Raw genomic sequence first — 85,581 nt, 5'->3', positions numbered from 1 at the left:
CTGGAAACAGCCATTCGTAGGGCCTCGCAAGGATGCCTGCCGCCGACATGGCCACCTTACTCAACCGGCAACCATCATCTGACTAGTGTTTTTATTGGCGGCCCCAGCAGGAATCGAACCTGCGACACAAGGTTTAGGAAGCCGGTGCCGTTGCCACAAACACCATCGATTCACAAGGGAGAACGCTCGACTAATCGATGGTTAGACGCTAGGCGTGCAATATACGTGCAATAGCGTCTTCGCGAATCGGACGTCGACCGTGTCCTACGAAGGTGCAACCAAGCATTGAGCAGCGGTCGGGAACCACCAACTCACACCAGACTTGCTGGCACCTGTTCACGGTACCGCGACGATCTGTCCATCTGCCGCAATAGAGTGGCTTGGGCTAGGTATGAGCACACCCAAGCCCTCACCGGCATCCCCCAGCAAGACACTGCAACTCGAATCACTTCAGGACGCGGCCAACCGACTCGGGGTCAGCGTCGACACCATTCGCAGGCTCATCTCGGACGGCAAGCTCACCGGCTATCGCCTGGGCCGCCGCATCCTGCGCGTGTGCCCCGAGGAGGTCGACCAGGTGTTTGAAGTGACCACCGCATGGGCGAGGAAGCCTCGCAGGGCCAGACAGGCGTCATTGGCTGGCTGATTGCCCCAAGGGACCGAGTCGCGACGACCGGCAACAACGGCCTCGATCGGACTCACCAAGGAGCTCGCCCTCCGAAGAACTAAATGCTGCAGCACGTCGGGGCGCCGCGCGCTGCGTTCAGTTCGCGTGAGAAGCGCACAAACCGATGTGGCCCGGCCTGTTGATCACCACCCTCGGCGTCTCATCACCATCTCAGCCCGGGGGATCGGACTTGCTCATGACTGGAGGATTCTCGAACTGGAGCTAGGCGAAATGAGGCGGCACTGGTTCGTGCCAATCGCCGCCTGCCCAGAAGAAGGCGGCTTGGCTTTCGGGCACCTTCGCGGTTTGGAAGGGGGATCCGTCGTCGTCCACCTTTCGGATCACCTCTCGTCCGCCGACCACCAGGGGCAGGTGAAGTGACCATGAATAGACTCCCGGCCAGTCTGGGATGGCCCGGATGAGGAACTGTTGGGCGTCCCCTCGCGTCATGGCCCAGCTCAACGGAGTCGAGCCGTCTGCAGCGTCCATTGCGTCGGGCTGGGAGAGGCCCAAACCCAAGCGCACCTCGAAGCGGACGGTCGGCATGATTGTGGGACCACCTTGTGGTTGCCACATCAGCTTGGTTGCCGCAGGTCCGATGTCCTTTCGCTCGACGTCGAGGAGCGGCGGTCTCACGACGACAGTCGTGTCTGCGTCGCAAACCAAGGTCACCAGTAGGAGTAGTTCTCCTTCCGCGGCGCCACCCTGTGATCGAATCCAATCGGGCCACTCAGCGAGCGTTCCGGGTGGCTGGCGACTGAGCTCTGCTCGCGGAACGTAGAAGCTCTGACCTATCCATGCCTGCGGGTGTCCCGCCCAGATGGACTCATATTTCGTGGTTACGCTAACTGTGATCGGTCCAGGGCCACGGGCCAACAACCAGCGTCTGAGGGATCGTTGAGCTGGTTCCGTCATGAGCAGCAGAAAGCTGCTGACCACCGTGAGCACGACTCCAACCAAGCTGAAGAGGATGTCTCGTGGCAAGCCGGTCATGGTTTAAGCGTACCCAGCTGGTTCCCCGGATCCGCATTAGCCTGAGTTCGCATGTGGTCCGGGGCTTGAGGCTTGTGCCCTCGATTGGGCAGATCTGCGACCGTCGTCGAAGAGGCTCCAGGCGGCAGCTGTGACAGCCACGGAGGCACTCATCCACTGACCAAGGGTCTCAACCGTTCCGCGGCTGACCGAGACACGTTGTTCTCCGTTGTACACGCCGGCCTCATAGCCCGCTCGGTAGCGCTTGTCCCAAGTTCGGCCATGGGCCTGAGCACTCATCATCCGCCACTGACTTACGTACCAACGGCTCGTGCCCTGCGGCACATTCATGATCTGCTCGACATGGGCGCCTGCTTCACGGATGATCGCCGTCGCCTCATACTTTTCGTTGAATCCGGTTCGAGCGAGGATGGCCAACTCCTGGTCGCGTCGTTGTTTGAAGACAGCAGCTCCTCCTGCCGGATTGCCCCTCTCTTCGGGGTCGTCGTTCAGGAAGGCTGCATGGTGGCGCAACTCCTCAGCGGACAGAAGGTGTGCGCGACCTGTGCGCACGCTGCGTTCGCGTGGACCCATGAGCCAAACAGCCTCGGCAGAGCCGAGCAAGGCGGTGCGGAGGAGACTGGGGTACGCGAAGACGCGAAGCTCAGGACGCGACACGATCAGATCCACCACCGCCCCAAGGTGATCAACCGACTGAGCGAGCGCATTCCAGACGGCCGCGAAGTAATAGAACATCTCCTCCTTGTCTAGTGCCATTTCGCTGCCAGGCTCTGGTTCATTCGGATGAGCGCCCGTCTCCGTTGCCTCATTGTTGACCTCGTGGATCCGCTGTTCCCACCCCCGGATAACGCCAGAGAACTGTTCGACCACTTCAAACCAAGATCGGCTACCCACGATCTCCATCCTCGCCTTTCACCTGCATTGATGCAGTCGTGACTGACAGCAGCGCGTGCCGCCATTGCTCGATCGCGAAGCCACCGCAGAATTTTGACTTACTTCCAATGACAGGCCGGGCGGAGAGTGCCGCCACTGCTCGCTTGACACGCCGGCGCAGTCGACCTTCACCGGTCGCCCTCCCAACTGCCGTTGTCGTTGGGCATTACAGTAGCTTCGATTGGGGAAGCGGCCTACCCATCGCCTTCCGTGCTCCTACTGGGCTGCACCCGCTCGTAGAGGACCGCCTCGGCGTCCAGGAGTTGGCGCTCCACCAATTCGGCGAGCGAGCGAGACTGGACGCGGAGTCCGAGTTCGATGTTGCGCTCTTCTGCGCTCTTGGAGAAGTTGGCGCTGGTGACGATGAGGAACTGGTGGTCGACGGCAACGAGCTTGGCGTGGTTCCGGACCGGCTTGCCGTCGGGTTCTGTGGTTCGGAACACCTTTGCCCCGGCAAGTTGGGCCCCGACTTCTTCGCAGGTCGGGGTGTTCGCCCAGACTGGTCCGCCTCGGGCAGCGTTCGCGTCCATGTACACGCGGACGTCAACGGTGCCCCGCAAGGAGACTTCACGCAGGGCCTCCCACAGCGCCGATGATTTCTGGAAGTTGAAGGTCGAGCAAGTCACCGCGTGCCTGGCGGACAACACCAGTTCCTTCAGTGAGGTGGTGAGGGTGCCGTAGTCGGCAAGGTAGCCGGGCAGGGTCCAGACGGGGTCGATTGAGGTCCGGCGCGCGTTGGCGCCCTGTACCGCCCGCAGGACCGGCACTGCGACGGGGCTTCCGGGCACAACACCAGCGGCTTCAAGCTGCGACCGCACGTCCTGTCGTCGAGAGGCCGAGACCGTCTGCAGCGCCTGAGTGAGGGTCAGCCCTTCGCCGTAGAGTTCAGCCAGCTGGTCGGCCTCAGTCCCGGTCAGAAACTCCCCGAGCCGTCGGAAGGCGTCCTCGCTCACGTCTGCGCCTGGAAGAAGGCGAGGTCGGCGAACGGTCCGGGCAGCGGCACGAGGAAGCGGCGGTCGAGGAAGCGGTTCGCCCGCTCGCACGACGTCTCGGACGCCATGGTGCAGCAGTGGCAGGCGGCGCCGTGCAGGAAGTCCTCGGGTTCGGTCGGCGTCCGGTAGGCGCAAACCGGATCCGAAGAGCACCGTCCCGCCCTTCGTAGGGCGTTGTCGACAGCCCGGCGCAACCGCTGGGGTTCGCTGAGCTGAACGAGCCCGCCCAGGGTGCCGTCGCTGTCCGACGAAGTGGTGAGCAGCAACAGGCCAGCGGCGGGCGGGCGTCCGGTCTCTGCTTTCCATGCGTAGATGCGTTCGGATATGCTCGCCGCCCCATAGCCGGATGACATCGCCATCTCCCGCAGTAGCACGTGCGCGAGCGTGTGAACCATCCAGTAGCGCGGCGGTGGAAATCGGGTCTCGTGGTCGACGTTGGTGGAGGTTTCGGACATTCGGTTCTCGAAGTTCCGCTTGTGGGCCGCGCGATGGGCCGCCCAGAGTCCGGATCGCTCGACGCGCTCCTCCCAGGCGGCTACGGCTGTCTCGTCCAGCTCCAGGAAGACACCCTCGCCCCGGTTCTCGGTGCCGACCACCCAGGTAGGGTCAGCGGTTGCCAGTGGTGCCCGTCGCGATGGCAGGTCGAGAACGCGGTCCATCTCGTCGATGCGTGTGAACCCGATCAGAGCGGTTGCCTCCCGCAGCTTCTCGACGGCGAGAACGCGGCTGACGGCGGCGGGCATCACCGGGTCGACACGGCGATTGCTGACGGTCAGGCCGCTGACGGGATCCTCGTGGTGCTCGCCGGCGGCGTCCAGCTTCAGATAGTTCCACTCCGGGACGAGCAGGTCGGTCGGTGACCAGGACCGCTGCTCTTCGGGATCCACGCTCGCGGCCCTTGACGCCAATGCCATGTCCACCGCTTGGCGCAGCTGTGTGTCTTCGGTGTTGGTCACGTCCAGCTTGCCCTCAAGTAGGTCGCGGACCATGCCCAGATCGTGGGCGTACTTGGCGAGTTTGTCGCCGAGGGCCACTCGCAACTGGTCGGCGAAGTCCTGCTTGCGCTCGCCGGCGTCCATCGGCATCACGATCACCGACTGCAGGACTGGGAACCACAGGTTCGAGGCGCCGATCAGCATAAGACTCACAGGCGCGTCACAACCACCGGGGGCGAAGGCGTCCAGATGGGGGAAACGTCCCCGGCATTGGGGCAACTTTGCTTTGCCAGCCGTCCCTTGGGCCTCATTCATACCGCGGTGGGCGCCGCACGAAGCACATTCGATTATGGCGGACGCCCCGCGGCCAGCGGTGCTCTCGATCATCTTCAGGTGCGCAACCTCGGCTTGGGGGCAGGTGCCGCCGCGATGAACCCACCGGTCGTAAGGGAACTCGTCCAGGTGACCGTTGGTGCAGGCGAGCAGGTACCGTGCCGGCAGAGCGAGCGATCTCCGCTTGCCGCCGCCCTTGTTTCCCTTGCCGAAGCCGGGGCACCCGACGTGCTCGAATCGGGCCTCGTCGGGACGGTAGGGGTGGGTGTTGCGGTACTCCAACAGGCTAAGTGGGGCGAGGCGGTTGCAGCCAGTGCAACGCAGCCACTGGGGGAACACGATTGCGGGGACGCCGAGATCGCGACCCTCGTCGGAGAACGCGCCCGCGTCAGGTTGGTGTGGGAAGGGACGGATCTGGTCAACTTGCGCCCCGAGTTGCACCCGGACGGCCTGGAGCAGCCGCGGGGCATGAATCGCCGGGACGCCGTCGCGCCGCTTCCAGATCTTCTCCCACGCATCGAACCCGCTGGGCATGATGGTGAAGTGCGGCAGGTCCATCACCGAGCCAGGACCGTAGGTGTAGAGCAGCGAGGAGGGTCGGCCGGAGCCAACCTTCGCGTAGTTCTTCTTTACGCCTTGATCCTTGAGCGCATCAGCGTCCCCCAAAGGGTCGAGCGCGTTCCCGCCAGTGAGCCACGTCGTCGTCATATCAGTCCTCGTCCTGCGTGGGGAAGACCCAGTCGGGCTGGTTGTCCGCGGGTTTGAGGAACAGCTTGCGGGGGTCGGGCGAGACGAGCAGGTTGATCTCGGGCTGCACCTCGCGCATCGAGTTCGGGACGATGAACGGTGCCCCTTCGGCAAGATCCTTGCGGGTGCTGGCTTCAGCTCCGATCATTAGCGGACCCTGCTCGCTGCCCGTGAGGGCACGTTCGTAAACCAGCGTCCGGCCCTGCTGCAGCAACGCCTTCCTGCGGTTCTTCCAATGCTCGACCCGACTGTCGAGCCGCAAGCGGATCCGCTTTGCGTAATCTTCGCCTGATGCCGCCAGTCCCCGTGCCGTCAGCCGAGCGACGAGGGAGGCGAGCAGGGCCGACTCCGCGTCCACCTTCGCCGCCCCCTTCTCCGGCGATAGCCCCTCACTCCCCCGGTTTCCTGAGATGACGCGTGCGGCGCTGACCAGGACGCCGTCCATGCCGCGTTCGATCGATGTCTCGGAGAACGGGGTGACCGACAGGGCTTCCACCTGGGAGTAGAACGTCTCGTGGTAGTGCCGGAACTGCTCGAAGTGGGCGAGGTCACGGGGCCGTGCCCAGTTGCCCAACGTGACGACGAGTCCGGGGCCGTCGGCGGTGCGACCCACCCGCGAGGACGCCTGAATGTACTCGGCGGTGTTCTTGGGCTGCCCCACCAGCAGCATCAACCCCAACCGCGGCACGTCCACGCCCACCTGCAACATCGAGGTCGCCAAAATGGCGTCGAAAGGAATCTGGGATCTTCCCTCCACGCTCCGGCCCTCGTTGAGGGCGGCGATCCGGGCGGCCCTGGCATCGTTGGTGTCGTAGTCGGGGTCAAACGGGATGGCAAGCTGGTCAAGGGTGCTGGTGATGGCAGAACTGGCCACCCGAGAGGTGAGCTCGGCAACAGTCAGCGATCCGAACCCGGTGCCTGAGCGGCGCGGCAACTTGGACCAACGGCGTCCCCGGGCTAGCCCGGTCTGGATGTCGTCCTGCATGTACCGGGCCATGCCCGCCAACTCGCGGGTGGCATTGAAGTAGGCCACCAACGTCAAGTACGGGTCTGCCGAAGCTGGGTCGCGGTCCAGCAGCAGTTGAGCGCCGGCCATCAAGACCTCAGCGACGCGAATCTCTGCCGCGGTGAGCCGCACGCCAGAGGCGCATACGCCGACGTAGCGGCGCCCCGGGCTCTGCGGCGAGATCGGCACCTCGGTCGAGAACCACGTGTCGGAGGCGTCCAGAACCTGCGGGGGGAAAATCGCCGTGCGGCGTCCGTACAGATTGCGGACCTGGTCGGAGGCATTCCGGACTGTGGCCGAGGAGGCCACAATGAGGGGCTGGCAGGGTGCCCCGTCGAGGGTGGCCCAGGCGGTGAGAGTGTCGATGGCCACCTCGAACAGGCCAACCGTGGTGCCTAGCGCGCCGGTGATGAGGTGCAACTCGTCCTGGATGATCAGGTCGGGCGGGCGAAGCCGACCGGTCGGACGCACGTGTGCGGCGGGGTGCGGTCCCTTGGCGTTGTGGCGGTCGCTGTCGCAGCCCGGGAAGTCAGGGTGCACGAACCCGTGCCGATCGCACTTGCGGCTCACGTAACCGAACAGGGACGCCGCCTCACCTTCGCGAGCCAGCCGGGCGAACTTGTCGACGGTGGCGATGACGAACGCTGGCGCGAGGCGGTAGATCTCCTCGTCGACGGTGAGCACCGGGAGACCCTCGTCGACGGCTCCACCGCGGGCGAAGGGGCACTCGGCGAAGGGGTCGCTGCAATACACGTAGACGCGACCGACGGTCATGTCGACCTTGACGTCCTGTTTGCTGATCGGGGCCCCGCACCACGGGCAGCGCCTGATCTGCAACACCGTCAGACCGTGGTCATAGCCGCTGTCAAGCGCGGCCCGGAGTTGCTCGTCGGCCTCCTTTACGCGCTTGGGCGAGACGTTCGTCCCCACCCACAGGCCGATCCGGAAGGGCTCGTCGCCCCACAAGTCAGGCCGTTCGCGTCGCGCGAGTTCCGCCGCACACACCATGGTGGACGCCCGCTGGAACTGCTGGGCGGTGAGCAGACGCAGCGTGTAGCGCATCAGCACCGCCAGACCGGAGCCGCCGTCGAGAGGCCCATCCGCCGAGCTGACTACGCCCTGCAGCCGCCTGATCGCGAACGTGAACGCCGCCAGGCCGAGATAGGCCTCAGTTTTGCCGCCACCGGTGGGAAAGAACAACAGCTCGACCTGCGCCAGAGTGGGGCGCGACCGGTGCTTGTGGGCAGGGTCGCACAGCGCTGGGAGCTGCAGCAGCACGAATGCGAGCTGAAACATGCGCCAGCTGTGTGCCCCCGCGCCGCGGGCCGTGACCAGGGCAGCGGCAGCGTCGGTGTCGAGGGAGTCGTCCTTGCTGCGCAGTGCGGCGATCTCGGTATGGACTCGCTGGTCTGCCATCACCCGGTTCATGAACCGGAAGCACACAAGCGCATCGTCATGCGCCAGCAGGTAGGCGATCCCGTCAGTCAGCCGCGTCGCGACCTGCGACGCCTCCGCGATGGCACCCATCGCTTCGGACCGGAGGTGCGACGGAAGGTCGGCGGCCTTGGCCTTCTGGAGCTCCAGCCAGGAGGTGTATCCAGTGGCGATGGGTTCCAGACCGGCGCGTAGTTCGTCCACCGAAGCAGTGGCCAACGCCCGCATGTCAGTGATGACCTCGGCACTGGCGAAGGCTCTGGTCTGCGGGGTTTCGGTGACAGGCAGCCAAGTGGTCCACACCTTGGACGCGCGTCGCGCCCCAGCCTCGACATGCCAATCAACCGAGCAGGTACGCCCCAGGGCGAACTCGAGGCGGTCGCGGTACTGCAGACTGAGCCGATGGACTTCAGGGTCAGGATCGACATGGGAGTCAACGAGAGCATCCCGGACCGGCAGGAAAGCGGCCGCGCCGTCAGCCTCGACCCACAGCTTCGCCTGGAAAAGCCACGCACTCACCGGGATGCGCCCGACCACTTCGGCGTCGTTGCACAACGCAATCTCCACCAACCGCCGGTCAGGCTCGACGAACGAGTCGACCCGTAGTACACAGTCATCCAGGAGCGGGTAGGTGACGGTCACACCGGGCGTGAGGTCGGCCACCCGGATGCGAACCGGGATGTCGTGGGGAGTACGGACGAACTCGCGCGGCTGCCGGCCGCCGTCGGGCCGCTCCCCCTCCGGAGTGTGGGAGTGATAGGTGCCCCAGGACGCGATCACCGTGAAGGACTCCGCCTCAGGTGCCAGCTGGAATCGCAACCCCATGGACGCCGGAATCATCAGTCCGCGCTTTGGCCCTGTGTCCTCGGCCGCGTCCTCATCGGCGTCGGTCGTCGTGTCGTCCGCCCCTGGCACCGGGATGCCCGTGCTCCTACCGGTTGCCTCCGGCTCGGACAACTCGGAATCGTCCTCCGACGGAGAGGTGCCGGCCGAGCCGTCGGTGAGCCGACGGGGGGCGATCCGACCGATCGGGTACACAGTGTCAGGTGCGGCAACGAGCACCTCATGGTCTCCGTACATCGGGCCCAGCAGCTCTCGGGAGAGCATGTCGGTCAGATTCTCCCTCGCCGTCCACGACGTGTGGTCGGGCTCAGCCTTCAGCTCATAGGGCATCCCGGACGTCACTGGGCTCGTCATTCCTCGAACTCCTCGTCGTCGGCCGGGGCAGGGACTGTGTCACCCTGAAGGGTCGCCCGGCGGTGGTTCTCCTCCAAGAGGCGGTCCAGGATCTCGACCCGCGCCTCCGGGCAGACGGTCCAGCGCTCCATCTGGCGGTATGTGTGGAAGCCGTGATTCAACGGCACGTCTTGCCACCCGTACGCGGCCATCACCGCCTCGTCGAGCTCAACTTGGATTTCCCGCATGCGGGCCGCATCCGAGTCGGACGCCGACGGCAACTCCGGATCGTTGACCAGGTTGTACAGCTTCGTCAGCCCCAGGTCACGCCGAAGCATGATCTCGTGGCGCTCGGCTCCGAGGACCTGGCCAATACTGTGCAAACGGTTCGTCGCCTCCGGTTGCGGGAACGTGTCGAAGACGTCAGTAGTCGAGTAGCGAATACTGACCCCTAGAAGTGAGCCCCAACGCATCACCCACAGCATATGAGCGCAGGAGGTCAATGCCGCCAGCGTCGCGTCACTTGTGTCCGTGATCACCACGATCGCGGTGCTCATGACCGACCCGGTTGGCAGCGTTACTGGTATTGCGAAACTACTGACAGCCGACAATCCAAGGAACTTGTCGATCGTTGCCAATGCTTGCGTGAGAGCGGGGCGCGGTTCCGCATAGATCCACCACTTCTCTCGATAGAGCGCACGGTTGTTCACGTCGCGTACCGGTTTCACAAGCTGCCTTACGCGTTCGAACGGGGCCCTGTAGCTCGCAGCCTCTTCGATTGATCTGGTTCCGAAATTGATGACCCAGCCATCCCCGGCTAGATGTGGGCTGGAATTGAGGTCGCGGCCGTTCAAGTAAGTGAATAGGACGTCCCGATTCCGGCAATCCTCGAGGATCATTGCTTCAGCTTCCTCCTGTGACATAAGGAAGCCCTTGCCGCCGAAATCGAATCCTTTGAAGCATTCACCCCTGTTCTCAAGAAGCCTAATCGGGGTGCCTGAAACTCGGCTGGCCGGTTCAAGAGAAGGGGTGATGTGCCTGACTGCGACATCGTCTAAGAAGGCTGCTGTCCGTTGGTCGCGCCAGCCGCCCCACACGATCGAGTATCTCGTTGCGACAGTGCCCCGCGAGGGCCATTCGCGGCTGCGGACTGCCCGGTGGATCCTGAAGCCCCGCAAAGCTAGTTGCTCGAGACCGACCTCTCGCGTGTCACCTTCGCTGATTACCTTGGCGGTAACGAGCCCCAAGCAGCCAGTAGGTCGGAGAAGGCTAGTTGCACGAATGACGAAGAATGCGACCATGTCCGAATTTCCGGTTCTCGAATCGGCAATTTGGTTCACCAAGTACTCGCGGTGCGCGACGCCGATAGCCCCTGAAATCTTCTTCCCCACTAAGAATGGAGGATTGCCGATCACGGCATCGAAGCCATCCCTGACGCAGATGTCAGGCAGTTCGATGGCCCAATGAAGCGGCATCCATCGTTCGTAGTCAGTCTGGACTGTGGGCGTGAGGCCGACGTCTTGGATGGCTTCCAGCCTGGCGCGGTTCTGGTCGCCGTGGCTGGGGTAGGCGTCGTTGACGGCCAGGCGGAGGTTATCGTAGGCCTCGTCGAGGGCTTTGCCTGGTTTGCCCCCGAGGCCGAGTCCAGCCGCGATGACACCGTCTGCGATGTCGCGAAGTTCGTCGGTGGTTCTGCGAAGCCGCTCGAGCTGGACCTTCTTCGCCTTGGCGGAGCGCTGAGGATCGTTGTCGTCGACCTCGCTGGCGAGCGTGTGCCGAATGCGGACGGCCTTGGCGACGGTCCCCCGCACGTCGACGGTGCTGGCGTAGCCGGCGCTGGTGACGTCGAACAGGGCCTCCTCTGGCGGCACCCGGGTGGGGTCGATGTGCAGGGCTTCGAGTTGGGCCAGGTCGGTGATGCCGAGCAGGGAGTTGCCGACGAGCATCTTGTCGTCGACGAAGCTGAACGGTTGTTTGGGGTCGAGCGACACCAGCCACAGTGACAACTTGCACATCTCAATAGCCATCGGGTTGATGTCCGCACCGTACAGGCACTGGGCCACCACCTTGCGCAGCGCGTCGGTCTCCTGTTGTTTCGGCGTGCCGATGCCCGTGCCGGTGGCTGCCCACGCCTCGACCAGACGCGCGGCCAGGTAGCGGGCGGCGGCAACCAGGAACGCGCCCGAGCCACAGGCGATGTCGGCGACCTTGAGATCGAGGATCTCCTCGGGCGACTTCAGCCGCCACTCCTCGCGGTTTGGCGTCTGGTACGGGCCGGGTGCGTAGACGAGTGGTTCGAGGGCGTGGAACACGACTTCTTCGGCGAGGGAGCGGGGTGTGTAGTGGGCCCCGGCGTTCTTTCGTGAGGGGGTCTCGATGACAAGGAGCCCGCCCTGGGTGACGACCGTGGGTCGGTTACGCAGGTCGCGGCGAATAATCCCGATCCAGCTCTTGAGCTCGGCGGTCAGGTCTGTGTCGTGGGTGACGGCGCGGATGGCCAGGTCGGCGTCCTCGATGGTGTCGCTGGCCTTTAGCGCCTTGATGAGCGCCGACGAGGTCGTTGGCACGGCGCCAGGTTGGTGTTCCTTCACCCATGCCAGGATCGCGGTGGCGATGGACTTGTCGTCGGCGTGCTTGTCTGCGATGTCGTTGAGCACGGCGAGCGGAATTTCGGGTTCGGAGCCTGACTTCCCGATCAGGCCGACGATCGTCTCGGTGGCGAAGGCGCAGGTGTAGCCGAGTAGGCCCTCGTAGATGTATCCGATCTGCTCGACGTCGATGTCGCGGAACGATATCGGCCGCCGCCCCTGCCCCTTGATATCGGCCATCTGAACGGCGTCCAGCACTTGCATCATCACCCGGTCATTGACCGCCAGCGCCAGTGGGCCGCGGTCGGCGCGAGCACTGAGGAACGGGAAGCGGGTTGGGTCGAACAGGGAGCCGCCGTAGGCGGGTAGACGCATGTCCTCGAAGGTCGCGCCGTAGAACAGCGCCCGCGAGGTGGCGAGCAAACGGTGCCAGACCGCCGAGGTGGCGTCCAGGCTCTCGGGCGATTCGGCCTCAGCGCGGCGGCGCAACTCGTCCAATTGCCCGGTCAGTCCGTAACCCTGGTCAAATAGCTGTCCCTGCGGCAGCAGGTCGCGTTCCTCGGCAAACAGCAGGAACACAACCCGCATCATCACGGTCACCGCGGCAGAGTAGATCTGGTCGCCGTCGTCAGGCAGCGGGTTCGGTTCGCCGCGGCGTCCGGCATCCTCGGCCGACTCGGAGAACGACTGCACGATCAGCTCGATCGCTCGGCGGACCTGGCTGCCCAGCGACTCGGTGATCTCCTCTGCAGCCGCCACGGAGTCGCGGAACATCGCCGGCAGCCGGTCTGCCTCCGCTCCGCCGGCCAGCCGGATCGGTGAAAGCAGAGCGGCGAAGGCGTCTCGGGTGTCGGACTCCTCAACCCAGGTCTGGCTGTCGACAATGCCGGAGGCGACCATCGTCTTCGCCGGCGCGCTCACGATCGCCCACCAACGGCCGTCCGTCACCACCCCGACCGGGACACCTGCGGATCGGAGCATTAGCTCCATACGGTCGATGGGGCTGGTGGCCCAGCCGTCGTCGAGCAGATCATGCAGGTTTCGGACTGGGTCGATCACCCAGGTCAGAGCAGCCGTGGCTCCCGCCCGGCGGAAGGCGCCCGTGCTGACGGCAACGACCCGGCCGTTGGGCGAGCCGACCCCGACCGGGGCGTCCGTCACGTAGTGCTGGGCCCAACCGAACACTCGGCGAAGGACGACGTTGACCCACGCGTCGCGGGCAGTGCGGTACGCGGCCAGCTGTGGTTCGCCCTCCCGGTCGAGGGCGTCCCACGCCTGCTCGAACGGTGCCTTGGTCTCCTTCAATTGGCCGAGGACGCGATCGTCCAGCGGTGCGATGCCTTGGGGGTAGACGCGCTTCATTACGGGGATCGACAGGAATGGACCGTCGGTCTCGACGAGTTGCAGCCACTGCCGGTGTTGCTCGGCGACGGAACGGACCGGACGCCGGCGTGGCCTGACCGGGCTCATCTGGCTGCCCCCCAGGTTATTGTGTCGGTGGGAGTCATGGCGAACACCACGGCCGCGGCCGATACGTACGGCTTCACGTCGGTGTACCGGTCGGCGATGGCGTCCAGTTCGCGCCGCTCTTCGTCGTCCAGGGACTCGAGACGGTCCCGCATGGCGCGCAGGTCCTTGCGGCGCTGTTCGCGCTGGTCGTCACCGAACAGCATCAACAGTTGCTCCTCCTCATCGCGTTCGAGGCGCCGGATCGAGTCGGTCAGATTCACCCGGAAAGCCGCGAAGATGTCGCGTGCCCGCTGGGCGTCCGCCTCCTCGCGTGACTTCAGGAGGGCTTCGACGCGGGCCTGCCGAGTCTGGGCGCGGCGTTCCATGGCGGCGGTGAGACGTTCGCGCATCCGGGAACCCTCGGCATTCCATGCATCGGCCAAAGAGGCGCGGACACCGGCGTCCGGCACCTGGTGCGCGCCGGCGTCCAGCGCCCGGTCGAGCACGACCAGCACCTTCTCCTCTGCGAGGTCCTGCGCCCTCAACCGGATGCCAGTCACGAACACCTCCTCGTGGAGCCGCAGCCCGCCGCGTCCAACCAGTACGAGGCGTGAGACGGCGGCCACGCAAGAGGCGTCCAGGTTATCGAGGACGACGGCAGTGACCCGGTTGACGTCGGAGCGTCCGGTCATCAGGGCGTTGCGCAGCAGCCGTGCGGAGCGTTGCAGGAGTGGATGGCCCAGGTGCACATGAACAAGGTCAGTGCGGGTCGAGCCGTCCTCAGGGTCGATCAGGGCCTCCGGGTCGAACGTGATGGGACGCTGTCTGGTGGGGTCGAGCTTGGTTGCCAGGCCCTCCAGCGACTTATGCCAACGGGCGCTGAGCCGGGGAACCTCGAGGACGCGGGCGTCCGTGCGATCGTCACCGACCAGGACGAGCGGGGGTTGGTCGGTGATCTGCAGGGCCGTTGCGACGACCCGCTCGGTGCTCGCCGGGGTGAGGTGCAGATCGACCTTCTTTTCCTCGAAGGTGCGAGACAACTCGTTCAGTTGCCGGTTGAGTTCCAGCCCGCCCGCCAGGGTGCGGTTGATGATTGCAGAACCCTCGTCGGTGACGACCGTGGTGCGGCTCCGGTTGGGAGAGAAGTGCTGCTGGATCTCGGCGTCGATCACCTGGTTTACCGAACCCAGGTCGACGGCGACCTGGCCGACCTTCCGTGCGATCCGGGCCATGAAGTCCATGTCGGCGGCGTAGGTGGTCGAGGCCTTGCCGGGCACGAAGTGGAAGACCTCGGGGGTCTGGGTCTGGCCGTAGCGGTCGATGCGACCGATGCGCTGCTCGAGCCGCGACGGGTTGAACGGTATGTCGAAGTTGACCAGCCGGTGGCAATGGGCCTGCAGGTCGATGCCCTCACCAGCCGAATCAGTCGCAACCAGGACGCGGACGGGCTCGTCGTGCGGGTTGGCCACAAAACGTTGCCGGATCAACTCGCGCTCCTCGGGGTCGGTGGACCCCTGGATCACCGCCAGTCGTGGCCCGTAGCCCCGGGCCGTCAGGACGTCCACGATCCAGTCGAGGGTGGCGGCGTACTCCGTGAACACAACCACGCGTTCGTTCAGCCAGGTGCCATCGGGACGGCAGATCCCGTCCAGGAAACCGAGCAGAGCCTCCAGGCGCGAGTCGGGCCGGGCCTCGTAAGACAGGCCCCAGTCAACGAGCTCACTCAGGTCTTTGCTCGACGCCGCAACGAGCGGGTTCGTGCCCTTGCGCAACTGCAGCGCAATGTACTCCGGATGATGCTCCAGACCTTCTTCTTCGTCACTCTGCTCGCTGCCCACGGTCTCGCGGAGCACCTCGTCGTCATCGTCGAACATGGACGCCGCGGTGTTGCGCGTGCTGACGCCGTTGCTCAAGGTCTCCAGGTAGGCGGAAAGGGTGCGTCCGAATGACAGCGGTGAAGACATGAACCGCTTCTTCAACAGCATGCCAACCAGATCGCCGCCCTGCTCACGTCCATTCGCCTTCTTACTGCGAGCGATGATCGTGGCAAGTTGCTCGAAGGCGTCCTGCTCGGCGTCCGAGGGGGTGAACGGGATCGGCTTGATGGTGCGGGTCTTGAAAGACTTCGACGTGATCTCTGACTTCAGCCGGCGGACCGTCACCTCCTTGAGAGCCTGCTCGTTCAGATCAGCCCCCCGACTGAAGCGGCGGTTGTCGATCATCTCCAACAAAGCCGTGAACGACTCGGCGTGGCCGTTGTGCGGGGTCGCGCTGAGGAACAAGCGGTGCTCGCAGCGATTGGCCAACTCGCGGGTGTAAATGGTGCGCTGGGAGTCAACGGCATACCCGCGGTTACGGCCAACCACCGTGGGGCTCGAAGGGGCCACATGGTGGGCCTCATCGACGACCAGGATGTCGAAGGCGTAGCGGCGTCCGGACGCCGAATCGTCCACGTCTGCATAGATGTCGCGCAGCAGCCGTTGCGCGCGCGCTGAGCGGAGCCACGCCATCGAAACGATGACGCGAGGGAACAAGCGGAACGGGTTCGCGTTCAGGCCGTGGGTACGGCGCAACTCGGCCATGCGCTCACTGTTGACAATGACGAAGTCGAGGCCGAACTTGTCGCGCATCTCGTCCTGCCATTTCAGTGACAGACTCGGCGGACACAGGATCACGACATTGCGGGCACGGTGACGCAGTAGCAACTCCTGGACGACCAGGCCCGCCTCGATGGTTTTGCCAAGGCCGACGTCATCGGCGAGCAGCAGGTTTGTCCGCGGCGCCTGCAGGGCACGACGCAGGGGTTCGAGCTGGTATGCCTCGACGTTCGCCCCGGAACGAAAGGGCGCCTGGAACGCTTTGTCGTCGGCGGATGTCACCGCGCCCCATCGCACGGCATCCACGAACGCACCCAACTCGTTCGGCTCGTCGAAGAAGTCGGGGTTGAGACGCTCCGGCAGCCCCTGGTCCGGAGCGAGGGTGTGACCGACCTCGAGCTCCCAGATGACCCGGAGTTCGTCGCCGGAGTCCTCGCTCAGCGCCTGCAACGTCACGACGTGCTGTAGACCGGCGACGGTTTCATCTGCAGGAGAACGGGAGATGCCCTGTTCCAGCACGTCGGTGACCGCCCATGTGGAGCCGCGCACCTCGACCACGCGCCCTGGCTGAGGGACCTCCGGGATCTCAGTCAGAGCGGGCACCGTCGCCGTCATACCTTGTCTCCTTGTGTGGGGTAACCCCCAGTCAATCACGGAACGTTCGCGCTCGGGCCGAGGTCACCGCGCCCGAACCTCAGCAGGTCGAGACAGATGACCCTGACTTGTTCTGTTCGGTCCGGACGAGTTGCAGGTCCATCAGATTGGGTCCGACCACAAGGCGCGCTGCTTGGAGTCAGGCAACTTCTCCCGATTCGCCATCCACCTCCTCCGCCGCGCGCCGCAGTCGCGCGATCTCTCGCGGCGTCAGCTGGACTGCGCACCATTCCTGGACTTCGCGGACGCCGAGTCCGTGCTGGTCGATCATCTGGTTGAGTGCGCGTCCGGCGGCGGCTTCGGCTTCGGCCAGCGCGCGGCGTCCGGCGGCCAGGGATGCGCCGACTTGGATGGCGAGTTGTTCGAGTTGGGTTTCGCGTTCGCGTCGTAGGCGGACGCGTTCGGCGTGGGCTTGTTGGATCGCCTTTCGGGCGGCGATCTTGTCGGTGTTGCTGGCCATGACGATGCTCCGTTCGTGTTCGACCTGGCTGTCACTGGACCCAAGACCAGCGTCGCGTCCTCGTGGACGTTTCCCACGACGACGATTGTCGAGAAGTCCCGGTAGCAACGCGAGGGGTAACGCGACTTTCAAAACCTGACACACCTCTTGCACTCTCGGAATAACGTGTTAAGAATTGGCTTATGGAGCACCCCGACAACGACGACGTAGCCGCACCAATGAGGGGTGTCTGCCCGGTCTGCGGGACGCCGGTAGAGCCCCAACCCGGTCGCGGTCAGCCTCGGCGGTACTGCTCGTCGCGGTGCAAGAGCCGGGCCGCGCGCGACCGGCGAACCGACCCCGTCACCGCCGCCGAACCAACCCCGAAACCGGCCGCGGCAGTCGACGATTGGGCGTCCGAGGAGCGTCTGCGGGTCACCGGAAGCCTGACCAGGGACGCTGCGATCGAGCTGGTCGCCTCCGACCCGGACGCGCTGGCGGAGGCGCTGCGTCGGTCGCGGCGGATGGTCGCGTCCCCGACGATGCGGGCCACTTCTTGGCGCGAAGTCGCGGCTGCGGTCGCCGAGTTGGCAGAGATGGTTCCCGCCGACATCGACTGACCACCCGCCCCGTTCAGACCCAGGCCGTCGGGCGTCCATGACGCCGATCGTGGTGGCTTGGTTTGGGTATGACGGCGTCGTTGCACAAGCTGAGCGCGGGCAACGGCTATGACTATCTGACTCGTCAGGTGGCGGCACAGGACGCCACCGAGCGCGGCTACACCGGGTTGGCGTCGTACTACTCCGAGAAGGGTGAGACCCCGGGTGTTTGGGTCGGCTCGGGCTGCGCGAACATCCGGGACGGGTTCGCCGGCTCGGTGGTCTCCCAAGTCCAGATGCAGGCGCTGTTTGGCGCCGGGCACAACCCGATCGGTGCCGAGCTGGTCGCCCAACTCGGCCCGGGCGCCCCCGCTGAGCTGGTCGCGGCGGCGACGCGTTTGGGTGTGCCGTTCCGGGTTGGGGGTGAGGTGTCGGCGTTCCGAATCGAGGTGGCCCGACGCGTGGGAACGTTGAACACCAGCCGCGGGCTGCGCCGTGACGCCGAGGTTTCGGTGGACGACAGGGCACGGATCCGCACCGAGGTTGCCTCCGAGATGTTCACCGCCGAGTTCGCCCGACCCCCGGATGGGCCGCGGGAGTTGGCGAGTGCGGTCGCCCGATACTCGCGGACCGGGTCGTCCACGGTGGCAGGTTTCGACGTGACGTTCTCGCCGCCGAAGAGTGTCAGCGCGTTGTGGGCGGTGGCCGATCCGAAGGTCGCCGCAGGTATCGAGATCGCGCACCGGCAGGCCGTCCATGCTGCCCTGGCCTATGTCGAGCGGCACCTGTTGTATGCCCGGGAGGGTACCCGCGGGGTCCGTCAGGTCGACGTGTCGGGCATGGTCGCGGCGGCGTTCACGCATCGTGACACCAGGGCGGGTGATCCCGACCTGCACACCCATGTGGCGGTGGCGAACAAGGTCCGCACCGCAGGCTCGGGGAAGTGGTTGTCGATCGACGCGCGCGTGTTGTACCGGGGCATGGTGTCGGTATCGGAGACCTACAACACCACGTTGATGAAGCTGCTGGAACGCCAGGGGTTTGCGTTCGCCGACCGCCCCCAAGCCGTCCGGGACGCAGGCAAAAGACCGGTGCGTGAACTCGTCGGCGTGCCCGCGGTGTTGAACGAACGCTGGTCGTCTCGCCGGGTCGACATCGAGGCCCGCCACCAGCAGTTGGTCGCAGCCTTTCAGCGGGAGCATCAGCGTCCGCCGTCGACGGTGGAGTCGATCCGGCTCGCCCAGCAGGCAACCCTGGAGACCCGCGACGCCAAACACGAACCCCGATCCCTGGCCGAACAACGCGAGGTTTGGCACCGTCAGGCGGTCGAGGTGCTCGGCGGGGAACGCGCGTTGCGGCGCATGCTGAACAACGCCACGACCCCCACCCGCACCCGGCTGGTGCACCCGGACGCGGCGTGGTTCGATCAGACGGCCGACCGGATCGTGGCGGCGATGGCGACCCGGGCGGCGACCTGGCAGGACTGCCATGTGCGCGCCGAGGCGCAACGGATGGTCCGCTACACCGACCTGCAACCCGACCAGGTGCCGGCCGCGGTCGAACGGCTGGTGCACGCCGCCCTGGGCCGCAGCGTGCGCCTGTCGCGACCCGAAACCGGTGTCCGCGAGCCGCTACCGTTGCGGCGGGCGGACGGTTCCAGCGTCTACACCGTCGCCGGTTCCACCCTCTACACCAGCGCCGCGGTGGTCGCCGCCGAGCGTCACCTGGTCGACTTTGCCGGACGCGCGGATGGCACCCCGGTGCCGGCCGAGCACGTCACCGCCGCGCTGTCGGCGAGCGCGGCCGACGGGGTGCCGCTGAACCCGGGGCAGGCAGACTTGGTGCGCCAGATGTCCCAGACCGGCGCCAGGTTGCAGTTGGCGTTGGCGCCGGCCGGGGCCGGGAAGACGACCGCGATGCGAGTGCTCACTGACGCGTGGGCGGCCGACGGGCGCGCCGTGATCGGGCTGGCGCCGTCGGCCGCGGCGGCCGCCCAGCTGCGCGAACACACCCACGCCACCACCGACACGCTGGCGAAACTGGCGTGGGGCATCACCCACCACGCCCTGCCCGACTGGGCCGACACTGTGCGGGCGAACAGTCTGGTGATCATCGACGAGGCCGGCATGGCCGACACCCTCACCCTCGACACCGTCGTGTCCTGGGCGGTCGAGCAAGGCGCCAGCGTCCGGCTGATCGGCGACGACCAGCAACTCGCCGCCGTCGGCGCCGGCGGGGTGCTGCGCGACATCCAAACCAGCCAGGGCGCCTCGGTGTTGACCGAACTCATGCGGTTCACCGACCCGAGCGAGGCCGCGGCATCGTTGGCGTTGCGGGACGGCGACGCGTCCGGTTTGGGGTTCTACCTGGACGGGCAGCGCGTGCATGTCGGTGACCTGGCGACCATGACCGGCGCCGCGTTCGGCGCGTGGCAGTGCGACACCGCGACCGGGCGGGCGTCGATCATGCTCGCCCCCACCCGCGAACTCGTGGGCGAGTTGAACCAGCGGGCCCGCACCGATCGACTCGCCCGCATCGGCGTCCCGGACGGACCTGAGGTGCTGCTCGCCGACGGGAACCGGGCCAGTGTCGGGGACACGATCATCACCCGCGTCAACGACCGCCGGTTGCGGATCTCGCGCACCGACTGGGTGAAGAACGGGGACCTATGGACCGTCCGAGACATCACCGCCGATGGCGGACTGGTGGCGGCCCACCGCGCCAGCGGCCGGCTGGTCAGGCTGCCCGGCGACTACGTCACCACGGCGTCCGAGCTCGGCTACGCGTGCACGATCCACTCCGCGCAAGGGGTGTCGGTCGACACCATGCACGGCGTGTGCACCGGCGCCGAATCCCGTCAGCAGTTCTACACGATGATGACCCGCGGCCGACACGCCAACCACGTCTGGCTCGAAGTCGTCCCCGACCCCGACCCCGGCGTGCTGACCAGACCCGAAGGCCTCAACCCGCCAACCCCGACCGACATCCTTGAGACGATCCTGCGCCGCGACCAGACGCAAACCTCGGCCAGCAGCTTCCTGCGCGCACAATCCGACCCGCGCCTGCTGCTCGGTCAAGCCACCGCTCGTTACCTCGACGGCCTCGGGGTCGCCGCCGCCCACCACCTCGGCACAGCCGCCGTCGCCGACCTCGAGACCTGCGCCGAAGCGCTGCTACCGGGCATCACCGACCAGCCCGCCTGGCCGACCCTGCACACCCACCTGCTGCTGCTCGGCGCCACCGGCGCCGAGCCGATCGGTTCGCTCACCGACGCCCTAGATGTGCGTTCGATCGCCGGCGCCCACGACATTGCCGCCGTCCTGTCATGGCGCCTGGACGACACCGGCCTGCGCAACATCACCCCCGGACCGCTGCCGTGGCTGCCCGGCATCCCCACACCACTCGCCGCCGACCCCACCTTCGGGGAATGGCTGACTAGCCAGTCCCGGCAGGTCACCGAACTCACCGCGCAGGTACGCCAACAGGTTTCCGAGCAGACCGCTCTGCCGGCTTGGACGCGGATCGGCGACCACCAACCCGACACCGACCTGCTCGCCGCGATCGAGGTGTGGCGGGCCGCGATGCAGGTCGACCCCGCAGACCCGCGCCCCACCGGGCCACCCCAGATCTCCCGGGCCGCCCACACCTGGCAGCGCCACCTCGACACCCAGCTACGCCACGGCCTCGCACCCGCCATGGCCGAATGGGGACCGCTGCTCGCCCGCCTTGACCAGGCTGTCGACCGCGACCCGTTCACCCACCAGCTCGCCGAACACCTCGCCGCACTGTCCCGCAACGGCCACGACGCAGCCCGGCTCGTCCGCACCGCCGCCGACCGTGGGCCGCTGCCCGACGACCACGCGGCCGCCGCGTTGTGGTGGCGCATCCACCAACTCCTTCCCCAACCAGACGCCGCCGCCCAGGGGCGTGTCGAGCCCGGCGAGTGGACCTCCCAGCTGGCGTCGCTCGTCGGCGACCAGCAGGCGGCGCGCATCACCAACAGCCCGCTGTGGCCGGCGCTGGTCGCCCAGGTCGACGATGCGCTGGCCCGCGGCTGGCGACTGTCCGGCCTCATCCGGTTGCCCGACGATGACACCGGCCAGCCCGACCCGTGCCTGACCCTTCTACAGCGCACCGCGATCGCCATCGAGCAACCCGCCGAACTCGACCCACCCGAGCCCGACTACGCCGTTGCGGTCGGAGACCGGATTCACGCCGAGTCCGATGCCGAGGAGTTGGGCTGGTTGGCCGGGGACGTCGACGCCCGGCTGGGGATGGCGGGGCTCGTCCGGGCGTCCATGGGGCCACCTGAGGCCACTGCAGAGGACGTGCGACGCATGATCGAACGCGACGACGCGTGGCGCACCTGCCCTGCCAGCCGTGACCGGCTCGTCCAGGTCAACCGGCTCACCCAGAACTTCTACGCCGCCCGACTCCCGGGCTCCTGGGCACGGCAATACCTGATCGAACGGTTCGGAGCCGACCTGGCCGGGCACCGGCTCGTCCAACCCGGACACGCCCCGGCAGGGTGGACCAACTTGGTCGACCACCTCCGCCAGCAAGGGGTGACCGACACCGAGATGATCGCCGCCGGCGTCGCCCGCGTCGCATCCACCGGCCGGCTGATCGACCAGTTCCGCGACCGCGTCACCTTCCCCATCACCAACCCGGACGGCGAGATCCTCGGCTTCGTGGCCCGCCGCAACCCCGCCAGCGGCGACGACCCGAAAGCCGGACCGAAGTACCTCAACACCGCCCAAACTCCGCTGTTCTGCAAGGGCGACCAGTTCTACGGCCACCTCGTGCCCGGCACCACGCCCGTGATCGTCGAAGGCCCGATGGACGCGATCGCCGTCACGCTCGGCAGCCAAGGCCGGTACAGCGGCCTCGCACCCCTCGGAACCTCGCTCACCAGCCAGCAAGCAGCCATCCTCGCCGGACAACCCCACGTGGTCATCGCCACCGACGCCGACCTCGCCGGCCACGTCGCCGCCGAACGCGACTACTGGCAACTCACCCCGCACGGCATCAACCCGCAGCGGGCGCGGTTCGACCAAGGCACCGACCCCGCAGACCAGCTGCACCACCACGGCACCACCACGCTCACCAACGCGTTGGACGCGGCCACCCCGATGGCCGACACGATGATCGACGAACGCGTCGCTCACCTGCCAATCCCGGTCGCCGCGAACGATGCCGCGCGGATCATCGCCGCACTGCCCGCCGACCGGTGGGACGACCTCGCTGCGACAACCGCCACCCGGCTTGGGATACCCGAGTCCGACCTGCGCCGCCAGCTACTGGCGCACGTGCAGGCGTGGAACACGGACCCTGCCCGGGCAGCAGCCGACGCCACCGCCGGCACCAGCGATGTGCGACAACGCATGCAGTTCGCGGCCGTACAGACCAGGTGGCGGCGACTGGCCAACCAGGTCAACCCGCGACTCACAAGGCAGTCCGATTGGCCCGACCTCGAAACAGCCATGCAAGCCGCCCACGACAACGGCCACGACGTCGAACTTGCCGTCCGCCTCCTCGCCGAGCTGGACGCTGGCTCCGTCAAGCCGGTAGCCGACCTGCATGCACGACTCACCGCCTCCCTCGACCTCGCCGACACCAAGCCGCCCACTCTTGCCGCGACCCGGCAGCCCGAGGTAACACGGCACAGCCAGGGTCGGCCGCAGCCGGCGCCTGCAGTGACATGAGGAACACTTACCAGCGGAAGGAGACACCCGATGTTCATCGTCGCCGCCGTCCTGGCCGGGTTACTGGTGGGCTGGGTCCTCACCCGGCGGCTGGCCACCCTCGGTTACCGCCGTCCAGATGAGACCGGACGAGCGACCCCGGCCAGTCGATGGTGGTTGATCGTGGCTACCGGCGCCGCCTGGGGTTGGCTGGTGTTCACCCTCGCTGACCAGCCGGCGACGGTCATCGTCATGTGGCTGCCACTGTCAGCAGCACTCGGTTGGATCTCGGCAGTCGACCTCGACGTCCAACGCATCCCCAACCTAACCCTCGGACCCACCGCCATCTGGGTTGCCGTCTGCTTGATCGCGCTCGCGATCACCGAACACCCCTCGGATCCCCTCTTGCATGCCGTGATCGCCGGCGCGGGATGTTTCATCGGCTTCGCCATTCTCCACATCGCCAGCCCGAACGCGCTCGGGTTCGGCGACGTCAAACTCGCCGCCATCCTCGGCGCGGCCATCGGCGTTGTCTCCCTGACAGCGGTGCTCGCAGCCCTGCTGTTCGCATGCATTCTCGCCTTGACGTGGGCAACCGCCACCCGGACCACACACCTCGCGTTCGGCCCCTGGATCGCCGCCGGAGCCATCCTCGGCGTCGGCCTGCCCGCGTTGTCGAGCGCCTTGGCGTGAGGTCCTGGGAGCCGTAGGTGCCAGCAGTGCGCAGCATCTACTTCTGCCCGCGATCGAGGAATTGTTGACATCCCGAATCAGTTGGCCGAAGCGGAGGCCTACTGCAGACTCAAGATCCCCGCCCTGGCTGCAAACACAGGATGGTTCGTTCCACAGACGGGCAAGAGCGGTCGCGTTCTGGTGTACTAACCAGGCGATGGTCCCGTCCGGCATGATGGGTCTGTGACTCATCCGGATTGGCGCGAGCCGGTTCGACGACTTCGTGCAGCGACTCGTACGGCCACATCCGAGCAGCTTCGGATCGCCGCGGCTGTCGGATGTCCCTTCGACAACGAACCGAGCGGCGTCCTCACGGCCATCATCGAGTGCTGGCTGAGGCCAGTGCTCTACACGGAGGACCCACTGCCCGCGACGGACCGGCAGTTGGAGTACTTGGACAAGCTTGGGCACGCGCAAGTGGGACGGGAGATGCATCGGTCCGTTGCTTCCGCATGGATCGACCACTACCTATCCTTGCGGACCGCTGACGCGCTGGAGAGCCTCAGGCTCAAGGCTGGCGATCGGGTACACCGCCAGCACGAGTACGCCGACCCGAGTACCGGCGAGGTTACATCCCTCGATAGATCGTTCACGGTGTCGAGCATTGGCTCCAATGGCTTGGTGTACTTCCGGGGAGGGAACGGCCAGTGTGGGTGGCCCTCCAACCTGCGTCGAATCGAGGAATGACGGACCGCGATCGGAGAACTCATAATTATCGGATTGGTGCTCATCCAGCGGGTCGAGCAGGGCAGCGCAGGCGAGGCGTCGGCGGCAATGAAGGGAACGCCTCGCGCTGATGCGAGACTTCTAGCTGCAGGAACGTTGGCGCGAAGTCAGTCTTGGGCGCCGGCCCGAGCGCGTTCAACTGCTCTTGTGAGGTTGGGCAGCAGTTCGGCGGCTTCGTCAGCCCCGATGATGACCGATTGACCCGAGGTTGGCCGCAGGATCGCGTGATCGTGGTTGCGCTGGCCCTGCGCCATGGCCCGGATCATGTCGAGTGCAGCATCGAGTTCTCGGCCGGTGTATTCGCCAGCTGTGTCGAAGTTGTAGTCCATTAGCTTGACCGAGATCTCGCCGAAACGGCCGTCCGACCGCCTCATGCAGACCCATCCCTGCTCAGGGACGTAGATTTCCAACCACCGCACGGTGGAATCTTACGCCGAGGCGCTCAGCCAATGAGACTGGCGATCTTGGAACGCCGCCTCGGGGAAACGGATCGTGATGGTCGCACGCATCGTCCGGGTTGGCTGTGCCAAGGGCCGGGTCAAACGCGTGGGGCTGTGCGCTCCGCCGGCTTGGTCACACCGGCGCGGTGTTCGGGTCTGTGGGAGCTCGGCACCGCCAGCCCCGCACCGGACGTCGGCTTGGCCAGCCCCGAAACGGGCTGGCCGTCTGGGCGGTCGAGGAGTCTGCGGAGGTGGGCGCGGGCGGTGTCGGCGATCCGTCGGACGCTGGTCGTGCTTGTTCCGAGTTCTTTGGCGATGGCCTGTTGGGTGCTGGGCGCCTGACCGTTCAACCCGTACAACTTGTCGATGACTTGTTGTTCGAGCGGCGGGAGCATCCGCACGTATCGGGAGACATCGACCTGGAGGACCTTGTCGAAGGCGACCTGGGCGCGTTCGGAGGCGTCGACGACGTCAGCGGCGTCCAACGGAAGATGGGAGTGGCGGGTGTAACTCATGACCTCGCTGATCTCCTTGACCGGCCGGCCAAGTTCAGCAGCGACGGCCGCGGGGGTGGCGGGGCGCCCGTCGGACATCAGTCCCAGCTCTGCGCGGCGGACCTCCATGAGGTCCTTGGCCTGGCCAGGCCGCAGGTGCAGTTCGCCGCCGCCGGTCATCAGCGCCGTCAGGACGGTGCCGCGGATGTGGTGGTAGGCGTAGGTGGTGAACGCGGTTTGGGTGGGGTCGTAGCGCCATGCCGCGGTGATCAGGCCGATAACGCCTTCCTGGAACAGGTCGTCCCTGATCCTGGCCCGCCCGTTGGCGTGGCGGGACAGCACCAGCCCGACCACACCCAGGTTCGCCTCCACCATCTCCTGGACGGCGCGCCTGCCGTCGGCACTCAACGCGGCGACCTGTTCGGGTGGGATCCCGGCCAGCAGTCGCCGGGCGTCCAGGTGCGTGCTCGCGGCGTCGGCGACGATGCCCATGTCACGCCGTTCGCACAACACCAGCAGCTGTTCGCGGGTCAGCCTCATGGCAGCACCTCGCCCGTGGTTGGGTCGATCAGCAGCCCGTCGACCAGCCTCAACGCTGCCCGCCCCGCTGAGCCCGCGGCGGCCGCGCGGGTGGCGACGTCCTGGGCGAACAGTTCCTGCCGGGCGTCCACGGCGGCCGCAGCAAGGTATCGGCCGGTGCGGGTAGCGCTGGGCGGGTTCTTGTGGCCGTCCTCGCAGATGCCGCGGGTTCGGGTGTGGATGCGGTCGAGGAACTGCGGCAGGCCGTAGCGGTGCCATTCCTCCAGCAGTTCCGAGGTGACTGCGAGTCCGGCGCGGCGCCGCTGGTCGGCCAGGCAGCCGATCTCGTGGACGAGGTGCGGATGCCGTGGCCAGCATCCCGGGACGAGACTGTCGGCCAGCCACGCGTGCTGGGTGTTGATCCACCCGACCACTGCGTCCAGCCACTCCCACACCTCGCGGCGCAGCCCGGCGTCGCGGCAGCTGGTGACGTCCCACGGACGTGGCAACAGCTCCAGTGGACCCAGGTCGAGCACCTCGTCCAGGTTCTTGGCCTGCTCGACGCGCGCCAGGTCGGCGTAGGCCCTCATCATCAACACACCGACCTGCGGGAACGGTTCGACCAGCGCCGTGCTCACCGTCCGTCCTCCCACGTTGTGGACGCCAACCCGAGGGTGCGCGCCTGGGCCAGCGCGTCGGCCTGCTGGGCGCGGGCGTCCGGTCCCAATCGGCGGGTGTTGGTGAGCCGGTCGCGCAGCTCGGCCTGCTGGCTCAGCAGGGTCTTGCCGCGGCGGCCGTCGATGCAGCGGGTCAGCGCGGCGATGATCGGTTTGCCGTTCTCGGCCACGACCAGCGCCGTTCTTTCGGGAAGTTCGCGGACCTCTTCCGGACGCAGCACGGGAATGTCCTCACCGCTGAACGTGCGCCCGCTGGTGCGGCCGGTCTGGTGGGTGACCCGGGCGACCCGGACGCTGCCCAGAAGGTCGGAGACCTCCTTGTTGAACGACGCGTCCTTCGACCCGCCGAACACCATCAGCACGTTGGTCAACCCGAACAGGGCGCGGGCCTCCTGCTCACCGAAGATCGCCGCCAACTGCCGCCACGTCTGCGCGGCGTAGATGAACGCCAACCCCAACGCCCGCTCGTTGGCCATCCGCGTCCGCAACGTCGGCAACGGCGCCGTCGAGGGCAGCTCGTCCAGCACCGACACCATCGGCGGACACAACCTGCCGAACCTGGACGCGTTCGCCAACCCCAACGCGGTGTCCAACACGTGCTCGGCCACCGCGGTCATCAACGGCGACGCCGACGCGTACGGGTCCTCGCGACCAAGCAGGTAGATCGTGCCGTTCTGACCGATCAACCCGGCGATATCAGTTGCCGCCTGGGTCGCGGTCGGCACGCAGCGGGCGCGGATGTCGGCCTGGAAGAACAACGACATCGCCTGCTGCACCGTGGTGACGGTGTTGCCGGCCGTCCGGTCGTCACCATGCAACGCGCCGTGCAACAACCCGTGCCAGAACCGGGCCGCAGCCGGGTGCTCACGCAGAATCTCTGCCGGCTCGGTCGCGGCGTGCGGGCTGGCGACCCAACCCAGCACGTCGTCCAGGTTCCGGCCGGTCAACGCGGCGGCGTGGAAGTAAGCCTGCAGCACCTTCGCCGCCTCGGACGCGTAGAACCGCGCCGCGTCATCACCGTGACCGCCAGCCACGGCACCCTTGATCGTGCCGGCGGTGAACGCCTTCGCCCGCCGTTCGGCCAGCATCGGATCCACACACCCGCCGATCGGGTCCCACACCAGCTGCGGCAACCCAGGAGCCAACCCGAACGGGTCCAGAACCGCGACCGGGCCACGCTTCGAACGGGACGTGATCGTCAGCAGCAGGTCGTCGGTCTTCGTCAACGTCACCAACGCCGCACCCGGCGCCGCCAGCAGGGCTGGGGTCAACAGGTCGAGGGTCTTGCCCGACCCCTGCGGCCCGATCACCCCCGCGGTGCGATCCCATGGACACCATAATTGGCCGGCCCTCGGATGCCTGGCCCGCCCGATCCGCCAACCCACCTGCGTGGCGTCGAACCTTCCCACGACTACGCCCCCTTCGCAGGGAGAGCGCGCGCGCCGTAAAGGTCGGGGCGCACCATCCGGCGTGACCGGAACAGCCTTGAGCGGCCGAGCAAGCGCTCCGCCTCGCTCGTCGTGGCCATCCCCTTCGGAGCCGTCGGACCCCACCGCGAGACCAACTCGTAGCCCGCCCAGCCCAGCACGGCGAACAGGACCACCTCGGTCGCGATGATCGTCGCCACGAGCAGGCCTGGTGGGACGCCGGTCACCGCCTCGGCCAGTCCCGCGGCTGGATCGCCGGTCAGCACTCCTGGCAGCGACCCGAAGAACTCGGTGGAGCGTGGCCACCTGAACCCCTTACCAGCGAGCAGGCAGGCGATCGCGCGTCCCGACTGGACGCCCACGGCGAACACCATTCCGCAAGCCGCGATGGCGGCCAGCGGGATCTCCCACGTGAACGGGTACGGGTCTTGACTGGGACGCGCCACGGCAGACTCCCTCCAAACAGGTCTCAACCAACCCAAGACACGGGAGGCAGCTTCGTGGACGACGCTGACCGGAATCGCTCAGCCCATTCAGCGCCGCGCGAAACTAGACTCTCGGTGTGACCCCTAACGTTGAACTTGACTACGCACTTCTCGCGGAATGGGCGCGGGTGAATGCGACTGGCACGCTCACCGTGATCGACGGGAGCTTCTTGCGCGTTAGCGCCCCGGTTGGCACGCTCGTGCCCCTCGCCGTTGCGGGGCGTGTCCGTTTTCTCGGAGAACCGTTCGAAACCACCGTCAGAGTCCAGTTCGAGCTCACCGAGGGGCCGTCCATTTCCTTCGAAGTGGTGGCCACAGCCGAGGAGGAAACCTCCTATGGTGAGGGCCGAAGGCACGTCTTGTTTGCCTTGAACACACAGCTACCCGTCCTGTCTGCGGGCCGCTGCAAGGTCAGCATCTTCCTCAACGGTGTCTTGGCACGCGACCTCTACTTCGCGATGGTGCCGCAAGGACCAGGCGAGGCGCCGCAATGACTCCGGCATACCGACTGTCGAGGCACGCGCAACAACGTATGATTGAACGACATGTTTCGGACGCCAACGTTGAGGAAGTGCTAGCTTCACCAGACAGCGCACGGCACGATCCCAACCAACGCAGCTATCGGCTTGAGAAGCGGCTACCTCAAGGAGTGCTCAAGGTGTGGGTGGTACAGCCGTGGCCACCGAAAGGTGTCGTTCTGGTCAAGTCGGTTGCCTGGAAAAATTGAGGAGGGTTCGATGAACGCGACGCTAACTGTCGATCTCACCGCCGACGTCGCCTACCTCCGGCTGGACGACGGCGAAGTCGCCCGCACCTGCGAGGTGTCTCCCGGGGTCTATGTGGACCTCAACGAGTTCGATGTTGTCATTGGCGTCGAGGTGCTGGCTCTGGATGCTTTGATCCCCTATTCGGAGTTGGCGACCAAGTTCCACGTCCGCCAGGATCACCTTCGGGTCCTGGAACAGATCCGCCCCAACGTCACGAGCTTCGTGGCGCATCAGTCGGGCACAGAACCGCTCAGCAAAGGCACTCGTAACGGGGTTCCTGCCTGACGCGCAACAAGCCCAGCCTCGCTCAGTTGGACCGTGCGGTGTCGGCGACGTTGCCGACCCGCCAGATCTCGAAGATGGTCAGGTTCGCCCAGCCGGTGTAGTTGCCGTGGATGACCCCCAGTTCGCTGCTAGCCGCCTCGATGGTCTGCTGGGCTACGGGGTCCCAGACGAGGGCGACGTGTCCGATCCGGTTGGGTCCGAGGTAGGAGTCGATGAAGATCAGGTCTCCGGGTCGTTCCTGGCCGGGCGGCACGCGGTAGCCGTTGCCGGCGGCGAGCCAGTTGCGTTGCTCCTCGGCGGTGCGCGGCATCGTGACGCCGATCTGCGCGTACGCGGCCTGGGTGAATGATGAGCAGTCGTAGGCGTCGGGTCCGTTGGCGCCCATCCGGTAGGGAAGACCGAGCCGGCCCCTGGCCCAGCCGAGCACGGTTTGGAGGCGTTCGGACGTGAGTGGCGGCAGTGTCGGGTCGCCGGTGCCGTTGCCCGACAGGCAGCCGCTGGTTCCCGCGAGTACCTGCCCGCCGCCGTAGGAGTTGGCGTAGAACAGCACGTCGCCGACGTACCAGTCGGCGTGGTTGTAGGCGAACACGGCTCGCTTGACGCCGTCGGGCCCGTCGAGGGCACCGGAGGCAACCAGGTAGTTCGCGGCCGAGTGGACGCTGTCCGCCGAGTTGTTGATGTCCGCCCGCCCATCGTTGTCGCCGTCGACGCCGTAGGCGGCCCAGGTGGCGGGCATGAATTGCATCAGCCCTTGGGCGCCGGCGCTGCTGACGGCGGTGTTGCGGCCGTGGGCGGTCTCGGTCATCCCCACGCCGGCGAGCAGCGTCCAGGGCACCCCATACCGGGCGGCGGCAGCTTCATACAGGCGCTGCACCTCGGCGGGGATCGGCAGGGGCGGGTTGTGCAGGGAGTCCTGCCGCATCTCGGGCTCGGGCAGTTCGAACCCGACTCCGCCCTCCAACACCCCGGGCGGGCTGCTGGTGCTGGACGGCCCGGCCGGTTGGCCGTTCAGGGGTGCGCCGTGCTCGAGCATGAACGGCACCGGGTCGACGGCGGCGCCGTCTTGTTTGATGGTGAAGTGCAGGTGGATACCGGTCGACCAGCCTGTGGATCCTTCGACGCCGACCGGCTGCCCGATCGCCACCGGCGCGCCCACGGCGATGGCGGGATCGATGGAGTCCAGGTGCCCGTACAGAGTGGTGATCCCCGCACCGTGGTCGATGACGACGTGGTAGCCGAACCCGTCGCCCCACCCGGCAAAGCTCACCCGCCCCGAGCTGACGGACACCACTGTCGTTTGTGGCGCGGCCAGGTCGGTGCCGTCATGCAGCTCCGACGCACCGGAGATCGGGCTGTAGCGGTATCCGTAACCGGACGTGACCTGGTATGCGGTGTCGACGAACGGGACCCGCCACTCCCCCGTCGAAGCCAGCGACCCACCGCACGCAATGGTCTGCTGCACCTGCGCCGCGGGCACGAGGATGGCAGCGACGACCAGGGCGAGCAGGAGCGGGCTCGTCAGGACGACCGCCGCCAGTCCACCACCGACAACCGCGACCAGTTTGCCCATGTCACCGAGCCTTTTCGAGTGCGGTGTTGGTGTACGTGAGGTGCTGCTCGAGCGGGTGGAGCACGGTCTGAACCTTGTAGGTCTGCTCGCCGACGCACCACAGCGCGCGTCCGCGGCCTTGCATCGCCCAGCCGGTGATCAGGTCCTGGGCGATCGGGCCGAGCCCGAGCAGGGTTTCGAGTTCGGCGGCGACGCCGGGGTCCTGGCCGTGCAGGACCTTGATGTCGGCGAGGTGGAGCAGGTCCTTGGCGATCGACACGGCTTGGGAGCCGTGGTCGCCGACGGACAGCAGGTCGGATGGTTTGTGGGCGATGGCCCATTGGATGTCGCCGTCGCGGCGGGACAGCCGCAGGTCGGCGTCGAAGCTCTTGACGGCTTCGGGGCCGAGGCGTAGTTGTTTCCAGGCTTCGTCGCGCACCACGATCCGCACGTCGCCGGGTTCGGCGGTTTCGCGCATCGCCCGTCCCCAGGAGTTCAGGCAGGTCAGCGCGATCCCGACCGCTTCGTCGCCGAGGGGTTCCAGTCTGGACAGGCTGAGCGATTGGATGGGGGCGCGCCAGTCGACGTTGATGGTGGTGGGGCCGTCGAACAGCCCGGCCAGCGCCCCGGACACGAGTTGGCCGAGCGCGTCGCGCAGCAGCCGGGTGGAGTCGTAGAAGTCTCGGCGGTCGCGGTAGCGGCATTCGTTGATCAGTTCGGTGGCGGGTTCGTCGAGTTGGCGCCACAGGGCGGGGATGGTCGGCTCGGTCAGCCGGGTCGCGCCGGTGGTGTAGCCGGTGAGGTGTCCCAGGGCGGTCTTGATGACGGTTTCGTCGGTGGGTCCGAACGGGACGCGCCGGTCGCCGATCTGTTGGGAGCCGACCAAGCCTCGGATGAGGGTGAGCCAGCGTCCGAACACGACCGCGCTGCGCCGCTGGGCTTCGGCAGCGTCGAGGTCGGCCCAGCCGTGCCCGAGCGGGCCGAAGTCGAGCGGGTTGATCCGGGCGGGCAGTCCGTGGCCGATCGCGAACGGTTCGACGCCCAGCGCGCGGCACAGGTGTTCGTATTCGTCCTTCGGGTCGCCGAGGATCAGCACGCGGTAGCCGAAGTCGAGCATCCGCAGGATGAACGCCTTGGTGGTGGCCGATTTCCCGCGGCCGGGTTTGCCGAAGCTGAACACGTTCGGGTTGGTGACCGGCACCTGGTCGCTGAGGACCCAGCCGAGCGGGTCGGCGTAGAAGCTGCCGCCCGACAGTTGGTCGATGCCCAGCTGCGCGCCGGTGGGCGGCAGGCCGGGGGTGGCGATCAGCGGCCACAACACCGGCGCCTGGTCCGACGTCATCCGCCACGTCGACACCTGCGCCCCGGCCGCAGACCAGCCGCGACCGGCACGAAGCTGACCGCGCATGGGGGCGTGGTGATGCAGGTTCGGTTCGCGGCGGCGCTCCGGTGGTGCTGGGTGGCGGGGCAGGTCGTGACCGAAGTCGGCGAGCAGCCGCGCCACATCTCGGCTACCCGGAGCGGACGGGCGGGGTTTCATGCGCCGCTGCCCCTGGACAGGCTGATTCCCAGCGGGATGGTGGCGGCGGCGAAGCCGGCGTCCTGGGCCAGGTCGAGACGCAGCGGGGCGAACCCGGCGCGGCGCACGCAGCCGTCGAGGCGGCGGCCGTACTCGCCGATGCCGGCGGTGCGTGGCACGGTGACGCAGCACACCGCGTAGGGGCGGATCAGCGCGTTCCCGCGGGCCAACTTCTCGTCCATGGCGTGGGCCTTGGACGCGTCGTTGCGGTGCCGCGCCTTGGCCTTCACCCCTGCGCGGCGGCGCAACTCGTCGCCCATGTCGGCGGCGAACTCGGCGTTGTCCGACGTGCGTTCGGCGGCGGCCTGCCCCAGGATCGGGAACGCGACCATGAACGACCGGCGTTCGCCGGGTTCGGCCGGGGTGAGGACGGGGGCGAGCGCGCCGATCACCGCGCCCTTGGCGGGCAGTTTGATCGTCGCGCTGACGGAGTCCCACGCGTCGTGGCTGTAGTGGCGGACCGCGGTGTCGGCGCTGCTGGGTCCGGCCATGGCCCAGGGCACGTCCGGGTTCACCTGTGGGTTGCGGGTGTGTTCGGCGGCCGCGTCGATGACGCCGGCGCGGTCGGCGGGGGCGAACCCGGTGCGGCAGGCCAGCGCGAGTTCGGGTGAGGTCAGCCAGCGCACGTCGGTCATCGCCATGGCGGCCCGCAGTTGCGCCTCGACCTCACCCATCAGCCCGTACAGCACGCGGGCGCGCCCCTCGAGCCGGCCGCCGCTGGCCCGGGCCTGCCGGGCGATGCGGGTCTCGGGCACCACGATCGTGACGAACGCCTCGGTGCGCACCGACGCCGCCGACAGGTGGCGCTGCAAGTCGTCGTTGACCTGCCGGGCGAGCGGGCTGGCGTCGGGGACGCGGTGCCGAGCCACCCACACGCTTCGTTCGGCGCCGTCGTCGGGAACGGTGCGGACCATGAAGATGACCTCGTCGATCAACTCCCCACGCGACGCCAGGTCGAGCAGCGACGTCAACCCGGCGGCCTGCCGGTTGCGTTCCGCCGCGTCGCTCATCCCGATGCCGGGGTGGACGACCGCGGCGGTGACCGCCCACGTGCGGGCGGCGTGGTTCTGGATGATCGCGGTCCGACTCTGCGCGGGCCCGGCCGGGGGCCCGTCGTGGACCTGCACCCCCTGCAACACCCCCGGCAGGTCGACATCGTCCAGACTGTCCGCCCGGCCTTGGGCGGCGCGGGAGGTGAACCGTCTGGCACCGGTGAGGCCGGCGAACAGGTGGCAGCCGGACGCCCACAACCAGCCCACCGCCGGGCGTCCCTGGATCGACACCACCGTGACCAGGAACACGAACCCGAACACGGCCAGGAACACCAGCACGTGGGCCCACGCCTGCTGCTGCAACGCCCAGAACACCGGCAACGACGCGCCGGCCAGGATCGCCAGTTGCTGGCCCGACAAGCCGAAGAACCAGCCGATCCGGTCTCGTGAGTAGTCGGTGTACGTGTTGGCTGACATCATTGTGACTCCCTTGCTCGATCGTTGGCTACACGACGGCCACGGCGGCCGCGCGGGCGGCGGTGGCGGCCTCCGACGCACCGGCCCCACCGGCAGTGACACCCGTCCCACCCGCGGAACCTGCTTCTCCCGCGGAACCGGCCGCACTCGATCCCTCGGCAGGGCTGCCGGGGACGATCGGGGCCTGCGGGGCGGGGCCGCCGGGGTCGCCCGGGGTGCCCGGTGCTGGTGCGCTGTCGGGTATCGGGGGCTGCGGCGTGCCGCCGCTGCCGTCCGGCGCGCCGGGCTGATCGGTCGCAGGCTGCCCGCCGGGATCGGCGCCGGCCGATTGACTGTTCTGGCTGCCGCGGTGACCCGTGCCGGAGAAGTCGGGCTGATAGGTGTTGTGCCCGACCCCCATCTGGTTGGTGGTGTCGCTCGCTACCGCTGCCGCAGAACCGCCGACCGACGCGAGCCCGCGGACCCCGGCCGCCAACGCCATCCCGGCCACACCCGCCACACCCGCCACGCCCGCCGCAGCACCCGCCAACCCGGCCCCTGCGCCGGCCGAGGCGGTCCCCGCGCCGGCCGACGCGGTTCCCGCACCTCCCGCAGACCCCGCCTGTCCGGCCTGCCCGGCGGCGAAGCGGCGGCTGGTGGCGTCCTCGCCCTGCGCCTCGCCCTGGGAACGTCCCGAAGCAGCGGTTTGGGTGGCGGTCCCGGCGTCCCCGGCGCCGCGCTGCCCGCCGAGGAGCCCGGACATGCCGCCGAGCGCCCCGAGGCTCATCCGCAGCGACGCGCCGGAGTTGGTGCCGGGGTCGACGAACGCGAGCAGCTTGAACAGCGCGAGTGGGGAGACCGCGGAGATCAGCATCAGCACCACGGCCGGCAGCGCGGTGCCGATCGCCTCGTTGGTCTTGTCGGCCTGCCCGCCGGCCACCCCGGACGCCATCTGGACTCCCACGCCCATGACTAGGGTCATCACGACCGGGGTGAACGCGGCGGCGTGGAACCAGCGCAGCGACTTCCAGAACCAGGCGCGTCCGGTGTCCCCGACCAGGCCGGCCGCCGAGATCGGAGTGGTCGCGGCCAGCACGACCAGCGCACCGGCCCGGGTCAACAGGACAACGAAGTGCGCGATCGCCGCGACACACAACAGCACACCCAGCAGGCCAAGGACTCCGGCAGTCACCACCTCGGTGACGTCGCCGACCTCGAAGCCGCCCAGCGGGTCCCAGCCGGCCAGCGAGTCGGTCGCGAACAAGGTGCGCATCAGCGCCGCGTTCAGACCTGAGCAGGCCGCGATGACCGCGGCCGCGTAGGTAAGCCACGCCGCCCACACCACGACGAACTGTCCGACCCCGAGCAGCAGACGCCCCAACGATTTGCCGTCCCGGCGCAGCGCCGCGACACCGAGTTGGACCATGATCATGATCACCAGCAGGCTGGCGGCGATCCAGAACGTCGTCGCGTACACGTCGCGGGCGGGGCCGGACTCGGTGAGGTCGGGGGTGAGGAAGTGTTCCTCCAACCTGAGGACGAACCGCATGAGCAGCAACCCGACGTTCCAGACACTGAGCATGATGGCGGTCCAGATGTCGGTGCCGACCTTGATCGCCTGACCGGCGAGTTGGCTGAACGGGTCGAACGGCATCGTTCACCTGCCCGTCGGGGCCCAGGTGCGCCAGCCGGCGGCGAACGCCAGGTCGGTGTCGGGCCACGTCGACGGTGCGGCTGCGGGTGGTTCGCCGGGGGCGATCAGCCAGCGGGTGCCGTCCCACTGCATGCGTTCGCAGTAGCCGAAACCCATCCGCGCCTCGACGTTGATGACCGCCCGCACCTCGGACAACACGCACGCCACCACCCAGTCCGGGCCGTCGGTGGCCTTGACCTGCGCGGCGGCTGGGGTGACGGTCACGGTGGTGCCGGGATCCTTCACCGAACCCATCCGCGCGGTCGACAGGAACGACCGCACGTGGCCCATCAACGGCCACCGCTCCACCGGTGGCGCGTCGGGTATCGACCATGCCGCGTGGATCTCGCCAGCCCGCGCGACACTCATCTCGGTCAGCACCGCCACCTCGATCTCCGCCAACTGCCCGACCGCACCCTCCGGGGTGCGCGGGAACCCCGAAGGCACCCTCGCCGGCCCGATCAACGTCGATGCCGGCACCTGGATCACCGGGCCCGGGGTTGCGGCCGGGGTGCCGCGCCACGCGTCGTCCGGGTTCACCGACACCATGCCCGCGGCCGCCAGCTCGTCGCGCCGCGCCTGTTCACCCTCGCCGGGGCGTGCCTCGGTGTGCGTGGCTGGGGGCGCGTCGTCGGCTGTCGGGGTGATCGTGGCGCGGATCGTGAACAGCAGGCCGGCGGCAAGCGCGATCGTGGTGGCCAGCCCGAGGGCGAACAGCACCAGCAGCCGGCCCTGCCCCCACGGTTGCGCCACCGGGTCCGGACGCGGCGGGCGGGGCCGTGTCATCCGATGCACCCCGACCCGGTGATGGCGGCCACCATGGACGGCAGCACCATGTAGGCGATCGCGGAGATGAACACCACCACCGCGCCGATCACACCAGCCCGCGAGGCGTGCGGCATGCCGAAGATCCGGCCCGCGACCACCGCGCCCAACGCGACCACCACACCGACCACGAACAGCGCCAACACGCCCCACAACACGTAGCCGGTCAACTGATCGGCGTACTGCTGCGCCCCCGGCGGGGCCACCGGACAAATCTGCAACGGAACCAGCAACATCAATCTTCCTCTCGCTCATCAGCGGAATCAGCTCGGCGGGTGGAGGCCAGCACCACCTCAGCAGCGGTCAGCAGGTCGGCGGGCAGCGGACGCGAATCCACCCCGCCCACCCGGAGCGAAGCCACGAGCGGGACGCTGAGCACCCACCCGCACCGCTCCGCTGCTCGGGTTAGCGGGCCCAACGTGGCCGCCAGGCCCCTCGGCCAGCGGCGCCGCGGCGGGCCGAGCAGCACGACCCGGGACGCGTCGGGGCGGTCCAGTTCGCCCAGCGTGGTCTCCAGCCGGCGCAGCCCCGCCACGGTGGCGGTCGCGGCGACCACCACCGTGGCGGCACCGGTCAGTGCCGCGGCCAGCCAACAGTCGGATGCCAGCACCTCCCGCGCGTCCCAGCCGACGTCGAGCACCGTCAACCCAGAGATCCGGTCGGTCACTGACAGCCGGGGAACCCCGTCGCAGTCGCGCAGGTCACCGGTGACCCGTTCGACCAGGACGTCGTCGCGCAGTCCGCGCGTCCACAACCCGTCGTAGTCGCCCAGCTCGGCTGTCGGTGCGGCCACCAACCCGCAGCGGCCCAGCGGGACGCACTCCACCACCCGGGCCGGCGCCGCCACCGTCGCCAACGCCAGCGACAGGACCGACGCCCCCGAAAACCCGTGGGCACCCACCACCGGCAACACCCGCTCGCCCCGCGGCGGCGACCACCGCACGGTTTGCCCATCCGCGGTGCGCCGGTCGGAGGCGGTGGACGGGTCGCTGAACAACCCGGCCTCCACCGCCCGCCACGCCCGCTTCAGCTCCGCAACCGTCGCGGTCACGATGACAGACCCGCCCGCAACACCAGGCTGCGCTCCGCGAACGCCTGCCGCAGCAGCTCCGACGGCAACGTCTGCAACTTCACCTGCGCGGCCTGCACCGCCTCCAAGCGCCGCACCGCACGCGACACCTCGTCGATCACGGCAGCCTCACTGGCCGCCACATCGATCAGTTCGCTGATGTCATCACCGTTCATCACTGTTCGAACCTCCTGACCAGCCCAAGCCACAGAAGCAGTCCTCATGGACACCACCACCCGCTCCGGAGGTCAGCTCGCCAGGATCCGGCGCTGGGTCCGGCCATCCGAAAGAGCCGCCAGGCTCCGGGCTGTCCGGCGGCGAACCGTCCGCCCTGCCAGACCCAACCGGCGACCGACCGCGTCGGACACCTGCACCCCCATCAGGCCCTGCGCACCCGCAGCACGGGTCCCGGACTCGCCGGCAGCCACCGCCAGAGCGCACAACAACTCGACATCGTCCGCGCTGACAAGCCCCTGCTCCTGCGCCGCGGCCAGATAGCGGTCCAGCTCCTCGGCTGCAGACTCGGGCTCGTCCGGCGTGGACCAAAGGGGCTTGGCGCGCTCCGAGCAGTCACCGAAGGTGACCGTGTTCGCCCAGGACCGGTCCGCTCGCCTGGGGTCGGCGACCCCGAAAGCCGCCAGCGTCAACCGCCGGACCCGCCACACGATGTGCGAGGGCACCAGCAGGTCCGACTCCCACGGGAACGACCGGCACTCCACCCACAGATTGAACGCGGCCTCGCGGTTCAGCTCCTCCAACCGGATCGACCTGAAGCCGCGCGGGGTCATCAACTTCGACACGACCCCGGGGATCAGCAGCTTGCACAACACCGCGGCGGCCTCCTCGCAGTCACCCCCGTCCTTGTTGGCCAGCCGCGCCAGATCGCGCAGCACCTCGTCCCGGTCCTGGACCGTGCCCGTCCGGGCCGCCCGGGACACGTCGTCCAGAGTGGCCAGCTCGCCCAGCAGCCGGTGCCGCAAACCCCACCAGGGAACCAGCGCCTCCGCGGCAGCCAGCCGCTCGCCCAAACCCATCGCCTTCTCGATTGACATGTCGATCCTTCCGTCCATTGACGCAAGGAGGATCGGAGGTCTGCGTAGTCATTTGCGTTTGTCCACAGGCCAAATCTGAGGGGGCAACGCGGGGGAAACACGGGGAGCAACGCAGCCCTGACAAGGCGTTTGCCCAAAAGTTGAAACTCATCCCGCAACAGGGTGTGTTCTCGTGTAGGAACGCAAGGACCGCCGACGCTGTTGGGGCGCGGGGAACCAGGGCTCCAACCGGCCCGCGACTCGTTCTCCTACTCGAAGGCTCTCCACGGTGGTCTGCGCACCAAAGACCCCTCGCTCGGGAATCAATTCAATGAGGCAGAGCAGATCAGGGGACGCGACCGAGGGGGCGGACCGCGGCATCTGGTCGAAAAAGATCGACTGGGAGGTCATCGCCTCCGCTCGGCTCCGCCACCCAAACCGATCGCAGGCCACGCGGGTAGTGGTGAACGTTGCATGAATGATCGCTTGTCGACGGGGCTGCGGCTCACCCGCGCAGGCTTCACTGCCATCCATGCCCGCAAGGCTCGGGTCGTGACGACTGCAGGAGGGGCTCAGTCCGGGTCCGTGCGCGCCGCCAAGGGTGACTTGAGATCGCGCTGATTTTCGTCCAGGTAAGAGTTCGGAAGCAGTACGTGATGTCCGATTGGAGGCGTAAAGGGAAGCTAGAACTCGAAGACCGTGTCGGGGTCGTCCATCGCGCGCCTCAACTCGCCGAGATCCCCGATATTCGCCAGGGGCGATGTCCGCGCAACATCGACGATCCCTCCGACGACGGTCTGCATCGCTGCAACATCGCCGGACTTGAGCGCCAGGTCAAGGCTGTCGAAGAGTCGCTTGTTCGTCTCGCGGCGCTCTTCAAACGTTCGGTCGAAGTAGTCCCGCAGAGTCGCCTCGGCGGCCTTGATCCGCCGGACCTCGGTCTCTCGATAGGTCTTGAGCTTCTCGCGCTTCGTGCTCTCCGTCTGATGGATCTCGATCGAATCTTGGACAGCATTCACAATCGTGGTGAGCGCGCTGAGCGCGTCGGCCGCAGTGAGTGCACCGGCCGTGTTCTTCACGACTCCAGCCACCTTCGGAGGCAGGACGGTGCCCTCAACCGCGTCGTTCTGCTCAGTCATTCGCCGCCTCCGAGTCTGCGTTGCGGTACTTGAAAACGAGATGGTCGCTATTCACGTCAAGGTTGCCGTCCTCGTCAGCGACCGGCGTCGTGGCCACCTCCCTTACCGAATTGACAAGGACCAGAGAGGCTTGGAGTCGCCCGGCGTGACGCTCCATGTCAAGCGGCTCGGATTCGAGCAAGTCGATCGCTTCCGTTGCCTGAGCCGCCAACCGAGCGAGGATGCCGTCCAGTTCACGCGACCGTTCCTGCACCCCGCAGAGAAGCTGGTCGCGCTGGTCAAGTTGTGCGATCGCGACATCCACCTCCGTCAGGAACTCGTGAGCCTCGGTCGACGCCTTGGTGCCCCGGTTTTTTACTGCGAGGCCGGCGACGAAGAGCGCGGAACCAGCGACTACCGAGTTGCGCGTGATCGCGCCGAGACGCATACCGCCACCCCCTGCCGCAAGGGATCCGCCACCTAAGAAAGCCAATTTCGCCTTCTCGGCCGCGGCTCCCCTCAGGGCGGAGATCGCGGTTCCGGTACTGGCCTTCCCGAACTCGGTGACAGCCGCCCCGATGCCGACTGCGGCCCCGCCGCCAGCGACTGCCGAGTTGACGAACCCCTGGATCCAGCCCGTCACGTCCGGATCAAGCTTGGCTGTGCTCAAGACTCGGGTGATTGAAGCCTCGAGCCCATCGACGATGAGTTGTTCACTTACCTTAACCTTCTTGGCGTTGCGCTTGAGGAAGTCAACCATGCGAAGGATGACATCGCGTCGAGCCCGTTCCTGCGTCTGCCCGAAGGTCCGCAGAGCTTCGTTCGTGCACTCCACCTGCGCAAGATGGTCGGCGTGGCGATTCTCGTAGCGCTCCTCATGACGCCCGATCTGGGATCGAGCATGTACGATCTGCACCCCACCAGCGATCGCCACCGCGGCGCCAGCACTCCCAGCGACAGCGCCACTTATGATTCCGACGTACGGAATTGGGGACTTTGCCAACCCTCCACACCTCCATCGGCCCCGCTCCGGATCTGGTCCACGGCGTGGATCGAGAAGGCCACGCATAATATAACAAGGTGCCCGGCTTCAAGCCCAAGCCGGGCCTTCGACGAACCGTGCGGCGACCTGATCCTGCTCAAATGTGCTCAGCCCAGTGCCTGCTATGAACACCCGCTCTTCGGCATGACCAACGACACGAAGTCCGGCATAGGACGGACATCTGCCCCATGACTATCTACGACGCCCGCTGCTTGAACCAGTCGAAGCCGGCGATGATCTGGACGGTGCGGTCGCTGAGGTCGTCCGGCAGACCGCTTTCGTCGGCGACGTTGCACACTTCTTCGCGTACGATCCGGCGGGCTTCGTCGGTGTGGCCTTCGGCGTGGGTGACGGCTGCGAGGTCGAGTTTGGGGATGGTCTCGTAGGGCGCCGCAGCCAAGGCGGTCTCGGCTGCGGCCCTGGCCTTTCGGACGTCGCCGGTCTTGAGAAAGTGCGTGGCGACGAGGTGTGCGACGTCGACGATGGCGCAGATCATGTGCTGGTCGATGTTGAGGTCGACCAGCCAGGCCCAGCCCGCTTCGCGGACCCGGTCGAAGGGTCGCCCGTTCACCAGCGCGAGTGCGGTGACGAGGTCGTTGATGCCGTCGCTGCCGCGTGCCTGGCCGCGTGCCCGTAGCCGGCGGAACAGGTCGACGTCCACGAGGAGGTCCTCGACCTGGTAGGCCCGGACGCCACCGTTCTTGGCCGGTTCGGACTTGTCGGCGTGCGGGATGTGGGGTTCGCCTGTGCGGGGGTTGGTGCCGAGCCAGGAGCGGACGGTGCCGACGGAGATGCGGGCGGTGCCCTCGCTGTGGCCGAACGCGGTGGCCAGTTCGTCGGGGGTTGCCCCGTGCTCGCGGAGCGCGATGTAGCTGAGCACTTCGAGGTGGAAGGCTTTACGTTTCTCGATCGGCTGCCCGTGCGCCCGCACCGAGACCGGTCCGAGCAGCGTCAACCGGGGCCGCCAGCAGTCGTCTGCGAACCAGTCTGTGACGTCGATGTCCAGTGTCGGGTCGGCTTTCTCGACCGCTTCTCGCACTGTGGTGGTGACCTTCGGTGCCAGGTCGTCCAGGTCCTGGCTGGTGGTCGAGGCGGGCAGCGGCGTGCCGGGTTCGATGATGCTGCTGGCGGGTTCGAGGACCTCGATGGTGCGTGGGATCGTCAGCTCGGCGCGCAGCGCGCCGGCGTCGTCGGACATCGCTCGCCACCCCTCGCGGCTGGTGCTGGTGGCGGGGATCGGGACGTCGTCGGTGCGGTCGGCCTGCGCGAGCACCTCCGCGCAACCCCACGCCTCGTCCGGGGTCAACCCGACGGCCACCAGGTCGAGCCCGACCTGGCTGACCCGGACGCGGCCGTTGATGGTGAACACCAGTTCGGTGCCGGTGATCTGGTCGGTGCGCCCGCCGACGACGATCGCGGTGCAGGTGGTTCGGTGTTCGTCCTCGACCATGCCGATCAGCTGCTGCAGTTCGGGGGAGGCGGCGATGGTGTCGGAGTCGGCGAGCACGACGTCGGCCGGCCACAGCTCGTCACCCAGCTGGGCGGATCTGCCGGTGGGTGCGTCGGCGTCAACATTCTCAGCCAGCCCGGCGGCAAATCGAGCAGCAAACAGGGCAGCCGCGACCGCCCTGCCGGTGTCCGGGAGCACATGGAAGCGCTCGGAGTTCATGGTCTGGACCTCTTCGGCGACTCCCAGGCACCTGATCCGGACGTCGCGGGACCACGGGTTCACGGCCAGTTCGGCGGCGAGGTATCGCAGGAAGTCGGCTGCGTAGTCCGGGTCGCCGGTCGCTTGGACTGTGCCGAGTTGTTCGTAGTTGAGCAGCCACACCTCGCCGGTGTCGCTGGTGCCGGTGGTTGCCAGCAGCGGGTACGGGGCGGGCTGATACTCCGGCAGCGGCCCGACCAGGTCAAGGTCGACTTCGGCCCGAAGGGTCCACCGCAGCCGGGAGTCGTCCGGGGCGGTCCACGGGGCGTCCAGGTCTGCGGGCGCGGCCAGGTGCAGGGTCAGCTGGTCATCGCCGATTTCGACCGCGGCCAGCCTCGGCATCGGGATGCCCGCACGGGTGTGGTGGGCGGCCAGCCGGCGCAGCGCCTCGTCCATGAACGTGACGGTTGGCGCGGTCACCGACCCGACCGCGGTGACGGTCTTCTCCACCGGGACGAGGTTGGCCGCCGGTGTCGGGATCATCCGCCCGGGACGGCGCAGCCGGAACTGCTGCTCGCGTCGCCGTCGCAACATCATCAGCGCCGATCCGGCCAGCACCGACCCGCCAATCGCCACCCCGGTCAACAACCACGGGGCCGACAACCCGGACGCGGGATCGGTGAAGGTGGGTTCCGCAGCCGTGTCGTCGGAGGTCTGGTCGTGGGCGGGTTGCTCGGCAGGCGATCCGGGCTGATCCGCGGGAAGCGGTGCCACCTCGCCGGGCTCTGTCGACGGCTCCGCCTCGGTCGTTGGTGGTGGCGCCGCTGGGTCGGCCTCCAGGGCGGCAGGATCGGTCTGAGGCGCGGCAGGCTCGGGCTGCGGGTCGACCTCGTCCGGAGCCGGTGGCGCTGCGTCGACTGTTGTGGACGGCAGGTTCAATCGCCAGCCTGGCTCCAGTACGTCCGGGTCGGTCAACTGCCGACCGTCCGGTTGCAGGACGCCAGTCGAGGCGTGGTAGATCTCGGGCCAGCGGTCGGGGTCGCCGAGATGGGTGGCGGCGAGCGCGGACAGGTTGTCGCCGGGCTGCACCACCACCGAAGTTTGGGTGTCGCCTGTGGCCCGGGTGGGGACCTGGAGGGTCCAGCCGATCAGGATCAGGTCGGGATCTTCCAACCGTTCGCCGCCGGGCTGGACAACGCCGGTGGACGCGTCGTAGATCTCGGGCCACCTGTCCGGATCACCCAAGTGGTCGGCGGCGAGCCGGGACAGCGTGTCACCGGGCTGCACCACATGATCGACCAACCCTGCAGGAGATGCGGGGATGTCGTTGGTCGGTGCGGCCGGTGCCTGCGCCAGGCGGTCGCTGGGCAACGCGGTGGCCACCAGTGTGGCCGGGGCCTCGTCGGCCAGGGCTTGGGCCAGCCCGCCCAGCACCGGTGGCGCCGACACGATCAGCATCGCCGAGGCTGCGACCAGCCGGCGGGCGAACGACTGGGGCAGTCCGGGCAGGGTGGGCGCCTTGACGCCGCGCACCAGGGCCACCGTCTCAAGGACCAGGGTCAACGTGAGGAGTCCCCACACGAGCCAACTGACGATGATGATCGCGGCCAGGGTGATGGTGCCGTCGTCCGGTCGGGACAGCCATCCCCACACCTCGGCCGGGGCGGGTACCGCATTCGGGATCGGGTTCCCACCCACTTGGAGCAGCAGGATCGGCATGCCGATGACGATTGCGATGACCGCCAGGCTCGCCATCAATCCGACCAGTCGTCTGCGGATCATCGCGGTGCTCCTTCGTATGCGCGGACGACGTCTGCTGATGCCGTGCCGCTGACCGGCAGGGTGCGGATGCCGATGACCGACAGGAACACGCAATCGTAGGTGTCGGTCACGGTCACGTTGACCACGGTGCCGGTCATGCTCACCGTGCCGGACAGTCCGGCCTGGGTGAGGTGGGCGTTGCCGGCTGCCGCCGCCCGGGCGGGATCGGGCTGGACGTCGCCGCCGCGGACCAGGGCGTCCAGCTGGACCGCCTGGCCGGCGGCTCTGGCGGCTTGGCCGGCGGCCACCCTGGCGTGGTGTTCGGCGGCGGCCTGGCCGCTGAAGTCGGCTGCGATCCCGACGACCAGGATCATGCAGAACGACGCCAATACGACCCACAGGCTGATCGAGCCCCGTTCCGGGTCACGGTTCGGTTGCCGGTTCATCTGGTCACCGTCCTCTGAAGGTGTCAAGCGGCGACTGGAAGGACGCGGTGATGGTGAGCGACCCGGGCAGCCCCGGTATCGCGACCCCGGCCAGGTCGAGCTGACAGGTCACGGTCGCGCTGACCGACGCCGGCGTCCCCACGGGTGCCGCGAACCCGGACGTGTCGGTCACCACGCTGGACGACAGGCACTGAAGTTGCTGATCGGCGAGGGTCTGCTGGGCTCCGGTCTGTGCCTTGGTGGTGGCCTCGCCTGCGGTGCGGGCGATGGACGCCTGCCGCGCCGCCTCCGCGGCGGCGGTCTGCACGCCCTGCCTGGCCACGGCGACCCGACCAGCAGCGATCACCAGCGCGACGAACAACAGGAACGCCGGGATCAGGATGACCGCCTCCAACGTTACTGAGCCGCGCTCACCACGGAGCCTGGTCATGACACCCGTTCCCACGGGAGTGTGGCGGACCGGGCTACCCGCAACTCGAGTCCGGGCAGCACCGACAACGGATGACCGGTGACGGTGACGGTGACCGCGTCGACGGTTGCGGTCGTCGCGACTTGCCAATTCTGCAGCGAGCCGTGCGACTGTGCGAGCGCGTCAGACGCCGCCTGCCGCCCAATCCCCTGGTTCTCGCGGTTCTGGTACGCCGACGCGGCGCTGGCGCCCTCGTGGGCGGCGTTCCCGGCGACGTTGGACGCGTAGTAGTACAGGGCGCCCTGCAGGCCCAGGAACATGACCGCGAACAGGGCGGGCATCAGCATCACCATCTGGATCGATGTCGACCCGCGCTCACCCCCGCGCGGCGGGTGGCGTCCACCCACGACCAGCCGCGGGGTCACCTGATCTCGCCGACCTTCGCGTTGATGTAGGCGCCGATCGCGCCGACCACGACAGCCACGAACGCGAGCACGGCGACCGCCCACAGCACGTGCTCGATGGTGACCGAGCCGCGTTCGTCGCTCATCGCGGTCCGCAGGACGCGGCGTTGGCCAGCCACGTAGCTGCCTGCCCGGCCGAGCAGCATCTGGAACAGCACTACCAAACGGATCATCTCTCGTTTCTCCTTGCAATATGGGTGGGAGTCGGGTTCGGATTCGGGTCTGGGCGGGGTCAGGCGACCACTCGCAGCAGGGCTGGAGTGATCAGAATGGCGAGGAAGACCATGCCGAGGATGCTCATCGGGATGGACAGCTTCTCGCTGGCCTCGTTGGCGCGGGCCAGTTCGGCGTTCAGCATCGCCGCCCGCAGGGACCCCGATTTGGCGCGCAGCTGGTTGTAGATCTGGGCGCCCTCCTCGCCGCCCAGCCGCACGATGTCGGCCAGGTCGCCCAGTTCGGGCAGCGCAAGTTCGTTCGACAGGCGGTGCAGCGCCTCCCAGGGTGGCTCCCCGGTCCAGGCGGACAGGGCCAGTTCCTCCCGTAGCCGGCGGAACACCCAGGAGTCGCCCACCTTCGCGGCGACCTCCATGGCCTGCCGCGGCCCCGACCCGGCGAGGCGTTCAAGGGCGACCAGGTCGGCGAACGCGCCGAGCGCGCGGGCGAACTCGACGCGGGCCTTCTTCGCGTCGTCCCGCAGGTTGTAGTCGGGCAGCATGAACATCACGGCGGCCATCGCGAGGGTGGCGCCGAACGGCACCAGGATCGGCAGCCGCCAACCCAACGCCCAGAACAGCAGGGTGAAAGCGGGCGGGATCAGCGTGCCGACCAGCGCGTAGAGGATCTTCTGGCCGTAGAACCGGCTCAGCGGGACGCGCAGCAGCAGTCGTTCCTGGTGCGGGGTGCGGCCCCAAACCCCGGCGGGCAGCACCTTCATGCCCCACCGGCCCAACCGCTCGGTCCGGGACTGGTCACCGGCCTCCAGGCCGTCGCCGCGGCGGGCGTCCTGCGGCGACAACCGCAGCAACACCTCTCCCAGGTCGGGGTGGGAGGGCGTGAACCGCCAGACCAACCCCACCACCCCGCTGCTGACCATCGCCCCGCCCAGCAGGGCCAACTGCATGCCGGTGGTGATCATCGCGCCGCCTCCACCCGCACCCGCTGGCCGATGAACCTGGGCAGCGGTGCGCCGGCCGACATGCGGCGCATCCACACCAACACCCCCACGTAGGCGGCCAGGAAGACGGCGAGGATTGCCTGGCCGACCGGGGTCTTGTAGGGGGCGACGTAGTCACCGGTGAACGCCAACACGACCAACACTCCGATCGTGATGATCGTGACCCAGCGGGCGGTCGCGCGGGGCTTGGCCCGATCGGCCTCGATCTGACGCCGCGCCCGGACGTCTGAGGCCACCGACTCTGCCAGGCTCTCGAGCACGGTCGCGAGGCCTGGCCCGCGCCGGCGGGCACCAAGGATCAGGCTGGCCGCGATCAGGTCTCCGGTCGCATCGTCCAGCTCGTCCGCAAACGCCCGCAGCGCGTCCTCGGTCGTCCACCGGGCCCGCAACCTCGACACGAGCCGCGACACCTCCGGCTTGATCGCCTCCGGAGTCGAACGCAACGTGGCGATCAGCGCCTGCTCCAACCCGACTCCCGAGGTCAGCACCCCCGACAGCGCCCGCGTCCACTCCTCCATCGCCTCCAGGCGGGCGATCTGCAGAGCAGCGTCGGACCCGGACAAGAGCACCGGCAGGCCAGCCACCGCCAACGGCACCACCACGATCGCGAGCAGCCAACCGGTGGCGAGCGCAACCACGATGCCGGCGGCGATCCCGATCAGCAGCAGGTTCCGCGTCCTGGTCGACATCGACAGCCGGGCCACCCGCTGCCGCCGGCGCGTCGGGGCAGCAACCGACACCTCGGCCGGCCGGGAGCCAACGATGATGCCGATCACGCCGGCCACGATCAGGCCGGCCGCGAGGGCGGGGACCAGCGTCATCATGTCCAGGCCCCCTGTTGGGCCTCCGACAGGTAGCCGGTCAGGTCGAACCCGTGGTCGCGCAGTGCGCGGTAGCTGTCGGGCAGGCCGCCGACCGCCCGAGCGGTGGTCGTCCCCGGCGGGCAGCGAAATATCGAACTGAGCGCGTAGCCCTTCTGCTTCTCACCCGGCCCGATCACCACGATCTCGGACGTCCAGCGTCGTTTGCGGACACCTTTGCCGTTGGGTTCGGTGCGGACGTCGACGTGCACCACGATGTCCAGCGACTCGGTGATCGCGCGCACCGCGTAATCCTGGGTGACGTGCGCGCCGGCCTTCATCGCACACGTGACCAGCTTCGACACCGCAGCCTCGGCCGACTCCGAATGGGTCGTGGACAAGGACCCGGTTCCCGACTGCATCGCCTCGATCATCGTCAACGCCTCCTTGCCGCGCACCTCACCGACGATCTGACGCGACAGGTTGTAGCGATACGAGTCGTACAGGGCGTCGTCGATCGTGAACTCGCCCGCCCGCCGGCCGTTGGCCTGCAACTCGCCACCGGGCCTGGCCTCCCAGGCATGCACGATCGGGTGCCGTTCCGGCATCTCGTGCAGGTGAAGTTCGTACTCGGTCTCGAACGTGCCGATCGCCTCGTTCGGCCCGATCTCGGCACACAGGGCCCTCACCATCGTGGTCTTGCCGGCTCCCTGCGGGCCGGCGACGACGATTGACCGGCGCGCCCGCACCGCAGCGGCCAGGAAACTTGCCGCCACCTTCGTCAACGAACCCCGCGCGACCAGGTCGTCCAGCGTGGCCTCCTGCATGCGGTGCCGGCGGATCACGACCGACGGCCGCGGCGTCACCCACGCGGTCGCCGCCAGCCGGGCACCCCCATCCAGCCGCAGATGCAACCGCGGCTCGGCCTCGCTGAACTGACGCGCGTTCACCTCCGAACGGCTGCCCAGGAACACCAGGAAGTCGATCAGGTCCTGATCGGAGTCGGCGACCTGCGGACCCCGCACCAAGCGACCGTCCGCATACTCCAGCCAGACCGTGTCGAAACCCAGGATCGTGATGTTCTCCACCCCCGGGTCGTCGACCAGCGGCTGCAACCGGCCCAACCGGAACAACGCGTCGAACACCGCCTGTCCCAACCGGGACTGCTGCCCCCGATCCCGCGCCCCCAGCCCGTCAACCGCCGCCTGCCGAGCCTCCTCGTCCAACAGCTCGTCGATGATCCGCCGGCCCAGCGTCTGCTGCTCGTCCCGGCCAAGATGAGGGGACGCCTCCACCGCCCGCATCAACCTCTCCGACGCCGCAGCACGCAGCGCAGACACGAGATTCCAGTCGATCCCGCCACCCGTGGCCGCAGACGTGGTCTGCACTCGAAGCTGCGAGACCGGCGTTGCGGCGCGGGCGTGCGGTGTTGCCGGGGCCGGTTTGGGATTCGGACCCAGGGAGAACGAGGAGCGGACCCGGCCTGGGCGTGCTCCCGAGGGCGGGGCGTCCTCAGGTTGGGTGAAGATGGGCAGCCCGGCTGGGTCGAGCCCGGTCGCGTCCAACGAGTACAAACGGTCGGTCATCTGGTCCTCCCACCACGATGTGCCGCGTCCTGCCTGGCCGAGGCAACCAGTGCGTCGATCGCACCAGCCAACGCCCGATAGCTGCGAACCAGCCTGCTGCTGCCCGACTTCGCCGCCGGCTGCTGGCCGACGCTGAACACCTGCGCGGTCCGCTCGTCCCAGGCGATCTTCTCCACCACCGGGATCTGCAAGACCCGCGACACCTCGCCTGCCGAATAGGGACGACCCTCGCCGACCAGCACCACACCAGCGGCGGCAGCGCCAGTACCGTCGTCGCGCGCCGAACCCCACGCGGCTGCCCACTGCCGCGCCGCGGCCAGGGACGGCAGATCGCTGCGCAGCACCAGCAGCGACAGGTCGGCCTGTTCCAGCAGCGGCGTGGGTGACGACACCATGCCCAACCGGCCCGCATCGACGATGACGTCCTGCCCCGTCGCTTCCAGGGCCCGCAGCTCCAGGCCCAGCGCCGGCCACAACTCGCCAAGGCTCGCAGCCTGGGCGTGCGACCGGACCCCGGGCAGCAACAACACCTCGCTGTCCGGGACCGGCATCAACACCGCCCGCAACTCGTCGGCCAGCCGGCCGTCCCTGCGGGCCATCACCAGCTGGACCATCGCGTCGTTGTGCGCCACCGCACCCCGGAAGTAGCCGGCCAGCACCGCGGACCCGCCCACCGGATCGGCGTCCACCAACACCACCGGACGCGGCCAGCACATCGCCAACCCCAACGCGGTCGTCGTCACCCCCGGGGCACCCGACGCCGAAGCCAACACCACCAGCGCCATCAGGCCTCCCGGGATTCCAGCAGCACCGCGACCCTGCCGGCCGCCGACCACACCGCCACTTCCGGCGCCTGATCGGCGGCAATCTCCACGCTGACCGTCACATTGCCCGAGGTGTCCGCGGTGCCGACCTCGACCACCACACCGGCGAACACCTTGATCTGCTCGGCGTGGACGTCGCCCTGCGCGCCGGGGGTGGACGCGATCCGTACCCGGTCACCCACCGTGAGCGGCGTCCCCGGGACCTGGCCAGGGCCCAGCGTCAGGCCGATCACCGACATGCCCTGATGCGGGAAGACTTCGCCGGCGACAGCCTCCGGAACCAGCAGCTGGCCGGCCTTCAGGTCGACCGCGGCACGCTGCCCGACCAAGGAGTCAAGTTCGCCGGCCGGCACCACCTGCAACGCCGGGTCCACCCCGACCCGCGCCACCTGCAGCGCGTCGGCGGTGATCACCGCGCCACGCGCCACATCCACCCGGGCCACCACCACCGGCTGGGCGCTGCCCAGACTGCTGTAAGCCCACGCCGACGCCACCATCCCGACCAGCACCATCGCCACCGACGCCAGAATCAGCATCGGACGACGCCGCGGCCGCGGAGGCGACGTCGACACCGCCTTCTCGCTCGTCGCCGGCCCCGCGGCCACCTGTTGTTTCCTGGCGCCGCTCTCGCCCGTCGGCGTCACCTGCAGGTTCTTCATCGCCGCACCACCTGAATCTCTCCGACCACGACCTGACGAGTCGAGGTGAACTCCAATGGGATGTTCCCGGTCACGCCGGTGTTCGACGCCCAAGCCACGTTCCAGTACGCGGTCGCCGCAATCGGGTAGGTGCCCTGCCGGGTGTAGGTGTGACCGCAGTCCGGGGACCGCTGCCCGCCGTGGCCATCGGTGAACGGCGTCCCCACCGTCGTGCAGGTGACCACCTCACCGTCACCCATGTCCCACACGATCCGCTGTACCTGGGCAGTCGCGGTCACCGTCACCGCGCCGAGTGACGCGGAGCGCTCCATCGGCCCGAACGTCTGCTCCGACGGATTGTTCACCCACAACCACATCGGCAACCCGACGATGCCCATCGAGTCCGGCCGGTCCTCCGGCACCATCCCGATGTCGAACGCCCGCAACTCCATCTGGGACACGATCGTCTGCGCCACCACCGCCGGATCAACCGGAGCCGCCGGTCCCGCCGGCATCGAATCAGACCAGAACGGCGTCGGGGGCCCGTCCTGGCCCGGAGGCAGGTTGCAGTCATAGATCGCCCCGTCCTCACGGCCCTGCCACAACGAACTGGACTTCGGCGGTTGCGGATCCCTCAGCCTCACGTAACAGTTCATCGCGTTCGACCAGTACCCGCGATCCGACTCGCACGGCAACGGATCATCCCGACCCAAGGACTTGTCCACGCACGCGGTGACGACGCCACCCGAGCCACCCGAGCCTCCCGACACCGGTTGGACGGGCGCGTCCCCCTGCGCGGCCGGCGTGCCGGGGTTGACGATGTAGATGCGGCAGGTCTGGGTGCGGGCGTCCAACGCCTGACCGTCCGGGCACGCCACGCCGGGATCGGCGGATGCCCGGAGCCCGGTCGGCAGCATCACCATCGTCAGCAGCATCAGCGCCGCAAGCACGGCGACGCGAGCCGGCGGGGACGTGGTCAGCATGTCCCCGCCGATTCGAAGGCGGTGACGAACCATCCGAACATGGTCGGGTCCTGTGTGACCGTGTAGACACCCACCGTCCTGGTCGGGGCGTCCTTGTTGACGACCGAGTTCCCGTCCTTGTCGACCATGTCAGTCTGGGAGTTGTCGACACACAACGTGACGATCCACTGCCGGGCGTCCGATCCGGGGTCCGTACTCTGCAGGGTCGACGACTGGGCGCCATGGCCCACCCAGCCGTTGCTGCGGTAGTCCCTGAGCCAGGACGACCACGTGAGGTAGGCGCTGTCCCTCGCGACCGTCGTCAGCTCGCCGACATCGGCCATCGGATCAGCCGCCAGCCGGTCGTACAGGGCCAGAGCTGCTTGTGCCGCGTCGACAGCGGCCCGTTCATCCGCCGACAGCGTCGGCGTCGGGGTCTGCGGCGGCGTTGACGTGGCTGTCGACTTAGGGGGCGTCGGCGACGGACTGGGGGTCTGGTTCGCTGTGCCGCAGCCGGCCAACACAAGCGCCGCCAGGGCGCTGGTGAGCACTATCCGGACTCCCGGGCGGTTCGCGACCATATGAGCGCCTCCTTCAACCCCTACCTGGGGCCTCTACCTGCACAAGCCAATCGCGACCACCTCATGGTCACCTTGTGCGAAGGAAGGGCTTCAATGCCTCGATGCACTTCGATCCGATGGGGGGTGCGGACCTGCTAACCCGTGCGACGCTAAAGCTGCGACACCGCTCCCGTGAGGCAGTGTCAGAATCTGGACACCCGGCCTGGGCTGGACTCGCAAGTCGTTCCTGGGCTTGACCTGCGGAGTTGAGAACCCAGCGGGGGCTTGCGCGCAGACCGAGATCGGGGAGGACTCATCCTCATGTCCGCCGACCTCGTGCTTGAGGGGCCAGGCCAGGGCACCTGCCGAAGGTCACCCCTGTGCCTTGGGCCCTTGGGCTCAAAGCCAACCGGAAGCATTCGCCAGCTCCGCGTTGGCAAACGGCCCACACCCTTGACCAAGGCCAGCGGGGGCGTCCTTGAACCATGGCTGTCCGAGGAACTGCTCTGGTCCGCGGTGACGTGGGGCACGAGTACCAATATCCCACCGTAGGGTTCGGCTAGTCGAGGCCTTACGGCTGAGGTAATGCCTCACTCACCCTTAGCGAAATCCCTGCGAGGCAAGAGGACATGCCACCAAGCGCTTCAAAAATCCCGTAATTGCTCACGCCAACGTGCACTTGCACGGCACGTTGACAACCGTCTAGATGATGGTCGCCCACCTCGTGAGGCGTCACGATTGTGTGCTTGATACCATGCCATGGACGCTGCATATCCGCCACAAGTCGGTTGTTGCGGATACAATCCGCAAGTGGGCCGCCGTAACTACGACCGTGCGAATGCCGAAGCGCGTCGACGACGCAAAGCACAGCAGCGCCGTGGCGACCAAGCTAAGCCGGGGCGCGCCATGCCTAGTTCGCCTGAGTGTACGACCGAACCGCAAGCCCAGCTGTGGGCCACTACCCGCTCAGGCGCACGTGCTGGGCGTGGCTTCCGCTTCCAGGACATCGTCGCCACCCTCGTTGTACTCAGTCTCTGGAGCGCAGGCGAGTCAAACGCAGTAGTAACTCCTGAGGGGTACGACGACATCTCGGTACGTTCTCCAAACGGTTCCTTGTTCATCCAAGTCAAGTCTCGGCGTCAAAGTGCAGGGGATCTTCCGGTTGCCGAGCTACGTAGGGACTTGCGCTCTGTCGCTCGGGCTTGGGTCACACGCAGGAATGCGGGCCTTCCAGCATCGACGGCCCTTCTGCTTGAGCGCCCAGTCACCAAAATCCCTATACCAGAGTGGAATGGCGACTTTACTTCGATGGGTCCGACTGCTGGACCTGAGTTGACTAAGGAACTGGCTTCGATCTCAGTGGATGATGAGATTGCGCCAGATTTCATGGCTTCGCTCTCAGTCGCACTCTGCCCCGAACCGCGACCCCAGGCAATCAGCATTGTCGTCAACGCTCGTGATATTCCGGAGTCGCTCGCGGAGATCATAGTTGCAGCTGTATGCACGCAGATCGGGCAGGCAACTGATGCCAACACCCACGGGGACGTTGCCAACCGCGCATTTGTGGACATCGCCGGCATCGATGCCCTCGTGGATCAAGTCCTCGCGACCGTCGATGTGGAGCTTCTCGATGAGGCGAGGTCGCTAGGAGTAGCTGACGCAATTGACTGGGCAGCACCTGCCGACGAGTCGGACGTGCGTCGCGGTGCGCACGTGGGAGCGGCTCACGTCGCAGGTGGCTGGCTCGTGCCGCGCCCCGAACTCGTACGGCAAGTTATCGAAGTCGCCGAGGTGCGCCGTCTGGCGGTGATTGCAGGGCCCAGTGGCAGTGGAAAGAGCGCACTCGCCTACTCCGTGGCGCACGAGATCCGCAGTTCGTTTCGGTGGCAGCAGGTTCACTCGCTGACGCCAACTGGTCGCACCGGTCGTGATGCCGTCGCGCTCCTCGCGGCACGCATCGAGTACTTGCGGCCGAGCACCCATGCACCCGTTGGCATCTTGGTTGACGACGCGGGCCGACACGATCCCGTGGTCCTCGATCGGCTCTTGCGTCGGCTTGTCGACTTTCCGAACGTGATAACTATCGTCTCCATCCGGGAAGAGGACCGATTCCCTGTCCGGCTGTTGTCGACGGTCGCCACGATAACGCCCAGACTTGACGAAACTTTCGCGGAGCACCTGTGGCGCGACTTCCGGGCTCGACACCTAACATCCTGGGCTGGTTGGCGGGAGCCAGCCGAACGCGCCGACGGTTTCCTCTTGGAGTACGTCACGCTGCTCACTGAGGGTGAGAACCTCGATACGATCCTCGGAGCGCAAGTCCGGGCGCGCGAGGCCGACCACACCCGACACCTCGAACTCGAGATCCTTCGCATTGCATCCTGTGCCAACCAGTACGGCGTCCCCGTTCCGGCGCGCGCAGTTCAATCGGCCCTCAATGCCAATCTCAGCGCGTTCACTGCGGCGAGCCGCCGCCTTGTCGACGAGCACCTCATCATCGAGGACTCGGGCAATCTCCTTCGCCCGCTGCACGAGATCCGCTCTGCCTCCCTTGCCCGCGCGAGCCATCCTTTCGGACAGCGTGAGACCCTCAGAGACCTCGTCGCACTCGTGCCTGCCACCGAACTCGCACGCCTTCTCCGACGCGCTCTCGAGTCAGGTGCTGACTCGGCCGCGATGATCCGACCTGCGGCCGAACGTGTCATGCGCGACCGAGACCTTCAGACGCTCATCGCCGTCGCCTCGGCCTTCCGAACGGATGGCTTGCGGCAACGCGCCGACGATTGGAAGCGCATCCTAGATGAATGTGGCGTTGACGCCGGTAGAGCTGTTACAACGTTCATGATGTCCCGCACCCAGCAGCGCCCCGACACCGATGGCCTGCTCCAACCCGCCCTCTTGGCCGCCGTAATGCAACTCCGCGACGTCCCGACCGACCCTGACCTCCAACCCTTATGGCAAGCGATTGGGGCACCTCTCATCGAAGAAATCCTGAACAAGGCGGTAGCGGACCACGATCCACGTCACCTGCTCCTGCAGGCCGTGACCGTGCTCCGCGGGATTGACTCCGCAGCCCTCCGTGGCGCGGCTGATGCGATCGGTGCACGACTATCGGTGTGGCCCTTGCAGGACGCGGCCGACATGACGGAGGCGTTCCGCCGCGCCGCACCCGCACTCGCCGAGCAAGCGGTGGCTGCTGCAGGAGGTGAGCATCACCTCCTGCACCGGATCGCCACAGAAACCCCGTGGCTAGCGTCGCTCGAACGTACGGATGACGGGATTGATGGGAAATGGATATTCATCGACGAGGAGCTACAGCCGAACCAGAACGAACCCGTCGTGGAGATCTGCCGACTCGCCCTCGCTCTCGCACCAACAGCGACGATTGCGAGGGTCGGTGCCGTCGACGCCCTCGGACGTTTGGTCATGCTCAGCGACTTCCCGCTCGTCGACAAAGCGATCCCCCGAGAGAAACTTCCTCACACTCTCGAAGTCTCCGACAACAGAGCCCAAGCTCGAGCACTGTCCCGACTCTACGGCGCGGGCTCGCTGACCTCCAAGCTTGCCGCAGAGGCCGACACCATCAGGGCACTGATCGACCTGCTTCCCGAGATCACCATCGCGCACCTTAGCGATCGGTCAGTGACACGAGCGACGCTTCGTCGGTTCGAGGCGGCGAAGGCATTGCTTTTGGAGATGGATGCACCCGCGGAAGCGGAATATACAGACGAGATCCCTGGCGCTCTCGGTGAGTATCCCGTGGAAAGCGTCGCCGTTTCTGTGGCTCGGTCGCTGCTCCAACACGTCATCCCCAATCTCGCGCGGGCGGATATCACCAAGCGAAGCCCCCTCCACACCATTGGGATGCTTGACGATCTCACACCGAAGATCAGCGCAATGATCGAGCTTGACCGGTACCGCTACCTCCCGGACTCTCCAGACTGCGCACGCCTCCTGGAATACGTCCGCCACTTACGTGTGATCGCGTCCGCCAGTGCAGGGGCAGGTGCCCCGATCCGCGAGTTGATGCGAGCCGCCGCGAGCCGGCACACGGGCGCGGCTCGGATGGCGGCCGCCGCCGGGGTTGCGGCCGAGCGTTCCTCGGCCGCACTCGAGCAGGAGGCCGATCGCATGAGGCTCACGCTCGGCAGATCAGGGTTCGCAGTTTCCGTTGCCCCCAGCGCATCTGACCAGCCCATGACGAGCTGGCCACCCGGGGATCTGGCGATCACCGTTGAGGGCGAGGAGATCAACACTTACCTGAACCGCATCACACTCGTCTCCGACGCCGCAAGGGAAGCCCGTGCACATCCAGATCGTCGAATATGGATTGGGTTGCGCAAACCCGAGGGTTACCTTCGAGCATCCATCGTCCAGATCGCCCATAGGGGTGTACTGCTGCTAGGCGATCACGAGTCTCCGCGCGCCTTTGCAAAGGTCGCTCCAACACCGATCTCCACACCCTACGCCACGTTCCTGAGGCACGCTCGCCGGCTCGCGGCGATCGCCGCGATCACGGCCATTCGCGGAGCCAACGTGACCCTGGAGGATGAGCGCCGCGCTCTAGAAGAGTCATCCGAGCGCCTTCTCAATACTTGGGCGCAACTCGACGAACTCACATCTCCCCACGACAGGACCAAATACGTTTCAGAACTTAACGCTATCCTCACGACAATTGGCGCCGCAATCTCGGACGACTTTTCCACCGTCAAAGACTTCACAGACGAAGGCAAGTCCGGCTGGAACAAGATCGAGAGTTTGCAGAGTCTGCGCCTGCTGAACCTAGACAGAACAGGCGAGCCCAGCGCAGCTGCGGCGGTGATCCTGAGAACCGGCGTTCTGATTTCGGCTGTGGAGGACCACTTCGACATCGCAGACGCCCAGTTTGCCCACATGCTGCCACGCTTCGCCTAGCACACCGTGGCGTGTGTGCACGCGGTCTGCCCTGCACGCCTGGGCATTCAATTCCCGCAGTCGCTAGGTGCTCAGCTGCGTCCAGCGTGGAACCAGCTCAGCGGCCAAGCTCAGCGGCCAAGCTCGCCGACGCGCCGCACAAGAGCCTGACCGAGCTTGTAGAACTTCCGCAGATCCCCTTTGAGATCGTCGGGCGCTGGGCCTGCCTCGGGGACCGGCCACAGGCCCGCACCATGGGTGTTGACGTCGAAAACATCGACGTAGGCCGGTTGATCCCGATCGTCGCTTCGATACATGACCGAGACTTGCCCGCGCTCGTCCATGCCCATCTCCTCTGCACCCTTGGTATAGGTTCCCGGTTCCGGGGGGCCGAGGCGCCATAGTGCGCGAATGGAGCACCCGGGCGGGAGCGTGCGTGGCGTCTCCATCAACTCTCGGAGCGACTGCATTACCGTGTCTTCGCGGTTGGGCCACTTCAATGGTCTCAGCGTGAGCTCTCGGGCTGACGACTTGCCCGCGTTAGTGATTCGGATGTCCCAAGAGGTCACGCCGGCCAGCCCCGGGAGGATCTCTGCGAATACGTACGGTCGCGTTTGCCCAATGCTGTCACGCCGGAGCTGCTCGTTAGCGGCCTCGGCCGCCTCCGCTGACTTCTGCGCTGCGACGCTGGCCTTGCGCGATTCTTCCAATGTGCGATGTGCCGTCCGCCAAGCGAAGACAGCAAAAACCAGTAGCCCAAGCGTCAAAGCCGCCGAGACCAGTGCCGACCAAGCGGCGAGTTGATCAGTCCATATTGGGTTCCCCATGCCCAGCATGGTGGCAGACACCACCGAACGCGACGGCTCCACTTCCCGCTGATTGAAGACTGTGACACGGGTCGAGCCGGGGTCATGACGTCTCACGGACTTCCTTCAACTACATCCGCTAGTCGCGTGTGCTCCTTACCGAGAACATCCGGCCCGCTGGGCTGGTCTGTCTCCGACTCGAGCGCATGGCCGGCCGCACTTTCCAAGAGCGCCGATCGTCCACGGGTTTGGCGGCCGTCTCCCCGGGCGAGGCTGAACTTGCGTCGGTGGGCGTCCCAGGCGGCGGCGAGCGTCCATTGTTCGTGGTGGGGCCTGGCCGCGAAGATGCGAGCACGGTCTGCCGATCGGCGTCTGTACTCGTCGGCCGGGATTGATGCCACCCACTGGGCGTGGCGGCTGGCCTCGTTGATCCCATTGGCTTGTCGCTGGGCCGCCCAGCGGTGTTTGTCCTGGGCTTGGTCGCACGGGCTGCGTTTGACGAACTCTTTGGTGGCGTTGGAGCGTCGCCGGTGCCGCTCGGGCTCGGCGAGAGCGTCCCACCAGGCTTGGTGTCTGCGACGGTCGTTCTCGATGGCTGCCGCGCGTTGCCGTCCCCATTCGCTGAAGATCCGCGAGCGGTAGGCGGCCCGTTCGACCTCGATCTGTCCGTGCCGAACCTGATAGACCCGCTCTGCCTCACCGACGGCCGCCCGATAGCCGGGATCGGCCGAATCGGGGACGGCCGACCGCCAGGCACCGTGTTCGTCGCACTTGACCAGGCCGATTCGTCCGAGTTGGCGTAGCACGTCCACGGCGTAGCCATGTTGGTGTCGGGACGCCACTGCCCCGGGCGTTGTCTGGCCGGTCCCGCTCAGCAACGTGGCCGGGCTGGCCGGCAGGCTGCTGGTTCTTAGGTAGTGCCAGAAGATCGCGGCGGCCGGTGGCAGGACGTGCCAGAGGGCTGGGGGTAGGGGGGTGTGAGAACCAGGTGGGGGGATCTCGGGGTCTGTGCTCGGCGGGACGGAGAACTCGAAGGATGTGCGCGCCCTGCGCGCCCCTGCCGCGAGGGTGTCGGTGTGCAGGGTGCCGATGCTGTGCGCGTGCAGTTGGCGCAGCGCTGCGCGGATGGTCTTGCGGTCGGTGATGCCGGTGTCGAGTACCAGGTCGCGTTCGGGTACCGGTACCCGTAGGCAGCCGACGCGTTCCATACGGTCGAGGATCGCCAGCCCCACGCGCAGGATCGACGTCCGCGAGCGTTGGCCGGGCAGCAGTCGCCACAGTTCGGCGCGAGCTGCGGCGGTCGCGGCCATGATGTTCGGGTCTCGACTGACGGTCGGGGCGAACGTGTGGTCGTCGAGGACTGCGCGGTTCCAGACATGGTTGAGCCAGCGGCGTTTGTTGCTGCGGGCCTTGGTCATGACGTCGGGGTGCGCAGCCAGGATCTGCTGCCACGCGGTGTCTGCTGTGTGACCCGCCCGCAACAGCGCCCCGGTCGCGATGGCTTCGTAAGTGGATCGACTGTGGTCGTGGCCGCCCAGCGTCGGGCAGACGCCGTCCCGCATGTACCGTTCCCACGGCTGCGGCAGCGGCTTCGCGGGTCGTGGACGCGCGCCCAGGACTTCGTCCGAGCTGGTCGGTGAGTACGAGATTCGTCTGCTGTTCGGGTCTCGGCTGGCGGGCAGGGCGCGTGTCAGGCTTCGCAACGTGTCCGTTGGGGGGCGCTCGCCGAATGCAGGGGGTGGTGTGCCGCCCAACCGGTGCGGGGCGGTCAACGGACGTAGCGTGCGGCGCAGGTCGATCTGTTTGGGGCTGGCGGCCAGCTCGCCGCGCAGGCTCTTGACGAAGTCATGCAGGTCGTCCAGCAGTCCGCCGTGGACGATCAGCAGATGCCGGTGTCCGGCTGCGCCGGAGGGCCGGGTCAGCGTCCACAGCAGGTGTTGGTCGCACCATGCGGTGATCTCGTCTGCGGCTCGATTGCCGCGCCAGCCGTCGAGGTCGATGTCGATGGCCACGGCTTCGGGTCTGAGGCGCCCGACGATTGTTGCGACTTGTCCGCGTCCGACCAGGGCGAGGCCGGCCTGTCTGGTGGGGATGACCACGCGTGGCACGCGGCGGTTGGTGCTGTCGATGGCAAACCAGCCGTCGGGGTCGAACAGCAGGTCGTCGATCGCCGCGACGACGTCCTTTGGTCCGCCGCGGCGGGCCCGTTCGGCGGCGGGTGCGCTGGTTGTTATGCTGGCCACCTGAGGACCTTTCTGGGATAAGCGGAAAGAGTTCTCCGGGGATTCAGTTCCCCGTTGGTCGGTCGAGGGAGGGGGTGCCCGAGGCCGACACCCAGGCCCGCCCGCGACGGCGGGCCTCGGTCTTTCCCGGGCTAGTGCTATCTGCCCCTTCCTGTTGAGGGTTGTGCCGACCGGCTGGTCAGCGACCGACCGACGGCGGAGTGATAGTTCGAGGTGGGGGTTCACGACGGGACGCAGGGTGGGTGCGGGCGGTGGCGAACATCACCGAGGCGGCGTAGGTGCTTGTGGGCAGGAGGATGCTGCTCGCCGACCTGGCCTGGATGGACGCCGCAACCGTGTGGTCAGCCTGGCCGAGCACGTAGTCGCGCACCGGCTCGGGGATCACGATGGGCGCGCGTCCCTCGGCACGGGCCATGGATGCCCAGATGGTGAACCGGTTGAACCCCTGATCGGGGTGGGCTGCGAACATCTCTTCGGTGAGCTTCGCCACGGCGACCGCGGGTGCCTCCGAGATGCGGTCCAGCCCGGCTCGCGACACCACGGCCGCTTCGACCCCAGCGGCTAAACCCGCAGCCAACACACCCGGAGTGTTCGGACCTCGGGCCAGGTCCGGGTCGCGCAAGATGGTCCGCAGTCCGATGGCCGCGTCCATCAAAGGTCGGGATCCGCTGGTGTCCGGAGTGATCAGGCTCACCCACTGGTCCCACGTCCGGGTCCAAGAGTGGGCGGCTTCCTCGAGTGCGGGCAGGAGCCGGCTACGCACATCATCGGCGGGCAGCCTTCCAGATTGCGCCGCGGTGGAGGTGAGCGCCGCGGTCCGGGCGAGCAGCGCGAGGTTCACATCGGCTGCGATCGCGTAGTTGCGGGGGTCGGGGTGCCGGTCGAGGACCGCGTGCATGGTGGTGTTCCACGTTGTCATTGCGGCCGCCAGGCGTGCGTCCGGTGAAGGCTCGCCGGGCTGTTGGGACGGATGCCGGTTGGCTTGGATTTCGAGCATCTGTTCGATGCTTCGGACGCGTTCGGCCAGGAGTGTCACCGCCTGAGCTTGGGGGCCTGCCGTGTTGGCGCGTTGAAGCGCGTTGGCGCGGCGGGCGAGGCTGATCGCGACCCCGTGGGTGAGCAGCCACGTAGTGTGCACAACCGAAACAGACACCTCGGCCGCCTGTGGCGAAGCACTGGACGTGTGTTCCCGAAGACGCTGCCCGGCTTCGGCCAGGAGCCCGGCGATCCGCGATGCTCGCGGGTCGGGTGGCTGGTCGTCCGGCCAGCCGCGGCGGGCGTCCATGTGCACCGCGGCCGAGGTCCGGCTGACCTGGGTGAGGACGTTGGCAGCCTGTTGGTGCGATGTCTTGCCGTCGGGGATGGCGGTGAGGGTGTCGGCGGCGGTCTCCATCGCTTCCGCCCACCCCAGCAGCAGCCCTTTCGCCCGCTCGGGGTCGGGGCCGTCGAGCAGGATCTCCCGTGCCTGCCGGTCGGCAGCCACCAACAACCGGCCGACGTCGTTCACGGCTGGGACTGCTCTCGCGCGGCGGCCAGGACGTCGCACAACATGACGATCAGCCGCGAAGTGCCCGGCGGATACGCGTAGATCGGCAGCCGACGCAACTCAGCCTCCGCCGCCAACAAGGCGTTGACACATCCTGGCAGGCCCGGTGTGGCGCCTTCGAGCGGGAGCCCTTCGGGCAGTGGTGTCACGGCAAGCAGCAGCAGGGTTGCGCAGTCCTGCTCCAGCCAGGACGGGAACACCCCGCCCGCCCGGATCGTGTCCCGGCGGGCCTCGTCATGGGCGTGGTGGATCAGCCGGGCCGCGTGCAACAGGCTTCGTTGGCCGGCGGTGAGGGGCAGTTGGGTGCTCGGCACAGGGTTCATCGGGATGCTCCGTTTTGCGGGACGACTGACGGGTTGTCCACACATCCCAAGCCCATTTGGCGAACCCTCATGGACACCCACCACCCTTCCGGTGTGCACATTCGAGGAAGGAGACCGTGATGGGCATCACCGTTTGGCGGATCATCGCTGCGACACCGGCACTGGCGTTCAGCCTCTGGATGGGGCTGGCGATGTGGGCACTGGCACCCGGCTACGTCAGCGCGACAGTGACCGCGCTGTGGGCGGTGATGCTCGTCGTCGCACCGACCCGGGCAGGGCAGGACGCGCTGATGCGGCTGCTGCTACCCGCCCGCGCACCCAACCAGGTGGAGGAGGGGGCGCTGGCCGACTCGATCGCTGGGATGCGTCAAACCGGACCTGCGGCCGCCAAGTTGGGTGTGCGGGTGGTCGGGATGCCCGATGTCGCTGCAGCGGGCTGCGGCCGGCACAACGTCGTCGTCACCCGCGGCGCCGTGCTCGCGCTTCAGGCGGGTCGCCTGCCTGCAGACCAGATGACGGCTCTGTTGGTGTCCGCGGCCGGCCAGGTCGTCGGTGGCGCCACCCGCTTGGAATGGCCGCTGAGCGTCCTGACCCTGCCTTGGCTTCCGTTCCGGGTCCTGCTGCAAGCCTTCATGATCACCTTCGGTACGAGCCGGCCTGTCCGGTTTGCGCTCAAGGTGCGCGGCCTGTACGCCATCGCGGCGTTCATCCAAACCACACTCGAGGGCCACCCCCTGATCGGCGTCGGGGTGCTCGCCACGCTCGCAGCAACCTACGGGCAGCCCTACGCCGCCCGCCAGGTCGTGCGCCGCCAGACGCGGGCCGGCGACCAGTACGCGGCTGAACAAGGACATGGACCTGGTCTGGCGGAGTTGCCGAAACAGTTGCGTTCGTGTCCCGTGAGGCGCGCACAGGTTGAGAGAGGGCTGGACTGAAGGCCGTCGATGTCGCTGCGTTCGAAGTCCTCGATGAACTGAGGATGGAGACCACGCCCGGCGAGGCCAAGGCGCGTCTCGGCAGGCTCTCGACCCGGCTCTGGGCCTTTGCTGACGGCGCCACAGTCGCGCCGCGGGCGTCAAGTCGCGGCGTGTTGCCCGCCAGGCGACCCGCGCGCTCAGTCGATCGCCAGCGCGGCGTCGGCAGCCTCCTTGATCGCCTGGACCGCGCGCCGCGCCTGCTTCGCGTCCCCGATGACCCAGCACGGGATACCGAGTTCGCCGGCGCGTTTCTCAAACGGTTCGGTCGGACGAGAGCGTGCGCCGATGGCGATCACCACGGTGTCGTAGGGCAGTTCGCGGGTCTGGCCGTCCTGCTCGTAGACAACCACGTCCGGCGTGATCTCCTCGCAGCGGGCACCAGTCCTCAAGTCCACGCCAGACCTGCCCAATTCCTCCAGCACGCTGATCCGTCGGATCTGGCCGATGTCCTCACCGATCGCGCCGAGCATCTCGAGCACGACCAGCGAATCGACCTTGTCGACCAGGTATTCGGCGACCTCGAGGCCGACCAGCCCGCCCCCGATGACGACCACTCGTCCGGTCGGGAAGACCGCCTGGGTGAGCACGTCGTGCGAATCGACCACGCCGGGCAGGTCGCGCCCGGGGAAGCTCGGCATGATCGGGGTCGCGCCGGTGGAGATGATCAGTGCGTCGGCCCCGTCCAACCGGTCAGGGGTGAGTCGGTCGTGCAGCCGCACCTCGACGCCTTCCTTCAGCAGCGTCTTGCCCATCGCGATGGCGGCCTGGCGCATCTCGGCCTTCCGTGGCGCCATCCCGGCCAACAAGAACTGGCCACCCAACTCATTGGTCGACTCGAACAGCACCGGATGGTGCCCGCGGCGGTGCAGCAGCGTCGCGGCCTCCATCCCGGCCACCCCGCCGCCGGCGATGTAGACGACCTTGGGGTCGGTGGTCGGCTTGAGCTCGTAGTCCGACTCCAGCCCGACCGACGGGTTGCGCAGGCAGGTGATGTGCGGCATGTCCGGGGAGACGAAACCGTCCGGGTCAAAACCTGAAGCCGGGCAAGGTCATCGACCCGGCGCTGTCGCTGTACGACAAGTTGGGCTGAGCGGGCTGCCCGGGGCGCCGCCGGCGGACGCCGAGAGGTTCGACTTCACGCCGACCGTCGATTGGCTCACCCTTCAGCTGGGACCTGATGATGGCTGTCCGTCGGGACGTAGCGGGCGGTTCTGCGCTCGCCGACCATCTTCAGCATCCCCTTGTCGGTCATGCGCTTCAGCAGGGCGCGGGCCTCGGTCGGGGCGAGCTGGCAGAGTTCGGCAGCCTGAGAGCGCGCGATACTGCCGTAACTGCGCACGTACTCTGAGACGAGCTGTTCCTGCTGGAGTGGATCCATTGCCCGGACGCGAACGTACGCGTTGCGATCCTGGGCGAGGTCGTAGAAGCGCGCGGTCAAATGGAACCGGCGGTTGCGACCGCTCCCGCGGGCCTCAATGACGCCCATCTCGACGAGTCGGGTGGACGTCGTCCGCACGGCACCGGACGGGAGAGCCAATGCTTCCGCAAGCTCGCCGTTGGTGGCCGAACCTGCAGCCTTGAGTTCGTGGACCAGCCGGAGCTCGTCCAAAGCCAGCGGACGCTGCCGCGAGTCTTCGAAGGTCAACAAGAAGCGCACCAGATCCAGATCGACCGAACCCAGAGGGACAGCCACCGATACCAGTTCCGGGTTTGAGGCCGTGTAGTCGGGGACTTCCCTGCCGGCCCTCAACTGCGCTTCAAACATTTCGTTGATGCCTTTGCCTTTGCGCTCGACCAGGCCCACCCGCCGGAAGGCATCGGCAAGGATCGGGCTCCGCGGACGGCTCTGCTCGAGCATGTTCTCAACTGTTATCCCAGGTGGGAATCCGCCGGGGTTGCTGACTACGAACTGCGTGTCGGTGAGCCTGATCGTCGTCGGACCGAGTTCCGCGTAGTCCCGATGGACCAGCGCATTCGCCACCGCTTCGCGTCGCGTCCGTTCTGGCATCAAGTCGATGTCCACCCTATGGATGCCGGCGGTGAGTTCCGTCGTCGTATTGCGCAGGTCGAGAAGCGCGGCAATCTCCTCAGCGATGCGCAAGAGCGGGCCCCGCAGCCGCAGGTTGGCGTGGAGGCCACCCTCGCGCAGGTCCTGGAAGAGGAACTCGGCGGTCGGAACCCAGCGGTCCAACGCGGCATCGCGGCCGAAGAGAAGAATGGCTCCAAGGCCGAGAGAGCCGTCATGGTGCAGCAGGCCGAGTGCCTTGCAGATGTCTGTGTCAGACAGCTTGGCCATCGACTCCTGCCCCGATGTGGCAGCACACCGCCGGCGGAATCGTTCGAACTCCACTGGGTCGAGGTCGGCCATGCTGGCACCACGAGCCGGGGCAGCTGCGTAATCGATCCCCCGGGATACCAGCCCCAAGCTCACTATCTCGTAGGGGGTCATCGGGATGCAGGTCGGTCGCCCGTCCGTACCGATAGCGCGCTTCACGAATAGGCCCGACTTTGTCGCGACCGGTCCTGGGATGGCCTGCGGCACCTCGATGACAATGACCTCTACGCCCGCCACCTCGTGAACCGACACGTCAACGGCATGCGGCGGCTCGGTCAGGTTCTGGATGGCTGCTGCGAGTCGCATCGGACTCGTCTGAGTGTCGTGCCGATGCTTCGCCCCCGTGATGGCGCCGTCATCCTCGACTCCCAGGAGCAGGGTGCCGCCTTGGCCATTCGCGAGACACACGACAGTCTCGATGACCTGTCGGTCGTTGACTGAGCCTCGCTTGAACTCAACGGTGAGGGATTCGCCAGCAGCCACCACAGCGGCCACATCGAGGTGTTCACGGTCCGCGTCGAGGTTCACACGGTCAGTCTATGCATAAGTTTGATGCGGCTAAGGACATCTGGGTTTCGAGTTCATAGTTTTTGAACTTTATGAGTTGGATCTATCTTCTTGGGCAGTGGACTGCCTCCTGGGGCGGCGAAGGGTCGAGCAGGACGCGCACGGGGCTGAATCGCGTAGTGGTGCACGCTGAGCGGCTGAACCAACGCGCGAACGACAACTGGCGCTCGACTACGCGAGCCCGACGAGACGGGCGAGTGGGTGTGAACAGCCCCAGGCGGAACTGACTCGCGCGCGAGTCCGTGCACCCGTCGACGCCCGTCATCGGGGCACGCGTCCGCCGCCGGATGGACCGCCCCGGGGATGTCGGGCGGCGGTCGGCGGCTGGGGTGGCCGCGGTCAGAACTTGGCCGAATCTGAACCTTTTCCAGACTCCCTGCCAAGACGAGGGCTGCGATCCTGACAACCGACGAGGTCCAGGCTTGGCAGCGGAGGAAGTTGCGATGGGGTGGGGTATGTGGCTGCTCATGCTGGCCGGCACCGTCGCCTTCTGGGGTGTCATTCTGCTTGGGCTGCGGGCCCTGCTCGAGGTCCGGGAGGAAGACGGAGCGGCCCAACCCGAGCAGGCCATGGATCCTCCCGCGAGCCGGCCCGTGGTCACCGCACCCGAGTTTCAGCAATCACCACCCGGCGATGACGTCAGCGCTCTCGAATCGGACAGCAGGACGCCATCGCCGACACCAGGAGCCAAACGATGAACCATTTTTCGCGGCGGAGCATCCTGCTCGGAGGTCTCGGTCTCGGGGCTGCGGCGCTGGCAGGCTGCACACCGGCCGGCCCGACAGGCGGACGCGAATCCTCGAGTTCGGCCCCGGTTCCCTCGTTGGCCGTCCCGACCCCCGGACAGCGGGTCGTGGAGCAGACGCTCACGGCGAGGCCTGTCACCCTCGATCTGGGCGGCTCCCAGGTTGCGACGTGGGCGTACGGTGACTCCGCGCCCGGGGCCGTCATTCGCGCCACGGCAGGCGAATTCGTGCGGGTCACCGTGGACAACCAGCTTCCTGCGGACACCAGCATCCACTGGCACGGCATCCGGCTGCCCAACGCCGCCGACGGCGTCCCCGGCATGACCCAGGACCCCATCCGAACCGGGGAGAAGTTCGTCTACGGGTTCACCGCAACCGACCCCGGGACCTACTTCTTCCACCCGCACGTGGGGGTCCAACTGGACCGGGGGCTGTACGCGCCGCTCGTGATCGACGACCCGCGCGAGCCCGGAGCCTACGACGCCGAGTGGATCGTCACCCTGGACGACTGGGTTGACGGCACCGGGCGGACCCCCGACGACGTGTTGAACGAGCTGATCGAAGCCGGCGGCTCGGCGGGTTCCGGCGGAATGGGCGGCATGGACCACGGCTCGCACGGCGCCGGAGAGACCCAGCAGCCGTGGGGCGACGCAGGGGACGTCACCTACCCATTCTTCCTCGTCAACGGACGGGTGCCCACGTCCCCCGAGACGTTCACCGCGAAGGCGGGCCAGCGGGTGCGGCTGCGGATCATCAACGCCGCCTCCGACACGATCTTCACCGTCGCCCTCGGCGGGCATGTGCTCACCATCACCCATACCGACGGTTATCCGGTGGTCCCTCAGGAGACAGGCGCGCTGTTCATCGGGATGGGCGAGCGGTACGACGCGGTCGTCACCCTGGGTGACGGCGTGTTCCCCCTGGTCGCGCGCCCGTTCGGCAAGGCCACGGGTGGCCAGGGGCTGGCGTTGATCCGCACCGGTGCCGGCTCCGCGCCCGGCCCGGACGTCACCCCCACGGAACTCACCGGCACCGCGCTGATCGGGTCGGAGCTACGACCCGACGAGTCGGCCCGGCTGCCGTCCAGGACCGCGGACGCGACCGCGCAGGTCACCCTCGAGGGCTCGATGAGCCCCTACCGATGGGGGATCAACGGCGCGCCGTTCGGTGAGAACGAGCCTCTCACTGTCAGGGCGGGGGAGCGGCTGCGCCTCAACGTGATGAACATGACGATGATGACCCACCCGCTGCACCTGCACGGGCACACCTTCGCGCTGGCGTCCGGCCTGCGCAAGGACACCGTGCTGCTGGCCCCCATGCAGTCGATGCCCATCGAACTGGACGCCGACAACGCCGGCAACTGGGCACTCCACTGCCACAACATCTACCACGCCGAGGCGGGCATGATGATTGGCCTGCAGTACGTCACCTAGCAGAGTCGAGGTTGACTCAACCTTGACCGTTCCCACAGCGGGGGCGCACATTCGCCGGGCAATGTCAGGGTGAAGCATCCGACCTCGGCAATGGAGATCAGACATGGACCACAACGCATCTCGCCACTACCAGCGCACCAACCTCGCCAGCGCCGACCCCGTGGACAGGTTCGTCGCCGACCCCCACGTCTCGGCCGGCCAAGCCGACAGCTCCTCGCCGAAGGAGTCGCACAAGGGACACGGCTGGATGCACTGGGCGATGTGCGCGCCGATGTTGCTGGTCGTCGGGTACCTCGTCCTGACCGGGTCAGCCGGCGGTGGCGCCGTCGTCTATGCGTTGGGCTGCGTGCTCATGATGGGCGTGATGATGCTCCTGATGAACCGGTCCGGGGGCGGCCACTCCGGACACCGGCACTAGTCGGTCCGGTACCGTCGCAGCGCAGGGGGTTTTTGGCCGTGTGGCCCGTTCTCTTCACAATCTTCGGTTTCCAGGTGCAGTCGTACGGAGTGAGCAAGGCACTGGCCGCACTGGTCGGGGCGTATCTACTCGGACGGGCATTCCGCCGGCTCGGGTACTCGGTGGAAGTGGCCCACTCCTTGGTCCTGTGGGCCACCGTGTGGGGGTTTGTCGGCGCCAAGTTGTACTTCTTGGCCGACAACTGGCAGCACTTCGACCTCCACATGTTGGGTGGCTCCGGGTTCGTCTGGTACGGAGGGCTCATCGGTGGGGCCCTCGCGGTGGTGGTGATCACCCGCCGTCAAGGGCTACCGCTGGGCACGGTTGCGGGCGCCATGGCGATCCCGTTGTCCGTCGCGTACGGGATCGGCCGCATCGGGTGCTTCCTGGCTGGAGACGGCACCAATGGGACGCCCACGGACCTCCCGTGGGGGATGGCCTTCCCCCACGGCATCGTCCCGGTCGATGTGCCCGTCCACCCCACCCAGCTGTATGAAACCGCTGGTGCCTTCTTGATTGCAGCTGTCCTGTGGGTTCTGGGTCGTCGCTGGCGGCCAGTCCCCGTGTTCGGCGCGTACCTCGCCCTCAGTGGCGCGGCCAGGCTCTTGGTCGAGTTCGTCCGGGTCAACGACCGAGTGCTGTTCGGCCTGTCGGAGGCGCAGTTGTTCGGCATCGTGAGCATCGCCGTCGGTGCCGGCCTGATAGCAGTCGACCGCAAGCGGTCTCGGCCAATGCCAACCGAGGATGTCGCGATGCCAGTCGAGGCGGCCGCAGCCCGGGTGTGACCCGTGGCGGATCTTGGGCGGATCTTGACCCGGCTCACGTCGCCCACAAACGCTGGGTGGGCAGGCTTCTGCTCATGGACCCGACACTCCCGCACTACCGCGCTGTTACCGGCGATCCAATCTCCGGCACCGCGGTCGTGACACGTGCCACCTGGTGGAGCACCCTGTGGGCAGGAGTTCGAGCTGCGACGGGAGCCCTGTTGGGGCTCGTGCCACACGTCATGCACCACATCGGTTTCCTCGCCGGCGCGGCACTGCTCACCGGTGTGGTCGGCAACTCGGTGCTGTACGCGGCAGGCCTGCTGTTGAGCATCCCGATGCTCAATCGGCTGCGGAAACGGTTCGGCACCTGGAAGGCCCCCGTCATCGGCGTCGCGGTGTTCAGCGCCCTGTTCGCGCTGTCCGCCTTCGTGATCGGCCCGGCGTTCAACCCCACCGACGCGGGCCCCGCACCGACGATCGAACAGGCCGGCACAGACGCCGAACATGCGGGGCACCACCCGTGACGGGCCGACGGAGCAGACCGAATCTTGACGTTGCCTTGACGAACCGCCACGGGTTGGCCCGCGAGCATGGAGCACTGTGAATACCCTTGAGCCAAGTCACCAACTGCCGGGCCCCGACACCAACCGCCCCAGCGTCACGCTGGTGACGAGCCCGGCATGCCACCTGTGTGAGGACGCCCACGCCGAGCTTCTCGACCGGGTCGCGCTCGGGCAGCTCAGCCTGGATGTGGTCACCGCCGAGTCGGACCGTGGGCGTGCCCTGGTGGAGCAGCACCGGCCGGGTCTGTTCCCCCTCGTGCTGCTCGATGGCGCCTTCTTCAGTGCCGGCCGGCTGCCACGCCGCAAGCTTGACGCTGTTCTCGCACGGAAGGTGACCGCCTGATGGGGGCCGAACTCCTGGCCACCGGCAGCATCCTGGCCGCCTTCTTCGCGGGCATGGTCGCACTGTTCGCGCCCTGCTGCATCGTGTTCCTCGCACCCTCCTACCTGGCGGCCGCGGTCAAGAACAACCGCTGGCGGCTGCTGCCGCTGACCTTCGTCTTCGCGGCTGGGTTGGCGCTGGTGCTGGTGCCGATCACATTGGGGGTGAGCCTGCTCGCGGGTGCGATCGCGAAGTACCACGTGCCGCTGTACTGGGCCGGCGGCCTGCTCATGATCGGCCTGGGATTCCTCGCCCTCAGCGGCCGGATGTGGTCGATGCCCTCGGCGCTGCGAGCACCGGACACGACCCGGGGCGACTCTGCCACCTTCTTCAGCCTGGGCGTGTTCTCGGGAATCGCATCCAGCTGCTGCGCCCCCGTGCTGGCCGGCGTGATGACGTTGTCGGCACTGTCGGGCAGCCCGTTCGGTGGTCTGGTGCTCGGGCTTGCGTTTGTGTTCGGCATGGTGATCCCGCTGCTGCTGATGGCCCTGTTGTGGGACGCGGCGGGGCTCGACAAACGCCGTTGGGGCCGCGCGAAGCCACTGCGGTTCACGGTGGCCGGCCACAACCTGCACACCAACAGCATCAACCTGCTGGTCTGCCTGGCGTTCGTGGTCATGGGCATCTGGGTCATCACGCTCGCCGGGTCGCCGACGATGACCGGTTCGGGAACGTGGTTCCAGCAGGCAGCCGGTGACTGGGTCACCCGGGTCGCCCAGGGCATCCTGGCCTGGCTCGCCCCCGTCCCGGACGCCATCCTGGGTGTCGGCCTGCTGGCACTGGCGGGCGTGTTCGTGTGGGCCACACTCCGCGACCGTCGCCGCCCCATCGCAAGCGGCCACCCGGACGACGCCGCCAATGCCGACGCGGCGGCTCACTGCCACAGCGAGTCCGCCGCCGACCAGCCCATCGCTGACCACCACGAAACCTCGAGGAACTGACCACCATGCCAACGAACCAGAGCACCAGCACGACCAGCCGGCGGCAGCAGCTTCAGGACCGGCGGGCACGGGAAGCCGCCAGCCAGGCCAAACGCCGACGCGCGATCAGGTTGGCGACCGGCCTGGTCGCCACGCTCATCGTCGCCCTGATCGGGTTCGGCCTGTGGAGCGCCCGACCCGTCCAGGGTGGCCCGTCCGGCCAGGCACCCGACTTCACCCTTCGGACGACCGCCGGCACCACCGTCTCCCTGTCCGACTTCCGCGGCAAGCCCGTCATCCTCTACTTCAACGAGGGCGCCGGATGCGGTTCCTGCACCCAGCAGATGGCCCTGATCGAACAGAACCCGGGGTTCGCCGAGGCGGGCATCACGGTGCTCCCGATCGTCATGAACACCGCCGCCCAGATCCAACCCGACCTGGACACCTTCGGCGTCACCACCCCCTACCTACTCGACGACGGGACCGTCTCAAAGGCTTACGACACCCTCGGCAAGGGCATGCACCCCGGCATGCCCGGTCACGGCTTCATCCTGATCGACGAGGACGGCAACCAGCTCTGGCACGGTAACTACCCCTCCATGTACCTCGACCCCGCCGAGCTCCTCCAGGAGGCCACCAGCCGGCTGTGACGCCGGGTCGGCAGCGGGCAAGGTTCGGTCAAGACTCGTCTGCGCGGGCCGCGCCGGTGGGGTCTTGCCCGGATCTTGACCCAAGCGTCACTGTCTGTCGACCTCTGCTGTCCAGGATGGTGTCATCGTCGGATTGGAAGGAGCTGGTTATGGAGAGGTCAGCCACCTATGGGGTGCGCGGTCTGGCGTGTGTGGGCTGCCTGGTGAGCGTGATCGAAGAAGTACGTGCCCTGCCCGGTGTGAACGAGGTCGGGGTTGACTTGATGCCGTTCGGCGAATCCCTGTTGACGGTCGTCCCCGCCGGGGCTGCGACCACGGCGCAGGTACGAGCCAGCATGAGGCGGGTCGGGTTCGAATACATCGGGCGGCGCAACAATCGCCGACACGAGCGGCCCAAGCGGTAACAGCGTCAAGTGAACCCCGGGGAACTCCCCTGGCCGACCTGGCATCCCTGTCGGTCGACGACAACGCCCCGGCTGCACTGCGTACGCCGCCCCTTCTCAGCCCGACGCATGCGCGATCGCCGGCCGCAGAGGTCTGCGGCAGATCACACAACCAAATCAGCACCACCACAAATGAGGAGCCAATCATGTTCGGCAGGAAGCCCAAGAAGGCAGCCACCATGGCAATTGACCCGGTCTGCGGAATGACCGTCGACCCCGCCAAGGCGGCCGCCACCCGGGAACACGACGGGACGACGTTCTACTTCTGCTCCGCCAGTTGCGCGCAGACCTTTGACGCCGACCCGCATCGCTACGGCCACGGGGAGTCCCACACTCACGGCCACTGACCGCGGCGGCCACCAGCGGCGCTGAGTCAGTCCCGACCGCAATGAGCAGAGCCACCGCTCTTCGGCGGTGGCTCTGCTCATTGCGGTTTTGTGCGAGGACGCAGCCACGTCCCCTGGGCTTCAGCTGGGCAGGCCTGCCCAGCCGGCTTCGGCCGTCGGCATTCGCAGCGTTGTCCTGGCCATCGGGAAGCCTTACTGGTGGCGCGCGAGGGTCTGGTCGGCAGCCTGGTCTGTGCGGCAGCACGAGCTGGGTTGGGCCTCGCCTGCGCACTGGCAGTCTGCCGAATCGTGGCTGCAGGTGTGGGGTTCGGTATCGGCGGAATCATGGCAACACGGCATCATTTTCTCCTTGAAGGGTCCGGCGAACTGTGTGTTCGCTTGGCGGTCCAGCCATCCTTGCTGGGCCGGATGAGTGTTGGGATCGGGTTCGATGAAGGCTCGGTCAAGACCGTCGCTGCGCTGTTCGCCCATGTCGAAGAAGAAGGCGTGGGGGACGCTCCCTGCAATTCCGCTCCGGCCGACGGTGCGGCCGGAGCGGAATTGCAGGTGCGGAGCTGCCACGCCTACGCCACGGTCAGCGGGTGCCCGCCGGCACCGGCGCGATGGGCTCCGGCTCTCGGACGGCGGGCTGCGGCGCGGCCGGGGCCTGATGCGCGGGCAGCCTGAGTCGCTTGAGCAACAGGGCGTTGACAGTGACGATGACCGTTGAGCCGGACATGGTCAGCGCCGCGATCTCTGGGCGCAGCATCAGTCCGAAGGCGGGGTAGAACACGCCGGCGGCGATCGGCAGCGCGATCACGTTGTACCCGACGGCCCAGGCCAGGTTCTGGCGTTCCTTCCGTACGGTGCCCTTTCCGATGCGCAGCGCGACCGACACGTCCAGGGGGTCCGAGCGCATCAGGACGATGTCCGCGGTTTCGATCGCCACGTCGGTCCCCGCTCCGATGGCGATACCGATGTGGGCCCTGGCCAGCGCCGGGGCGTCGTTGACGCCGTCCCCGACCATCGCCACGGTCTTGCCGGCCCGCTGCAACTCGGCGACCTTGTTCGCCTTGTCGCCGGGCAGAACCTCGGCGATGACGGTGTCGATGCCCAACTGCTCGGCGATACGCCGGGCGGTCGCCTGGTTGTCGCCGGTGAGCATGACAACCTCGATCCCGGACTCGTGCAGAGCGGCGACGGCCGCAGCGGCCGTCTCCCGGGCGGCGTCGGCCAGGGCGATGACGCCCACAGCGCGTCCGTCCACCGCGACGAGCACAGCTGTTCGTCCGGACGCGGCCAACTCGTCGCGCCGCTCTGCCAGGTCGCCGAGCTCGACGTTCTCGCTGGCCATCAGTCGTCGGTTGCCCACCAGCACCCGACGTCCTTGGACGGTAGCTGTCGCGCCGTGCCCGGGTACGTTGAGGAACTCGCTCGCGCTCCATATGGGCAGACCCAGCCGATCGGCGTAGGCGTCGATCGCCCTGGCCAGCGGGTGCTCCGACTCGCGTTCGACCGCGGCCACGAGAGCGAGCATCTCATCCTCGCTCATGTCGGCGGCGATGACGTCGGTGACCTCCGGTTCGCCCTTGGTCAGGGTGCCAGTCTTGTCCATCACCACCGTGTCGATTGCCGCGGCACCTTCCAGGGCAGTGGCGTTCTTGAACAGCACCCCCCGCTTGGCTCCCAGCCCGGTGCCGACCATGATCGCCATGGGGGTCGCCAAACCCAACGCGTCGGGGCAGGTGATGACCACGACGGTTATCGCGAAGAGCATCGCCTGCGCCACGCCGGCGCCGGCGAGCATCCAGGCGATGAACGTGACGGCGCCGCCGACCAGGGCGACCAGCACCAGCCAGAACGCGGCCCGGTCGGCCAGTCGCTGGCCCGGGGCCTTGGAGTTCTGGGCCTCCTGAACCATCTTGACGATCTGCGCCAGTGCCGTGTCCGCGCCTACCTTCGTGGCGCGGGCCCGCAACGTGCCGGTGGTGTTGATCGACGCACCAATCACCTCCGCCCCCGGCGACTTGGCCACCGGCATGGACTCGCCGGTTACCATCGATTCATCGACCTCGGACTCCCCCTCCTCCACGATCGCGTCGGTGGGGATCTTGGACCCGGGCCGCACCAGCAGCAGGTCTCCGACGACGACCTCGGAGGTGGCGACCTCCACTGGCTGGCCGTCACGAATCACAACCGCCTGGGACGGGGCCAACTCGAGCAGCGTCCGGACGGCGTCGTTCGCGCCGCCCCTGGCCCGCATCTCCAACCAGTGCCCAAGGAGGACGAAGGTGGTCAGGACCGCGGCCGCCTCGTAGAAGACCTCGCCCCCGCCGGTGAATGTGACCACCAGGCTGTACAACCAGCCCGCCCCGACCCCGACCGCGACCAGGACCATCATGTCCAGCGTCCGGGCCCGCAGTGCTCGGTAGGCGCCGTCGAAGAAGATCCAGGCGGAGTAGAACACCACCGGTAGGGACAGGATCAGGGAGAACACATCGTCGCGCAGCCCGAAGGGCGCGGGGACCGTGAAGCCCAGTACCTCCCGCCCGATCGGGGACCAGAGCAGGATCACGACCGACAGCACGGCGGCGACCACGAAACGATTGCGCATGTCCCTGGTCATGTCCGCCATCGACCCACCATGCCCGCCATGGCCCATCGCCGCATGCGCGGACAGATCGGTCTCCGCACCGCCCGCATGTGCGGCGTGGGCTTCGGGTGCGGCGTGGGCCTCGTGTCCGGCGTGGGCTTCGGGTGCGGCGTGGGCTTCGGGTGCGGCGTGGGCCTCGGTCGGGGCGGCTTCAGCCATCGGATCGCACACGTGGTCGGGCACGGACTGCCCGGCGCAGTGGTAGCCGCAATCGTTGACCCAGCCGACCAGCTGGGCCACCGAGGTCTTGTCCGGGTCGTAGGTCACGGTCGCGGTCTGGGAGACCGCGCTGGCCTCTACCGCGAGGACGCCGGGGCGCCGCAGCAGCGTCTTCTCAATCACTGGTTCCGAGGTGGCCCAGTGCAGGCCGCCGACCTCCAGGACCGTGGTCTGATTCGTCATGGTCGATCCTTCCCATCCCATAGCCGAGTGGTGGTGAACCGACGGGCCGGCGGATTCCGGCCCGTCGTCGTGTCCCAAGTTGTCGTGCCCTAGGTGGTCGTGGCGCGCACCGCGTCGGGGAGGAAGTCGCGGCGCATTCCGAGGACCTCGTCGGTCATTGCGATCGAGACGGCGCCGTCGGTCACGGTGCCGGCCAGTGCCCGGATGGCGTCGATGGTCTCGGGCACGACGATCGCCTCGTTGTAGACCTGGTAAGTCAGGAAGGACTCATCCCCCTCGACTGTCAGGACGTCCTCCCACACTGCGACCTCCCACATGTCCCCGCGGGGCCGGCCCAGGTCGCGCATGAGTTCGACCGTGGTGTTCAGCGCTGTGAGCCCGTCCGCCATCCGGATGAACGCGATGCGGGGTGCGGCTCGCAACGCTTCGAGGACCTCCTCGCGGCTGGCCTGCCGGGTGAGCTGCAGGCTCCAGTAGTGGTTGTGGGTCTGGGTGTGCGCCGCCTTGGCCGCCATGGTCACCACGTCCAGGTCCGGCAGGACGGTGCGGGCGTCCGGGCCCTGGTGGGACGGGATGGTGGCCTCGGGGACCACGGTGTTCATGATGCCGCCCTGGTGAGACTCGCCCGGGTCGGTCGCCCGCCGGACCAGCACCCCGCGGGCCCGGGCAAGTAGGCCCGCGTCCTGCAGGGCCCCGAGCACGCGGACGATGCTGGTGGTGTTGCACGAGACCACCCTGGTGGTGTCCCGGCCCAGCGCGGTGGCGTAGTTGGCCTGGGCGACGAAGGAGTGCCCGGTGGTGGCGTGGGACTCCCCGCCCTGGAAAACGGCCTTGACGCCGGCGGCCCAGTACGCCTCGAGGTTGCGCGCGGCGACCTTCTTCGGGGTGGTGTCCACCACCACGTCCACCCGGCCGAGCAAATCCGCCAGGGTGCCGGCCACCGGCATCCCGCCCGCCCTCATCGCGCTGGCGGCGTCCTCCGTTGCCGCGAACACGCCAATGCCAAGTCCCACAGCCGCGCGAACTCGCCAGTCCGTCGCGACGTCCGCCACCCCGACAAGCTCCATGTCCGGCATTGCGCGGACGGCGTCCGCCACCCGCTTGCCGATAACTCCGTAGCCGTTGACTGCAATCCTGATGGTCATGTCTGTCTCCTTGTATTCGTTTGGTGTGGTGTGTCTTTCGTGTCAACTGCGCACGAGCCGGGCGATGGCCTCGGAGGCCTCCCGGATCTTGTCCTTTTCGATCGGTCCGCCGACCCGGACCGCATCGGCGAGGCAATGGTGCATGTGCTCGTCCAGCAGGATCAGCGCCACGCCCTGCAGTGCACGAGCTGCGGCGGAGACCTGGGTCAGGACATCGATGCAGTAGGCGTCCTGCTCGACCATCCGAGTGATGCCGCGCACCTGGCCCTCGATCCGGCGCAGCCTGTTGACCAACTGAGGGTTGCTGACGGCCTCGCCGTCGGCAAGCGGTGTGATTTCCATCGTCCAGTTCCTCCGACTGCTGTCCAGGGCGGTCCTGCCCGGTGTGGGGTGTCCACCCCGGGCAGGACCTGGGACGTCAGGCCCTCGCCGCCGCGTACTTGGCTGGGTCGGCCTTGAAGGTGGCCGCGCAGTGGCTGGAGCAGAAGTGGTAGGTGGCGCCTTCGTACTCCACAGTGTCGGCCGCAGTTGCGGCGTCGATGCTCATCCCGCAGATGGGGTCCGTGACCTTCGCGGACTTCTTGAACATGTCTTCCTCCATTGTTGTTGTGGTTGGGTTGTCTTCCTCATCGCGCCCGATCTCCACCACCGGGTCGGTGGCGGGCACACGGACGACGTCTGGTACCGGGTGCGCGTTGAAACTCCGCAGCCGGTTGGCGTTCGTGACCACCGACAGCGATGACAGCGCCATCGCTGCTGCGGCGATCATCGGGCTCAGCGTGATCCCGAAGGCGGGGTAGAGCGCGCCGGCGGCGACCGGGATCCCGATGCCGTTGTACAGGAACGCGAAGACCAGGTTCTGCTTGATGTTGCGCATCGTTGCCCGTGACAGGTCGACGGCCGTGATGAGCCCGGACAGTGCGCCGGAGATCAGGGTGATGTCGGAGGACTCGATGGCCACGTCCGTGCCCGTGCCGATGGCGGACCCGACGTCGGCCTGGGCCAGGGCCGGGGCGTCGTTGATGCCGTCGCCGACCATCCCGACGATCTTCCCCTCGGCCTGCAGACGCTTGACCTCGGCCGCCTTGTGCTCAGGCATGACCTCCGCCACGACCCGGGTGATGCCGACCTGACGGGCGATTGCAGCAGCGGTGTCACGATTGTCACCGGTCATCATTACGACCTCGATACCGCGCTTCTGCAAGGCCGCGACGGCCGCCGCCGATCCCTCCTTTACGGTGTCGGCGACCCCGATAACGCCCGCAGCCCGCCCGTCGATTGCAACGAGCATCGGGGTCTTGCCGTCCCCGGCCAGCCGCTGGAGGTCGTCGTTCAGCGCAGCCGGGTCGATCCCAGCGGTTGACAGCAGCCGCGCGTTGCCGACGAGCACCTCCCGGCCGGCAACCAGCGCTCGCACGCCCTGGCCGGTGACGGAATCGAACGTGGTCGCAGCAGGGATGCTGAGCCCACGGTCCCGCGCCCCGGCCACGATCGCGGTGGCCAGCGGGTGCTCCGAGGAGGCCTCCACCGCGGCCGCCAGGGCCAGGAGCTCGCCGGTCGCGAAACCCTCGGCCGGCAGGACGTCGGTGAGTGCCGGGGCGCCCTTGGTGATGGTGCCGGTCTTGTCCAGTACGACCGTGTCGAGCTTGTGCGCCGTCTCCAGCGCCTCGGCGGAGCGAATCAGGATGCCGTACGAGGCAGCCTTGCCGGTTCCGACCGTGATCGACATCGGGGTGGCGAGCCCGAGGGCGCATGGGCAGGCAATGATCAGCACCGAGACGGCTGCGACGAGCGCGAAGATGAACACCGGCGGCGGGCCGACCAGCACCCAGACGACGAAGGTCCACAACGCGATCACGAGCACGGCGGGCACGAAGTAGCTGGACACCTGGTCGACGAGGCGCTGGATCGGCGCCTTCGAGCCCTGCGCCTCCCGGACCAGCTTGATGATCTGGGCCAGCATCGTGTCCGATCCGACCTTGGTGGCCCGGTACTTCAGGGCGCCGGTGCCGTTGATGGTGGCGCCGATGACGGTATCGCCGACAGACTTGGTCACCGGCATGGACTCGCCGGTCACCATCGACTCATCGACCGAGGAGGAACCGCTGATCACCTCACCGTCCACCGAGAGCTTCTCGCCGGGCCGGATCAGGACGATGTCACCCACCTGTACCTCATCCACCCCGATCTCAAGTTCCTGTCCGCCACGCTCGACCCGGGCCATCCGCGGCTGGAGTCCGATCAGCGCGCGGATCGCTTCGCCCGTGCCGGCCTTGGCCTTCGTCTCGAGCAGGCGTCCCACCAGGATCAGGGTGATGATCACCCCGACCGCCTCGTAGTAGACGTGGCGTAGCGCGTCGGGCAGCAGCCCGGGCAGGAAGGTCACCACCAGGCTGAAGCCGAAGGCGGCGGAGGTACCCAGGGTGATCAGGGAGTTCATGTCAGCGGTCCGGTGTGACAGCGCCTTCCACCCGGTGCGATGGATCGGCCAGCCGGCGTAGAACATCACCGGGGCGATCAACAACAACTGCAACCAGGGGTTCATCATGAACTGCGGCACCCAGGTCGCACCGAACAGTTCGACAGCCATCACCGCGACCAGAACCGGCGCCGTGAGGACCGCACCGACAGTCAGCCGACGGGTCAGGTCGCGGATCTCGGCAGCGCGCTCAGCCTCTTCGGCGTCGGCATCAGCCACGGGCCCGCCAACTGCGGTTGGCTCCGACCCCAGTTCCGTCTCCGGCCGCTCCAGGAGGGCGACGGGCGCGGCAGCGGGTGCTTCCCCAGCAACCCGCACGACCCCCGAGACCATGTTCATCCCACACGCGAACCGGTACTCACCGGCCTCGGTGGGGAGGAACTCGACTGCGGTCGTCCGGTAGGCAGGCAGCGCCGCGTTCACCCTGAAATCAGGCATGACCACGCGCGATGTGCACTCGCCGCTCTCCTTCCGGTCGAAAAGAAGCCTTACCGGCGTGCCGGGATGGACCCCCTCGATCACATTCGGGCTGTAGCCACCGTCCACGGTGACCCGCACCACCTGCGCGCCGTCCTCCATCTCGACCCGACCCGCGCGGCGCGGGCCGAAGAAGAACCAGACCAACAATGCGGTCGCCACCACGGCACCTGCCACGAGCAACCATTCCATGCAGCTCACCCCTCATCCCTATATACCCCCAGGGGGTATCTCGACTGCACTCACGGTAGGCCGCAGGTCGCGGGGAATCCAGAGTGATCTGGTCAAGATCGCGTCAAGACTCACTGCCGCCCTCGCCGACCTGCGGGCCTCGTCCGGAGCGCGGTCATACTTGCCATATGACGAGCGCGAGTGAGGTACCGACCAAGGTGTTGATCGTGGACGACGAGCGAGCACTCGCCGCCGTCATCGCGTCCTACCTCACCCGGGCGGGCCACCAGGTGGTCCAGGCCCACACCGGCCCGGACGCCGTCACCCTGGCGAGAGTCGAGGACCCGGACGTCATCATCCTCGACCTCGGGCTGCCCGGGCTCGACGGCATCGAGGTGTGCCGCGAGATCCGAACCTTCTCGGACTGCTACATCCTGATCCTGACCGCGCGCGGCGACGAGGTCGACCGGCTCATTGGGTTGTCGGTCGGGGCCGACGACTACCTCACCAAGCCCTTCAGCAACCGCGAACTCGTCGCCCGCGTCCAGACGGTGCTGCGGCGACCACGCCGCCAACCGGCCGTCGCCCCCGCGATCGAGGAGCAGCGGGTCTTCGGTGACCTACGCATCGACGCCGCCGGACGCGAGGTCTGGGTCGCTGGCGTCCCGGTCGCGCTCACCCGCACCGAGTTCGACATCCTGGACGTACTCTCCGCCCAGCCCCGCCTCGCGCTCAGCCGTCGCCAGGTCATCGATGCGGTCTGGGACACCGCCTGGGTCGGTGACGAACACGTCGTCGACGTCCACGTCGCGAACCTGCGCAAGAAGCTTGACGACGACCCCGCCGAGCCGCGCTACATCACCACCATCCGTGGGGTCGGCTACCGGATGGGCCGCGGATGACCCGCCTGGTGGATGCGATAGGAGGCTGGCGGCTCGGCACCAGGCTCTTTGTGGCCCAGGCGAGCGTGTTGCTCGCCATCGTGGCCAGCGCCGGACTGACGGCCGCCCTGATCGGACCACCGCTGTTCCACGCGCACCTGATCGATACCAACTACCCGCCCGACTCGCCCCAGATCTTCCACATCGAAAGGGCGTATGCCGACGCCAGCCTGATCTCCCTCACCGTCGGGCTGCTGGTCGCGCTGGCGGCGTCGCTCGGGATCTCGTGGTACCTGACCCGCCGCATCGGCCGGCCGGTCGAACTGCTCACCCAGGCGGCGGCCCGGCTCAGCCGGGGTGACTACGACGCCCGGGTCACCGTGCAGGGCGGCGGCCCCGAACTGAGCACCCTGGGGGACACGTTCAACACCATGGCCGACCGCCTGAACGACGTCGAGGCCACCCGCCGCCGCCTGCTGGCCGACCTCGCCCACGAGATGCGCACCCCGATCGCCACCCTCAACGCACATCTCGAAGGCGTCGCCGACGGCGTCCTCGCCTGGGACGACAACACCCGGGCCATCGTCGAACAGCAGGTCGAGCGTCTCACCAGACTCGCCCGCGACCTCGAAGAGGTGTCCCGTGCAGAAGAAGGACGCGTTGAACTGCAGACCAGCCTCCAGCCGCTCACCGACCTCGTCGAGCCGGTGATCAGACAGACCAGGAATGCCTACGACCGCAAGGGCGTCACCCTCACCGCCGCGGTCGACGACTTGCCGGTGCGCGCCGACCCGCAACGCTTCGCGCAGATCCTCGGCAACCTGCTCAACAACGCGCTGCGGCACACCCCCCAGGGCGGGCGCGTGGACGTCACGTCGACCACGACTCCGGACACCGTGGTCATCAGCGTCACCGACACCGGTCAGGGCATGAGCGAGGAGCAACTGGCGCACATCTTCGAGCGCTTCTACCGCGGGGACTCCGCGCGGGAGTCCGACAGGGGCGGGTCCGGCATCGGACTCACCATCGCCAAAGCCCTGGCCGAAGCCCATGGCGGCAGCCTCACCGCCACCAGCGCCGGGGAGGGCCAGGGCTCGACCCTGCGGCTCACCCTTCCGCGGGGGCTGCACCAGCCGGGCCCGGGACGCTGACCGGCGGCGCACGTGCTGAGCGCTGCCAGCCGTGGTCTCACCGCGGGCGGCGAGGCGAGATTCAGCTTCGACGGCATGACACGCCTGGGTATCATCCCCGACGAACTGGCAGCCGAGCTGAAGTTGAGTGTCAGGCCGCGCAATGTGCTGGTTCACGAATACTTGAACGTCGATCTGAACAAGGTGGCGGAATCGCTGCCCCAAGCGATCGACACCTACACCGAGTATCGGCGCCAGGTGGCGCGCTGGCTGCTCGCACAGCGTGCCCGCTAGCCGCGGACCGCCAGCACCGCATCCCAGAGGGCGTCGGCCACCTGGAGGAGACGTGGGAGATCCTCGGACGTGCTGGACCGCCGCGTCCTCAAGATACCGCTGCTGAATGGGTTCTTCGCGTTGGTCGCGATCGGCATCATGGGCATCGGCTTCGGCTTCAACCTTGGAGGTGGGCCGGAAATCGGCACAGACGACAATGTCGCGAGAACCCTACCAACGCGGTCGGGGCACAACGCCCAATGAGACCTACGGAACTGTATGAACCCTGCGGAATTCCACTTGCTACCCAGCGCCCTAGTGGGGGAACACCCCGCCCGCTCTGATCGTGTCCCGGCGGGCCTCGTCATGGGCGTGGCGGATCAGCCGGGCCGCGCGCAACAGGCTTCGTTGCCCGGCGGTGAGGGGCAGTTGGTTGATCGGCGGCAGGTTCATCGGGATGCTCCGTTCTGGTGGAAGACTGACGGGTTGTCCACACATCCCAAGCCCATTTGGCGAACCCTCATGGACACCCGCCACCCTTCCGGTGGGCACAGTTGAAGGAGGGAGACCGTGATGGGCATCACCGTTTGGCGGATCATCGCCGCGGCAGCGGCACTGGCGTTCAGCCTCTGGATGGGGCTGGCGATGTGGGCCCTGGCACCCGGCTACCTCAGCGCAACAGTGACTGGGGTGTGGGCGGCGATGCTCGCCGCCGCACCAACCCGGACCGGGCAGAACGCAATGATGCGGCTGCTACCCGCCCACCCGCCGAACCCGGCGGAGCAACGAGCTCTGGACGACCCCGTCGCCCGAATGCGTCAAACCGGACCACCCGCCGCACGGCTGGGTGTCCGGGTGGTGGACATGCCCGGTGTCGCCGCAGCAGGCAGTGGCCGGCACAACATCGTCGTCACCCGCGACGCCGTGCGCGAGCTGCAGGCCGGCCGCCTGCCCGCAGACCAGATGACCGCGCTGCTGGTGTCCGCGGCCGGCCAGGTCGTCCGCGGCGCCACCCGCTGGGAATGGCCGATCACCGTCCTGACACTGCCCTAGCTACCGTTCCGCGTTCTGCTGCAGGGATTCATGGTCGTCTTCGGTACGAGCCGGCCCGTTCGGTTCGTGCTCAAGGTGCGCGGCCTGTACGCCATCGCGGCGTTCACCCAAACCACACTCGAGGGCCACCCAATGATGGGCGTCGGGGTGCTCGCCGTTGTCGCAGCGGCCTACTGGCAGCCCTACGCCGCCCGCCGGGTCGTGCGCCTCCAGAAGCGGATCGGAGACGAGTACGTCGCCGAACAAGGTCTCGGACCCGCACTGGCGGACTTGCTGTCTGGCCTCGGCCCGAGCCCGGTGTGAGAGTGAGGACTGCACATCCTCACCTAACCGTGAACAGCCACGACCCGTAGTGGTCAACGGCCCACGGCATGGTCGCCGCGACGACTCCCGACTCGTCTGGAGGGTTCAAGGCAGAACAACGCGACGGCGGCACCAGCTACGCCAACTCGGACGCCAGCCGACTGAGGTTCTCGGCGAGCTGCTTGTCGCGCAGGCGCGCAGCGTGCTGATAGATCATGGCCGCGTCGGGTGTCGCATGCCCGAGCCTCGCCTGCAGCTCGGCAGTCGTCGCACCGGCCTGAGCGGCCAGCGTCGCACCGGTGTGGCGGAGGTCGTGAAACCGCAAGTCCGGTCGGCCCGCCTCGCGTCGGGCCCGATCCCAGTGGCGGTACAGAACCGACTCATGCAGGTAGCCACCCTTGGCCCCGGGGAACAACAGCGAATCAGCTCCGGAGGCAACGTGAGCTGCCAGATGCTGCTGCAGCAGGGGTACGACATGGGGCGGCACTGCCACGCGCCGCAGACCCGCCTTGGTCTTCGGCGGCCCCACCCGTGCTCCACCGGGCAGGAAGCTGACCGAGCGGGCGATCCTCACCTCAGTTGCGTCTCGGCTGACGTCCTTGCGCCGCAGAGCAGCGATCTCCCCGTATCTCATGGCGCACCAGGTGGCCAACAGGACGGCGAGTTTGAGCCGGTCCGGCATCGCAGACACAATGGCGTCCAGTTCACCGAGGGACGCCGGCTCGATCTCGTGCTTCCGCCTGGCAGCGCCAGCACCCCGGATCTGAACTGGCGAACTGGGTATGAAGCCCTCACGTACCGCGGCGTTCATGATTGCCCTGAGAAGCGAGTAGGCCTTGGAACGCGACCGCGCCGGTGCGCTGCTCAGCGTAACGTCATGCCAGGTGCTGACCCTGTTGCGGGTCACGTCGGGCAGCTTGGTCTCCCCCAGTGTGGGCAGGATGTACCGGTCGAGAATCCGCTCATAGTCCAACACCGTGAGGGGTCGCAGCCGGCCATGCCCGGCGCTCTCCTGTAGCCAGGATGACGCGAACGACTGCACAGTGAGCGCCGCCGCGAACTCTTCCCGCGCCTGACGCTCCTTGCGCTCCTCTGGTGGTTCCCACTCGTCCAAGTCCACGAGGCGTCTTTCAGAGGCCAGCCAGCCTTCGGCGTCCGCCTTGGCCGCGAAGGTGTCATCCGCCAGATGCCGATCCTGGTCGGGACCGACGTAGGACGCCTGGAATCGCCCCGATGGGAGCTTCCGGATCGCACCGAAGCCACGTCTGTACCGAGGGTCTGCCCTCCGCGTCTCCATCGTGTCTGCTCCGCTCCGCTCGCCGGCAGGTTCCATCCTGCTCCGCGTGCAATATACGTGCAATAGTGGACCCGGAAAGTGCCAACTTCTGCCTACTCTGGCTACTGGGCACCCCACACACCAGCCGAGACGTCTTGCCTAGTCGGCGAGCACAAAATCCCACCTCACAACGGGCGGCCCCAGCAGGAATCGAACCTGCGACACAAGGTTTAGGAAACCTCTGCTCTATCCCCTGAGCTATGGGGCCATACCGAACGCAGCTAAGCGTAGACCCAGACGCCGACTCGGCCAACCCTTCGTCCGCAATCTGCCGCTCGCGACGGCGAGTCTCCGGGAATCGGGACGAGCGATTCGTCTCGACGGGGAGGGCCGAGACCGGCCGCGGTAGGCGCCCGGCGGGCGATCAACAGCGCGTCCGGCCCCCTCGAAGATGGGCCGTCAGAGGCCGTCAGACCAAGATCATTTCTTCCTTGGCAACTTTGTCCACGGCGCCTTGCATTCAGTCCCGCATAGGTTATTGTTGGTGACGAAAGCGG

The 85,581-nt window shown here is 67.5% G+C and carries 71 protein-coding genes and 1 tRNA gene; 24 read left to right on the top strand and 48 right to left on the bottom strand.

What is annotated here, in order from left to right:
• Positions 1-391: 391 nt before the first annotated feature.
• On the top strand, positions 392-646 hold the full coding sequence (locus tag VB059_RS12975) for a helix-turn-helix domain-containing protein (protein ID WP_300148318.1): 255 nt from the start codon (positions 392-394) through the stop codon (positions 644-646).
• Positions 647-1,696: 1,050 nt separating this feature from the next.
• Here the strand turns inward: VB059_RS12975 and VB059_RS12970 are convergent.
• The 7 genes from VB059_RS12970 to VB059_RS12940 all read right to left on the bottom strand — a co-directional run bounded on the left by VB059_RS12970 (position 1,697) and on the right by VB059_RS12940 (position 16,964).
• Positions 1,697-2,563 carry a hypothetical protein gene (locus VB059_RS12970; RefSeq protein ID WP_300148313.1) on the bottom strand — a complete coding sequence of 289 codons (867 nt, stop codon included), beginning with the start codon at positions 2,561-2,563 and terminating at the stop codon, positions 1,697-1,699.
• 224 nt (positions 2,564-2,787) lie between these two features.
• Positions 2,788-3,546, bottom strand: coding sequence for a DISARM system phospholipase D-like protein DrmC (drmC, locus tag VB059_RS12965; protein WP_300148309.1), 759 nt, complete (start codon positions 3,544-3,546; stop codon positions 2,788-2,790).
• On the bottom strand, positions 3,543-5,561 hold the full coding sequence (gene drmB / locus VB059_RS12960) for a DrmB family protein (protein ID WP_300148307.1): 2,019 nt from the start codon (positions 5,559-5,561) through the stop codon (positions 3,543-3,545). The genes drmC and drmB overlap by 4 nt, the downstream gene beginning before the upstream one ends.
• A gap of 1 nt (position 5,562) precedes the next feature.
• Positions 5,563-9,237 (bottom strand): DISARM system helicase DrmA, encoded by a 3,675-nt coding sequence (gene drmA / locus VB059_RS12955; RefSeq protein ID WP_323419353.1) that lies wholly within the window; start codon positions 9,235-9,237, stop codon positions 5,563-5,565.
• Positions 9,234-13,274 (bottom strand): Eco57I restriction-modification methylase domain-containing protein, encoded by a 4,041-nt coding sequence (locus VB059_RS12950; RefSeq protein WP_300148302.1) that lies wholly within the window; start codon positions 13,272-13,274, stop codon positions 9,234-9,236. The genes drmA and VB059_RS12950 overlap by 4 nt, the downstream gene beginning before the upstream one ends.
• Positions 13,271-16,465 carry a DISARM system SNF2-like helicase DrmD gene (drmD, locus tag VB059_RS12945; RefSeq protein WP_323422407.1) on the bottom strand — a complete coding sequence of 1,065 codons (3,195 nt, stop codon included), beginning with the start codon at positions 16,463-16,465 and terminating at the stop codon, positions 13,271-13,273. The genes VB059_RS12950 and drmD overlap by 4 nt, the downstream gene beginning before the upstream one ends.
• Before the next feature lie 178 nt (positions 16,466-16,643).
• Positions 16,644-16,964: a hypothetical protein gene (locus tag VB059_RS12940; protein ID WP_300148298.1), complete on the bottom strand. Its 321-nt coding sequence runs from the start codon at positions 16,962-16,964 to the stop codon at positions 16,644-16,646.
• 182 nt (positions 16,965-17,146) lie between these two features.
• Between VB059_RS12940 and VB059_RS12935 the strand changes: the two genes are divergently transcribed.
• The 3 genes from VB059_RS12935 to VB059_RS12925 all read left to right on the top strand — a co-directional run bounded on the left by VB059_RS12935 (position 17,147) and on the right by VB059_RS12925 (position 23,919).
• Positions 17,147-17,563: a hypothetical protein gene (locus VB059_RS12935; protein ID WP_300148296.1), complete on the top strand. Its 417-nt coding sequence runs from the start codon at positions 17,147-17,149 to the stop codon at positions 17,561-17,563.
• A gap of 68 nt (positions 17,564-17,631) precedes the next feature.
• A complete protein-coding gene (gene mobF, locus VB059_RS12930; RefSeq protein WP_323419354.1) occupies positions 17,632-23,247 on the top strand; it encodes a MobF family relaxase in 5,616 nt (1,871 codons plus the stop codon).
• Positions 23,248-23,277: 30 nt separating this feature from the next.
• Positions 23,278-23,919 (top strand): A24 family peptidase, encoded by a 642-nt coding sequence (locus tag VB059_RS12925; RefSeq protein WP_323419355.1) that lies wholly within the window; start codon positions 23,278-23,280, stop codon positions 23,917-23,919.
• A gap of 872 nt (positions 23,920-24,791) precedes the next feature.
• Here VB059_RS12925 and VB059_RS12920 read toward each other — a convergent pair.
• The 5 genes from VB059_RS12920 to VB059_RS12900 form a co-directional block, all read right to left on the bottom strand.
• On the bottom strand, positions 24,792-25,094 hold the full coding sequence (locus VB059_RS12920; RefSeq protein WP_323419356.1) for a hypothetical protein: 303 nt from the start codon (positions 25,092-25,094) through the stop codon (positions 24,792-24,794).
• A 128-nt stretch (positions 25,095-25,222) separates the two neighbouring features.
• Entirely contained in the window at positions 25,223-26,158 is a 936-nt protein-coding gene (locus tag VB059_RS12915) for a sigma-70 family RNA polymerase sigma factor (protein WP_323419357.1), read from the bottom strand.
• Positions 26,155-26,775 carry a hypothetical protein gene (locus tag VB059_RS12910; protein ID WP_323419358.1) on the bottom strand — a complete coding sequence of 207 codons (621 nt, stop codon included), beginning with the start codon at positions 26,773-26,775 and terminating at the stop codon, positions 26,155-26,157. The genes VB059_RS12915 and VB059_RS12910 overlap by 4 nt, the downstream gene beginning before the upstream one ends.
• Positions 26,772-28,124, bottom strand: a complete 1,353-nt coding sequence (locus VB059_RS12905; RefSeq protein ID WP_323419359.1) for a type IV secretory system conjugative DNA transfer family protein — start codon at positions 28,122-28,124, stop codon at positions 26,772-26,774. Before VB059_RS12905 ends, VB059_RS12910 begins: the two co-directional genes overlap by 4 nt.
• A gap of 101 nt (positions 28,125-28,225) precedes the next feature.
• Positions 28,226-28,687: a hypothetical protein gene (locus tag VB059_RS12900; RefSeq protein ID WP_323419360.1), complete on the bottom strand. Its 462-nt coding sequence runs from the start codon at positions 28,685-28,687 to the stop codon at positions 28,226-28,228.
• Between the two features lie 116 nt (positions 28,688-28,803).
• Here VB059_RS12900 and VB059_RS12895 point away from each other — a divergent pair, with 116 nt between their 5' ends.
• From VB059_RS12895 to VB059_RS12890, 3 genes are read left to right on the top strand one after another with little or no spacing between them, the layout of a single operon-like run.
• Positions 28,804-29,220 carry a hypothetical protein gene (locus tag VB059_RS12895; protein ID WP_323419361.1) on the top strand — a complete coding sequence of 139 codons (417 nt, stop codon included), beginning with the start codon at positions 28,804-28,806 and terminating at the stop codon, positions 29,218-29,220.
• Positions 29,217-29,453 carry a DUF4258 domain-containing protein gene (locus VB059_RS14570; RefSeq protein ID WP_416339561.1) on the top strand — a complete coding sequence of 79 codons (237 nt, stop codon included), beginning with the start codon at positions 29,217-29,219 and terminating at the stop codon, positions 29,451-29,453. The genes VB059_RS12895 and VB059_RS14570 overlap by 4 nt, the downstream gene beginning before the upstream one ends.
• Positions 29,454-29,463: 10 nt before the next feature.
• The gene (locus VB059_RS12890; RefSeq protein WP_323419362.1) at positions 29,464-29,778 is read left to right on the top strand and encodes a DUF2283 domain-containing protein; all 315 of its coding nucleotides are present in this window, start codon (positions 29,464-29,466) and stop codon (positions 29,776-29,778) included.
• A gap of 22 nt (positions 29,779-29,800) precedes the next feature.
• On the opposite strand, the gene VB059_RS12885 is transcribed toward VB059_RS12890, so the two are convergent.
• The 23 genes from VB059_RS12885 to VB059_RS12775 form a co-directional block, all read right to left on the bottom strand.
• Entirely contained in the window at positions 29,801-31,348 is a 1,548-nt protein-coding gene (locus VB059_RS12885; protein WP_323419363.1) for a peptidoglycan DD-metalloendopeptidase family protein, read from the bottom strand.
• Between the two features lies 1 nt (position 31,349).
• On the bottom strand, positions 31,350-32,669 hold the full coding sequence (locus tag VB059_RS12880) for an ATP-binding protein (RefSeq protein ID WP_323419364.1): 1,320 nt from the start codon (positions 32,667-32,669) through the stop codon (positions 31,350-31,352).
• Between the two features lie 194 nt (positions 32,670-32,863).
• On the bottom strand, positions 32,864-34,375 hold the full coding sequence (locus VB059_RS12875; protein ID WP_323419365.1) for an SCO6880 family protein: 1,512 nt from the start codon (positions 34,373-34,375) through the stop codon (positions 32,864-32,866).
• 28 nt (positions 34,376-34,403) lie between these two features.
• On the bottom strand, positions 34,404-36,008 hold the full coding sequence (locus VB059_RS12870) for a hypothetical protein (protein ID WP_323419366.1): 1,605 nt from the start codon (positions 36,006-36,008) through the stop codon (positions 34,404-34,406).
• Positions 36,009-36,011: 3 nt separating this feature from the next.
• The gene (locus tag VB059_RS12865; RefSeq protein ID WP_323419367.1) at positions 36,012-36,833 is read right to left on the bottom strand and encodes a hypothetical protein; all 822 of its coding nucleotides are present in this window, start codon (positions 36,831-36,833) and stop codon (positions 36,012-36,014) included.
• Positions 36,830-37,108, bottom strand: coding sequence for a hypothetical protein (locus VB059_RS12860; protein WP_323419368.1), 279 nt, complete (start codon positions 37,106-37,108; stop codon positions 36,830-36,832). Before VB059_RS12860 ends, VB059_RS12865 begins: the two co-directional genes overlap by 4 nt.
• Complete coding sequence (locus VB059_RS12855; RefSeq protein ID WP_323422406.1) at positions 37,108-37,923, bottom strand: hypothetical protein; 816 nt, start codon at positions 37,921-37,923, stop codon at positions 37,108-37,110. The genes VB059_RS12860 and VB059_RS12855 overlap by 1 nt, the downstream gene beginning before the upstream one ends.
• Positions 37,920-38,120, bottom strand: a complete 201-nt coding sequence (locus VB059_RS12850; protein WP_323422405.1) for a hypothetical protein — start codon at positions 38,118-38,120, stop codon at positions 37,920-37,922. Before VB059_RS12850 ends, VB059_RS12855 begins: the two co-directional genes overlap by 4 nt.
• Before the next feature lie 69 nt (positions 38,121-38,189).
• Positions 38,190-38,993, bottom strand: a complete 804-nt coding sequence (locus tag VB059_RS12845) for a hypothetical protein (RefSeq protein WP_323422404.1) — start codon at positions 38,991-38,993, stop codon at positions 38,190-38,192.
• Positions 38,994-39,655: 662 nt separating this feature from the next.
• Positions 39,656-40,111 carry a hypothetical protein gene (locus VB059_RS12840; RefSeq protein WP_323422403.1) on the bottom strand — a complete coding sequence of 152 codons (456 nt, stop codon included), beginning with the start codon at positions 40,109-40,111 and terminating at the stop codon, positions 39,656-39,658.
• Entirely contained in the window at positions 40,104-41,024 is a 921-nt protein-coding gene (locus VB059_RS12835) for a hypothetical protein (protein ID WP_323422402.1), read from the bottom strand. Before VB059_RS12835 ends, VB059_RS12840 begins: the two co-directional genes overlap by 8 nt.
• Before the next feature lie 304 nt (positions 41,025-41,328).
• On the bottom strand, positions 41,329-44,562 hold the full coding sequence (locus tag VB059_RS12830; protein ID WP_323422401.1) for a LysM peptidoglycan-binding domain-containing protein: 3,234 nt from the start codon (positions 44,560-44,562) through the stop codon (positions 41,329-41,331).
• Positions 44,559-44,987 carry a pilus assembly protein TadG-related protein gene (locus tag VB059_RS12825; RefSeq protein ID WP_323422400.1) on the bottom strand — a complete coding sequence of 143 codons (429 nt, stop codon included), beginning with the start codon at positions 44,985-44,987 and terminating at the stop codon, positions 44,559-44,561. The genes VB059_RS12830 and VB059_RS12825 overlap by 4 nt, the downstream gene beginning before the upstream one ends.
• Positions 44,988-44,991: 4 nt before the next feature.
• The gene (locus VB059_RS12820) at positions 44,992-45,417 is read right to left on the bottom strand and encodes a TadE/TadG family type IV pilus assembly protein (RefSeq protein ID WP_323422399.1); all 426 of its coding nucleotides are present in this window, start codon (positions 45,415-45,417) and stop codon (positions 44,992-44,994) included.
• Entirely contained in the window at positions 45,414-45,803 is a 390-nt protein-coding gene (locus VB059_RS12815) for a TadE family protein (RefSeq protein ID WP_323422408.1), read from the bottom strand. The genes VB059_RS12820 and VB059_RS12815 overlap by 4 nt, the downstream gene beginning before the upstream one ends.
• A 14-nt stretch (positions 45,804-45,817) precedes the next feature.
• On the bottom strand, positions 45,818-46,033 hold the full coding sequence (locus VB059_RS12810; RefSeq protein ID WP_323422398.1) for a hypothetical protein: 216 nt from the start codon (positions 46,031-46,033) through the stop codon (positions 45,818-45,820).
• Positions 46,034-46,092: 59 nt separating this feature from the next.
• Entirely contained in the window at positions 46,093-46,995 is a 903-nt protein-coding gene (locus VB059_RS12805) for a type II secretion system F family protein (RefSeq protein ID WP_323422397.1), read from the bottom strand.
• A complete protein-coding gene (locus VB059_RS12800; protein WP_323422396.1) occupies positions 46,992-47,858 on the bottom strand; it encodes a type II secretion system F family protein in 867 nt (288 codons plus the stop codon). Before VB059_RS12800 ends, VB059_RS12805 begins: the two co-directional genes overlap by 4 nt.
• Positions 47,855-49,174, bottom strand: a complete 1,320-nt coding sequence (locus tag VB059_RS12795; RefSeq protein WP_323422395.1) for a CpaF/VirB11 family protein — start codon at positions 49,172-49,174, stop codon at positions 47,855-47,857. The genes VB059_RS12800 and VB059_RS12795 overlap by 4 nt, the downstream gene beginning before the upstream one ends.
• A 242-nt stretch (positions 49,175-49,416) precedes the next feature.
• Complete coding sequence (locus VB059_RS12790) at positions 49,417-50,205, bottom strand: hypothetical protein (protein ID WP_323422394.1); 789 nt, start codon at positions 50,203-50,205, stop codon at positions 49,417-49,419.
• Complete coding sequence (locus tag VB059_RS12785) at positions 50,205-50,903, bottom strand: SAF domain-containing protein (RefSeq protein ID WP_323422393.1); 699 nt, start codon at positions 50,901-50,903, stop codon at positions 50,205-50,207. Before VB059_RS12785 ends, VB059_RS12790 begins: the two co-directional genes overlap by 1 nt.
• Positions 50,900-51,865: a hypothetical protein gene (locus VB059_RS12780; protein WP_323422392.1), complete on the bottom strand. Its 966-nt coding sequence runs from the start codon at positions 51,863-51,865 to the stop codon at positions 50,900-50,902. Before VB059_RS12780 ends, VB059_RS12785 begins: the two co-directional genes overlap by 4 nt.
• Positions 51,859-52,425, bottom strand: a complete 567-nt coding sequence (locus VB059_RS12775; RefSeq protein ID WP_323422391.1) for a hypothetical protein — start codon at positions 52,423-52,425, stop codon at positions 51,859-51,861. The genes VB059_RS12780 and VB059_RS12775 overlap by 7 nt, the downstream gene beginning before the upstream one ends.
• A 1,311-nt stretch (positions 52,426-53,736) precedes the next feature.
• On the opposite strand from VB059_RS12775, the gene VB059_RS12770 reads away from it, so the two are divergent.
• Complete coding sequence (locus tag VB059_RS12770) at positions 53,737-57,318, top strand: hypothetical protein (RefSeq protein WP_323422390.1); 3,582 nt, start codon at positions 53,737-53,739, stop codon at positions 57,316-57,318.
• A 110-nt stretch (positions 57,319-57,428) separates the two neighbouring features.
• On the opposite strand, the gene VB059_RS12765 is transcribed toward VB059_RS12770, so the two are convergent.
• From VB059_RS12765 to VB059_RS12750, 4 genes are all read right to left on the bottom strand, one after another.
• Positions 57,429-57,641 carry a hypothetical protein gene (locus VB059_RS12765; protein WP_323422389.1) on the bottom strand — a complete coding sequence of 71 codons (213 nt, stop codon included), beginning with the start codon at positions 57,639-57,641 and terminating at the stop codon, positions 57,429-57,431.
• Positions 57,642-58,216: 575 nt separating this feature from the next.
• Positions 58,217-60,346 carry a hypothetical protein gene (locus tag VB059_RS12760; protein WP_323422388.1) on the bottom strand — a complete coding sequence of 710 codons (2,130 nt, stop codon included), beginning with the start codon at positions 60,344-60,346 and terminating at the stop codon, positions 58,217-58,219.
• A 178-nt stretch (positions 60,347-60,524) separates the two neighbouring features.
• Positions 60,525-61,853: a hypothetical protein gene (locus tag VB059_RS12755; RefSeq protein ID WP_323422387.1), complete on the bottom strand. Its 1,329-nt coding sequence runs from the start codon at positions 61,851-61,853 to the stop codon at positions 60,525-60,527.
• On the bottom strand, positions 61,850-62,215 hold the full coding sequence (locus VB059_RS12750; RefSeq protein ID WP_323422386.1) for a hypothetical protein: 366 nt from the start codon (positions 62,213-62,215) through the stop codon (positions 61,850-61,852). The genes VB059_RS12755 and VB059_RS12750 overlap by 4 nt, the downstream gene beginning before the upstream one ends.
• Before the next feature lie 119 nt (positions 62,216-62,334).
• On the opposite strand from VB059_RS12750, the gene VB059_RS12745 reads away from it, so the two are divergent.
• A complete protein-coding gene (locus VB059_RS12745) occupies positions 62,335-63,150 on the top strand; it encodes a hypothetical protein (RefSeq protein ID WP_323417640.1) in 816 nt (271 codons plus the stop codon).
• A 179-nt stretch (positions 63,151-63,329) separates the two neighbouring features.
• Here VB059_RS12745 and VB059_RS12740 read toward each other — a convergent pair whose 3' ends face one another.
• Positions 63,330-64,193 (bottom strand): FAD-dependent oxidoreductase, encoded by an 864-nt coding sequence (locus tag VB059_RS12740; RefSeq protein WP_323417641.1) that lies wholly within the window; start codon positions 64,191-64,193, stop codon positions 63,330-63,332.
• 155 nt (positions 64,194-64,348) lie between these two features.
• The gene (locus tag VB059_RS12735; protein WP_323417642.1) at positions 64,349-66,055 is read right to left on the bottom strand and encodes a DNA glycosylase AlkZ-like family protein; all 1,707 of its coding nucleotides are present in this window, start codon (positions 66,053-66,055) and stop codon (positions 64,349-64,351) included.
• A gap of 494 nt (positions 66,056-66,549) precedes the next feature.
• Between VB059_RS12735 and VB059_RS12730 the strand changes: the two genes are divergently transcribed.
• From VB059_RS12730 to VB059_RS12690, 9 genes are all read left to right on the top strand, one after another.
• A complete protein-coding gene (locus tag VB059_RS12730; protein WP_323417643.1) occupies positions 66,550-66,792 on the top strand; it encodes a hypothetical protein in 243 nt (80 codons plus the stop codon).
• Positions 66,789-68,273 (top strand): multicopper oxidase family protein, encoded by a 1,485-nt coding sequence (locus tag VB059_RS12725; RefSeq protein WP_323417644.1) that lies wholly within the window; start codon positions 66,789-66,791, stop codon positions 68,271-68,273. Before VB059_RS12730 ends, VB059_RS12725 begins: the two co-directional genes overlap by 4 nt.
• A 103-nt stretch (positions 68,274-68,376) precedes the next feature.
• Positions 68,377-68,691 carry a hypothetical protein gene (locus tag VB059_RS12720; RefSeq protein WP_323417645.1) on the top strand — a complete coding sequence of 105 codons (315 nt, stop codon included), beginning with the start codon at positions 68,377-68,379 and terminating at the stop codon, positions 68,689-68,691.
• A 38-nt stretch (positions 68,692-68,729) separates the two neighbouring features.
• Positions 68,730-69,515, top strand: coding sequence for a prolipoprotein diacylglyceryl transferase (locus VB059_RS12715; protein WP_323417646.1), 786 nt, complete (start codon positions 68,730-68,732; stop codon positions 69,513-69,515).
• 221 nt (positions 69,516-69,736) lie between these two features.
• Complete coding sequence (locus VB059_RS12710) at positions 69,737-70,021, top strand: hypothetical protein (protein ID WP_323422385.1); 285 nt, start codon at positions 69,737-69,739, stop codon at positions 70,019-70,021.
• A gap of 142 nt (positions 70,022-70,163) precedes the next feature.
• A complete protein-coding gene (locus VB059_RS12705) occupies positions 70,164-70,403 on the top strand; it encodes a hypothetical protein (RefSeq protein WP_323417647.1) in 240 nt (79 codons plus the stop codon).
• On the top strand, positions 70,403-71,383 hold the full coding sequence (locus tag VB059_RS12700; RefSeq protein ID WP_323417648.1) for a cytochrome c biogenesis CcdA family protein: 981 nt from the start codon (positions 70,403-70,405) through the stop codon (positions 71,381-71,383). The genes VB059_RS12705 and VB059_RS12700 overlap by 1 nt, the downstream gene beginning before the upstream one ends.
• A gap of 5 nt (positions 71,384-71,388) precedes the next feature.
• Positions 71,389-72,012: a peroxiredoxin family protein gene (locus tag VB059_RS12695; protein ID WP_323417649.1), complete on the top strand. Its 624-nt coding sequence runs from the start codon at positions 71,389-71,391 to the stop codon at positions 72,010-72,012.
• 589 nt (positions 72,013-72,601) lie between these two features.
• A complete protein-coding gene (locus VB059_RS12690; protein WP_323417651.1) occupies positions 72,602-72,802 on the top strand; it encodes a YHS domain-containing protein in 201 nt (66 codons plus the stop codon).
• Positions 72,803-73,376: 574 nt separating this feature from the next.
• On the opposite strand, the gene VB059_RS12685 is transcribed toward VB059_RS12690, so the two are convergent.
• The 4 genes from VB059_RS12685 to VB059_RS12670 form a co-directional block, all read right to left on the bottom strand.
• The gene (locus tag VB059_RS12685) at positions 73,377-75,836 is read right to left on the bottom strand and encodes a heavy metal translocating P-type ATPase (RefSeq protein WP_323417652.1); all 2,460 of its coding nucleotides are present in this window, start codon (positions 75,834-75,836) and stop codon (positions 73,377-73,379) included.
• Positions 75,837-75,925: 89 nt separating this feature from the next.
• On the bottom strand, positions 75,926-76,981 hold the full coding sequence (locus VB059_RS12680) for a type II glyceraldehyde-3-phosphate dehydrogenase (RefSeq protein ID WP_323417653.1): 1,056 nt from the start codon (positions 76,979-76,981) through the stop codon (positions 75,926-75,928).
• A gap of 42 nt (positions 76,982-77,023) precedes the next feature.
• Positions 77,024-77,323, bottom strand: a complete 300-nt coding sequence (locus VB059_RS12675) for a metal-sensitive transcriptional regulator (RefSeq protein WP_323417654.1) — start codon at positions 77,321-77,323, stop codon at positions 77,024-77,026.
• 76 nt (positions 77,324-77,399) lie between these two features.
• Entirely contained in the window at positions 77,400-80,129 is a 2,730-nt protein-coding gene (locus VB059_RS12670) for a heavy metal translocating P-type ATPase (RefSeq protein ID WP_323417655.1), read from the bottom strand.
• Between the two features lie 167 nt (positions 80,130-80,296).
• On the opposite strand from VB059_RS12670, the gene VB059_RS12665 reads away from it, so the two are divergent.
• From VB059_RS12665 to VB059_RS12650, 4 genes are all read left to right on the top strand, one after another.
• A complete protein-coding gene (locus tag VB059_RS12665; RefSeq protein ID WP_323417656.1) occupies positions 80,297-81,010 on the top strand; it encodes a response regulator transcription factor in 714 nt (237 codons plus the stop codon).
• Positions 81,007-82,140, top strand: a complete 1,134-nt coding sequence (locus VB059_RS12660) for a HAMP domain-containing sensor histidine kinase (RefSeq protein ID WP_323422384.1) — start codon at positions 81,007-81,009, stop codon at positions 82,138-82,140. Before VB059_RS12665 ends, VB059_RS12660 begins: the two co-directional genes overlap by 4 nt.
• A 12-nt stretch (positions 82,141-82,152) precedes the next feature.
• Positions 82,153-82,413, top strand: coding sequence for a DUF86 domain-containing protein (locus tag VB059_RS12655; protein ID WP_323417658.1), 261 nt, complete (start codon positions 82,153-82,155; stop codon positions 82,411-82,413).
• Positions 82,414-82,482: 69 nt separating this feature from the next.
• Positions 82,483-82,656 carry a hypothetical protein gene (locus VB059_RS12650; protein WP_323422383.1) on the top strand — a complete coding sequence of 58 codons (174 nt, stop codon included), beginning with the start codon at positions 82,483-82,485 and terminating at the stop codon, positions 82,654-82,656.
• A 51-nt stretch (positions 82,657-82,707) separates the two neighbouring features.
• Here the strand turns inward: VB059_RS12650 and VB059_RS12645 are convergent, their stop codons facing one another.
• Positions 82,708-82,845 carry a hypothetical protein gene (locus VB059_RS12645; RefSeq protein WP_323417659.1) on the bottom strand — a complete coding sequence of 46 codons (138 nt, stop codon included), beginning with the start codon at positions 82,843-82,845 and terminating at the stop codon, positions 82,708-82,710.
• A gap of 120 nt (positions 82,846-82,965) precedes the next feature.
• Here VB059_RS12645 and VB059_RS12640 point away from each other — a divergent pair, with 120 nt between their 5' ends.
• Both VB059_RS12640 and VB059_RS12635 read left to right on the top strand, forming a co-directional pair.
• The gene (locus VB059_RS12640) at positions 82,966-83,445 is read left to right on the top strand and encodes a hypothetical protein (protein ID WP_323417660.1); all 480 of its coding nucleotides are present in this window, start codon (positions 82,966-82,968) and stop codon (positions 83,443-83,445) included.
• Positions 83,446-83,475: 30 nt separating this feature from the next.
• Positions 83,476-83,748 (top strand): hypothetical protein, encoded by a 273-nt coding sequence (locus VB059_RS12635; RefSeq protein WP_323417661.1) that lies wholly within the window; start codon positions 83,476-83,478, stop codon positions 83,746-83,748.
• Positions 83,749-83,884: 136 nt separating this feature from the next.
• Here the strand turns inward: VB059_RS12635 and VB059_RS12630 are convergent, their stop codons facing one another.
• Positions 83,885-85,045, bottom strand: coding sequence for a tyrosine-type recombinase/integrase (locus tag VB059_RS12630; RefSeq protein ID WP_323417662.1), 1,161 nt, complete (start codon positions 85,043-85,045; stop codon positions 83,885-83,887).
• Between the two features lie 174 nt (positions 85,046-85,219).
• Positions 85,220-85,292, bottom strand: a tRNA-Arg gene (locus VB059_RS12625).
• Between the last annotated feature and the right edge of the window lie 289 nt (positions 85,293-85,581).

This window comes from Raineyella sp. (genome assembly GCF_034933565.1).
In the GTDB taxonomy this organism is placed as follows: Bacteria; Actinomycetota; Actinomycetes; order Propionibacteriales; family Propionibacteriaceae; genus Raineyella.
This window is presented reverse-complemented; position numbering and strand designations above follow the sequence as displayed.

What these genes read in the sequence shown, in the direction of transcription:
- VB059_RS12630 (WP_323417662.1), bottom strand. Translation starts at nt 85,045, where the DNA reads ATGGAGACGCGGAGGGCAGACCCTCGGTACAGACGTGGCTTCGGTGCG.
- VB059_RS12780 (WP_323422392.1), bottom strand. Translation starts at nt 51,865, where the DNA reads ATGCTGACCACGTCCCCGCCGGCTCGCGTCGCCGTGCTTGCGGCGCTG.
- VB059_RS12790 (WP_323422394.1), bottom strand. Translation starts at nt 50,205, where the DNA reads ATGGCGCTGGTGGTGTTGGCTTCGGCGTCGGGTGCCCCGGGGGTGACG.
- VB059_RS12870 (WP_323419366.1), bottom strand. Translation starts at nt 36,008, where the DNA reads ATGCCGTTCGACCCGTTCAGCCAACTCGCCGGTCAGGCGATCAAGGTC.
- VB059_RS12685 (WP_323417652.1), bottom strand. Translation starts at nt 75,836, where the DNA reads ATGACGAATCAGACCACGGTCCTGGAGGTCGGCGGCCTGCACTGGGCC.
- VB059_RS12725 (WP_323417644.1), top strand. Translation starts at nt 66,789, where the DNA reads ATGAACCATTTTTCGCGGCGGAGCATCCTGCTCGGAGGTCTCGGTCTC.
- VB059_RS12730 (WP_323417643.1), top strand. Translation starts at nt 66,550, where the DNA reads ATGTGGCTGCTCATGCTGGCCGGCACCGTCGCCTTCTGGGGTGTCATT.
- VB059_RS12885 (WP_323419363.1), bottom strand. Translation starts at nt 31,348, where the DNA reads ATGGGCAAACTGGTCGCGGTTGTCGGTGGTGGACTGGCGGCGGTCGTC.
- VB059_RS12710 (WP_323422385.1), top strand. Translation starts at nt 69,737, where the DNA reads ATGCACCACATCGGTTTCCTCGCCGGCGCGGCACTGCTCACCGGTGTG.
- VB059_RS12740 (WP_323417641.1), bottom strand. Translation starts at nt 64,193, where the DNA reads ATGCCGCACATCACCTGCCTGCGCAACCCGTCGGTCGGGCTGGAGTCG.
- drmA (WP_323419353.1), bottom strand. Translation starts at nt 9,237, where the DNA reads ATGACGAGCCCAGTGACGTCCGGGATGCCCTATGAGCTGAAGGCTGAG.
- VB059_RS12940 (WP_300148298.1), bottom strand. Translation starts at nt 16,964, where the DNA reads ATGGCCAGCAACACCGACAAGATCGCCGCCCGAAAGGCGATCCAACAA.
- VB059_RS12820 (WP_323422399.1), bottom strand. Translation starts at nt 45,417, where the DNA reads ATGACCAGGCTCCGTGGTGAGCGCGGCTCAGTAACGTTGGAGGCGGTC.
- VB059_RS12640 (WP_323417660.1), top strand. Translation starts at nt 82,966, where the DNA reads ATGGGCATCACCGTTTGGCGGATCATCGCCGCGGCAGCGGCACTGGCG.
- VB059_RS12665 (WP_323417656.1), top strand. Translation starts at nt 80,297, where the DNA reads ATGACGAGCGCGAGTGAGGTACCGACCAAGGTGTTGATCGTGGACGAC.
- VB059_RS12695 (WP_323417649.1), top strand. Translation starts at nt 71,389, where the DNA reads ATGCCAACGAACCAGAGCACCAGCACGACCAGCCGGCGGCAGCAGCTT.
- VB059_RS12890 (WP_323419362.1), top strand. Translation starts at nt 29,464, where the DNA reads ATGAACGCGACGCTAACTGTCGATCTCACCGCCGACGTCGCCTACCTC.
- VB059_RS12830 (WP_323422401.1), bottom strand. Translation starts at nt 44,562, where the DNA reads ATGATCCGCAGACGACTGGTCGGATTGATGGCGAGCCTGGCGGTCATC.
- VB059_RS12975 (WP_300148318.1), top strand. Translation starts at nt 392, where the DNA reads ATGAGCACACCCAAGCCCTCACCGGCATCCCCCAGCAAGACACTGCAA.
- VB059_RS12660 (WP_323422384.1), top strand. Translation starts at nt 81,007, where the DNA reads ATGACCCGCCTGGTGGATGCGATAGGAGGCTGGCGGCTCGGCACCAGG.
- VB059_RS12785 (WP_323422393.1), bottom strand. Translation starts at nt 50,903, where the DNA reads ATGAAGAACCTGCAGGTGACGCCGACGGGCGAGAGCGGCGCCAGGAAA.
- VB059_RS12750 (WP_323422386.1), bottom strand. Translation starts at nt 62,215, where the DNA reads ATGAACCCTGTGCCGAGCACCCAACTGCCCCTCACCGCCGGCCAACGA.
- VB059_RS12810 (WP_323422398.1), bottom strand. Translation starts at nt 46,033, where the DNA reads ATGATCCGTTTGGTAGTGCTGTTCCAGATGCTGCTCGGCCGGGCAGGC.
- VB059_RS12745 (WP_323417640.1), top strand. Translation starts at nt 62,335, where the DNA reads ATGGGCATCACCGTTTGGCGGATCATCGCTGCGACACCGGCACTGGCG.
- VB059_RS12680 (WP_323417653.1), bottom strand. Translation starts at nt 76,981, where the DNA reads ATGACCATCAGGATTGCAGTCAACGGCTACGGAGTTATCGGCAAGCGG.
- mobF (WP_323419354.1), top strand. Translation starts at nt 17,632, where the DNA reads ATGACGGCGTCGTTGCACAAGCTGAGCGCGGGCAACGGCTATGACTAT.
- VB059_RS12880 (WP_323419364.1), bottom strand. Translation starts at nt 32,669, where the DNA reads ATGACGTCGGACCAGGCGCCGGTGTTGTGGCCGCTGATCGCCACCCCC.
- VB059_RS12765 (WP_323422389.1), bottom strand. Translation starts at nt 57,641, where the DNA reads ATGGACGAGCGCGGGCAAGTCTCGGTCATGTATCGAAGCGACGATCGG.
- VB059_RS14570 (WP_416339561.1), top strand. Translation starts at nt 29,217, where the DNA reads ATGACTCCGGCATACCGACTGTCGAGGCACGCGCAACAACGTATGATT.
- VB059_RS12635 (WP_323417661.1), top strand. Translation starts at nt 83,476, where the DNA reads ATGGTCGTCTTCGGTACGAGCCGGCCCGTTCGGTTCGTGCTCAAGGTG.
- drmD (WP_323422407.1), bottom strand. Translation starts at nt 16,465, where the DNA reads ATGACGGCGACGGTGCCCGCTCTGACTGAGATCCCGGAGGTCCCTCAG.
- VB059_RS12775 (WP_323422391.1), bottom strand. Translation starts at nt 52,425, where the DNA reads ATGGTCGCGAACCGCCCGGGAGTCCGGATAGTGCTCACCAGCGCCCTG.
- VB059_RS12645 (WP_323417659.1), bottom strand. Translation starts at nt 82,845, where the DNA reads ATGAACCTGCCGCCGATCAACCAACTGCCCCTCACCGCCGGGCAACGA.
- VB059_RS12865 (WP_323419367.1), bottom strand. Translation starts at nt 36,833, where the DNA reads ATGACACGGCCCCGCCCGCCGCGTCCGGACCCGGTGGCGCAACCGTGG.
- VB059_RS12825 (WP_323422400.1), bottom strand. Translation starts at nt 44,987, where the DNA reads ATGAACCGGCAACCGAACCGTGACCCGGAACGGGGCTCGATCAGCCTG.
- VB059_RS12690 (WP_323417651.1), top strand. Translation starts at nt 72,602, where the DNA reads ATGTTCGGCAGGAAGCCCAAGAAGGCAGCCACCATGGCAATTGACCCG.
- VB059_RS12860 (WP_323419368.1), bottom strand. Translation starts at nt 37,108, where the DNA reads ATGTTGCTGGTTCCGTTGCAGATTTGTCCGGTGGCCCCGCCGGGGGCG.
- VB059_RS12875 (WP_323419365.1), bottom strand. Translation starts at nt 34,375, where the DNA reads ATGTCAGCCAACACGTACACCGACTACTCACGAGACCGGATCGGCTGG.
- VB059_RS12720 (WP_323417645.1), top strand. Translation starts at nt 68,377, where the DNA reads ATGGACCACAACGCATCTCGCCACTACCAGCGCACCAACCTCGCCAGC.
- VB059_RS12935 (WP_300148296.1), top strand. Translation starts at nt 17,147, where the DNA reads ATGGAGCACCCCGACAACGACGACGTAGCCGCACCAATGAGGGGTGTC.
- VB059_RS12970 (WP_300148313.1), bottom strand. Translation starts at nt 2,563, where the DNA reads ATGGAGATCGTGGGTAGCCGATCTTGGTTTGAAGTGGTCGAACAGTTC.
- VB059_RS12700 (WP_323417648.1), top strand. Translation starts at nt 70,403, where the DNA reads ATGGGGGCCGAACTCCTGGCCACCGGCAGCATCCTGGCCGCCTTCTTC.
- VB059_RS12840 (WP_323422403.1), bottom strand. Translation starts at nt 40,111, where the DNA reads ATGACTGAGCAGAACGACGCGGTTGAGGGCACCGTCCTGCCTCCGAAG.
- VB059_RS12950 (WP_300148302.1), bottom strand. Translation starts at nt 13,274, where the DNA reads ATGAGCCCGGTCAGGCCACGCCGGCGTCCGGTCCGTTCCGTCGCCGAG.
- VB059_RS12805 (WP_323422397.1), bottom strand. Translation starts at nt 46,995, where the DNA reads ATGATCACCACCGGCATGCAGTTGGCCCTGCTGGGCGGGGCGATGGTC.
- VB059_RS12915 (WP_323419357.1), bottom strand. Translation starts at nt 26,158, where the DNA reads ATGAGGCTGACCCGCGAACAGCTGCTGGTGTTGTGCGAACGGCGTGAC.
- VB059_RS12925 (WP_323419355.1), top strand. Translation starts at nt 23,278, where the DNA reads ATGTTCATCGTCGCCGCCGTCCTGGCCGGGTTACTGGTGGGCTGGGTC.
- VB059_RS12670 (WP_323417655.1), bottom strand. Translation starts at nt 80,129, where the DNA reads ATGGAATGGTTGCTCGTGGCAGGTGCCGTGGTGGCGACCGCATTGTTG.
- VB059_RS12675 (WP_323417654.1), bottom strand. Translation starts at nt 77,323, where the DNA reads ATGGAAATCACACCGCTTGCCGACGGCGAGGCCGTCAGCAACCCTCAG.
- VB059_RS12845 (WP_323422404.1), bottom strand. Translation starts at nt 38,993, where the DNA reads ATGTCAATCGAGAAGGCGATGGGTTTGGGCGAGCGGCTGGCTGCCGCG.
- VB059_RS12800 (WP_323422396.1), bottom strand. Translation starts at nt 47,858, where the DNA reads ATGATGACGCTGGTCCCCGCCCTCGCGGCCGGCCTGATCGTGGCCGGC.
- drmB (WP_300148307.1), bottom strand. Translation starts at nt 5,561, where the DNA reads ATGACGACGACGTGGCTCACTGGCGGGAACGCGCTCGACCCTTTGGGG.